The following is a 113,824-nucleotide window of genomic DNA, read 5'->3' as shown; positions in this document are numbered from 1 at the left end:
CACATCGGCAACAAGGCCTCGTTTGATGCGCGCAACTATGGCTACGCGACGCTGACCAAACTGTTGGCCGCAACGGGCGCGTTCGACCTGCGTGACGAAGGCACGTCCAAAGTCAGCGTGCGTGACAAGCGGCATTTCCTGGCGTTAGCCGCGACATGACGGGCCCGGCCGCTGCGGCGCCAGCGGTGGGTGACATCGACTGGGCAGCGCCCTGGCTGGCGCCGTGGCGCGAATTGGGTAACCCGGTGGCGCAACGTGTGGCCGCCGGTGAGGCCCAGCCGCAGGCATTGAATCAGGCCGCGCTGGCACCGGTGCGTTTTGTGCCACAAAGCGATCTGCCCTGCGGTGTCGCCTACGAGCAATACATCTTCGATACTGGTTGTGTGCCCACGCGTGACGGCCTGCACGATTTCTTCAACGGTTTGTGCTGGATGCGCTTTCCCCTGACCAAGAAACGGCTGAACCAGCTGCAGGCGGCCCAGATCGCCCACAGCGGCATCCAGCCCGTGCGCGGCCCGGCCCGCGACGGCTTGACCGTGTTTGACGAGAACGCGGCCTTCCTGCAGGCGCCGGACCTGCTATGGGATGCCCTGGTGGCCAAAGACTGGTACCGCCTGTTTGTCACCTTGCGCCCGCTGTGGCCGCAGGCGCATCTGGTGCTGTTCGGGCACGCGTTGCTGGAGAAACTGGTTTCACCGCGAAAAGCGATCACAGCCCACGTGTATCGGGCGCAGGCAGCTAGCAATTCGATAGCGGATATGGATGCCTGGATGGCTGCTGATCTGAGCGCGGAGAAGCTGGCGAGCAAACCGTTTGCGCATTTGCCGGTGCTGGGGGTGCCAGGCTGGTCGGGGGCTAATGAAGACGCTGCGTTTTATGCCGACGCCACGGTGTTTCGCCGGCCCAAAGCCGCGACCGCCGAGCCCGGTAGACGCTTGGGCGAATGCCCGTAAACTTGATGTGCAATTAAGGGGCTGTGCCTTGAAATCGGGCAGCCTGCCCCTACCATTCGTGCCAACGGATTGCTGATTCAAACCGTATTTGAAAGAAAAACATGAAACGCATCATTTTGTTTGTCCTGACCAATGTGCTGGTGGTGGCGGTGCTTGGCATCGTCGCCAGTCTGCTCGGTGTGAATCGTTACCTGACCCCAAATGGCCTGGACTTGGGCTCTTTGCTGGGCTTCGCCCTGGTCATGGGCTTTGGCGGCGCCATCATCTCCCTGCTCATCAGCAAGCCCATGGCCAAGTGGACTGCCGGTGTGCGCATCATCAACCAGCCGCAGAACGCGGACGAAGCCTGGATCGTGGAAACCGTGCGCAAGCTGGCCGAAAAAGCCAGTATCGGCATGCCCGAAGTCGGCATCTTCGATGGCGAGCCCAACGCCTTTGCTACCGGTGCGTTCAAGAACTCGGCGCTGGTGGCCGTGTCCACAGGCTTGCTTGCCGGCATGACGCACGAAGAAATCGAGGCCGTCATCGCCCATGAAATCGCCCACGTGGCGAATGGCGACATGGTCACCATGACCTTGATTCAAGGCGTGATGAACACTTTTGTGGTGTTCCTGAGCCGCGTGATCGGCTACGCGGTCGACAGCTTCCTGCGCAAAGGCGACGAGCGCTCAAGCGGACCTGGCATCGGCTACATGATCACTACCATCGTGCTGGACATCGTGCTGGGCTTTGCCGCCGCCATTGTCGTGGCCTGGTTCTCGCGCCACCGTGAATTCCGGGCCGATGCGGGCTCGGCCCAGCTGATGGGGCGCCGCCAGCCGATGATCAACGCCCTGGCCCGTCTGGGAGGCATGCAGCCGGGTGCATTGCCCAAGAGTGTGGCGGCTTTCGGCATCGCGGGCGGCGTGGGGCAGCTATTTGCCACCCACCCGCCGATCGAAGAGCGCATCGCGGCCCTGCAGCAAAACGCACCGGTCTGAACCGGGCCCCATGGCGCTCTCCACCTGGCTCGCGTTCTTTGCTGCATCGTGGGCGATCAGCATCTCGCCGGGAGCGGGTGCGATCGCGGCCATGAGCGCCGGTCTGAACCATGGCTTTCGCCGCGGTTACTTCACCACCTTTGGTTTGATCCTGGGGATCTGGACGCAGGTGATTGTGGTGGCGGTTGGGCTTGGCGCGCTGGTGGCAGCCTCCGGGACCGCTTTCCTGGTGGTCAAGTGGCTGGGGGTGGCCTATCTGATCTGGCTGGGCATTGCGCAATGGCGCGCACCGCCCACGCCCATGGTCGCCAATGCGGACAAGGGCGCCGTCGTCACCCGCAGATCCATGATCCTGCGGGCCTGGATGATCAATGCGGTCAACCCCAAGGGCACGGTTTTCCTGCTGGCCGTGGTGCCGCAGTTCATCAACCTGTCGCAACCCCTGCTGCCTCAATACCTCATCATCACCGCGACGCTGACGTTCACGGATCTGGTGGTGATGGCCGGCTACACGGTGCTGGCGTCACGGGTGTTGGGGGCGCTGAAATCCCCCGCCCACATTCGCGCCATGAACCGCACCTTTGGCGGGCTCTTTGTGCTGGCCGGGTCACTGCTGGCCATGTTCAAGCGCGCGGCCTGAGCGTTCAGGCCAACAGGCGTCGCGCCACAGCTTCCGCCACCCGGATGCCATCCACCCCGGCGGAGAGAATGCCACCGGCGTAGCTGGCACCTTCGCCCGCCGGGTACAAGCCCCGGGTGTTGGTACTCTGATAGTCGTCATCCCGCGGCATCTTCAGCGGTGACGAGGTGCGTGTTTCCACGCCGGTCAATACCGCGTCGGGCATGTCAAACCCCCTGATCTTGCGGGCAAACGCGGGCAGGGCCTCGCGGATGGCTTCGATGGCGTAGGTCGGCAGGGCTGCGGTCAGATTCCCCAGCGTGACGCCGGGCTTGTACGAGGGCTCTACGCTGCCCAGTTGGGTGGAGGCCCGGCCGGCGATGAAGTCGCCGACCAGCTGGCCGGGCGCGTTGTAGTCGGCGCCACCCATCACATAGGCATTCGATTCCAGCTGGCGCTGCAGCACGATGCCCGCCAGCGGATGATGCTGGGCTGCGCCAGTGCGGGGCTGGGCCTGAACGTCTTCACCCAGAGTGGCGTGGAAGGCCGCGGCATCTGTGGGGTAGTCGCGCGGGTCAATGCCCACCACGATGCCGGCATTGGCGTTGCGCTCGTTGCGCGAGTACTGGCTCATGCCGTTGGTCACCACTCGACCGGGCTCCGATGTGGCCGCGACCACTGTACCGCCGGGGCACATGCAAAAACTGTAGACCGAGCGGCCATTGCTGGCGTGGTGCACCAGCTTGTAATCCGCCGCACCCAGCAGCGGGTGGCCGGCATGGCGGCCCCAGCGGGCGCGGTCAATCACGCTTTGCGGGTGCTCGATGCGAAAGCCGATCGAGAACGGTTTGGCTTCCATCGCCACGCCGCGCTGGTACAGCATGGCGCAGGTGTCCCGTGAGCTGTGGCCCAGTGCCATCACCACCTGCTCGGCATGCAACTCGTAGGACTGGCCGGCGGCCTGGTCCAGCACCGTCAGACCGCGCACGTGCCGCCCCTGCGGACCGTCTTCAATCTGAACATCGGTCACGCGTTGCTGAAAGCGGATCTCACCGCCCAAGGCAATGATCTGCTCGCGCAGGTTTTCCACCACCTTCACCAGCTTGAAGGTGCCAATGTGTGGGTGTGCGTCCACCAGAATTTCAGGCGGCGCGCCCGCTTTCACGAACTCGTTCATCACCTTCCGCCCCAGGTAGCGCGGGTCCTTGATCTGGCTGTACAGCTTGCCGTCCGAGAAGGTGCCGGCACCGCCCTCACCAAATTGCACATTGGATTCGGGGTTGAGCACATGCTTGCGCCACAGGCCCCAGGTGTCCTTGGTGCGTTCGCGTACTTGTTTGCCTCGTTCCAGCACGATGGGCTTGAAGCCCATTTGCGCCAGCACCAGCGCGGCAAAAATGCCGCAGGGGCCAAAGCCCACCACCACCGGGCGCACGGCGAGGTCGGCAGGCGCCTGCCCCACCGGGTGGTACACCATGTCGGGTGTGGGGCCGATGTGGGGGTGGTTTTCAAGGCGTGCCAGCAGCACCGGCTCTTGAGAGGGGTCCAGCAGCGTCAGGTCGACGATATAGACCGCCAGCAGTTCCGCCTTGCGCGCATCAAAGCTGCGCTTGAAGACCTGCAGATCGGCAATTTCTGCAACACCCAGCCCCAGGGCTTGCGCGCACAAACGTCTTAAGGCCTCAACGGGATGCGGGGCAGGGGCGCGGTCGGCCTCGGTTTCCGGCGGCGCGTCGGTGGCGCGGCGCGCATCCACCGGCAGGGCAGACAAGGGGAGTTTGAGTTCGGTCAATCGGATCATTGTGGGCTCGTGGTTATCAAGCAGGTGCGAATGATAAGTGCATCGGACGCCTGTCCGTGGTTCGATGGACCAATCGTCGGAAATTCAGGCGACCTATGGCTGTTCTGCAGAAGCGGGCATTCATCTGCCGCAGCTTGTCATGGTCTCACGCAGTCCATCGAAGTGGGATGGATTGATGCCGTTGGTTCGAGCTTTCGCCGGGGAGCCAAGCGGCATGCTGCAAACGGCCTGGAGCGAACGTTCGCAAGCAGCCTCGAAATCAATGGCGCGGTTTACCCAACCCCATTCACTTGAGAAAAATCAAAAAGATATGAATGGGGCAGCATAAGCTGAAGCTTTGGAGGAACGAAGCTGTGAATGCGAGAAGCACCCTGGTCGCCGTTGGCGGTCGAGCGAGAACTATCTCTTCCCTGATGTGCATCGTCACACTCCTTATGTGCGGTTGCGCATCAACCGAGACTGTCAAGGAATCTAAGGGACAAGGTGTCACCCGCGTCTACCCATATGCATCTGAGAATGTTTTTAACGCCACGCTCGCAGCCGCGAGGGACAAAAAGCTCGACGTTGTCGAAAGCGACAGGCAGGGCGGCCGGCTAATCCTGGCGAAAGGCGTCACGTGGCTGAGCTGGGGAGAACGAATCGCGGTATTCATCAAGCCTGTGGCGTCGAACTCGACTGAAGTAGAAATCGTCAGCAAGCCGGTTTTGTCGCCGCTCAATTTCCCGCCCGATTGGCAGCAGATTCTTCTTGACCAAATTGACGTCGACCTTCGAGCGGTAAAATGAAAGTAAGGAAGAGCGTGGACGACTCTTGGCCTTAATGTGCATCATGACGCCACGCACGAAGGGCGAGTCCCGGCGATTTGCGGATACTCATGCCCGTCCGGTTCAGGCGCCCGACTGTGTGGTTCGTAGTTGCTGCGAGGCACCCAAGAGATCGACGGCACCCAGTGGAGCGGACCAGCAAGAAGGCGCCACAGAGGGCAATGACGGCGCGCCGATCGGTTTGAGCCCGCGAGTTGAAGATCATCGCAGCCATCCCGGAGCAGACTGTCATCGAGAAGATACTCGCGAACCTGGATCTGCAGGCCCGCGCGGCCTGAGTATCACGACCGATCACCGTTCAGACGGTTTGGCACCTGAGGCTGCTGGGAGCGGCTGCGCCCGGGACTTTCGGGGCCGAGGTAAGGCAACCTCATGGCACGGGCAAACAAGTCAACGAGCTCTCCGAGCTGCCTGTGCCGCCGGGTTCATTGGCGCTCGGCGGGCCACTGTCGACCACAAAGACCGAAACCACAGTTCCGACCGGTAGGTTCGGCGGGTCTGGCCACTCTGTCGTCACGGAAAGGAGCGTTTGAACGGCCTATCCCCCAGAGCAAGCGTTCCCAGGTGCGTCCATCGCATAATGTTTGGATCATTCTTGAGCAAAAACCCGCCTAAATGACGTTTGGTACAACTGATCGCCTTGCCTGGAGTCGCTTGTCAGCGCTGGCCCGAGGCCTACGATTCCTCATTGCCATGGCCGTGACAGGTCTTGCACTGAGTGCCTGCATGGTGCCGTACAAGCGCAGTCCGGGCTTCCATGAATCACGCAGCGACCTCACCGACGAAGTCGTAGCGCGCATCGTCATTGGCAAGAGTACCCGCGACGACGTGCAGGCGCTGCTTCCCAAGGGGCCGGATGTGGAGAGTGCGGACGGCAGCTGGGTTTACTACGAGTCAAACTACCTGGAGGCTGAATCGGGCGCCTGGGTCGCGATTGGCATGGTCGGTGGTGGCGTGGTATTTCCCTGGGCGCAGAATGCACGATACCTATTGCACCGCCTGCTGATTCGCTATGACGCAGAAGGGCTCGTCACGACCATGGAGGACAAGTCCAGCTTCTGCACAGGATTGCCGGGGTTCCACACCTTCGGCCCTCCAAGCGATCAGGAAGTTCTCGACTGTCCCCTGCGGGGGCTTGACGCCGATACGCGCAGGAAGCGTCAGGAAGCCCGCCGGCAGTCTGCATTTCCCGACAGCGAAGGCCCGTGGCGGCTGTTCCCACTGCAGAGTGTCCTTTGGAAGACGGGTCCGCTTCACCACATGCTGGGCATTGACAACGCGCTGAGGTGCGGCACTTCATCGATGGGCAACGCAGGAGAACTGGGCCTGTCGTCGCAATCCCTCGTCTTCTTGCCCCGAGAGCGATGGCGGCATCCCGTCGGACCGGGTGCCGAAGCGGCACGCATCGCCCGTGACCAGATCGCCAGTGTGCGGATGATCGATGGCTTGCTGGAAAGCAAGCTGGGCGTGGAGATTACGCTCTCGGACGGTGGCCGAGTTACGCTCGCCGTGTGTAAAAGTTCAGGTTATGCGCACGATATGCAAGCCAACCAGGTGGTTTTCGAGCAACTGCGTTCGAAAAACCCGTAGAAGGGGAACGCAAATCACTGGCGAATGCACACACCACATGCAGGAGAAGGTGCAATCTTGGCCGACACGTTCAAGGTCACGCGCATGAGCCACCCCACGCTGGTTCCCCGCCCGCGCCCGCGCCTGCACCTGATCCGCTTCCGCGGTGTGCTCGCACGAGCGACTGTTTCACGGCGGCCAGTTCATAGTGACGAACGTCCGCCGCACAAAGCTGCCAGTTAGCCAGTCAAGATGACTAGTTTCCCGTTGTCAGCGTCGCCCAAACAGAGACGCGAATCAAGGTCGAACCGACAGCAGCAGTCCATGCTATTTCGATTGACTGCTTGAGGGCAAGAAAGGCTGCGACAAAGGAGTGCTGAGTGATCGGACGCAGTCTTTAGTGGCCACCCAGAGCGGCTCCAAACGTCCCCGACGATAGGTTTCGCGCCAATCGGCAATCAGGCCGGCAAAAAGCCCTCGATCGACAGGTAGCGTTCGCCGGTGTCGTAGTTGAAACCCAGCACGGTGGCGCCGGCCGGCAGGTCGGGCAGTTTTTGCGCAATGGCGGCCAAGGTGGCACCACTGGAGATGCCGACCAGAATGCCTTCTTCCCGGGCGCAGCGGCGCGCCATTTCCCGGGCCGGTTCGGCATCCACCTGAATCACGCCATCGAGCAAGGCCATGTTCAGGTTTTTCGGAATAAAGCCGGCGCCAATGCCCTGAATCGGGTGGGGTGAGGGGGCGCCGCCGGAAATGACCGGTGACGCCACCGGCTCCACTGCAAAGACCTTCAAGTTGGGCCATTTGGCTTTGAGGACCTGGGCGCAACCCGTCAGGTGCCCGCCGGTGCCAACGCCGGTGATCAGCGCGTCAATGCCATCGGGGAAGTCGGCCAGGATTTCCTGCGCCGTGGTGCGTGCGTGGGCCTCGATGTTGGCCGGGTTTTCAAACTGCTGGGGCATCCATGAGTTGGCTGTGGCGGCCACCAGTTCCATGGCGCGGGCGATGGAGCCTTTCATGCCTTTTTCGCGCGGTGTCAGGTCGAACGAGGCGCCATAGGCCAGCATCAGGCGGCGGCGTTCCACCGACATGCTGTCGGGCATGACCAGAATGAGTTTGTAACCCTTGACCGCGGCCACCATGGCCAGGCCGACGCCGGTGTTGCCGGAGGTCGGCTCAATGATGGTGGCACCGGGCTTGAGCTCACCACTTTTCTCGGCAGCTTCCACCATCGCCAGCGCAATGCGGTCCTTGATGGAGCCGCCGGGGTTGCTGCGCTCGGACTTGATGTAGACCTTGTGACCTGCCCCAAACAGGCGGTTCATGCGGACGTGCGGCGTGTTGCCAATGGTTTGCAGAATGTTGTCGGCTTTCATGAGCGGCTCCTGTCGTGGTTGCAGATTGTGCGTGGGGCTGACGGTGGGAATTCCGCCATTTTCAACTACTTCATCGACTTGTTTCGATATATGGTTATGGATAGCCGCGATAATCGGGGTGTGAAGCCCGCCAGACTGCCGCTGGTGCAATCTGGGAAACCAGGCACTGGAGGAACGTCCGGACTGCATAGGGCAGCGTAGCAGCTAACGGCTGTCCACTGAAAGCCGCAAGGTATAAGGTGAGGATTAGAGCAACAGAGACGAGCCGATTCAGTTCGGGTGAAACGGGCAATCTCTACGCGCAGCAATACCAAGTAGGCACACGTTGACGGGGCCCCCGGAGTGTGCGGGTAGGTAGCATCGAGCTGTTGGGTGACCAGCAGCCCAGAGTAATGGCAGTCACTTCTGCAGGCCCGCAAGGGTCTGCAGTTGCACAGAATCCGGCTTATCGGTGGGCTTCACACTTTTATCCTTTCGTCATGGGGCAGACAGTACACACCCGATGTGTGACAGTTAAACTCGCAGCCATGCCCGTTCGTTGCCTCAGGTTCATGTTGCTTGCTGTTTTATTGATAGCTAGTGGCGCCCAATCCGGGACGCTCTGCATTGATTTTGCCGCCAGGTTGCCGAATGTGAAGCGCGAGTTGTGCGAGGCCGCGCAACTGCAGCCCACAGCGGCCCGCTCGGTGAAGGGCAGAACGCTCTGGGTGCGCGATGTCAAGCCGGCCCATGCCACGTTGCGGGTGCTGGTGGTGGGCGCCATTCACGGCGATGAGTTGTCTTCTGCCGCAGTGGCACTGCACTGGATCAGGCTGGCAGCGCAACTGCCGGCTGATGTGCGGCAGGGGATTCACTGGCGCTTTGTGCCGATGCTCAATCCGGATGGTGTTTTCAGCGGATCGCCGACGCGCGTCAATGCCAATGGCGTGGATTTGAATCGCAACTTTCCCACGCCCAACTGGCAGCGGGACGCCAGGGTTTACTGGGAAAAACGTACCCGCAAAGATCCGCGTCGCTGGCCCGGCGCCACGCCCTTGTCCGAGCCCGAGTCACGATTCCTGTATGACGAGATGAGCGGCTTCAAACCGCAGTTGATTGTGAGCATCCATGCCCCGTATGGTGTGCTCGATTTCGACGGGCCCTCGGTACCGCCGTCGCGACTGGGGCGCCTGTACCTCGATCAGGTCGGTATCTTCCCCGGTTCGCTGGGCAACTATGGCGGGGTGCACAAGGGGGTGCCAGTGGTCACGATCGAGCTGCCCAATGCCACGCGGACTCCGCAAGATGGCGAGATGCGCCAGATGTGGCTGGACCTGCTGCACTGGACGAATGAGCGGGTAGGGCCGGTGCAAGAAGTCGCCGCCGCGCCAGGCAGCGCGCCTCGCACGCCCTGACTCGGTCTTGGCCTAGCCTCTGGCGAGCAAGGACTGACCGAGCGCAAACACGGAATTCGGCGCGGTGGCCTGCAAGGGCTCGGTTCTGGGCTTTTTGAACACGCCCCGATTGGCCACCTTGCGCTCTTCCACGCCGACGCCTTTGGCAAGTTGCTGCAGCACCAGGCTGCGCAACGTAATGGACTGCATGTAATCCAGCATTTTCGAGTTCAAGGCGTCCCACAGATCCTGGGTCAGATCCTTTGTCGCATCCCGCGCCACGACCTTGCCTTGACGGCTCGCGTCCAAGGTGCGGCGATCCTCGCCACCTTCCACCGCGCCAATGATGTCCGCTACGGTGATGCTGTCGGCCCGGTGACCCAGCGCATAGCCGCCGCCGGGGCCGCGGGTGCTTTCCACCAAACCGTGCTGACGCAGCTTGCTGAACATTTGCTCCAAGTAGGACAGCGAAATTTGTTGCCGCGCTGCAATGTCGGACAGGGGGACCGGACCCGATTTCTCGCGCAGCGCGACGTCGATCATCGCAGTCAGGGCAAAACGGCTTTTGGTACTTAATCGCATATCGGAAACTCCTGTCAGCGTCACGAGGTGTGTGACAAAGCCAACTATAGGCATTCCATCACTTCGTGTAAATTCGTATTTTTTGCAATTAAACTTCGAAAAATACGAATAATAGAAGTATGCACACAGGAGCCGTCCGATGAATTTCAAGCACTTGCACTATTTTTGGGTCACCGCCAAAGCCGGCGGCGTCATGCGCGCCGGCGAGCAGCTGCATACCACGCCGCAAACCCTGTCCGGCCAGATCAAGCTGCTGGAAGATTGGCTCGGTCGCAAGCTGTTTCGCAAGAGCGGCCGCCAGCTTGAATTGACCGAGGACGGGCGGCTGGCGCTGGGCTATGCGGATCAGATATTCACGCTGGGCGCCGAGCTGGAAACCACGTTGCGTCAGGCGCGTGGCGGCCAGCGGGTGCTGGACTTCCGGGTGGGCGTGGCCGATTCAGTGGCCAAGTCGGTCGCCTATCGCCTGTTGGAGCCGGCCCTGTCCGTGAATGAGCCGGTCCGGCTGATTTGCAGTGAGGGCAAGTTCCCCGACCTGCTGGCGCAATTGGCCCTGCACCGGCTGGACCTGGTGATTGCCGATGAGCCTATGTCCCGGCGCGTCAGCGTCAAGGCGTTCAACCACCCGCTGGGCAGCACGGCGATGAGTTTTTTCTGTGCGCCTGCGCTCAAGTCACGGCTTCAAGGTGCGTTCCCGGGGTGCCTGAACGACATGCCGATGTTGATCCAGGGCGCGTCGGCCTCGGTGCGCCAGCAGCTGGAGGGCTGGCTAACCCGGCACCAGATTCACCCCCGGGTGATCGGCGAGTTTGACGACGGTGCGTTGATGACGGCGTTTGGCCGCGAAGGGCGGGGCGTCTTCATGGCGCCCACGGTGCTGGAAGCCGAGACGGTGGCACAGTTCGGCGTAGAGGTGATTGGCCGCACCAATGAGCTGGTGGAGGAGTTTTTTGCCGTGTCGGTGGAACGGCGCATCACGCACCCTTGCGTGGTGGCCATCACCGATGCCGCGCGCGGCCAGTTGTTCAGCGCCTGAAGCTAGAAGCGCTCGTGCGGCAGCAGGTAGCGCCACTGCCCGATCGGCAGGGTCGTCAACGACACGCGGCCAATGCGGATGCGCTTCATGCTGAGTATTTTCAGACCCACCCGTTCGCACAGGTAGGCAATCAGGCCCGGATGCGTGCCTTTGACGGCAAAACGCAGCTTGCTTTTGCCTTCATTGGCGCTGTTGACGCTGACCTTGACGCGTGGCAGGGGGTGGCCGTCGGAGCTGAGTCCCTGATTGAGGCGCTGCAGGGTGTCGGGCGCGATTTCGCCTTCGATCTCGACGATGACTTCATGCTCGATGACGCCCGCGTCTTCGGTGAGCTTGCGCGCTACCCGCCAGTCCTGCGTGAAGACCAGCAGGCCACCGGCACCCACTTCCAGCGGCACCGGTGAAGTCAGGTCGGCAAAATGCCGCTTGAGAAGCCGGATGCCCGAGGCATCATCGGCGGCGCGATTGGCGGGCGTGAGCAGCTGCCGTGCCTTCTTCGGCGCCTTGCCGGGCGCACGTGCCCTGGCGCGCGGCTCGTCCTCATCGTCTTCCTCATCGTCACCATCGTCATAGCCGGGCGGCTTGTGCAACAGCAGGGTGACTTGCGTGACGTCCATCAGGCTGGCATTTTTGTCCAGTTCGACCTTCTGGTTCAGCACCTTGAATTGGGGTTCTTCCACCACCTGGCCGTCGACGCTCACCCAGCCGCCGGCAATGTATTGCTCGGCCTCGCGGCGTGAGCAGGGCACCATCTCGGCGATGCGCTTGGCCAGGCGTTCGCCGGGTATGGGCGCATGGGGCGCACGGGGTGCAGGTTTTTTATTCGGGCTCATTGGCAGGATGTTAACCGTCCGGGTATCACCAACTGAGGGGATCGAGCCGGTAGAGCTGGCTGAGTTCGCGGTACAGCGCCGGGTGTTCCGTGGCCATGCGTTGCGGCTGCTCAAAGAAGACCTCCGAGATCACCGCAAAGAACTCGGCCGGGTCGGTGGCGCCGTAGTCGCTGAACAAGGACGCTTGGGTGTGCGATGTGCGCGCCTGCAAGTCGCTGAACTCGGTCCCCAGCACCTGCGACCAGCGGGCGTAGTGCTCGCGCCGGGCCAGCGCCGGGGCACCGTTGGCGGCGCCCGTCTCCTGGTCAAGCTGGTGGGCAAACTCATGGATGACGACATTCTGACCATCGTCTGGCGTGGCGGCGTCTTCGAGCGTGTCGTGCCACGACAGGATCACTTGCCCCTGCGACCACGATTCCCCGGACAGCACCTGGCGCGCGTGGTGGGCGACGCCCACGTCATCCATGTGCTCCCGCTGGACCACAAAGCTGCCCGGGTAGACCAGCACTTGGCTCAGGCCAGGGTAATAGCCCCTGGGGCGATTGAGCAGCAGCAGGCAGGCCTGCGCCGCGATGGTCACCCGCATCTCGTCGGTGATTTCCAGCCCCGCACAACCGATGAAGGCCTTCTCGGCAAGGAAGACCTGGATGTGCTGCTTGAGCTGGAGCTGTAAATCGGACGGCAGCGCGCGCACGTAGGGCACACGTTGCCTCAGGATATCGCGCCAGGCAGGAGGAAAAGGCCGGGCGCGAATCTGCCTGCGCTTGTGTTCGATCAGCCAGGGCTGACCCAGCAACCAGAGCACAAAGAGCAGGGCCAGGCAGGAAACAATGATTGCCGGCAAGGGTTGGCCCTCTCAGGTCATCATGGATTCAATGCGCGCCACATGGGCCATCAGTGAGCGTTTGGCCACCGGCCACATGCGGGGTGGCACGTCGTCGTAAGCGTGTTCCACCCAGTCGTCCAGCGTGCCGTCGGGGTGCGCCTGCATCACCTTGAGGATCTTGGCTTCGCGTTTGAGACGATGGGCCTTGAGATGCGCTATGGCCGCGCTGGCTTCGCCGGCGTAGCCGCCGATGACGTAGCCGTGCGCTGGCAGGATGAATTCGATCCGGTGCTCCGTGCAGGCGGCGCTCAAGGTGTCCAGCGAGTCGAGGTAGGCCGTCATGTCGCCATCCGGCGGGTCAATCACGGTGGTGCTGCCATTGAGGATGTGGTCGCCGCTGAACAGCAGGCCGTCTTCCAGCAGCACCAGGCACAGGTGGTTGGCCGCGTGGCCAGGCGTGTGGATCACCTGCAGGGTATGAGTCAAATCACCCTCTGGCCCGCGTCCTTCAAGCCTGAGTAGCTCCTGATTTTGTAGCGACTGGTCGGGCGTGAATTCGCTCGCTTTGCGTGCCGTGGGTGCCGAGGGCAGGCCCAGAATCGGCGGTTTCGGTTCGCACAGGGCCTGCAGCGGTTTCGCGCCGGGGGAATGATCCGCGTGCGAGTGGGTGCACACAATCATGCGGATATCACCGCCCGCAGCGCGCCACAACTTCTCGATGTGATCGGCGTCGGCCGGCCCGGGGTCGATGGCGATATAGCCGGTGTGCGGGTCTCCCACCAGATAGCTGTTGGTACCGGGGCCGGTCATGGCGCCGGGATTCGGGGCGGTGAGGCGCAGCACGTTTTTCAACAAGGACACCGGTTGCTCGGACTGCCAGTCCAGCGCGTGCACGATCTGCCCGTCCGGGCAGACCAGCGCCAACTCACCGTAGGGGTGCTCGTGCTCCATGTACCTGGCCTCGTGGCCTGCCAGCAGGCCGGCGCGCGGACAACTGGTCCACAGCGGCTGCTCGGTGGCGGCGCAGGCCTGCAGCACGGTATCCACCGTTGCATAGTCCAGCAATCGCTCCAGCGTACGGATGGTCGGAAAGATGATGAAAAACTCACCCGCCTTGTGCCGCGCCAGCGCGTCCGCCGGACGCACCCACACCGGCTCGAACTGCTCGGTTTCATCGGCCACCGGTGTCTGGCCGTCGGGCATGCGCGCGACCAGAAAGGGCACGTCAAAGCGGCGCGGCAAGTCGCGGTCGGTGATCCAGTGCGCCAGCACAAACACTTCGTCGGCGGCCAGGGTCAGGCCACGGGCCTGGCATTGGGCGGTGAAGGGCTTGGAGCGGTCCAGCGCGGCGATATCGCCGTGGTCGGCATGCGCGCCGTCTGCCTTGCGGGCGAGCAGCACGCCCAATTCTTCAAAACTCTCGCGGATGGCGGCAATGGCCTGGGTCAGGTGCAGGTCACTCTGCGTGGCTCGCCGCAGCGCCTGCGCGTGGCTGGCTGCGTCGGCGGCGTCCACTCCGCCACCGGGAAACACATAGGCGCCGGGGGCAAAGCTGGCCGTCATGGAGCGGCGCGTCATCAGCACTTCAATGCCGTTGTCGCTGTCGCGCAGCAGCAGTACCGTGGCGGCCGGACGGAGGGGCGCGGGTTCGCGTTGCGGATGCAGGAGTTGGTTGGGTCTTGCCATGGGTTTATTTTGCATTGAATTGGGTTTCTGCCCCCACTGCCTTGAGGTGAGACACCCCGCCAGCGAACAGGGATAATTCCCGCATGCGAATTCCATTCACCAAAATGCAGGGTGCCGGCAACGACTTCGTGGTGCTTGACGAGACGCGCGGGCGGCTGGGCCTGTCGGCTGCGCAGTACCGCCGGCTGGCCGACCGTCACTTTGGCGTTGGCGCTGACCAGATCTTGACGGTGCGGCCGTCCCCCGGGCCGGGCATCGACTTCGAGTATGTGATCCACAACGCCGATGGCGCCGAGGTGGAGCAGTGCGGCAACGGCGCGCGCTGCTTTGCCCGTTATGTGCGGGATCAGGGCCTGACCGGCAAGGACGCCATCCGGGTGCGGACGCTGGGCGGCGTGATTGAGCCCCAACTCAACGCCGACGGCCGGGTGACCGTCAACATGGGCGCCCCGGTGTTCGAGCTGGCTGACATCCCGTTTGAGGCGACCGGTCTGCAGCCCCAAACCTCGGGCACTTGGCAAAAATGGCCTCTAGCCCTCGTGGATACTGCGCAAGCAGCTACTGTTTTTGTAGCGGTCTTGTCAATGGGCAATCCGCACGCGGTGCAGGTGGTGGACGATGTGGAGACGGCCCCGGTGCTGGCGCAGGGCCCGCTGATTGAACGTCACCCCTGTTTCCCCCGGCGCGTGAATGCCGGGTTCATGCAGGTCGTGGACCGCGGCCACATTCGGCTGCGGGTGTTTGAGCGCGGCGCGGGCGAAACCCTGGCCTGCGGCTCTGGCGCGTGCGCGGCCGTGGTGGCCGGCATCCGGCTCGGGCTGCTGGACAGCACGGTGGATGTCCAGACGCGCGGCGGCACCTTGACCATTTCCTGGGCTGGCGCGACATCGCCGGTGCTGATGACCGGCCCGGCAACGACTGTTTTTCACGGCGAGATTGACCTACCCGACAACCTATGACTACCCCATTCACCAACCCCATCACCGAAGACGACATTGCCAACTACCTAGCCAATACGCCCGATTTTTTTGAGCGCCACGCCGAGTTGCTGGCCGCGGTGCAACTCACCAGTCCGCACAGCAATCGCGCCGTCAGTCTGCAGGAGCGTCAGGCCGGCATGCTGCGCGAGAAGATCAAGGTGCTGGAGCACCGGATCATGGACATGATTCGCAATGGCAATGAGAATGTCCTGCTGTCCGACAAGCTACTGCGGTGGGCGCGCAGCCTGTTCCTGGTGGCCGATCCGCTGGACCTGCCGGGTCAGATTGCCGGCGAGATTGCCGAGCAGTTCTTGGTCCCCCAGGTCGGCATCAAGGTATGGGGCGTGGCGCCGCAGTTTGCCCACGCCGACTTTGCCCATGGTGCAAGTGACGATGCCAAACTGTTCGCCTCCTCGCTGATGGAGCCGTTTTGTGGTGTGAACACCGGGTTCGAGGCGGTCAGCTGGTTGCCCGATCCCCAGGCGGCCACGTCGCTGGCGATTCTGCCCCTGCGCACCGGGCCGGCCGGCAGCACGACCCCTGCGTTCGGGCTGCTGGTGCTGGCATCGCCCGACGCGCAGCGCTTCAACAGCGCCATGGGCACCGATTTTCTGGAGCGCATTGCCGAACTGGCCAGCGCCGCCCTGTCGCGCCTGAGGTAAACGTGGTGGAGGATCTGGTCCAGCGTTACCTTGAGCACGTACGTGTCGAGAAGCGGCTGGCCCAGCGTACGGTTGAGCTGTACACCCTTGATCTCCAGAAATTGTGCGGCTACGCGGAGCAGGCGAAGGTCGAACTCGACCAGGTCCAGAACACCCACATCCGCCGCTGGGTCGCACAGATGCATGGTGGTGGCGGGCGCAGCGGCCGTGGCATTGCGCTGATTCTGTCAGGCTGGCGTGGTTTTTACGCCTGGCTGGGCCGCGAAGGAATGGTGGCCAGCAACCCGGTGCAGGATGTGCGGGCGCCCAAGGCGGGCAAGCCCCTGCCGAAAGCCCTGAGTGTGGACGACTCCGTGCAGCTGGCCAGTTTCGCCAGTGAGGACAACGAGCCGTGGCTGGAGGCGCGCGACGCGGCCATCGTCGAACTGCTCTACGGCAGTGGCTTGCGCGTCGGCGAATTGACCGGGCTGGACGCCATGGCCAGCGCCACTGCACGCGGCTGGGTCGATGTGCAGGGCGCGGAGGCCCATGTGCTGGGCAAGGGCGGCAAGCGGCGCACCGTGCCGGTGGGCCGCAAGGCGGTGGAGGCCTTGCAGCGCTGGCTCGCGTTGCGTGACTCGGCGGGGGGCCAAGCGGAGCAGATGGCACTTTTTATCGGGCGCAACGGCACACGCCTGACGGCCCAGTCCATCTGGCAGCGCCTGAAGCGGCGCAGCCTGCAAGCGGGGCTGACCACGCCCGTGCACCCCCACATGTTGCGCCATTCGTTTGCCAGTCACCTGCTGCAATCCAGCAGCGATTTGCGTGCGGTGCAGGAGTTGCTGGGCCACGCCAACATCACCACGACGCAGGTTTACACGCGGCTGGATTTTCAGCACCTGGCCAAGGCTTACGATGCCGCGCACCCCCGAGCCAGAATCAAGGTCGCCGGTCAGAAATAAGGCACACTGATGCTTATCGAAAGAAAGGCTATTCATGCGCAGTCAAATACTTGTTTTTCTGGATAAAGGGGTTGAATTCCACTTCAATGTGGGAGAGGCGCCACCGATGCCGCCCGACGTTGCCCGCGCCTGGCTTGACACCCAGTTCACCGAACTTGACTGCGAACCGCTGCGTGCCAGCGGCAAGGTATTGACAGCAGACAAAGTGCTGCTGGTGACACAGGCCGCAGGCGCCGCTTTGTTCGAGGACGAAAAATGGGCGGCCGATTACGTCAGGGCCGTCCATGCGGCGCTCGCCAAGCCCATGATTCGGGTCGACGTACCGGCGATGGCCGTCACCTATTGATGGCACGCTGAGCCCCGGTCCGGGCGTGAGTGCAAAAGCCTCACAATTGGCCCATGAAAACGATTCGATTGAGAGCTGGCAAAGAGCGTTCGCTCTTGCGCCGCCACCCCTGGATTTTTGAGTCTGCCATTGCCAAGGGCGCGGCGGATGCGGGCGAAACCGTGCGGGTGGAGTCCTCTGACGGTAACTTCCTGGCTTGGGCCGCCTACAGTCCCGCATCCAAAATTCGGGCTCGGGTCTGGAGTTTCGACGAGTCGCAACGCGTAGATGCTACGTTTTTAATAGCTGCTGTCGCAAGTTCCGTGAGGGCTAGAGCTCGATTTGACATACAAAGCGACAGCATGCGGCTGGTGCACGGCGAGTCTGACGGCTTGCCGGGCCTGATCGTGGACCGCTATGGCGAGACGCTGGTGGCGCAGTTTCTCTCCAGTGGCGCCGAACGCTGGAAAGAGGTGCTGGCGGACGCCCTGCTTGATGCCACGGGCCTGACCAAGCTGTATGAGCGCTCGGACGCCAGTGGCCGGGCGCTGGAGGGTTTGCCCGAGGTCAGTGGCTGGCTGCGCGGTGAAGGTCCGGTGGATCTCGTCTTGCGCGAGCATGACTGGCGCCTGGCCGTCAACATCGCCACCGGGCACAAGACCGGGTTTTACCTCGACCAGCGTGACAGCCGCAGGAAATTCGCCGACTACAGCCGCCGGCTGAAGTTCGAGCGCGTTCTCAACTGCTATTGCTACACCGGGGGCTTCACAGTGGCCGCGTTGACGGGTGGTGCGACCCACGTCACCTCGATTGATTCCTCCGGCCCGGCCCTTGAAAAGGCCGCAGCCAATGTGGCCCTGAACGGTTTTGAGGCGAGTTGTGCCACGTTCATGGATGCGGATGTGAATGCTTCCTTGCGCCAGTTTGGCGCTGAGGGCAGGACCTTTGATGCCATCGTTCTGGACCCACCGAAGTTTGCGCCCACTGTGGCGCATGCCGAGCGGGCGGCGCGTGCCTACAAAGACATTAACCGCCTGGCCTTCAAGATACTGGCACCGGGGGGCGTGCTGTTCACCTATTCCTGCTCGGGCGGCATCAGCGCCGACCTGTTTCACAAAATCGTGGCCTCGGCCGGCATCGACGCCCAGGTGGACGGCTATATCTCCGAGCGCATGGGTGGCGCGCCGGATCACCCGATGACGATCAATTTCCCGGAAGGGGAATACCTCAAGGGCCTGGTGGTCTTGCGCAAATAACCCCAAAGCAATTGACCGCTACACTCCCCTGCTTCTGACGTCAACCCATTGAAAAAAACGATGAGTCTCATTCCTGCAACCATCCTGACGGGCTTTCTGGGCTCAGGCAAGACAACACTCCTCAAACGGGTGCTTGAAGAAGCGCACGGCCAGAAAATCGCCGTGATCGAAAACGAGTTTGGCGAAGAAAATATCGACAGCGACATCCTGGTGTCAGACACCCAGGAGCAGATCATCCAGATGAGCAATGGCTGTATTTGCTGCACCATCCGCGAGGACCTGCGTGCCACGCTGCGCGACCTGGCGGAGAAAAAACGCAAGGGTGAGCTCGACTTTGACCGGGTCGTGATCGAGACCACCGGCCTGGCCGACCCCGGTCCGGTGGCCCAGACCTTTTTCATGGACGATGAAATTGCGGAAAGCTACCTGCTGGACTCGATCCTGACGCTGGTGGACGCCAAACATGCCGCGACGCAATTGAATGAACGCCAGGAAGCGCGCCGTCAGGTTGGCTTTGCTGACCAGATATTCATCAGCAAGACCGACTTGGTGCCGGGCGATGAGGTGGAGGCGCTGATGCATCGCCTGAAACACATGAACCCGCGTGCGCCGCAAAAAGCGGTGCATTTTGGTGAAGTCGCCTTGAACGAGGTGTTTGACCTGCGCGGGTTCAATCTCAATGCGAAGCTTGATATTGATCCTGATTTTCTCAGGGAGGAGGAGCAGGCCCACGAAGGGCACGAGCACCACGATCATGCGCCTGGCGAGCATTGCGATCATCCGTCTCACAGCGCAGGCGGCGGCCATCACCATCACCATGACGACGATGTCAAGAGTTTCGTCTTCAAATCGGATCGCGCCTTTGACCCCGCCAAGCTGGAGGACTTCCTGGGCGCTATTGTCAATATCTATGGCCCGCGGATGTTGCGTTACAAAGGTGTGCTTCACATGAAAGGCACTGACCGCAAGGTGATCTTCCAGGGCGTGCACCAGTTGATGGGAAGTGATCTCGGGCCGGCCTGGGCGGAAGGTGAGCAGCGGTCCAGCAAAATGGTCTTCATCGGCATTGACCTGCCGAAGGACATCTTCTTGCAGGGTATGGAACAAAGCCTTGTTTAGTCTGAAACTATATTTATAGGCTGGAAGCCAAATGATTGTCTCGATTTTGCAACTGATGGGTTTCGCTGTGGGTAAACCTGTAAACTCGCGCGCCAGTGAAATAGCGCAAAGCAAGCCTTCAAAAGCTCGCAATGAGGGTATAAGCTCAAAGGCGTCGGACCGCGCTCCATCCAGCAGGGACGCGTCGGCCAGCGAGACACATGCGCAGGCAAATTCTGCGAGGAGGCAAGAAGTGAAAGCTCAACCCGGTAAAGCCAAAGCGGCGTCCAAAGCGGTCAAGGCGGTCGTCAAGGCCAAGCCTGCCGTCAAAGCCGTTGTCAAGCCGGTGGCCAAGGCCAAATCGAAACCGGCTGAGAAAAAAGCCAAACCCGTGGCGAAGGCGGCTCCCAAATCAGCGGCAAGGGCCGTGGTTAAAGCGTCGGTCAAGAAGGCCGCACCGGCCAAGGCCGTGGTGAAGGCCCCGGTTCGGGGCAAGGAAGTCAAACCCGTAGCCAAGGCCACCGTCAAGGCGGCCCCAGTCAAGGCAGTCAAGCCGACGGTCAAAGCGGTCAAGCCGACAGCCAAAGCAACAGTGAAAGTAAAGGATTCAGTGAAAACGATGATCGCGAAAGCCGGTAAACCCGAGGTGGTGGCGCCTAAAGCCAAAGTAACTCATTCCGTGACGCCCGGTACCATGGCGAAGGCGGCCGTATCTGCCCAGCCGGTGGCGGCAGCGCCAGTCGCGGTCGCATCAGGACCCGCCCGAGCAGGGCGCCCTTCCTCACGGCTGGCGCAATTGACGGTTCCCTCCATGGCACAGTCGGTGGCATCCACTGCTGCCAAAGCCAGTTTCATGCAGACCGCGTCGTCCCCGTTGATCGTTCCTCCCCTTGCTTCGGCCATCAAGAAGGATCCCAAACTTGCCAACAACTGGAAGACAAAGCCGGTTGAGCAATTGACGGATGCGGAATTGATTGCGATGCCAGACGATGAGTACATGAACGATACCCAGATGGCGTTTTTTCGCCGCAAGCTGTCGTTGCTGAAGCAGGAGATCCTGAGCAACGCGGGCGAGACGACGGAGCATCTGCGTGAAGACACGGTCGTGGTGCCAGACCCTGCCGATCGGGCCACCATCGAGGAAGAGCACGCACTTGAGTTGCGTACCCGGGACCGGGAGCGCAAACTGCTGAAGAAAATCGAGCAGTCGATCGTTCGCATAGACGCGGGCGATTACGGCTATTGCGATGAAACGGGTGAGCCGATCGGAGTCGGACGTTTGCTCGCCCGCCCAACGGCGAATTTGTCTCTTGAAGCCCAGCAGCGGCGCGAACTCAAACAGAAGATGTTTGGCGATTGACGTCAGACGGTCCTCGATCACCTCCACTGCGTCTGCGTCTCATGGCAACCAAAGACATTAACTCCGGTTTGCTGTCCAAGATGGCCAGGTTCGTCCGTAACCCGACGAAAGACTGGTCGGAGCTGGACACGCCGGAGCCAGAACAGGAAAGCGGCTATAGCAAATTGGCGCTCAAGGAGATGATTGAGCGCAAGCGGCAAAACGACTTTGTGCGTCGGCGCGAATTTGACCATCTGCGCAAATTGCGTCGCAACGGACCGTCGCTCAGCCCCGACGTTGCGGGCCGTCCGTCTTTCTTTCAGAGCAGCATCGCCTCCAACCAGGATGAGCGGGCCATGACGCTCAAGAAGATCGATGAAATTGAAGCACAGATGTCCAGGCAGTGGTGGAAGGGCAAGCAGGACGGAGTGTCGGTTCAGGGGGGCAACTTTCCCGTAGCAGCCAGTTCGTCCGGGATGGCTGATGACAGTGCATCGATGAGCGTCGCACCGAGAGAAAGAACCAGTATCTTTGCGTCTACCCAAGCATCCGAGTTGGACCCGGCTTTCGACTCGGGACCAGGGGCTGATTACGAATCCACCCAAATGGGTCTGGCCGCGCCGGCCGACTCCGGGCTGTCGGGTGCTCCGCCGCAGATGATGTCATTCAAGAACCAGGGAAGCAGGAATTTTGACGCTGGGATCAGTGAATTTTCGACATCCAAAATATTGACGGTCGAGTTGGGCGATAACCTGGCCGACGCCGAACTGGAAGAGGCGGCCATCCGTTTCGCCAATGGCGATGATGCGGGTGCTGAGGCCGGTCTTCTGGCTGCGCTGCATGCGCACAACGTCCATCCAGATTCGGCCGACGGCTGGGCCGCCGCCTTGTTCGACCTGTATCGTGCGACCGGGCAGCAGGCGAGTTTCGATCGGGTCGCCCTCGATTACGCTGAACGCTTCGGGCGCTCGGCACCGGCGTGGTTCTCAACCCCCGATTTGCTGGGGCGCAGGTCGGCGGCATCAACTCGGGATCAGGGCGCTGCGCCGGCGCAAAGACGCCAGGCCGCTTGGGAATGTCCTGCAGTGCTTGACCTTCAGGCAGTGCAAGCCTTGCAGGCCAGCTTGTCGCGTGCTGCAGCGCCCTGGCACCTGAACTGGAGCCGGCTGGACAGCATCGCGCCTGATGCGGCGAGGGCGTTGGCGGACTTGTTTGCCGGATGGTGCAGGCAGCTCGTGCAACTTCATTTTGCCGGGGCCGACGTTCTTGAGAAGACCTTGAGGTCGTGCACCCCAGCGGGTGACAAACGGGTTGATTCATTCTGGTGGCGACTTCGCCTCGACGCCTTGCGGATCATGCGTCTGCAGGATGAGTTTGAATTGGCGGCGCTGGATTATTGCGTGATCTACGAAGTGTCGCCCCCCCCCTGGGCCGACGCCCAGTGTGGTTTTGTCCACGAACATGTGGATCCAACGAGGTCCCTTGAAGTTGCCCAAGCCCTGTCGGGCGATGTGGCGCCTGGCCCGCTGGGCGACTTGAGTCAGGCGCTCACCGCGCCAATGGGGCTGGACACCTTGCCCGCTGTCATGGTGGAGTTGACTGGTGAAGTCCTGGGTGATGCGGCAGAGGCACTGGACAAACTGCAGGCCGGATTGAAGGGGGCTGATCGCCTCGTTATTTCTTGTTCCCGGCTGATTCGTGTCGATTTTTCGGCGGCGGGAAGCATCCTGAACTGGGTGGCTGTGCGCGAGTCCGAGGGTTGCCATGTGCAGTTTCGCGATGTACCGCGTCTGGTGGCCGTGTTCTTCAGTGTGATCGGCATCAACGAGCACGCACGGATCGTCCTGCGTACCAGTTGATCCGAATTTATTAGCGGGCCGCGCCCCATTCCAGGCTTGTTTTCAAGCTGGATGACCTGATCTACTAACGACATGGAACAATTTCACGGTACGACCATCATCAGTGTGCGACGCAAGACGCCTGAGGGCATGCAAGTGGCCATTGGTGGCGATGGGCAGGTCACTCTTGGCAACATTGTTGTGAAAGGCACTGCCCGCAAAGTGCGCAAGCTTTACCACGGCAAGGTGCTGGCTGGTTTTGCCGGCGCCACGGCCGACGCCTTCACTCTGTTCGAGCGCTTCGAAGCCAAGCTCGAAAAGCATCAGGGGCATCTGGTCAGAGCAGCGATCGAACTCACCAAGGATTGGCGAACTGACCGGGTATTGCGCCGCCTGGAGGCCATGCTGGCGGTGGCGGACAGCGAGGCCTCGCTCATCATCACCGGCAACGGTGATGTGCTGGAGCCTGAAAACGGCATCGTCACAATCGGCTCGGGTGGCGCCTATGCCCAGGCTTCGGCCATTGCCTTGCTGCACCACACCGAGATGTCGGCGCACGATATCGTCAAGAAGTCGTTGGAGATCGCCGGTGAGCTGTGCATCTATACCAACATGAACCACACCATTGAAACGTTATGAGGCGTGGCGGGATCGACCGCCATTGCATCACAAAAAGCGCTGCTCTCAATTGAAATTATGTCCTCTATGACCCCGCAGGAAATCGTTGTCGAGCTTGACAAGCACATCGTTGGCCAACACCAGGCGAAGCGCGCCGTGGCCATTGCCTTGCGCAATCGCTGGCGCCGCCAGCAGGTGGAGCCCGGCCTGCGCGCAGAAATAACGCCCAAGAACATCCTGATGATCGGCCCCACGGGTGTGGGCAAGACTGAAATTGCCCGGCGATTGGCACGGCTCGCGGATGCGCCTTTCATCAAGGTCGAGGCCACGAAGTTCACCGAAGTCGGCTACGTTGGCAAGGATGTGGATGCCATCATCCGTGATCTGGCCGATATCGCAGTCAAGCAAACGCGGGTGGCCGAGATGAAGAAAGTGCGCACGCGCGCCGAAGACGCTGCCGAGGAGCGTGTGCTGGACATCCTGATTCCGCCGCCGCGAGGCGATTTGGGTGCCGTGCAAAATGCGGAGACTGAGAGTACGGCGCGCCAGTCTTTTCGCAAGAAACTGCGGGAAGGCCAGTTGGCGGACCGGGAAATCGAGATTGACGTGGCGCAGTCTGCACCGCAACTCGAGATCATGGGCCCGGCTGGCATGGAAGAGATGACCGAGCAGTTGCGTGGCATGTTTGGGCAGATGGGAAGCCCCAAGCGCCAGACGCGCAAGCTCAAGATATCGGAAGCCTTGAAGTTGCTGATCGATGAAGAGGCGGCCAAACTGGTCAATGAAGAAGAGATCAAGACACAGGCATTGCACATGCTGGAGCAAAACGGCATTGTGTTCATCGACGAGATCGACAAAGTCACCTCGCGCTCCGAGGGCAGCGGTGCCGAGGTATCGCGCCAGGGTGTACAGCGCGATTTGCTGCCGCTGGTCGAGGGCACGACCGTGTCCACCAAATACGGCATGGTCAAGACCGATCACATCCTGTTCATTGCCTCGGGCGCTTTCCATCTGAGTAAGCCCAGCGACCTGATCCCTGAGTTGCAGGGCCGTTTCCCCATTCGTGTGGAATTGCAGTCTTTGTCAGTGCAGGATTTTGTCGCGATCCTGACGCAAACCCATGCCTCGCTGGTCAAGCAATACCAGGCGTTGCTGGCCACTGAAAACGTCACGATCGAGTTTCAGGACGCTGGCATTACACGGCTGGCGCACATCGCATTCGACGTGAACGAGCGCACCGAGAACATTGGCGCGCGGCGCCTGTCAACGGTGATGGAGCGCCTGCTTGATGAGGTGAGTTTTGATGCCGCCCAGCTCGGTGGCCAGACCATTCAGATCGATGCCGCCTATGTCGATGCACGACTCGGTGAGCTCAGCCGGGATGAGGATCTGTCCCGTTACATTCTGTAAAGATCCGTGCGCCGAAAGATGTGCGCATTCAAGCATCACTTTCACAACCCGCGCTAAGTGCTTAATTTAGAACGGGTTTTGGTGCTCTGACGCTTGCGAAGTCGCCTCTAAGTCCTTGATTTCATTGGAAAAAATTGTTGTAAGCCCGCTTGCGAAGATCGTTTTTACTGATACAGTGCAAAAAAGTGCAATTAAGTGGTGAAAAGTGCCTTTGCACTTCCAATTTCTTGCATGGTTACAAAAAGAGGGCGCACTGTCGTGTTTCAAGGGGCTTCATCATTAAGTCTGGATACCAAAGGTCGGCTGTCTGTGCCAACCCGGCATCGTGACGTACTGAATGCAACCGCCTGCGGCCAGCTCACCATCACCAAGCATCCCCACGGCTGTCTGATGGTTTTCCCGCGTCCCGAGTGGGAGAAATTCCGCGAGCGCATTGCAGCCCTGCCGATGTCGGCCCAATGGTGGAAACGGATTTTTTTGGGCAATGCCATGGATGTCGAGATGGATGGCACAGGGCGCGTGCTGGTCTCACCCGAATTGCGCGAGGCCGCAGGAATAGCGAAAGACACCATGCTGCTGGGCATGGGCAACCATTTCGAGCTGTGGGACAAGGCGACTTATGACGCCCAGGAAGCCAAGGCGATGCAGGGTGACATGCCCGACGTCTTCAAGGACTTTTCTTTCTGAAGGCCGGCGGTGGACACCTCATGGAAACACACCACCGTCTTGTTGAACGAAGCAGTAGACGCCCTTTTCAACAATCCGGATACCGAGCCAGGCGATCTCAGCGCGGCTACGCATACCTATGTGGACGCCACATTTGGTCGGGGCGGCCACGCACGCCTGATTCTCTCCAGGCTGGCTCCGCAGGGGCGGCTGATCGCCTTCGACAAAGATCCCGATGCGTTGATCGAAGCCGCCACCATTCAGGATCCGCGCTTTTCCATTCGGCACCAGGGTTTCTCGCATCTGGGCGAACTGCCCCGGGCGAGTGTGGCCGGCGTGTTGCTCGACCTGGGCATCAGCTCGCCGCAAATCGACAACCCGGTACGAGGTTTCAGCTTCAGGTTCGAGGGCCCGCTGGACATGCGCATGGACACCACGCGCGGGGAGAGTGTGGCGCAATGGCTGGCCACTGCCGAAACGAATCAAATTGCGGAGGTGATACGTGACTATGGTGAAGAACGGTTTGCTGGCGCCATTGCAAAGGCGATTGTTGCTCGCCGACAGGAGCGGGGCCCAATTTCAACCACCACCGAGCTGGCCCAGCTCGTGGCTGACACGGTCAAAACCCGCGAGCAGGGCCAGAACCCTGCAACGCGCACATTTCAGGCTTTTCGGATTTTCATCAACGCCGAGCTTGAAGAGCTGCAACAGGCGTTAGAGGCCAGTCTCGATGTGCTGCAACCGGGAGGGCGGCTGGTGGTAATCAGTTTCCATTCACTGGAAGACCGCATCGTCAAGCAGTTCATCGCCAGGCATTCGCGCGATGAGTACGACCGGCGCGCGCCTTTTGCCGCGCCCAGGATCATGCATCTCAAGGCGCTGGACCGGATCAAGCCCAGGGCAGCCGAGGTGGCCTCCAATCCCCGCTCGCGCAGTGCGATCATGCGCGTGGCGCAGAGAACGACGGCATGATCAGGCTGAACCTTGTCTTGTTGCTGGCCGTGCTGGCCAGTGCTTTGTACCTGGTGAGCGTGCAGTACGAGTCACGCCGATTGTTCTCCGATCTCGACAAGGCCCGCTCGGAAGCGCGGCGGATTGAGGCAGACAATGAGCGACTGCAGGTGGAGAAGCGGGCGCAGGCCACACCGTCGCGTGTGGAGCGCCTGGCCAGGGAAAAATTGCAGATGCGCGCAGCGACGCCTGCCATCACTCACTATGTGACCTATAACGCCGAGCCATCCGCTGCTGCGGGTTCTGGCGATGCAGCTGCGGCTAGGGGTGGCCCTGGCGCGGTGGGGCAAATCCAATGAGTCGCAGCGTCGCATACACCTCCAGTCCGTTGCTTGCGAGCAGGACGCCGGTCTGGCGAAGCAAGTTCATTGTCGCGGCCATTGCCCTCGGGTTTGTCGGTCTGGCCGCACGCGCGGTGTACATCCAGGTGATTGCCAATGAGTTCTTTCAGAAGCAGGGTCAAGTGCGTTTCGCGCGAACGCTTGAGCTGCCGGCCAATCGCGGCCGTATCCTGGACCGCAACGGCTTGATCCTCGCGTCCAGCGTACCGGCGCCCAGTATCTGGGCCATTCCGGAAGATGTCGAGCGGGACAAGCCCCGGCTGCAAAAGCTGGCCCGGCTCCTGGAGATGCCGATGGCTGAACTCAACAGACGTCTGGAGGACGAAGACAAGACTTTTGTCTGGCTCAAGCGGCAGGTTGAAGAGTCGGTCGCACAGGAGATCAATGCGCTGGGGATCAAGGGGATCTACCAGCGCAAGGAGTACAAGCGTCAGTACCCGGAGGGCGAGGCTGCCGCGCATGTGGTGGGCTTCACCAACGTGGAAGATCACGGCCAGGAGGGTGTTGAGCTCGCTTTCAACAAGGATCTCGGCGGGCGCAATGGCTCCCGCCGCGTGATCAAGGACCGGCTGGGTCGTGTGGTGGAAGATGTGGGCGAGCAGACTGCGCCTGTCGACGGTCGGGATTTGCAGCTCAGCATTGACAGCAAAGTGCAGTTTTTTGCCTATCAAAAATTGCGCGATGCGGTGACCGTCAACAAGGCGCGGGCCGGCAGCGTGGTCGTGCTCGACGCGATCACCGGCGAAGTGTTGGCGCTGGCCAACTATCCCAGCTATGCGCCAGCGAAACGGCAGAACCTTAGCGGCGAGCAATTGCGCAACCGGGCCCTGACAGACACCTTTGAGCCCGGGTCCGTGATGAAGCCGTTCACGGTGGGGCTGGGCCTGGAGACCGGACGCGTCACGCCCCAATCCCTGGTCGACACGGGCGCAGGCAAGTACACCATCACCGGCTCCACAATTTCGGATTCGCATCCGAATGGCGTGCTGACGGTGGAGGGAATCATTCAAAAATCCAGCAACATCGGCACGGCCAAGCTTGCCATGCAGATGCAGCCCCGTGAAATGTGGGAACTCTTTTCGCAAGCGGGTTTTGGGCAAAAACCGCAGATCAGTTTCCCGGGCGCGGTGTCGGGTCGGCTACGCCCATACAAGACATGGCGGCCAATCGAGCAGGCCACCATGTCGTATGGCTACGGCCTGTCGGCCTCGCTGTTCCAGATGGCTCGTTCTTACACCGTGTTTTCGAACGACGGTCAGATCATTCCGGCCACGATGCTCAAGAGCAGTGAGCCGGCCGTGGGCGTGCGGGTCTTGTCGGTGCGCACCGCCGGCCAGGTGCGCAAGATGCTGCAAATGGCGGCGGGTCCGGGTGGGACGGGGCAGAAGGCACAAACCATTGGCTATTCGGTGGGTGGCAAATCCGGTACGGCCTACAAACAGATCGGCAAGGGCTATGGAACTGCCAAAAACCGCAAATACCGCGGTTGGTTTGTCGGCATGGCACCGATCGAGAAGCCGCGCATCATCGTGGCAGTGATGATTGATGAGCCCAGCGCGGGTCAGTATTATGGCGGCGCCGTCGCTGCGCCCGTGTTCAGCGAAGTGGTGCAGCAGACTCTGCGCATGATGGGCGTTCAGCCGGATATGACGGTCATACCGCAGATCGTGGCACAGGCGGAAGAGGAGAGCTTCTGATGCTTGAGTTTCGTACGCCTGCCGATGCCGCCAACTGGCTGCGCAGCCGCGTGACCGGCACGATTCATACCGACAGCCGCAAGGTGCGACCCGGGGACGGATTTATCGCCTGGCCGGGTGCGGCCACGGATGCCCGCCAGCATGTGGCCGGTGCGCTGGCCAGTGGCGCAAAAGCCTGCCTCGTGGAAGTGGCCGGTGCGGAACAGTACGCTTTCACGGATGACAGCATCGCCGCCTACCGCCACCTCAAGGTGGCCAGCGGCCCGATCGCCGCGGCATATTTTGGGCAACCCACAGAACACCTGGACGTGCTGGCGGTAACCGGCACCAACGGCAAGTCCGCCACCGCCTGGTGGTTGGCCCAGGCGCTATCAAATTTGAAGCAGGTGGCGCCTGTTCCATGCGGCCTGGTGGGTACTTTGGGCATTGGCCGGCCGCCAGCGCCAGGGCGTCTCAACGCTGCGGCTGAGGTCGTGGCGGATGGGGTGGAAGATGTGGTGGCCGAGATCGTGGCGACCGGCCTGACCACGCCCGATCCGGTGTTGCTGCAGCATACTTTCAGACGCTTTTTGGACGCGGGCGTACAGGCCTGCGCGATTGAAGCCTCCTCGATCGGCATCGAGGAACATCGCCTGAGCGGCACCCATATCCGGACCGCGATTTTCACCAATTTGACCCAGGACCATCTGGACTACCACGGAACGATGGAGGCTTACTGGCAAACCAAGGCGCGGCTGTTTCAGTGGCCGGGTCTGCAGTCTGCCGTGGTCAATATTGACGATGTCCAGGGCGCGGCACTGGCTGCCGATCTGGATGGCCGGCTGCCCGATGTCTGGACGGTCTCTTGCGCCGGCCCGGCACGACTGCAGGCACAAGACATCAGCTATGACGCGCTGGGCCTGCGTTTCGCGGTGGTCGAGGGAGCGCAGCGCCATCTGTTGCAGACCCAGCTGATCGGGACCTACAACGTCTCCAATCTGCTGGGTGTGATGGCGGCTATCCGTTCGATGGGTGTGCCGCTCGCGGCCGTCATCGCGTCGTGTGGTGACCTGACCCCCGTGCCCGGCCGCATGGAGTGTCTGGGCGCCCCGGGGCAGCCGCTGGTCGCAGTGGACTATGCCCACACGCCGGACGCCTTGGGCAAGGCACTGGTGGCGCTGCGATCGCTGGCTGATCAGCGAGGTGGGCAACTATGGTGTGTTTTTGGCTGTGGCGGCGACCGTGACATGGCCAAGCGGCCCCTCATGGGTGCCATGGCCGCCCGGTACGCAGACCGGGTGGTGGTGACCAGTGACAACCCGCGCAGTGAAAAGGTGGATGTGATCATCAGCCAGATTTTGCTGGGCCTGGCAGGCCATCCGCCTGTCACCGTCCAGCCTGATCGCGGGCTGGCAATTGCGCAGGCATTAAGCGGAGCTTCGGCGAACGATGTTTTGCTGATTGCCGGCAAAGGTCACGAGGACTATCAGGAGGTGGCGGGCCAGCGTTTGCCTTTTTCCGATCTGGAGCATGTGCGCCGCGCCTTGGCTGCCTGGGTTGCGCCCCTTGCCATACCGGAGCATCCCCATGCCTGACATGATGACGCTGGAGCAGACCAGGCGATGGCTTCCGCACGCGCGCCTGCTGGAAAATGGTGTGGGCGGTGGGGCAGTCGCGTTTCGACGCGTGCACACCGATACCCGCACGATTGAGGCGGGCGACTTGTTTGTGGCGCTGCGGGGCGAGCGCTTCGATGCCAATGACTTTCTGGCCGAGGCCAAGACCCGGGGTGCCGTGGCGGCCATCTGTCAAGAGACAGACCAGGGTGATGCCGACAGCCGCTTGCGCGCCGCAGGTTTGCCCGGCTTGGTGGTGACGGACGCCAAACTGGCGCTGGCGGCGCTGGCGACGGGCTGGCGTGCGCAGTTCAAGCTGCCCCTGATTGCGGTGACAGGCAGCAATGGCAAGACCACGGTGACACAGATGATCGCCGCCATCCTGCGTACCTTCAAGCCGCAGGCCTATCTGGCTACGCTGGGCAACCTCAACAATGACATCGGCGTACCCCTGACCGTGCTGCGTCTGCGCAGGCACCACGAGGTGGCCGTGGTCGAGTTGGGGATGAACCATCCGGGTGAGATCGCAACCCTGGCCGCCATCGCACAACCCACTGTGGCACTGGTCAATAACGCGCAGCGAGAGCATCTTGAATTCATGGCCACCGTCGAGGCGGTCGCGCAGGAAAACGGCGCTGTCATCGCTGCGTTGCCGGGCGATGGTGTGGCGGTGTTCCCAAGTGATGACTATTACAGCGGCGTTTGGTCGGCGAAGGCCGGACAAAGAGCGGTCCTTCGGTTTTGCGTCTCCGACGATGTGGACAGCGCGGCCGACGTCCGGTGCACGGCGGCACTGTGGTCGGGCGATGCCTGGCAAGTGACAGTGGCCACGCCGGCCGGTCCGTTGAGCTATACGCTGCACATTGCCGGTGTGCACAACGTCAAGAATTCCCTTGCGGCGGTCGCCTGCACATTGGCAGCGGGCGTTCCACTGGACGTGATTGCGCGTGGCCTGGCCGCATTCGAGCCGGTGAAGGGACGCTCCCGTGCGCTCGTGGTCCAGCAGGACGGACGCTCCATTACGCTGGTGGACGACACCTACAACGCCAATCCCGACTCGGTGCAGGCCGCCATTGAGGTGCTGGCGGCGTTGCCGGGTCCGCGATTGCTGGTGCTGGGCGACATGGGTGAGGTGGGCGACCAAGGTCCCAAGTTCCACGCCGAGGCCGGGGCGCTCGCGAGTCGTCTCGGCATCGATGCGTTGTTCACCTTGGGCGATCTCTCTGCCTCTGCTGCGACCAGTTTTGGCGAAGGTCGCCATTTTGGTGATATTCAGTCAATGCAGACGGCCGTGCTGGCGGAGCTGCCCCGGGTGGGCAGCGTGCTGGTCAAAGGTTCGCGATTCATGAAGATGGAGCGGGTGGTCGAGGCCATTACCGCCCATACACAAAACGACAAGGGACCAACTCATGCCAATTGACACCGAACACAGGAGTGCGCAATGCTTTTGAGCCTTGCCCAGTGGCTTCAGTCACTGTCGCCCGAATTCGGATTCTTCCGGGTGTTCCAGTACCTGACCTTCCGTGCCGTGATGGCCGCGCTGACGGCGCTGTTGATGGGGCTGGTGGCCGGGCCTTTTGTCATTCGCCGTCTCGCCGAGCTGAAGATTGGCCAGCCCATTCGTGGCTATGGCATGGCTTCGCACATGAGCAAGAGTGGCACACCCACCATGGGCGGGGTGCTGATCTTGCTGTGCATCGCCGTCTCCACGCTTCTTTGGTTTGACCTGAGCAACCGGTTCGTGTGGATCGTGCTGCTGGTCACACTGGGTTTTGGTGCGATCGGCTGGGTTGACGACTGGCGCAAGGTGGTGCACAAGGACCCCGAGGGCATGCGCTCACGGGAGAAGTATTTCTGGCAATCGCTCATCGGCCTCGTGGCAGCGTTGTACCTGGTGTTCAGTATTTCCGAGAGCTCCAATCTGCGCGTGCTGGAGCTGTTCATGAAATGGGTGCAGTCGGGTTTTGACATGAGCCTGCCGCCCAAGGCCGGCCTGATGCTGCCCTTCTTCAAGGAAGTCAGCTATCCGCTTGGCGTGCTGGGCTTTGTCATCCTGACCTACCTTGTCATCGTCGGCTCCAGCAACGCCGTGAACCTCACCGATGGCCTGGATGGTCTGGCCATCATGCCGGTCGTGATGGTCGGTTCGGCGCTGGGTATTTTTGCGTATGTAACTGGCAGCGCCGTCTATTCCAAATACCTGTTTTTCCCGCACATTCCGGGGGCCGGTGAATTGCTGATCTTCTGCGCGGCCATGGCCGGGGCGGGTCTGGCATTTCTGTGGTTCAACACCCATCCAGCCCAGGTGTTCATGGGCGACGTGGGTGCCCTGGCACTGGGCGCCGCTTTGGGCACGATCGCGGTGATCGTACGCCAGGAAATCGTGCTGGCCATCATGGGCGGCATCTTCGTGGTGGAAGCCTTGTCCGTCATGCTGCAGGTGACGTACTTCAAATACACCAAGAAGAAGTACGGTGAAGGGCGCCGCATTTTGAAGATGGCCCCGCTGCATCACCACTTCGAGAAAAGCGGCTGGAAAGAGACCCAGGTCGTGGTTCGTTTCTGGATCATCACCATGCTGCTGTGCCTGGTTGGCCTGTCAACCTTGAAGCTGAGATGAATCCGCACGACCCGCTCGTTCCTGGCGAAGAATCCATGCGGCCTCCCGAGGCTGCGGTGGAGGCGCACGCGCAGTCAGCGGCGGTGCCGGTCGAAGCTGCTTCTCCTCCCCTTTCAAACGTTCAGCCCACCACCCTGACGGCGGCGCGCGATGCAGCGGCCTTTGTGGCCCGGATGTTTGTCGAAGTGAGCGCGCCCGAGCAAGCGTCTGTGCAGGCAGAGCCTGGGCCCACCGTATCGGAAGACGTGCCTGGGCAAGTGTTGGCGCAAAACGCTGCACCTCAGGACCAGCCATGCGCGGATTTCTTGCCCCTGCAGGGCCAGAGCATTCTGATTCTGGGCCTGGGTGCTTCCGGTCTGGCGATGGCGCGCTGGTGTGTGCGTTGCGGTGCGGCTGCCGTTACGGTGGCAGACACGCGCGCTGCGCCGCCGCAGCTGCCCGTGCTGCAACAGGAACTGCCCCAGGTGCGCTTTGTGTCCGGGGCGTTCGATGCGGCACTGGTCGAGGGGCAGGGGCTGCAGGCGGTGTACCGCTCGCCGGGCCTGAGTCCCGAAGCGGTGGCGCCGGTCGTCATGGCGGCCCGTGCAGTGGGTATTCTTGTGGGGGCCGAATTGAGTTTGTACGCCATGGCCTTGCAGGCGCTGCGGACCTCGCAGGGCTATGCGCCCGCGGTCCTGGCCATCACCGGCACCAATGGCAAGACCACGGTCACATCGCTCACGGGGCAACTGATCGCTCATGCGGGCAAAACGGTGGCGGTGGCCGGCAATATCGGCCCCACGCTCCTGGACACGCTGGCCGCTCACATCGATGCGGGCACCCTGCCTGCGGTCTGGGTGCTTGAGTTGTCCAGTTTCCAGCTCGATGGCGTGCAAGGTTTTGAGCCCACCGCTGCCGCGGTGCTCAACGTCACGCAGGACCACCTGGACTGGCATGGCAGCATGGCGGCCTATGCCAGCGCCAAGGCGAACATCTTTGGCCAGCAGGGCCTGATGGTGCTCAATCGGGAAGACCCGCTGGTCATGGCGATGCTGCCTGAACCCGTCAGAGTGAAACTGCAGCGCCCGGTCGTGCGCCCCTATGTCACGTTCGGGGGCGACATGCCGCAGCGTCCTGGCGACTTCGGCATCGAGCAGGTCAATGGCATGGTGTGGCTGGTGCGAGCCCTCGAGGCTGATGAGACCCGGCGCAAACGCAACGAGGCGCAGGAAGAGATTCACATCCAGCGCCTGATACCCGCCGATGCCTTGCGTATCCGGGGACGGCACAACGCAGTCAACGCGCTGGCGGCGTTGGCACTCGCCACGGCGGCGGATTGCGCCCTGGGTCCGATGCTCTATGGCCTGCGCGAGTACCGGGGCGAGCCGCACCGGGTGGAGCCAATCGGCATCCTCAACGGGGTGGAATTCTTTGACGACAGCAAAGGCACCAATGTGGGCGCCACTGTGGCAGCCCTCAGTGGCCTGGGCGCTGATCGCAAGGTGATCGCCATCATGGGCGGCGAAGGCAAGGGGCAGGACTTCTCGCCGCTGGCCGAGCCGGTGTCACGCTATGCGCGCGCGGTGGTGCTGATCGGGCGCGACGCCCCGCAGATTCGGGCCGCGCTGGAGGCCTGCGGCGTGCCGCTGGTGGATGCGGCGTCCATGGTGGAGGCGGTGGCTCAGGCCAACCGGCTGGCGCACGCCGGGGATGCCGTGCTGATGTCGCCGGCCTGCGCCAGTTTTGACATGTTCGACAACTACGAACACCGCGCCCAGGTGTTCATTGATGCGGTCAGCGAACTGGCCAGTTCGGCAGGCGTTCAGATGGAGGGCGGTCTGTGAGTGGACTAAGCCAGCGCCTGTCGGGATGGTTCGCGGCCCTGACCAAGCCGGCGGGGGATGTCCTGCCCGTGCGCCTGGGCGCGACGCGGCGCGCAGCCACTGGCAGTGTTCCGACGCGTGAGACCGGATTTGACCAGGCGCTGGTCTGGGTCACGGTGGCATTGCTGGCCTGGGGGCTGGTGATGGTGTACTCGGCGTCGATTGCGATGCCGGAAAACCCGAGGTTCGCCAAGTACACCCATACCTATTTCCTGACGCGCCATCTGATGTGGCTGGCCATCTCTTTTGTTGCGGCGCTGCTGGCTTTTCAGGTGCCGGTGGCGACCTGGGAAAAGGCGGCGCCCTGGCTGTTTGTGGTGTCCCTGGTCCTGTTGGCCGCGGTCTTGATACCGCATGTCGGCAAGGTGGTCTATGGTGCGCGTCGCTGGATTTCCCTGGGGCCTCTGAGTTTCCAGCCCTCCGAGCTGGCGAAATTCGCCGTGCTGCTATACGCGGCGGACTACATGGTGCGCAAGATGGACGTCAAAGAGCGTTTTTTCCGTGCGGTGGCGCCCATGGGTGTCGCCGTGGCGGTGGTCGGAATGCTGCTGCTGGCCGAGCCTGATATGGGCGCCTTCATGGTGATCGCCGTCATTGCCATGGGCATCCTGTTCCTGGGCGGCGTCAATGCCCGCATGTTCTTCCTGATCGCCACCGTGCTGGTGGTCGCTTTCGGGCTGATGATTGCCCTGAGCGACTGGCGGCGCGAGCGCATCTTTGCCTACCTCGACCCCTGGAGCGAGAAGAACGCACTGGCCAAAGGCTACCAGCTCACCCATTCGCTGATTGCCATTGGGCGCGGCGAGATTTTTGGCGTCGGCCTGGGCGGCAGCGTCGAGAAACTGCACTGGCTGCCCGAGGCCCACACCGATTTTCTGCTGGCCGTCATCGGGGAAGAGTTCGGCCTGGTAGGTGTCGTCTGCGTCATTGGCCTGTTCCTCTGGCTGACCCGCCGCATGATGCACATCGGGCGTCAGGCCATTGCGCTGGACCGGGTATTTGCCGGGCTGGTGGCGCAGGGCGTGGGCATCTGGATGGGGTTCCAGGCCTTCATCAACATGGGTGTGAACCTGGGGGCGCTGCCCACCAAAGGGTTGACCTTGCCGCTGATGAGTTACGGTGGCTCGGCCATTCTCGTCAACATGGTGGCCCTGGCTGTCGTATTGCGCATTGACTACGAAAACCGCACCCTGATGCACGGAGGCCGGGTATGAGCGCAGCATCGTCACCCCGCTGTGCGCTCGTTATGGCCGGCGGCACCGGCGGCCATATCTTCCCGGGCCTGGCCGTGGCACAGGCTTTGCGTGAGCGCGGCTGGCGGGTGCACTGGCTCGGCGGCTCGGGCAGCGCGTCGCAGCCGAGCATGGAAAGCCGGTTGGTGCCGCCCCAGGGGTTTCCTTTTGAAGCGCTTGACTTCTCGGGTGTGCGTGGCAAGGGGTTCAGGACTCTGGTCATGTTGCCCTGGCGCCTGCTGCGGGCTTGCTGGCAGAGCATTCAGGTGCTGCGCCGCGTCAAGCCTGATGTGGTGGTGGGGCTGGGCGGCTACATCACGTTCCCGGCCGGCATAATGAGCGTCTTGCTGGGCAGGCCGCTGATCCTGCACGAACAGAACTCAGTTCCCGGCATGGCCAACAAGGTACTGGCGTCAGTGGCCAAGCGCATCTTTACCGCTTTCCCCAATGTCATGAAAAACGGGCACTGGGTGGGCAACCCCTTGCGTCCCGCCTTCATCGGGGGTGCCGAGCCGGCCACCCGTTTTGCCGCGCGCAGCGGACCCTTGCGCGTGCTGGTGGTCGGGGGCAGCCTGGGCGCACGTGCCCTGAACGACATCGTGCCGCGTGCGCTGGCCCTCATACCACCAGGCCAACGCCCGGTGGTCATCCACCAGAGCGGCGCCGCCCAGATCGACGCCCTGCGCGCCAACTACACCGCCGCAGGTGTGCAGGCGGAACTCACGCCTTTCATTGATGACACCGCGCAAGCCTTTGCCGATGCCGATCTGGTGATCTGCCGTGCCGGTGCCAGCACCGTGACGGAACTGGCGGCAGTGGGCGCGGCGGCCCTGTTCGTGCCCTTTCCGTCTGCCGTGGACGACCACCAGACCACCAACGCGCGGTTTCTGGTCGACCAGGGTGCGGGCTGGCTGGTGCCCCAGCATGAGCTGACGCCCGAGTGGCTTGCCGCCATGCTACAAAAAACAGAGCGTTCGACGCTGCTCGCGTGCGCTCTACAGGCCAAAAAACTGGAAAGAATTGACGCGACCGCGAAGATCGTGGCCGCATGCGAGGAGTTGAGTCAATGAAACATGCTGTGCGCCATATTCATTTTGTGGGCATTGGCGGCGTCGGCATGTCAGGCATCGCCGAAGTGCTGTTCAATCTGGGCTACACCATTTCGGGTTCCGACCTGGCGGAGAGCGCTACCTTGAAGCGCCTCGCCAGCCTGGGCATCCAGACCCATGTGGGTCATGTGGCCGCCAACGTGTCCGGTGCGGACGCAGTGGTTATTTCAACCGCCGTGCAAGCGGACAACCCTGAAGTGCTTGCGGCCCGCGAGAAGCGCATCCCCGTGGTGCCGCGCGCGCTCATGCTGGCCGAACTCATGCGGCTGAAGCAGGGCATCGCCATCGCCGGCACCCACGGCAAGACCACCACCACCAGCCTGGTCGCCAGCGTGCTGGCGGAAGCGGGGCTGGATCCCACCTTTGTCATCGGCGGGCGACTCAACAGCGCGGGGGCCAATGCCCGCCTCGGGCAGGGTGACTACATCGTGGTGGAAGCCGACGAGTCGGACGCCTCGTTCCTGAACCTGTTGCCAGTGATGGCGGTGGTGACCAATATCGACGCCGACCACATGGAGACCTACGGCCACGACTTTGGCCGCCTCAAGCAGGCGTTCGTTGATTTCCTGCACCGCATGCCTTTCTATGGCACGGCCATCCTGTGCACCGACGACGCCGCCGTGCGCGAGATCGTGCCGCAAGTCACCTGTCCGATCACGAGCTATGGCTTTGACGAGGGGGCCGAAGTACGGGCCGTGGCCGTGCGCGCGGTGGATGGACAAATGCACTTCACCGTGCAGCGTCGCAATGGCGTCGTGCTGCCGGACCTCCCGGTGGTGCTGAACCTGCCGGGTCGACACAACGTGCTCAATGCCCTGTCGGCGATTGCGGTGGCGGTGGAGCTGAACGTGCCCGACCTTGCGGTCCAGAAGGCACTCGCTGATTTCAAGGGGGTGGGCCGGCGCTTCCAGCGCTACGGCGAGGTGGCAGCGCGCGACGGCGGCGACTTCACGCTGGTGGACGACTACGGCCACCACCCGGTTGAAATGGCGGCCACCCTGGCGGCAGCACGCGGCGCTTTTCCAGATCGGCGTCTGGTGCTGGCGTTCCAGCCGCATCGCTACACCCGCACGCGCGACTGTTTCGAGGACTTCGTCAAGGTGATTGGACAGGCCGATGCGGTCTTGCTGGCCGAGGTGTACGCCGCCGGTGAGGCACCGATTGTGGCGGCGGACGGCCGCAGCCTGGCGCGTTCCCTGCGCGTGGCCGGTCGCATCGAACCGGTCTTTGTCGATGACATCGTCGACATGCCGCAGGCCATTCTTGACAACGCCCGGGCGGGTGACGTGGTGCTGTGCATGGGCGCGGGCTCCATTGGCGCCGTGCCCGGGAAGATTCTTGAGATGCTACAAAATTCAGAGCAACTACCGCAGGAAACACGAGGGCTATGAGTCATTCTGATATAAATTTTGGCAAGGTCGCCGTGCTCATGGGCGGAGCGTCCGCGGAGCGGGAAGTCTCCCTCATGTCGGGCCAGGGCGTGCTGCAGGCCCTGATCTCGCAAGGGGTGGATGCCCATGCCTTCGACCCCGCGCAGCGGGACCTGGCCGAGCTCAAACGCGACGGCTTTGCGCGGTGCTTCATCGCATTGCATGGCCGCTTTGGTGAAGACGGCACGGTGCAGGGCGCCCTGGAGTTGCTGGGCATTCCCTACACCGGCTCGGGCGTGATGGCCTCCAGCATCGCCATTGACAAGGTCATGACCAAACGCATCTGGCGTGCCGAGGGCCTGCCCACGCCGGCGTGGCACCAGGTGGACAGTGCGGCAGCCACCGCCCAGGCCCTGGCCGAATTGGGCAGCCCCATGATCGTGAAACCCGCGCGCGAAGGCTCCACGATTGGGCTGACCAAGGTCACCGCACTGGAGCAGTGTGCTGCCGCGTACGCGCTGGCGGCGCAGCATGACACCGAAGTACTGTGTGAACAGTTTGTCAGTGGCGATGAGGTGACCATTGCGGTCCTGGGCACTGGCGCGACTGCCCGGGCGCTGCCAGTGATCCGCATCGTGGCGCCTGAAGGCAACTACGACTACCAGAACAAATACTTCACCGACACCACGCAGTATCTGGTGCCGTGCGGCCTGCCGGCGGGTGAAGAGGAGGCCATTCAAGCGTTGGTGCTCAAGGCCTATCGGGTGCTCGGCTGCCGCGGTTGGGCCCGTGCCGATGTGATGATTGATGCCGGCACGCGCACCCCCTACCTGCTGGAGATCAATACCTCGCCTGGCATGACCGGGCACTCGCTGGTACCCATGGCCGCCAAGGCGACCGGCATCAGCTATCCGGCGCTGTGTGTGGAGGTGTTGCGGCATGCCACGCTGGACTACGCGGCGACAAGCACTGACGCCGGCAACGGGCCGTCGGGCCAGGCAGGGGTCTCGTCATGAAAGAAACCCTGTCCATGCCCGTTGACGTGAAACTCATGAACATGACGGCATCGGCCCTGTTCGTGGCGTTTGCGTTGATGGTCGTGGCTGCGGTAACGGGGTGGGCCTCGCGTCATCCCATGTTTGCCATACGTGGCATCTCGGTGTCCGGCGAGGTGACGCACAACAATGCCGTCACCCTGCGGGCCAATGTGGCGCCCCGGCTGAATGGCACTTTTTTTACGATGGATCTCACCCGCGCCCGGCTCGCCTTTGAATCAGTGCCCTGGGTCCGCCAGGCGGTGGTGCGTCGCGAGTTCCCCAATCGCCTGAAGGTGCTCCTGCAGGAGCATCAGGCGGTGGCGTATTGGGGAGTCGAGGGCGAGTCCCGGCTGGTCAACAGTTTTGGCGAAGTGTTTGAAGCCAATGTGGGCGAGGTCGAGCAGGAGGCTTTGCCCCGGCTGAACGGCCCGGATGGCCAGGCCGCGCAGGTGCTCTCCATGTACCAGACGCTACAGCCACTGTTTGAAGCGATGGAGATGGACTTGGAGCACCTTGAGCAAACCGGTCACGGCGGCTGGCGCGCACGGCTGGATAACGGCGCTGCGCTGGAACTCGGCGGCGGCTCGACGGACGAGGTGCTGGCCCGCACGCAACGATTCCTCAAGACGCTAACCCAGGTGACGGCGCACTATGGACGACAGCCGGACGCCCTGGAGACGGCAGATTTACGGCATGAAGACGGATATGCCATCCGCTTGCGGGGCGTGACCACGCTGGCGGCGGAAGTGCAGAAAAAGTAGTTGGACAGCGGCAATAGAAGCAACAGGTGAACATATGGCGAAAGAATACAAAGATCTGGTCGTAGGGCTGGACATTGGCACCGCCAAAGTGATGGTGGTGGTGGCCGAAGTGCTGCCCAATGGTGAGCTCAAGCTCGCCGGGCTGGGCATTGCGCCCAGCAACGGCCTCAAGCGCGGCGTGGTGGTGAACATCGACGCCACGGTGCAAAGCATCCAGCAGGCGCTGAAGGAGGCCGAGCTGATGGCCGACTGCAAGATCACCCGGGTCTACACCGGCATCACCGGCAGCCACATCCGGGGCATCAACTCGCACGGCATGGTGGCCATCAAGGACCGCGAGGTGACCGCCGCCGACGTGGCGCGCGTGGTGGAAACCGCCAAAGCCATCAACATCTCGACCGACCAGCGCCTGCTGCTGGTGGAGCCGCAGGAGTTCATCATTGACGGCCAGGACGTGAAGGAGCCCGTCGGCATGAGCGGCATCCGTCTTGAAGCCAAGGTCCATATCGTGACCGGCGCGCAAAGCGCGGCCGAGAACATCATCAAGTGCGTGCGCCGCTGTGGCCTGGAGGTTGAGCAGCTCATGCTCAATCCGCTCGCCAGCAGCCTGTCGGTGCTGACCGAAGACGAGCGTGAGCTGGGCGTGGCCCTGGTGGACATTGGCGCGGGCACCACCGACGTGGCGATCTTCACCAACGGCGCCATTCGCCATACCGCTGTCATTCCGATTGCCGGCGACCTGATCACCAGCGACATTGCGATGGCGCTGCGCACACCGACCAAGGACGCTGAAGAGATCAAGGTCGAGAGCGGCTATGCCAAGCAGTTGCTGGCCGACCCTGACTCCCAGGTCGAGGTTCCCGGCCTCGGCGATCGCGGCCCACGCATGCTGAGCCGCCAGGCGCTGGCTGGGGTCATTGAGCCGCGAGTCGAAGAGATCTTTTCCCTGGTGCACCAGATCCTGCGCGAGTCCGGCTTTGAGGAAATGCTGTCCAGCGGCATTGTGCTCACGGGGGGCAGCTGCATCATGCCCGGCATGGTGGAACTGGGCGAAGACATCTTCCTCAAGCCGGTGCGTCGTGGCATTCCCAAGTACTCCAGCGCGCTGTCCGACATGGTGGCCCAGCCCCGCGCGGCCACCGTCATGGGTTTGCTTGAAGAGGCCCGCATGGCGCGCCTGCGCGGCTTCAAGGTGGCGCAAAAAAACGGCTCCATGAAAACCGCTTTCGGCCAGGTCAAGGACTGGTTTGTGGGGAACTTCTGACCATGCAATCCAAACTCTGGCTCGCACGGGAAAGCCCGCACTGGCGATGGCGATGCACCGATCCGCCATCGCCATGTGACCCAAAAATGATCCCAACCACTTTCGGCAACTGCCAACTATTTGAAACTCAAGGAGAAGAAAATGCCTATCGAAATGATTGAAGAAGAAGCGTTTAACCAGGGCACCCAGATCAAGGTGATCGGCGTCGGTGGCGGCGGCGGCAACGCCGTGGGCCACATGATCGACTGCGCAGTGCAGGGCGTGCAGTTCATCTGCGCCAATACCGACGCACAGGCCCTGAGCCGCAGCGATGCGCACCAGACCATTCAACTCGGCACCAGCGGCCTGGGCGCCGGCAGCAAACCCGACAAGGGGCGTGAAGCCGCTGAGCTGGCTGTGGACGACATTCGCGCGGCCATCGAAGGCGCGCACATGCTGTTCATCACGGCCGGCATGGGCGGCGGCACGGGCACGGGCGCGGCGCCTGTCATTGCCCGCGTGGCCCGCGAAATGGGCATTCTGACGGTGGGCGTGGTGACCAAACCGTTTGATTTCGAAGGCGGGCGCCGCATGACCAACGCCGACAGTGGCCTGGCCGAGCTGGAGGCGAATGTCGACTCGCTGATCGTGGTGCTCAACGAGAAGCTGCTTGAAGTGCTGGGCGACGACGTGACCCAGGACGAGGCCTTTGCCCATGCCAACGATGTGCTGAAAAACGCTGTCGGCGGCATCGCCGAGATCATCAATGTGCCTGGCCACGTGAACGTCGACTTTGAAGACGTGCGCACCGTGATGGGCGAGCCCGGCAAAGCCATGATGGGCACGGCTGTGGCCTCCGGTCCTGACCGCGCGCGCATTGCGGCTGAGCAGGCGGTGGCCTGCCCCCTGCTCGAAGGCATTGACCTCTCGGGTGCCAAGGGCGTGCTGGTGCTGATCACCGCTGCCAAAGGCTCCCTGAAACTCAGCGAGTCCAAGCTGGCCATGAACACGATTCGTGCTTATGCCTCACCCGATGCCCATGTCATTTACGGCACCGCCTACGACGACAACCTGGGCGACGAGATCCGCGTCACCGTGGTGGCCACCGGCCTGAGCCGCCAGGGCGCCCGCCGCACGGCGCCACCGCTGCAGGTGCTGCGCACCGGCACCGACAACGTGCCCTTTCACGTGCCTACGATGAACATGCAGGTGGGCGGCTCGGTTTCCGCCTCAGGTGCGCCGTCCGGCATGACCCAGCCTGACTACCACTCGATGGCGACGCCCAGCGTCTGGCGTACCCGTGACCGCACGCAGGCCGCGGCCAAGGTGGATGCGCTGGCCAGCGGGGGGATGGACGACTTCGAAATCCCGGCTTTCCTGCGGAAACAGGCAGATTGATATAGCCCCCACGCTTGTCGCTTCGCGTATTGCGCTGCCCCCCGAGGGGGCTAATTCCCCTTGGGGCGGCGCGGCGGGGAATTGCCCTCGCGCCAGCCAAGGCAGGTAACTTCTAAAATGGCGACTGTGCTGAAACAACGTACCCTCAAGTCCCTGACCCGCGCCGTTGGCGTCGGGCTGCACAGCGGCCAGCGGGTGGAGCTCACCCTGCGGCCCGCGCAGCCTGACACCGGCATCGTGTTCCGGCGGGTCGACCTGCCCGAGCCGGTGGACATTCCGATCTCGGCATTGGCCGTGACGGACACGCGGCTGGCCTCCACGATTTCCGCCGGCGGTGCGAAGGTGCACACGGTGGAGCATCTGATGTCGGCCTGCGCCGGATTGGGCGTCGACAATTTGTACGTGGACATCACGGCCGAAGAGGTTCCCATTCTGGACGGCTCGGCGGCGTCGTTCGTGTTTCTGCTGCAAAGCGCCGGTATCGAACTGCAAAATGCCCCGCGCCGCTTCATCCGTCTGACCAAGCCGGTCGAAGTGCGTGAAGGTGAGGGCGCGTCCGAGAAGTGGGCCCGGCTGGAGCCCTACCATGGCTACAAGCTCAGCTTTGAGATCGACTTTGATCACCCGGCCGTCGATGCCACCGGCCAGCGCGTGGTGTTCGACATGAGCACCGACTCCTATTCCAAGGACATCGCCCGTGCCCGCACCTTCGGATTCACCAAAGATGTGGAGATGATGCGTGCCAACGGCCTGGCCCTGGGTGGCGGGCTGGACAACGCCATCGTGATGGACGACTACAAGGTGTTGAATGCCGAGGGTCTGCGTTACGACGACGAGTTCGTCAAACACAAGATCCTCGACGCCATGGGTGACCTCTATCTGGTGGGCAAGCCCATGCTGGCCAGCTACAGTGCGCGTCGCTCCGGCCACGCGCTGAACAACAAGCTGCTGCGCGAACTGCTGTCACGCACCGATGCGTGGGAAGTGGTGACCTTTGAAGACGAGAAGCAGGCACCCAGGGGGTTCGCGCAACTGGCGCGCGCCTGGTAGCCCGACCTGAACCCATGCTGCTCTTTCGCTGGCTCATTCTCTTGCTGCTGCTGGGTGCCGTGGTGTGCTTTGCGTTTTTTGCGGCCACTGGCCAGGCCCGCTTCAAGCGCTACGGGTTGCTCACCCTCAAGTGGACGCTGATTGCCGCGTTTGGTTTTTTTGCGGTGCTGATCCTGGAGCGCATTGCCTGAAACGGCGTCTCGTGGCGGTCAGTGAAGGGGCACCGCAGGTCCTGATGTTTGAAGTTCCAGCGCAAAAGGCGTAGTATTTGATCCGGCAAACGGATCAACTCCTGGGAGCAAAACGATGAGCAACCATGTCTACAAGCAGCTGGAACTGACCGGCTCCTCCAGCGTCAGTATTGAAGATGCCGTGAGCACCGCCATCGCCAAGGCGCACGAAACGGTGCGGAATATCCAGTGGTTCACCGTTACCGAGACCCGGGGCCATGTGGTCGATGGCAAGGTGGCGCACTGGCAGGTGTCCCTGAAGATCGGCTTCACGCTGGAGTAGGTGCCAATAGCAGCGCCGGAAAGTGTGTCATGTACAAACGAATCTTGCTCGCCTACGATGGCTCCGCCCCTGGACAACAGGCCTTGCTGGACTGCCATGAAATTGCGCAGTGGAGCCATGCCGAGCTGACGCTCATTGCAGTGATGCCGCTGCCCCTGACCACCATTGGGCCTGAGAGTGGCGTGTACAGCGAGACGCTGCGGGAAAGCGAGAAGAAGCGCTACCAGACAATTCTTGATGCCGGCGTGCGCAGGCTGGCTGATGCCGGACTGAGCGCACGCGGCGAAGTCGTGATTGGGGATGCGGTGCACGAAATTGTGCGCTATGCCCGTGCGATCGAGGCCGACCTGATCGTGGTCGGCCACAAGCATCTGGACGGATGGGCGGCTCGTTGGTGGCGCGGCTCCGTCTCCAAGGCCCTGATCGAACACGCCCCGTGCAGCGTGCTGGTGGTGATCACGCATTGAAGCGGGCGCGGCGTCGTCCATCGGGCGTGGCGGTCGGTTGAGTTTTGGAGATGCACCGGTGCCCTTACCGGCTGCGCCCCGCCCTGTATTTGCCACTGCCGGTGCCAATGACCCCATCCGCCTGCGCCAGCCGCGCCAGGGCCGAGCCCGCATGGGCATGGGTGATTGCCAGGCCCAGCGCGTCGGCCGCGTCCGGGCCGGGCAGGCCGGGCAGGGTCAGCAGGCGGCGCACCATCTCCTGAATCTGGGTCTTCTCGGCGCGGCCATAGCCCACCACGGCCTGCTTCATCTGCAGTGCGGTGTATTCGGCCACCGGCAGATCAGAATGCACCAGCGCCGTGACGCAGGCGCCGCGCGCCTGTCCCAGCAACAAAGTGGATTGCGGATTGACGTTGACGAAGACGATTTCCACCGAGGCCGCGTCCGGCTCGTAGCGCCCGACCACTTCGCGGATGCCGTCAAACAGCACCTTGAGCCGTGCCGGCAATTGGCCCTTGTCCAGATGCATGGTGCTGATGGTGCCGCTGGCCACGTAGGTCAGCGCCGAGCCGTCCACATCAATCACGCCAAAGCCGGTGGTACGCAGGCCGGGGTCAATGCCAAGGATTCTCATTTGCTATAAGTTTAATAGCGCATTGCGCAATGAATACGGGGACTAGAGGCCAAAATACCATCGAACCGAATGAAAGAAGACGGGCGCGGCAAAGCACAGCGCATCGACCCGGTCCAGCAGGCCGCCCGCGCCGGTGACCGCCGTGCCCTGGCCGCGCCAGATCGGGATGCCGCGGTCGCGCTTGAGCGCTTTCATCACCAGATGTCCCAGCGACCCGGCCACGCAGGCTACAAACGACATCGCGAAGGCCTGGCCCGGCACAAAGGGGGTGATGCCCGCCAGCAGGGTGCCCAGGACACTGCCCACTGCAATGCCAATCCACCAGCTGGGCCAGTTGAAGCTGTGGCTGATGTTGGGTGCAGCAGGCGCCCGGCGCAGTCGGCGCGACGCCAGGTGCTGGGCGATCATGCAGGTCTGCACCACCAGCACCAGAAAGAAGACCAGGAAGGCGCTCTTGTTGTCGTAGTCGGGAAAGTCCAGCAGCAGCAGGGCCGGCACATGGCTCATGCCGTAGATGCACACCATGATGCCCCACTGCAGCTTGGCGTTGCGCTCCAGAAAGCGCTGCGGGTCATTGGCCAGTGCGCTGGTCACCGGAATCGCCAGAAACACATAGACCGGAATGAACACCGTGAACAGGTCAAAGTGCTCGGTGCCCACCAGCCAGTACTGGATGGGCAGCACGCCAAAAAAAGCCAGCACCAGGCTGCGATGGTCACCGCGTCGGGTGGGCGACAGGGTCATGAATTCGCGCAGCGCGAAAAACGACACGAAGCCAAACAGCGCGAGAGCCACCCAGTCGCCGGACAGCCAGCCAATCCAGAACACAAACACCATGAACCAGCTGGTCCGCAGCACGCCCTCAAAATTGTGCAGGTCGTTGCGCCGCTGCGAGGACGCCTCCGTCTCGTCGAACTCGCGCAAGGACATCAACACCGCGGCGATGCTGGCCAGCAGCAGGAGGCCAAACACGATGATGAAGAGGGCGCCGACCTGCTCGGTGGCGCTGAGGTTTTTCAGGTAGTGGTACATGGCGCTGATTCGTCCGCTCAGACGTCCCGCAGGGCGATGACGGCAGTGCGTGCCCGGTCCAGAAAGGCACGACGCTCTTCACCCGCCATCAGGTGAATCGGCGCGCCGAATGTCACCGAGCACAGCACCGGCACTGGCAGCACCTCGCCCTTGGGCATGACGCGCTGCACATTGTTGATCCAGGCCGGCACCAGCTCGACGTTGGGGAACCTGACGGCCAGGTTGTACAGCCCGGCCTTGAAGGGCTGCGGCTCCTCGGCGTTGCCGCGCGTGCCTTCCGGGAACAGGATGATGGAGTCGCCGTTGTCCAGCGCCTCAAAGAGGGGCTCCAGCGGGTCCTCCTCGGCGCTGCGGTCGCGCGATACATAGATGACGTTGAACACGGCCGTGGTAAGCCATTGCTTGAAGGGGGTCTTGGTCCAGTAATCCTTGGCCGCGATGGCCCGGGTGCGGGCGCGCAGCTCTTTGGGCAACGCCGCCCAGATCATCACCAGATCGGCATGGCTCTGGTGGTTGGCAAAGTAGATGCGCTGCTCTGCCTTGGGCGGGCAGCCGTACCAGCGTGCCTGTGAGCCGGTCAAGACACGGACCAGGCCCAGCAGGAAGTAACCCATCAACTTGGCAAGCATGGCGTTGATGATACAGAGGGACGATGACGGCGCCGGCGCCGCCAGGTCAGGGCAATTCGGCGTCCGTCAGGCGGTTGACGATGACGCCGGCGCGTCCGGCAATGTAGCTGGAGTTGGGCAGTTTTTCAAAGTACTTGGGGCGCGGCAGCATCACGGCCAGCCGCGCGGCTTCATAGGTGCTCAGCTTGGATGCTGGCTTGCGAAAGTAATGCTGCGCCGCCGCCTCGGCGCCAAAGACGCCCTCGCCCCACTCGACACTGTTCAGGTAAATCTCCAGGATGCGTTCCTTGCTCAGCAAGGCCTCCAGCAGCAGGGTCAGCACGAACTCCTGGCCTTTGCGCAGCAGAGTGCGTTCGCCCGAAAGAAACAGGTTTTTTGCCAGCTGTTGCGTGATGGTGGAGCCGCCCACCACCTTGGGCGGGCGGGCCGCCGGTTTGCCTTTGGCCGGGGCTGCCCCTGGTTTTTTGGCGGCCTGTGCTTTTGCGACCTGGGCTTCAGCCTGGGCATTCTTTTGCCAGGCCTTCTCCAGGGCGTCCCAGTCCACCCCCTCATGGTAGGCAAAGCCATCATCCTCACTGGCGATGACGGCCCGCTTGAGGTTGCTGGAGATCTGCGGATAGGCCACCCACTGCTGGCGCCAGCGCAGCGTGCCTTTTTCATTCAGCAGTCGCCATGCCTCCGAGCGCTCGAAAGCGGTGGATTGCGGGTCCACCACCGCCATGGCTGCGATGCGGACCACAAAGAACAGCTGCAGCGCCAGCACCGCAGCTGCTAGCAAGCCGAGCCAGCGCAAGAATGGCTTCACGATGGCCCCATGACAGTGCGCAACTCCGCCAGCACCTGTCGCGAGGGCGGCAGCACGCCACGCCAGATCCGAAAAGCCTCAGCCGCCTGCTCCACCAGCATGCCCAGACCGTCACGCGGGGTGGCACCGTGCTCGCGCGCCCAGCTCATGAAATCCTGCGCCGCCGGCCCGTACATCATGTCGTAGGCCAGGGCGCCGGGCTTCAAGGTGCGGGCCGTCACCGGCACGCCAGCACCGCTCAGGCTGGAGGCGGTGGCGTTGATGATCACATCAAAATTGCCTGCCAGCCCTTGCAGATCCTGCGCGAGCAGCTCTGTTTTTTGTAGCGAAGCCAGGGCCAAATGGCGCGCCACCAGGTCTTGGGCTTTTGCCAGGGTGCGGTTGGCCACGGTGATGCTGGCGGGGCGCGCCTGGAGCAGCGGACCCAGCACGCCAGCGGCAGCGCCACCGGCGCCGATCAGCAGCAGGTGGCGGCCACTCAAATCCAGACCGGCGTTGCGCTCGATGTCATTGACCAGTCCCGCGCCATCGGTGTTGTCGGCAAAGATGCCGCCACCCTGGAAGCTCAACACGTTGCAGGCCCGGGCCAGCGTGGCGCGTTCACTGGTCTGGGTGGCCAGCGCCGCCGCTTCGAACTTGAACGGCACGGTGATGTTGCAGCCACGGCCGCCTTCTGCGACAAAGGCGCGCACTGCGGTGGCAAACCCGTCCAGCGGGATCAGTCGCTTGCCATAGTGCAGCTCTTGTCCGGTCAGCTCGGCAAAGCGCGCATGAATCCACGGCGATTTGCTGTGCTCCACCGGGTTGCCCATTACGCAATAGAGATCCATAGGAATAGTCGGCCTGAAAGAGTCGTTTTTGAAGGGTGTTCACTGTGACGTGAGCCGCGTTTCCAGCGTTTCGTCGCGGGTGAAATTGAAACGCGATACCACCACGATCTGGTCGGCCTTGCGGCGCATGGCCTCATTGAAACGGCCAAATGGTGCGGCATTGCGGGCGATGGCTTCGGCCCGTCGGTCCAGCGTGCGGTTGCCGGAGCTTTCCACGATCTCGGTCTTGAGAATCTGCCCGTCAAAATTGACGGTGACGATCATGGTCAGTTCGCCATACAGTTTCTTGCCAGCTGCCTCCGGGAAGTTCTCCGTGCCTTTGTCTTCGATGCGGCGGCGCAAGTGGTCGTAGTACACCGCGTACACCTCTTCCCGCGTGGCGGGGCTGATGTAGCGCTTCTTGGGCCGCGCATTTTCCTCGTTGATGCGCCGTTCGATCTCGGCCAGCAGCTTGATCAGCCGGCGCCGTTTTTGCTCACGCTCGGTCTGTTCCGGTGACGCACTGGGCTGCTTGGGGTCGGGTGGGGGCAAGGCGGCCAGCTGGCTCTTGACCTGGGCCAGCAGCAGGGTCTGCTGTTCCTGCAGGTTTTGCAGTTTGCGCTGGGCTTCTTCTTCGGTGTCGAATCCCGTTTCCGATTGCAGGGCCGGTGGCAAGGGGCTGGTCGCGCGGCCGCGCTCGGCGTCACCGCCGCCCGCCATCGACGCCTGGGCAATGGCGCGGGCCTTCTCCGGTCGCTCCGTGGTGCGCGCATTCACCAGAATGACTTCCAGGGGCGTGTCTTCAAACACGCGGTTGAACGCCTCGGGGTCCACAAAGCGCACCGTCAATAGCACGGCATGCACGGCGATCGAGGCGCCGAGTGCAAGCTGGAGAGGGCTGAAAGACCGCAGGTTCACGGGGCAGGATTATCGCTGGTGGCGGTGAGGGCGCCGGTGTCGTTCTCGGTCATGTCGACGGCAATCGCAATCGGGCCGGCCACGACGTCTTCCTCGTCCTCAACTTCGTCTTCCAGCGTAGCCGCCGTCTCGGCGACGGTATCCAGGCGGGCCACGACGGTGCCAGTCACATCGAGCGTGACTTCGTCAATATCGCCCAGCTTGACCCGCACCCGTGCGCCACGCGGCAAATCTTTGGCGCCCACCACCGGCAGCACCAGCGGCATGTCGTCGGCGCGCACCATGTTCTCCTTGAACACGGTGGCCTCGATCTCCGTGATGCCCTGCTGCTGCACATACTTGAGTATCCAGAAGCGTTCCATCGCACCCTGAAAACTGTTGTAGGCGAAGTAGGCCGAATCAAAGCTGGAGATGATGGAAAACAAGTCCGCGTCTTTTGGCTTGAATGGCGCCACCAGCGCCGCCGTCTTGCCATGGCGCGCGCAGGCAATGATTTGCCACTGGTTGACCAGGTCGGTATAGCGGCGCAGCGGCGAGGTGCTCCAGGCATAGCTTTTCACGCCAATGCCGGCATGCGGCAAGGCCTTGGTGCCCATGCGCACCTTGACGCCCGGCAACAGCGAGGCCTGGCTGCGGTAAATACCGGGCACGCCCAGCTCGGCCATCCAGCTGCCCCAGGTGCTGTTGGCCAGAATCATGGCCTCGGACACGATCAGGTCCAGCGGCGCGCCGCGCTGGCGGACGCTGATTTGCACTGTCTCATGGCCCTTGGGTTCGGCACCGTTGTTGCCAACCAGGCGGAAGTTGTAGTCGGGCCGGTTGAAAGTCTCGGGCTTGCCGCGCACCACTTCACGTTTGGCCTTCAGGTCCTTTGCCAGGCGATATAAAAATGATAGCTGCTCACGCTTATGCTGCAATGGCTGCGGGTCAATATCATGTGAGAACGCCGGGTCGTCCAGCCATTCGGTGGTGACGATCGCGTCCAGCTGGTCGTGTCGCAGGTTGGCACCGATGTGCACCCGTTCCAGCCGGGTTTCACTGCCCTGGATGGTCAGCGTGGCTTCGTCCAGCGTGACGTACAGCGAGACCGCCGGGCAGTCGCGCCCTTCCTGCAGCGTGTAGGTCTGCACCACGTCGTCGGGCAGCATGGTCACCTTGTAGCCTGGCATGTAGACGGTGGACAGGCGGTTGCGGCCCAACTGGTCGATCGGGCTGCCGGGCGTGATCGCCAGGCCGGGTGCGGCAATGTGAATACCCAGCACCACCGTGCCGCTGCCCAGGCCCTGCACCGACAGGGCGTCGTCAATCTCGGTCGTGGCGGAGTCGTCCACCGAGAAGGCGCGCGCCGGCGACAGGGGCAGCTCGTCACGGATGATCGGCGCCTCCAGCTTGGCGAAGCCCGTGCCCTTGGGAAAGTTCTCCAGCAGGAAGCGGCGCCAGTGGAACTGGTAGGGTGAATCGATGGCGCCGGCCTTGATCAGCAGCTCCAGTGGCCCCAGATGGGTGGCGCGTGATGCTTCGACCACGGCCTTGTATTCGGGCGCGTTCTTGTCGGGTTTGAACAGGATCTTGTAAAGCTGCTCGCGAATGGCTGCCGGGCACTCGCCCTGGCTCAGTTCCTTGACCCACTGCTCAATCTGCAAGGCGACTTGTTTCTTTTTCTCGATCGCGGCCAACGCCTGCGCAATGACCTCGGCGGGGGCCTTGCGAAAACGCCCCTTGCCGGCGCGGCGAAAGTAATGCGGCGCCTCAAACAGGCGCACCAGCGTGCCGGCCTGCTGCTCCAGCGTCGGTTTGTCACTGAAATACTCGCGCGCCAGGTCGGCAAAGCCGAATTCCTCCTCCGGGGCAAACTCCCAGGCCAACTCCAGCTCGATGGTCTGGCTGATGGCCTGTGCCGCCGCCAGCAACTGCGCCGGTGCCGGTTTCTCGAACTTCAGCAGGATGTTGGCGGCCTTGACCTTGACCCGCTTGCCGCTGTCCAGCTCCACCTGCGCAGAGGATTCCGCCTCCGACAACACCCGACCGGCCATGAATTTTCCGGCTTCTTCAAACAATAAGTACATAGGGAGAGATTGTCCCAGCAAAAAGGAGGGGGCGTCCGGGGCCCGAATGGGGGCTCAATCCAGGCCTAAAAACGCCAGAATCTCCGGCAAATGGTCCTCGAAGTCCGTGAGGGCGTGGTCGCTGCCCTGGAGCAGGCGCACGTGTGCCCCCGCGTACCGGGCCAGCATCTCGCGCCAGTCCAGCACTTCGTCACCCTTGGCGATCACCGCCAGATAGTGGTCCGGTTGGGCCAGGTCCGTGCACTGCAGGTCGCGCAGTTCCTGAACGTACCCGGGCTGGACGAAGAAGCGCTCCTGCGGGTCGTGCCAGCTGGTTTGCTCGCCGATGTGCTTCTCCAGATCGCGCGCCGGGTTGGCAGCCGGGTTGAGCAGCACCGCCCGGCAACCGGTCTGCTCGGCCACGCAGGTCGCATAGAAGCCGCCCAGCGAGGAACCGACCACGGCCATGGTTTCACGTGGCCAGTCGGCGATGCCGTCCATCACCAGCGCCATCGCTTCGCGCGGCGAGGGCGGCAGTTGCGGACACCACCAGCGAATCGCCGGCTGGTGGGCGGCCATATACCGGGCCATGCTGCGCGCCTTGGTGGACTGCGGTGAGGAGCGAAAGCCGTGCAGGTAGAGCAGGTGGGTGATGGGTTGCTGGGCATGAGTGGTGGGCATGGACAGGATGATAGAGGCGAAAAAAACCCGCCTGCGTCTGGGACGCGGCGGGCTTTGGCGCATTGCCCACGCCAGGTGGGTAGTTGAATTCGCCAACCGGGCATTTCATAATGCCGGATTGGCTGCGTATCGCTCGGATTAATTGGGATATGGCTGGCCGGATGAGGCCTGGTTGCCCAACACACTGGTGGTGACGCCAATGTAGCCGCTCGTTGCAGTCGTGAACTTAAACAAGGATTGACCGTTAGAGTCTTTTGCGGCGGATGCCAGGGAGTTGAGCCCAGACGTGGTGAAGGTGCAGGAAGTCTCGTGCCCCACCGCATTTTGCTCGGCACTCAGCACTTGGGTATTGGTTGCGGAATTCCACAAATACAAGCCGCAATTGTCCATTTTCGAGCCATAGATCGCAGACTGCGTGTAGTTAAACGTCACCTGGCCGTCAAGCAGCGTGTTTGTCAGGGCTAATAGTGCCGCAGACCCCGGCGGAGTGACGCTGGTCACGGTGGCGAAAAGACTGCTCTGGTTTGCTGCGGCGAAAGCCTTGGACAGTGGAACCGCATTGATTTGGAACGGGAAGGCGATAACTGGCCCGGTGCCTGTCCCGGTGCCTGGGACCTTCAAAGTCCAGACGTACAACTTGCCTGGGGCAACCTTGGTCTCGTCGATACACGGTGTGGTGACGCCCGCAGAACTGCCCGCCAAGTCCTGGCAGCTCTGCAGCGCTTCAGCGTCACCGTAAAAGCTACTTCCGGCGCCGGTTCCTGTGCTGTCGTCAAAACGCATTGCAGTGTGCCCTGTCGTCGGCATAATTAATTGCAGTTTTTGACCCGTGGTGATGCCATTGGAGAAATCACCAAAAGTGGTCAGGCCGGGGCCTCTTACATCGATCTTGGTGATGGCTGCATTTTCAGCAATCACATTTGCCTTCTGAATATGAAAGGCCCATTCGCGAAAAAATGTTGCAGCGCCAGTGCTGTCGATGTTTCGATGAATGCGGGCGTTCATGTGCATGTCCAGGTGCCCGCTGCCAGCCAGCTTCCAGCCGCCAGCGCAGCCTGTGGTGTCTGTCGTCTTGACCATTTTCCAGTTGTTCACGCCGGCATCGCCGGCAACGCGCAATTGCACCCATGCGCTGGTCGGAACACTATTGGTAAATGCCACCGCCGTGTTTCCTGATGTGACCCGGCTGCTAAACAAGTCAGCAACGCGCGTGGTCGAAGTCGATTGGGTAAATGTAGTGATTTCGGCAGGGCTTAGAGGGCTCATGTCGTGAGGCGACAGACCAACGGCTTCAATGGTCAGGCCGGGGATGGCCATGTCACCCGTGCCGGACAAGGCGCCTACGATGGCAGTTTTGTCTTCCGAAATTCCCAGAAGGAACGAGGCATCTACAAATTGGGCAACTTGTGTTGACGTAGGTGCAACAAACCCGGTCTTCGGATACAGCGCATTCAAGGACGCCAGGCAGGCGCGAATTTCTGGCAGCACAGTCGCCGCGGCAGTGGCCTTGGCGAGTTCTGTGGTTGACGGTGCGGTCGCCGTCGTGGTGGCCGTTTGGCCAGGGGTGCCCGGCAGAGTCACCGTTCCAAGGGACGTGTTGGTGGCAATCAGGGTGATGGTGGCCATGGCGCCCTGGGCGTCGGCGGGCGCGACCAGGATCTGATCCAGCACCGCATCCATGCCCGTACCGTTGGCTGTGAAGCTGTCGGTCAGGGGATTGGTGCCGGCCGGGTTGAGGGGCGCAATCATGGCTATGACCGCCTGAGTGGCGCTGGCCAGCGTGGCTGGCGTGGCGGCGGCGGTCAGCGCTGACAGGCAAGCGGGCGGTACCACAGTGGCCACCGGTGCACACAAACTCGTCAGCGAGCTGCCACCTGGTTGCCCTGAGGCTGTTGAAACGATGAGGTCGGTCAATGGGGTGATATTCACCGTTTGTCCGGCAGCTGTGGCAATCGAGTTGAGGGTGACCTGCTTGCCGCCGGCCGTGCCGGTGATACTCAGAATGAAAGGGGCCGTCATCCCGGCAACGTCAACAATGAAGGCGCCGAGTGCGCTGGTTGTCGCCGCCGGAGAGACCTTGCCGTTGATATCGATGGCAAAGACGCTGCCGGCGATTGGTGCACCGATGGCTGCGGTACCTGAAAGAGTGGTCGCCAGTGTCGGCGTTACGGTGGGTGTCGTGATGGCGCTACCGGTTGTGCTTCCACCGCCCCCACAGCCGTAAATCGTCAACAGCCCCGCGCTGGCGATGCCAAGCGCTAGTCGTTTCAGTGTAATTTTCATGAGAGCTTCCTGAGTTGTGTGAGACGCAGGTAGCTTGGATGCATGGTTTTGCGCTCCTTGACCTGCGTCACGAATGTTATTGGAGCCGTTTGAGTCGCGCCATCCCATGTCTATGGGATGAGCCGGCATAGCCAGCGCGGGCGCCGGCGGCTATGCTCGCGTCTGATTGAAAAACAGCAGGGCGAAGCGAGTGTGGCGTGTATTGATTGTTGAGGACGATCCGCAGATGCGGGAATTTTTCGCCGGCAGCGTGTCGCGTTGCGCCGAGTTGCAGGTGGCCGCGGCTGTCGGGACAGTGGCGGATGCGAAAGCCTGGCTGGATGACGATGCGAATACCCTTGACGTGCTGCTGACCGATCTGGGCTTGCCTGACGGCAGCGGGCTGGAGGTGATCCGGTATGCCATCCGGCTTCATCCGCACTGCGAGCCGCTGGTGATCTCCATGTTTGGTGATGAAGACAATGTGCTGGCCAGTATTGAGGCGGGCGCGCTGGGCTACATCCACAAGGACTCGACGCCTGACGACATTGCCCAGACGATTCTCGACATGCTGGCGGGAGCCTCGCCCATTTCGCCCATGATCGCGCGACGGGTATTGTCCAAATACCGGTCTGATCGCCGACAGAACAGCAGGGGTCAGGCCCCCGTGGCACAAGCGTCGGTAGCTATAAAAAACGAAGCAGTTGGCGGGCCTGATGGTGGACCACTGCGCGGCTTGCTGTCGCCACGCGAGCAGGAAGTGCTGGCGCTGATTGCCCGCGGCTTTTCCTACGCGGAAATTGCGCGTTTGCAGGGCCTGAGTGTGCACACGGTGCAAACCCACATCAAAAACCTTTATGGAAAACTGTCTGTTCACTCCAAAAGCGAGGCGGTGTTCGAGGCCACCCGCATGGGCTTGCTATCGCGGCATGATTGAATCTGGCGGCGCGGCGCAAGGCTAAGATGCGCTCAATGATGAGATTGTGGTGCGGTCTGTGGCGTGGGGTGTTGTCCGGGTTTGGCCTGCTGCTGGCATGTCTGAGCCTGCAGGCACAGGCCGCGACGCTTGAACTGCGCGAGGCGCAGGCGACCGTCACGGTTCAGGGGCAGGCGACGCGCCAGGCCGTCAGCCTGCCCTACCATTGGGACCGCCATCATAAGGGTCTGCCGGGACAAGCCACTTTTGAGATGTCGTTTGAACTCCCGGAGGTTCCGACGCTACCCTTCGGCCTGTATGTGCCCCGGCTGGGAAACGCCTATGAAATCTGGCTCAACGGGACGCTACTTCAGCGCAACGGTGACCTGCAGAACGGCAATGGAGCGGACTTCGCCAAAGGGCCTCGCCATATCGTGATCTCACCGGGCCTGCTGCGCACCAACAATCTGATTCGCGTGCATATCCGCGCCGACGTGGGTCGCCGTGGCGGTCTGGCAGCGTTGACCCTGGGGCCGGACGACGAAGTGCGTCCCATCTACCTGGGCGATTACCGCTGGCGCAGCACCGGCTCGCTCGTGGTGGTCATTCTGAGCCTGTTGATTGGCGTGGTGGCGCTGGCATTGTGGGCGACCCAGGTTGATGTCACGGGGCCGGGACGGCCCCGGCGCGACCCCTTGTACCTGTTTGCCGCCCTGGCCGAGCTGTGCTGGACGGTTAGCGTCAGCGACGTCATCATTGAGAATCCACCCGTTCCCTGGCCGTGGTGGGGCATGGTGACGCTTCTCTCCGTGACGGTGTGGATCGGCAGCATGATCCTGTTTTGCGTGGAGATCGCGGGCTGGGGCCGGCTCCCCATGGTCAGCTGGCTGCGCCGCTGGCTGGCGCTGCTGCTGGCGGCGAGTGTCGCGGCTGCTCTCGGCTCGCTGGCTTTTGGCCACCCCGTAACGATGACGCTCTTGTATGCGGCACTGGGGCTCACATCCCTGACCTTTGTCTCATTTTTCATCTGGAAGGCAGCGCGTGAGGCGTCGATCGCCCACCGGCTGGTCGCGGGTGCGCTGCTGTTGAATACGCTGGTGGGCTTGCGCGATCTGTACGTCTTCCGGCTCAGCCCGGTGTACGGCGGTAACACCTTGCTGCGCTACAGCTCGGTGCTGTTCGGATTGACGCTGGCCTACATCGTGATCACGCGCTTTCGCGCGGCCAGTGGCCAGGCGCGCGACCTCATGGTCAACATGGCGGCACGCGTGGCGCAGAAGGAGCAGGAGCTGGCGCAGACCTACCAGCGCGTAGAGCAGCTGGCCCGCGAGCAGGAGCGTACGGCCGAGCGCACGCGCATCCTGCGTGACATGCACGACGGTGTGGGGTCGCACATCAGCACGGCGATCCGTCAGCTGGAATCGGGACGGGCAAGCCAGGGCGAGGTGCTGCATACCCTGCGCGATTCACTGGATCAGCTCAAGCTCTCGATCGATGCCATGAATCTGCCGCCAGGCGACATCACCGCCTTGCTGGCCAACCTGCGCTATCGGCTGGAGCCGCGCTTCAAAGCCTCCGACATCGAGCTGCAGTGGGATGTGGACCTGCTCCCGCTGCTGCCCCGGCTTGATCACAAGGCGATGCGGCACCTGCAGTTCATGGTTTTTGAGGCGCTGTCCAATGTGCTGCAGCATGCGCACGCGAGCGTCCTGCGTATCGAACTGCGCACCATGCCCGGTGGCGGCGTCAAGCTGCTGGTGATCGACAACGGCTGCGGCTTTGAGCCCGACCGCGTGAAGCGCCGGGGCTTGAGTTCGCTGCGGGAGAGGGCCGCGGCCATTGAGGCGGGCCTGGTGATTGTGAGCGCCTCTGGCAGTACCGTGGTGGAAATCAGCCTGGATTGACCAGTCGCGGGATAATCCGGGCATGGCGTATCAATTTGGAAAAATCCACCTGTGGCAGCGCATTGCGCCCTGGTTTCGCGGCTTTGACGGCCCGCTGGCGTTTGCCGTGTTCATGCTGGCGTGCGCCGGCCTGCTGACCATGTATTCGGTAGGCTTTGACCATGGCACCCGGTTTGAGGACCATGGCCGCAACATGCTGATTGCGGGTGCGATCATGTTCGTGGTGGCACAGATCTCACCGCAGCGCCTGATGGCGCTGGCGGTGCCGCTCTACGTGCTGGGCGTCACCCTGCTGATTGCGGTCGCCATCTTTGGCATTACCAAGAAAGGGGCGCGGCGCTGGCTCAATGTGGGTGTCATCATCCAGCCCAGCGAAATCCTCAAAATTGCCGTGCCGCTGATGCTGGCCTGGTGGTTTCAAAAGCGTGAAGGTCATTTGCGCCCGCTGGACTTCGCTGTGGCGGGCTTGTTGCTGGCGGTGCCGGTTGCCTTGATCGTCAAGCAGCCCGACCTGGGGACCGCCATACTGGTGCTGTTGGCCGGGGCGTCCGTCATTTTCTTCGCAGGTCTGGCGTGGAAGTGGATCGTGCCGCCGGTGCTGATCGGCGTGGTGGGAATGGCGCTGGTGGTGGGTTTTGAGCCGCAGCTGTGTGCCGATGGCGTGCGCTGGCCGGTGTTGCACGACTACCAGCAGCAGCGCATCTGCACCCTGCTCGACCCGTCCCGCGACCCGCTGGGCAAGGGCTTTCACATCATCCAGGGCATGATTGCCATTGGCTCCGGCGGGCTGCTGGGCAAGGGCTTCATGCAGGGAACCCAGACGCACCTGGAGTTCATTCCCGAGCGCACTACCGACTTCATCTTTGCGTCGTTTTCCGAAGAGTTCGGCCTGGTTGGCAATCTGTTGTTGATCGCGGGCTTTGTGTTTCTGGTGCTGCGCGGCATGGCCATTGCCCTGGAAGCGCCGACCCTGTTTTCACGGCTTCTGGCGGGCAGCGTCACCCTGATCTTTTTCGCCTACGCATTTGTCAACATGGGCATGGTCAGTGGCATCTTGCCGGTCGTGGGCGTGCCGCTGCCCTTCATCAGCTACGGCGGCACGGCCATGGTCACGCTGGGCATGGCTCTGGGAATCCTGATGTCGATTGCCAAGTCGAAACGCCTGGTGCAGTCGTGATGGGCTCAGCGCCTGAGTTGTCCGACGGGCCATCGCCAGGAGAACCAGGCCCCTTGGGGGCCAAATTTCCGGTCGCCATCATCGGTGTCGGCAACATGGGCGGCGCCATGGCCACCCATCTGCTGGCGCAGGGCTGGCCGGTGGGCGTCTGTGACCTGGGCGCGGCCAAGGCTCGGAGTTTTGAGGCGTTTGGGGCTGTAGCCCACGTCACACCTGCACAAGTTGCTATTAATTCGATAGCAATTATTGTCTGCGTGGTGGACGCGCAGCAAACGCATGAGGTTCTGTTTGGCGAGCATGGCGTGATGGACGCCATGCAGCCGGGGCAGATGGTGATGCTGTGCCCGACCATCGCGCCCGAGCACACCGGGGAATTCGCCCGGCGCCTGGGCGAACGGGGCATCCACACCATTGATGCGCCCATGTCCGGCGGACCGGCGCGGGCACGCGACGGTTCCATGAGTCTCATGGTGGCCTGTCCCGCTGCCGTGTTTGAGCGTTATGGTGCACTTGTCGCTGCGCTCTCAGGCAATGTATTTCGTATCAGTGAGCGCGTCGGTGACGGGGCACGAACCAAGCTGGTGAACAATTTGCTGGCCGGCATCAACTTGGTGGGTGCTGCCGAGATCATGGTGATGGCCAAGCGCATGGGGCTGGACCTGGGCCGCACGCTTGACGTGATCGAACAGTCGAGCGGGCAAAGCTGGATCGGCTCCGATCGCATGCGCCGGGCCATTGCCGGGGACTGCGCGCCGCGTGCCCACATGACACTGCTGACGAAAGACACGCGTCTGGCGGTAGAGGCTGCCCAAGCCGTGGGATTCGCCGGGCCATTGGGTGCCGCTGCACGTGACGTGTTCGGTCGTGCGAGCGCCGGGGGCCTGGCGGAACTCGACGATGCAGCCCTGCTGCAGTGGCTGGATGGTGATAAAGCCTAAAATCGCACCATGATCTCTCGCGAACCCACCATTGAACGCCTGGCCGTTGCCAGGTCCCTCCTGCTCACGCCGTTCGGGCTGGATGAATCCCACCTGACCCGCGCCCTGGCGGAGATCAAGGCGCATCGGGTCGATGAGGCGGACCTGTATTTTCAGTACACGCGCAGCGAGGGCTGGAGCCTGGAAGAAGGCATCGTCAAAACCGGGTCTTTCAGCATCGACCAGGGTGTCGGGGTGCGCGCGGTGAGTGGTGAGAAGACAGCGTTTGCCTACTCGGACGATATTTCCGAAGCGTCGCTGCTGGATGCAGCCCGAACGGTGCGAACCATTTCAGTGGCGGCCAAGTCGGCTCGGGTGAAGACGGCGAGCCAGAAGATAGCGTCGGCGCGCTCCCTGTATCAGGGACTGGACCCGATCGCCACCCTCGACAGCACGGCCAAGGTGAAGTTGCTGGAGAAGGTGGAGCAACTGGCGCGGGCCAAAGACCCGCGCGTGGCCCAGGTCATGGCCGGACTGGCCAGTGAATACGATGTGGTGATGGTGGCGCGCGCCGATGGCACGCTGGCGGCCGATGTGCGCCCGCTGGTGCGCTTGAGTGTGACGGTTATCGCCGAACAAAAGGGTCGGCGCGAAATGGGCTCGGCCGGTGGCGGCGGGCGCTTCGGGCTGGCCTATTTTGACGATGCCGTCATTGCGCAATACGTGGATGAAGCCGTCAAGGCGGCGCTCACCAATCTGGAGGCGCGTCCCGCGCCAGCCGGAGAGATGACGGTGGTGCTCGGCCCGGGCTGGCCCGGTATTCTGTTGCATGAAGCCATTGGCCACGGCCTGGAGGGCGACTTCAACCGCAAGGGTTCCAGTGCCTTCAGCGGCCGTATCGGGCAACGCGTGGCGGCCAAAGGCGTCACCGTGCTGGATGATGGCACCATTGCCGACCGCCGTGGCTCGCTCAATGTGGACGACGAAGGCAACACCAGCCAGCGCAATGTGTTGATCGAGGATGGGATCCTGAAAGGCTACATCCAGGACGCCATGAATGCGCGCCTGATGGGCGTCAAACCTACGGGCAACGGCCGGCGTGAGAGCTACGCCCATATTCCCATGCCGCGCATGACCAATACCTACATGCTGGGGGGTGACAAATCGCCCGAGGAAATTGTGGCCAGCATCAAAAAGGGCCTGTACGCCACCAACTTCGGTGGCGGGCAGGTCGACATCACGTCGGGCAAGTTCGTGTTTTCTGCCAGCGAAGCGTATTGGGTCGAAAACGGCAAGATCCTGTATCCCGTGAAGGGCGCCACGATTGTGGGCAGCGGGCCGGAGTGCCTCAAGCGTGTCAGCATGATCGGCAACGACATGAAGCTCGACAGCGGCGTGGGCACCTGTGGCAAGGAAGGCCAGAGTGTGCCGGTCGGCGTGGGGCAACCGACCCTGCGTATCGACGGCCTGACGGTGGGCGGCACCGCGTAAGCCGGCGCCAAGCATCACTGTGCTACATTTAATGCCATGAATTCGGCCTGTTTTTACTTTAGCTACTTTTGGTTCTCAAGCGCCTGCGGCGGTAGAGAGTTCTGAACGTACCCAAAGAAAACGTCCTGATCTTCCAGAAACCGCCGGCACCCCCGGCGGTTTTTTTATGCTTTTTTGACTTTATTACTCTGACCTAGGAGCCTCACCATGAATGCCAAAGCCACCGCCGCCGGTACCGATGCCTGGTATGCGAACCCTGTCGCCCACCCCACCGACCGCACCAGCCAGACCGACGACGAACGCATCAAGGACATCACAGTGTTGCCTCCTCCCGAGCATTTAATCCGCTTCTTCCCAATCCGCGGCACCCCGGTGGAGTCGCTGATCAGCAGCACCCGCCGGCGCATCCACGAGATCATGGCCGGCAAGGATGACCGCCTGCTGGTCGTGATTGGCCCCTGCTCCATCCACGATCCTGCCGCCGCGCTGGACTATGCGCGCCAGCTCAAAGTGCAGCGCGAGAAGTATGCCGACACGCTGGAAATCGTGATGCGCGTGTACTTCGAGAAGCCGCGCACCACGGTCGGCTGGAAGGGGCTGATCAACGACCCCTACCTGGACGAGAGCTTCCGCATTGACGAAGGCCTGCGCATTGCGCGTCAGTTGCTGATTGAAATCAACCGCATGGGCCTGCCCGCCGGCAGCGAGTTTCTGGACGTGATCTCGCCCCAGTACCTGGGTGACTTGATTTCGTGGGGCGCCATTGGTGCGCGCACGACGGAGAGCCAGGTGCACCGTGAACTGGCCTCCGGCCTGTCGGCGCCGATTGGCTTCAAGAACGGTACGGACGGCAATATCAAGATCGCCACCGATGCCATTCAGGCGGCCGCCGGCGGGCACCACTTTCTGTCAGTGCACAAGAACGGCCAGGTGGCGATTGTGCAGACCAATGGCAACCCCGACTGTCACGTCATCCTGCGCGGCGGCAAGGCACCGAACTATGACGCTGCCAGCGTGGCCGCAGCCTGCAAGGATCTGGAGAAGGCCAAATTGCCGGCCACGCTGATGGTGGACTGCAGTCACGCCAACAGCAGCAAGCAGCATGAGAAGCAGCTGGACGTGGCGCGCGCCATTGCGGCCCAAATTGCCGGTGGTTCCACCAGCGTGTTTGGCGTGATGGTGGAGAGCCACCTCCATGCGGGTGCCCAGAAGTTCACCCCGGGTAAAGACGACGCGGCCAAGCTGGAATATGGCAAGAGCATCACCGATGCCTGCCTGGGCTGGGAAGACTCGCTCCAGTCCCTGGAGGTGTTGTCGCAGGCAGTCAAGGCGCGCCGGGCGCGTTAAGTCGCCGGGGTTGGAGGTGTTTTTGGCCTCTAGCCCCCGTATTTACTGCATGGATAGCTATTTATTTTGTAGCGCCTGCAGCAGCTTGAGGTGAATGCCGCCAAAGCCGCCATTGCTCATGCACAGGATGTGGTCGCCGGGGCGCGCTTGCACCAGCACCTGTGCCACCAACTCAATGATGGTGTCGGCGACTTGTGCTTTGCTGCCCATGCTGGCCAGGGCGTCGCGCGCGTCCCAGCCCAGACCGCCGCCGTGGCAAAAGGCCAGGTCAGCGTCTTCCAGGCTCCAGGGAAGCTGGGCCTTCATGGTGCCCAGCTTCATGGTGTTGCTGCGGGGTTCGAACACCGCCAGGATGCGTTGATCAGGCCCCACCTTGCGGCGCAGGCCGTCCACGGTGGTCCGGATGGCAGTCGGGTGGTGGGCAAAATCGTCGTAGACGGTGATGGCGCCGCCGGCCACTTGCACGGTGCCCCGCACTTCCATGCGTCGTTTCACATTTTCAAAGGTCGCCAGGGCATTGGCTGCGACGTCGGGCGCAACTCCCACATGCTGGGCCGCGGCAATGGCCGCCAGGGCGTTGAGCTGGTTGTGCACACCGGTCAGTGCCCACTTCACATGACCCACGGTCTGGCCCTGGTAGAGGACGTCGAACGCATCGGGCTCGCCGGCGGCGGTGAAGTCACTCACCGCCGCGCCAAAGCTGCGAACTTCGCTCCAGCAGCCCATGTGCAGCACCCGTGCCAGGCTTTCTTCCAGACCATTCACCACGATGCGGCCCGAGCCATGCGGGCCTTTGCCCGGCACGGTACGCACCAGGTGGTGAAACTGGCGCTCGATTGCAGCCAGATCGTCAAAAATGTCCGCATGGTCAAACTCAAGGTTGTTGAGCACGGCCGTACGCGGGCGGTAGTGCACAAACTTGCTGCGCTTGTCGAAAAATGCGGTGTCGTATTCGTCGGCCTCAATGACGAAACAGGCCCCCACGCTCGGCACGGCGTGTGCTGCGCTGCCCCCCGAGGGGGCTGAACTTGCATGGGGCGGCCCTGCGCTGCGTTCGGCTTTGCCACCGCCCAGTCTGGCGGAAACATCGAAATTCATGGGCACCCCGCCCACCAGAAAACCGGGTTGCAGGCCAGCATATTCCAGTATCCACGCGATCATGGCCGTGGTGGTGGTCTTGCCATGGGTGCCGGCCACGGCGATGACATGGCGGCCTTGGAGCACGTGCTCGGCCAGCCATTGCGGGCCGCTGGTGTAGGGGAGGCCGGCGTCCAGAATGGCTTCCATCAAGGGAAACTTCGGGGTTCCATCGGCGAGGTGAGCACGACTGACCACGTTACCCACCACAAACATGTCCGGCTTCAGTGCCAACTGGTCGGCGCCAAAGCCTTCAATCAGTTCAATGCCGAGCGCGCGTAACTGGTCGCTCATGGGGGGATAGACGCCCGTGTCACAACCGGTGACCTTGTGGCCGGCTTCGCGCGCCAGCGCGGCCAGGCCACCCATGAATGTCCCGCAAATACCAAGAATATGAATGTGCATGGCTGGATTTTAGGCTGCTGCCATGCTGGCAGAAACAGGGGCAAAATGGCGGCTTATGGACACCGTGAAATCAGAAATCTCATCAGTCGCTGCGCGGATGGTGGTGGAGGAGGGGCTTGAGTTTGGGCCGGCAAAGCGCCGCGCCGTCAAGCAGCTGGGTTTGCCAGGACGCACCGCCTTGCCTGGCAATGACGAGATCGAAGACGCGGTGGTGGAATACATTTCGGTTTTCTGCGCCGACACCCAACCGGGCGAACTGTTGGCCTTGCGTCGCCTCGCCCTGGTCTGGATGGAGCGCATGGCCTTGTTTCGGCCGTATCTGGGCGGTGCTGTCTGGCACGGTACCGCGACGCGTTTGTCGGATATTTATATTCAATTGTTTTGTGATGACAGCAAATCGGCCGAGATATCGCTGATTGACCATCAAGTCGACTATGAGCCGCGCACCGTCACCGGGTTTAACGGTGAATCGGTTGAGGCGCTGAGCGTGCACGCTTTCTGCCCTGACCTCAATGAAGAAGTGGGCGTTCATTTGCTGGTGTACGACCGCGATGACGTGCGGGGCGCGTTGCGTCCTGACGCCAAGGGACGCACGCCGCGCGGTGATATGGCGGCGCTGCGGCGTTTGTTGCATGATCAGCAGCCATGACTGACTCTAATTCTTCTCCCGAAACTGCAGGCCAATTGTCCAGAAGCCGCCGACGCTGGCTGATGGGCGCGGTGGCCAGTGCCGCCGCGCTGGGCGGTATCGGCCTGGCTTGGCGAACCTATCAACCGCAAGCGATGGCGCCAGCGGCTGAGTCCGCGCTATGGCAGCTGCAATTTGCGGCGCTTGATGGCAATGTGCTCCAGATGTCGTCACTGCTTGGCAAACCTCTCCTGTTGAACTTCTGGGCCACCTGGTGTCCGCCTTGTGTGGAGGAACTTCCGCTATTGAGTCGCTTTTATCAGGAACATTCAGCCAAAGGCTGGAAAGTTCTCGGCTTGGCGGTCGATCAGCCGGATCCAGTCAAGCGCTTTCTGGCCAAGACGCCAGTGAGTTTTCCAGTGGTGCTGGCAGGCGTGTCCGGGGTGGAGACGGGCAGATCCCTTGGCAATTTGAGTGGCGGTTTGCCGTTCACCGTGGTGCTCGGATCAGATGGCCTGGTCGCGCATCGTAAAATGGGCAAAGTCACGCCGGACAATCTGCGGGCATGGGCTTTGGTGAAATAGGCGCGGATTGCAGCGGGCAGGCATCGTTCAGGTGCTCTGCAGTGTCATCGGGCAAGATGATGATCATGAAAATCAATACTTGAATTCTGTAAAATGCAAGAAGATGGCTGCATTTATGTGGAATTTAAGGTAAATTCGCCGGCCATTACTTAAAAATCGTTGGAGACCTCATGGATCTTAGAAAACTGAAGACGCTGATTGACCTTGTGTCGGAATCAAATGTCTCGGAGCTGGAAATCACGGAAGCAGAAGGCAAAGTCCGCATCGTCAAGGGTGGCGGCGCCATGGTTCAGCATTACGCGGCGCCGGTCGCCATGCCCGCACCGGGCGCGGTGCCAGTCCAGAGTGTGGAGCCAGTCGCTGCGCCGGTGCCGGTAGTGGTCGGTCATACCGTCAAGTCGCCGATGGTCGGTACTTTCTACCGTTCGTCGTCGCCGGGTGCCAAAGCCTTTGTTGAAGTCGGGGACTCAATCAAGGCAGGCGAGACAGTCTGCATCATTGAGGCCATGAAGATTCTCAATGAAATTGAAGCCGACAAATCGGGAACCGTGACGCAGATTCTCTGCGAGAACGGTCAAGCCGTTGAATACGGACAGCCGCTGTTCGTGATCGAATGACGCAAACCAGTAATTCCCATGTTCAAGAAAATCCTGGTTGCCAACCGGGGCGAAATCGCCCTCAGAATTCAACGAGCCTGTCGCGAACTCGGCATCAAGGCTGTCATGGTCTATTCCGAGGCAGACCGCGAGGCCAAATACGTGAAGCTCGCCGAGGAGGCGGTGTGCATCGGGCCCGCTTCGTCAACCCTCAGCTATCTGAACATGCCCGCCATCATTTCGGCGGCAGAAGTGACGGACGCCGAGGCAATTCATCCCGGATATGGTTTCTTGAGTGAAAACGCCGATTTCGCAGAGCGGGTGGAAAAAAGCGGCTTCCAGTTCATTGGCCCGACGCCCGAGTCGATCCGAATCATGGGCGACAAGGTTTCTGCCAAGCAGGCCATGATCAAGGCAGGGGTTCCCTGCGTGCCCGGCTCGGAAGGCGAACTGCCGGATGATCCGGTGCTGATTCGCCGCATTGCCAAGGCGGTGGGCTATCCGGTCATCATCAAGGCGGCGGGCGGTGGTGGCGGGCGCGGCATGCGTGTAGTGCACACCGAGGCGGCTTTGATCAATGCTGTCGCCATGACCAAAGCCGAAGCCGGCGCTGCGTTCGGCAATCCGGCGGTCTATATGGAAAAATACCTCCAGAACCCCCGGCATATCGAGATCCAGATCCTGGCCGACAAGCACAAGAATGCGGTTTACTTGGGCGAACGTGATTGTTCGATGCAGCGACGCCACCAGAAAATCCTGGAGGAAGCGCCCGCGCCGGGGATTCCACGCAAGCTGATTGACCGGGTCGGCGAGCGGTGTGTGGCGGCGTGCAAGAAGATTGGCTACCGTGGGGCCGGGACTTTCGAGTTCTTGTATGAAGATGGCGAGTTTTACTTCATCGAGATGAATACCCGCGTGCAGGTGGAGCACCCGGTGACGGAAATGATCACCGGGATTGACATTGTCAAAACCCAGATCATGGTGGCGGCGGGTGAGAAGTTACCCTTCACACAGCGGCAGATCGAAATTCGCGGGCACGCCATTGAATGTCGCGTGAATGCGGAGGATCCCTACAAGTTCATTCCTTCACCTGGCCGTGTCACCATGTGGCACGCCCCGGGCGGCCCGGGCGTGCGGGTGGATTCTCATATCTATACGAACTACTTTGTTCCTCCGAATTACGATTCGATGGTTGGCAAGATCATTGTGCATGGCGATACGCGCGAGCAGGCCATGGCCCGCATGCGCACGGCCCTGGGCGAAACCGTGGTCGAGGGCATCAACACCAACATCGCCCTGCATCGGGAGTTGATGGTGGATGCCAAGTTCATGGCGGGCGGCACCAATATTCACTATCTTGAAGAGTGGCTTGACCAGCACAAGCGCTGAGTCAGGTATCGCATGTTTGAACTAAGCCTGATGTGCCCGGAGAACCGGGTCGAAACCCTGAGCGATGCCCTTGATGCGCTGGATGCCCTGAGCGTGAGTGTGGAGGATGCCGACGCGCAGACCGATGCCGAGCAGGCTCTGTTTGGCGAGCCCGGCATGCCGCCGCCGAAAGACGGCTGGCAGCGCTCACGGATATCGGCACTGTATGCCTCAGAAGCGTTGGCCAAAGAGGCTCTCGCACTGCTGATGGCGCAGGACTTCTTTGCGGACTGCCAGACTCTGGGTATTCAGGAAGTGCCTGAGCAGGATTGGGTGCGTCTGACACAGTCCCAGTTCACGCCGGTGGATATCACGCCGGAGTTCTGGATTGTGCCAACCTGGCATGAGCCGCCGGCCCAGGCCCGCATCATCATCCGGCTTGATCCCGGCTTGGCATTCGGCACCGGCACCCACCCGACCACCCGGATGTGTTTGCGGTGGATTGCACGGCACGGCAGCCCCGACGGGACCCGAATCGAAAACAACTTGGGTCGGGTGCTGGATTACGGTTGTGGTTCTGGAATTCTGGCCATCGGTGCTGCCAAGTTTGGTGCCACCGACATTGACGCGGTCGACATCGACGATGCTGCCGTTGAGTCGACCGTGCTGAATGCGCAGGCCAATGACGTCAGGCTCAACGCAGGTTTGCCCGATGCCGTGTCGGGCGTTTATCACACGGTGCTGGCCAACATTCTGGCATCGCCTCTGAAGGTGCTGGCGCCCCTGCTGTGGTCGCGAGTGGCACCCGGTGGATCGCTGGTGTTGGCCGGCATTCTTGAGCGGCAGGCCGATGAGCTGAAGGAGGCCTACGCGCCATATTGTCAGCTCAAGATCGCTGACCAGGAAGACGGCTGGATACTGATGACCGCGACGCGCTGAGGCTCCCCGGGCACGCCCCTACAATTCGCCAACCATGAGCCTGATCACACGTTGCCCGGCATGCGAGACCCTGTTCAAGGTCGTGCCGGACCAGCTTCGGATTTCTGAAGGATGGGTTCGCTGTGGTCAATGTGACGAGGTCTTTGACGCGTCGCTTCACCTGCTGGAGATGCCGCCGGACGGGGGGGGGCCAGCCATTCAGCCGGAAGAGTCGGCCGTCATTCCTCACGCAACAGACGCGGTGGATGTCACGCCTCAACCTGTTGATATTGACCTGGATTGGGACAGTCAGGGCAGCCCCGATGCACTGCTGGCTGAGCAGGAACAGGAACAGGAACAGGAACAGGAACAGGAACAGGAACAGGATCAGGAACAGGAACAGGAACAGGAACAAATTCTGCCTGACGCAGCAGGGAATGGTCCAGACCATCCTCTGGAGGATCCGATCCCGGACGAATTTTCTCGGGCCGACGAAGTCATCTCCTTGTCAGCGGATTGGCCGGATGTGCAATTCGACGGGTCGTCCGCCACCCGGTCGACGCCTGCGCTGCCCGACCACGAAGCCAACCCGGATGTCGATGACGCTGAACCCGACAGCATTGCCGAATTGGGCGAGGTATCTTTCTTGCGCGACAAGAGAACCGGCACCCTCTGGGACCGGCCACTCATGCGGGCGACTCTGGTTTTCCTGACTTTGGCGCTATCGCTCGGACTGGCTGGGCAAATCGTGATTCATGAGCGCGACCGGATCGTGGCCTCGGAACCCGGCCTCAAACCCTGGCTGGAGAAGGCGTGCGTCGTCTTGAATTGCACCTTGTCGCCCCTGCGAGGAATTGAATCGATCGTGATTGACAGCTCGTCGTTTACCAAGATTCGAGGAGACGCCTACCGCGTGAACTTCACGCTCAAGAATGCCGCAGCCGTCGCGCTGGCAGTGCCGGCTATCGAGTTGACTTTGACCAATTCGCTCGATCAACCCGTCGTTCGACGTGTGTTTCTCCCGTCCGAATTTGGGGCCAAAATTGACACCTTGGCGGCAAGCGCCGAGTGGCCGGCGTCTCTCGCTGTGGCTGTCAAGGCCGAAGACTTGGTGGACCGGATTGCCGGCTACCGATTGCTTGCTTTTTATCCCTGACCTTTAACAACGAGAATTTATGGCTTCCATCATCTGCGGTTCACTGGCCTTCGACACCATCATGAATTTTGAGGGCCGGTTTGGCGACCAAATTCTGCCGGATCAATTGCATATCTTGAATGTCTCGTTTCTGGTGCCGGCGCTACGGCGTGATTTTGGCGGTTGCGCCGGCAACATTGCCTATGGCCTCAAACAGCTTGGTGGGACTCCGCTGCCGATGGCAACAGTGGGAATGGATGGCGGCGGTTACCTGGAGCGGCTGAAGGGGCAGGGCATTGCAGCGGAATTCGTGCGAACGATTGACGACGCCTATACCGCGCAGGCCATGATCATTACCGATCGTGACAACAACCAGATCAATGGCTTTCACCCCGGCGCCATGGACTATGCGCATTTGACAAAGATCACCGCTCGCGGCGACATCAAATTGGGCATCATTGCGCCGGACGGACGCGATGCGATGCTGCAGCACGCCGAGCAATTTGCAGCTGCCGAGATTCCCTTTGTGTTTGACCCCGGTCAGCAGCTTCCCAGGTTTGACGGCGATGAATTGCGGACATTTGTTGATCAGGCGAATTGGGTCGCAGTCAATGACTACGAAGGCAAGATGCTGAGCGATCGTACCGGCTGGAGCAGCGCGGAGATTTCGCGTCACGTGCAGGGACTGATTGTCACGCTGGGTGCGGAAGGCAGTGAAGTGTGGGTCGACGGACAGAAGACACTTGTTCCGCCGGTCAAGGCGTCTGCGGTGGTGGACCCTACCGGATGCGGTGACGCTTACCGCGGTGCCGTGCTGTTCGGATTGGAGCAGGGCTGGTCACTGGCACGTTGTGCCGCGCTGGGAAACCATTTGGGGTCACTGAAAATTGCACAACGTGGCCCCCAGAATTACACGGTCGACTTGAAGGCACTCGGTTTGTAGACCCCGACGAAAAAGCCCGATGCCTTTTGGACATCGGGCTTGAAGCCGAACCATGTTGGTGGTTCAGGGCTTGCTGGCCGTCGGAAACGGCCAAGCGGCCTGCGGATTCAGAGTGGTCTGAGCAGCAGGGGCAGCCGGAGCAGGCGCTGCCTTGGCAGCGGGTGCTTTCGCGGCTTTCTTCGCAGCCGGCTTTTTGGCTGCTTTCTTGGCGGCTGGCTTTTTGGCAGCAGGTTTTTTCGCGGCAGCGGCTTTCTTGGCAGGCGCCTTTTTGGCGGCTGCTTTCTTGGCCGGAGCGGCTTTCTTCGCGGCTGGCTTCTTCGCAGCTACAGCTTTTTTGGCAGGAGCTTTTTTAGCGGCTGCTTTTTTTGCTGGAGCGGCTTTTTTGGCCGGCGCAGCTTTCTTTGCTGCTACTTTTTTCGCTGGTGCAGCTTTTTTAGCGGCTGCTTTTTTTGCTGGAGCGGCTTTTTTGGCCGGTGCAGCTTTCTTAGCGGCTACTTTTTTCGCTGGTGCAGCTTTCTTTGCTGGCGCAGCCTTTTTCGCTGCTACTTTTTTCGCTGGTGCAGCTTTCTTTGCGGGAGCGGCCTTTTTTGCGACCGGTTTTTTTGCAGTTGCCATCATTTTCTCCTTGATCAATTTACAAAGAGCACTTCATGCGAGTTGGAGTGCATGAAGCGATTCATGATGTTGGGGTCAATCCCAGCACCATGAACTCGGGTGCACAGATTGTTTTTGCCCTCTTTGGGGCAATCAACAGTCTGTGAAATTCTTGTTGTCATTTTTTAAAATCAATCCCAGGAAAGCGCGCCACCGGATTGGTACTCGATGACACGGGTCTCAAAGAAGTTGCGCTCCTTCTTCAGGTCGATCATCTCGCTCATCCACGGGAACGGGTTTTCTTCATTGGGAAACAGCGTTTCGAGACCAATCTGCGTCGCCCGACGGTTGGCGATATAGCGCAAATAGCCCTTGAACATGGATGCATTCATGCCGAGCACGCCGCGCGGCATGGTGTCTTCGGCGTATCTGTATTCGAGTTCCACAGCTTCTTCGAACAAGGCCTTGATCTCGGCCTTGAACTCTGATGTCCACAACTGCGGATTTTCAAGTTTGAGCTGGTTGATCAGGTCAATGCCAAAGTTGCAGTGCATGGATTCGTCGCGAAGGATGTACTGGTATTGCTCGGCGGCCCCCGTCATCTTGTTTTGACGGCCTAATGCCAGAATCTGCGTGAATCCGACATAGAAAAACAGCCCCTCCATCAGGCAGGCAAACACGATCAGTGACTTCAGCAGGGTCTGATCGGTTTCCGGTGTTCCGGTTTTGAATTCCGGGTTCATGATCGCTTCAATGAACGGGATCAGAAACTGGTCTTTGTCGCGGATGGATTTGACTTCGTTGTAGGCATTGAAGATCTCGCTTTCGTCCAGCCCCAATGACTCCACGATGTACTGGTAGGCATGGGTGTGAATGGCTTCTTCGAAGGCTTGACGCAACAGGAACTGCCGGCACTCAGGTGCCGTGATGTGGCGGTAGGTACCGAGCACGATGTTGTTGGCCGCCAGTGAATCTGCGGTGACGAAAAAACCAAGATTGCGTTTGATGATGCGACGCTCGTCTTCGGTGAGCCCGTTGGGGTCCTTCCACAACGCAATGTCGCGCGTCATGTTGACTTCTTGCGGCATCCAGTGGTTGGCGCAACTTGAGAGATACTTCTCCCAAGCCCATTTGTACTTGAACGGCACCAGTTGGTTGACGTCTGTCTTGCCATTGATGATTCGTTTGTCAGCAGCATTGACGCGACGCGGACTGCTAGGCGCGGTTGCCTTGCTTTCCAGCGACGCTGCGAATGCGGTCGGGACCGCCGCGCCATCATTGAGGGTGTGAACTGCGGCAGGTTGCAGAGGCGACTCTGTCAGGCGGCTGCTGGATGAGCCGCGTGCGTTAGGCACCTGCGGGGTGGGCTTGATTTCTTCGTCCCAGGTCAACATAAATAATTCCAATCAGCGGATTATGAGAGCAGCGAAATGAAATGAAAAGTATTCATTCACATCGCTGCCATATTGCATCGTCAAGTGTTGTGCAACAACATCGCATGCGACAAACGCGAAGACCCTATTGGCATGACTCGCAGGTCGGATCGTCAACGCCACAAAACTTGATGTCTGTTGCAGGGCCGGATGCCATCTGCATTCTTGCGGCGGCAGCAGCAGCATCCAGCGCGCTCATGCCGATGTTGCCGTTGTGTGATTCGCTGCCCGAGGACACCGCATTCATTCGTCCGGCAGTCACGGTCGATTTCTCCGCGTGGGTGGCCGACATGGTGCGCAGATAGTAGGTAGTCTTCAAGCCGCGAATCCATGCGAGCTTGTAGGTTTCATCCAGCTTCTTGCCAGAGGCGCCTGCCATGTAGATGTTGAGCGATTGCGCCTGATCGATCCACTTCTGGCGCCGCGCCGCGGCCTCCACCAGCCAGCGCGTTTCAACCTCGAAGGCCGTGGCATACAGGGCCTTGATGTCAGCGGGAACCCGGTCAATCGGATTCAGCGAGCCATCAAAATGTTTGAGGTCCATCACCATGACATCGTCCCAAAGGCCAAGGCGCTTGAGGTCCCTGACCAGATAGCCGTTGATGATGGTGAATTCGCCCGACAGGTTGGACTTGACGGACAGGTTGCCAAAGCAGGGCTCAATGGAGGCATCCACACCAATGATGTTGGAGATGGTGGCCGTGGGGGCAATTGCGGTGCAGTTCGAGTTGCGCATGCCATCCTGGGCGATCTTCTTGCGCAGGGCTTCCCAGTCCAGCGTTGACGAGCGATCAACTTCCACATAGCCGCCACGCTCGCGCGCCAGCATGTCCAGGGTGTCGATCGGCAGAATCCCTTTGTCCCAGAGCGACCCTTTGTAACTGGAGTACTGGCCGCGTTCACGCGCCAACTCGGTGGATGCCCAATAGGCGTAGTAGCAGATGGCTTCCATCGATTTGTCGGCAAACGCCACGGCCGCGTCGCTGGCGTAGGGGATGCGCAATTCGTACAGACTGTCCTGGAACGCCATCACGCCGAGGCCCACCGGACGGTGGCGCATATTGGAATCGCGTGCCTTTTTCACGGCGTAGTAATTGATGTCGATGACGTTGTCGAGCATGCGCATCGCGGTCGTGATGGTCTTTTGCAGCTTGGCATGGTCGACAGCGCCGTCCTTGAGGTGCTGCAGCAGGTTGACCGAACCGAGATTGCACACGGCGGTCTCGGTGTCGCTGGTATTGAGCGTGATTTCAGTGCAGAGATTGCTGGAATGAACCACGCCGGCATGCTGCTGCGGAGAACGGATGTTGCATGCGTCCTTGAACGTGATCCACGGATGCCCCGTTTCAAACAGCATGGTGAGCATTTGTCGCCACAGGTCGGCAGCGGGCAAGGTGCGGGCCGGCTTGATTTCGCCGCGCGCTGCTTTTTCCTCGTAGGCCACATAGGCTTTTTCAAATTCAGCACCGAATTTGTCATGCAGGTCGGGCACATTGTTGGGCGAGAACAGGGTCCACTGTCCTTTTTCCATGACGCGACGCATGAACAGGTCGGGAATCCAGTTGGCCGTGTTCATGTCGTGGGTCCGACGGCGATCGTCACCGGTGTTCTTTCGCAACTCCAGGAATTCCTCGATGTCGAGGTGCCAGGTTTCCAGATAGGTACAAACCGCGCCCTTGCGCTTGCCGCCCTGGTTGACGGCGACGGCGGTGTCGTTCACAACTTTCAGGAACGGAACAACGCCCTGTGATTCGCCGTTGGTGCCCTTGATGTGGGCGCCCAGGGCGCGTACACGCGTCCAGTCGTTGCCAAGTCCGCCTGCGAACTTGGACAGCAGCGCGTTTTCCTTGATGGATTCGTAGATGCCATCCAGATCATCGGGAACGGTGGTCAGGTAGCAGCTGGAGAGCTGCGACCGCAGGGTGCCGCTGTTGAACAGCGTTGGTGTGCTGGACATGAAGTCGAAAGATGAGAGGACTTCATAGAACTCGATGGCTCGCGCCTCGCGGTCCACTTCATTGAGCGACAGGCCCATGGCAACGCGCATGAAAAAAGCCTGGGGCAATTCGATGCGGGCCTTTCCAATGTGCAGAAAATAGCGGTCATACAGTGTCTGCAAGCCCAGATAGTCAAACTTCAGATCGCGGTCGGCCTTGAGGGCAGCGCCCAGCCGGTTCAGGTCAAACTGAAGCAGTTTTTCGTCAAGCAGCTCGTTGTCGACGCCTTTCTTGATGAATTGGGGGAAGTAGTCGACATAGGCTTGTGCCATTTCCGCCTGCACGACGTCCCGGCCCAGGATTTCCTTGGCGATGGTATGAAACAGCAGGCGCGCCGTGGCATAGGTGTAGTCAGGGTCTTTCTCGATCAGCGTGCGAGCGGCCAGCACGGACGCCTTGTACACCTCGTCCATGGGGACGCCGTCATACAGATTGCGCATGGTCTCCGCCATGATGGGTTCGGGCTTGATGTCTGCGCCCAAGCCCGCACAGGCAGACTGGATGAGGCCCTTCAGCCGGTCCAAGTCCAGAACGATGCGCTCACCGTTGTCCAGCGCATGCAGCAGGGGCGCCTTGGGTGTCTCGTCACTGACTTTCTTGGCGCGTTCCTGGGTGCGCTTTTCGCGGTAAAGCACATAGGCCCGCGCAATTTCATGATGACCCCCGCGCATCAAGCCCAGTTCAACCTGGTCCTGAACGTCCTCAATATGGAACGTGCCGCCACCGGGGCGCGAGCGCATCAGGGCGCGGATCACGGCCTGCGTCAATCCGTCAACCATTTCACGAACGCTGGCCGACGCCGCACCCTGGGTGCCATGCACAGCCAGAAAGGCCTTCATCATGGCAACGGCGATCTTGTTGGGCTCAAACGGCACCACCGCGCCATTGCGGCGGATGATCTGGTAGTGGCTCAACGAATTTGTCGCGGTATTGCTGACGCCATCGGCGCCGTGCTGAGCAGGAGCGCCATCGTGGGTTGCGGTTGGTGTATTCAGGGCGGTTTGCATTTCTTTCCTCGTCTGTAGCTGCGTTTTATTTGAATTCGGGGTCTCTGCGAGCAGTACCTGGCCCACTTGGGGAGGGACTGTCTTTGTGAGCAGGACACACTATATATGGGGTCTTGAGTGATTACAAGCCACTACCGGTAGTGTATCGCGCTGGTCTGGCGAATTCCTGGAAATCCTTGAAAATCCGGCGACACATCGTGCCTGGGAACAGGATGGGTCTGCTACCGCAGTGCACAGCCCGACCCTGCCAAAGCCCCCGACAAGTCGACAAATTCTTCGCGGCATCCAGCAAATACACGCCTCGCCAACGCTTTTGTCTTTCAATGCCGCATGCAGCTTGATGCTCGCTTGTTTGCTTCCCCTGAAATGCGCCCAAGGCAGGCCGAAGACGTTACAAAGAAAAAAATTTCAACAATGATTTTTTGACAAAACACCATCGGGAAAATACTGAGGCGGCAGGCCCAGGGCCCGTTGCAGAAATGCCCAGTCAAAGCCATTTCCCGGGTCGGCTTTTCGTCCCGGAGCCACATGCTCGTGGCCGGCAATGTCAGCGATGGGGTAGCGTTGAAGGATGGCCGCGCAGAGTCCGACCAGCGTTTCGTATTGGCTGTCTTCAAAGAGGCCTCCTTCCACCCCCTCGAGCTCAATCCCGATTGAACTGTCGTTGCAGTTGCTCCGGCCGCGGTAACTGGAGACGCCCGCATGCCAGGCGCGGTCATTGGCGCTGACAAACTGCTGAAGCTCGCCATGGCGACGGATGAAAAAGTGGGAAGAGACCTCCATGCCCTGAATGCTTTTGAAGTAGGGGTGCTTGTTCCAGTCCAGCTGGTTGGTAAAAAGCCGTTGCACATCATCACCACCATACTGACCCGGGGGAAGGCTGATGGAATGCAGCACGATCAGATTGACGGTTGCACCGGATGGCCGGGAGCCAAAGTTTGGAGAGGCAAGTTGACCCGAGAACTGGTACCAGCCATCCATCCAGAGCGGCGAGTGCTCTTGTGGTTCAGAGGGGATCATCGGAGGCATCGCTGCTGGGCGGAGTTTCGATATTGAGCCTGGCGATGCGGTAACGCATCTGACGCAGGCTCAAGCCCAGGCGTGCTGCGGCAGCGGTGCGGTTGAAGCCCGTTTCATGCAAGGCCTGGATCAGGATTTCGCGCTCCTGGCTGTCGAGGTGACTCTGAAGATCGCTCGGAATCGTGATCTGATCGTCGTCCAATGGCGCCGGTTCTGTCTCAATGACCGGGGCGGATTCCTCCATCAGCGCTTGTCGCGCGGACGGTTCAAGCTGGAGGTCGTCTTCATCGCTCAAGGCGACAGCACGATGCAGCAGATTCTCCAGTTCACGTACGTTGCCTAGCAGCGGGTCACGTGCGAGTTGCTCGAGGACGGCGGAAGATAGCGCCGGCACCGGGATTCCCGATTCCCGGGCGATTCGATGCAGCAGGGCTTCGCACAGCGCCGGCAGGTCTTCGCGCCGCTCGCGCAAGGGCGGGATCACGATTTCAATCACATTCAACCGGTAGTACAGATCTTGCCGAAAGCGTCCAGCCTGTACTTCGGCCGCGAGGTCCTTGTGCGTTGCGCTGATGATGCGAACATCTACCGGCTCTTCCTGGGGGGAGCCGATGGGACGGATGCGGCGCTCCTGAATCGCCCGCAGCAATTTGGACTGCATGGCAAGGGGCAAATCCCCGATCTCATCGAGAAACAGGGTGCCACCACCGGCGGCCTGGAAGAATCCTTCGCGGTCCTGGGTTGAGCCCGTGTAAGAACCTTTTTTGGCCCCAAAAAACTCAGCTTCGAGCAGGCTCTCGGGAATGGCGCTGCAGTTCACGGCTACCAACGCGCTGCCTGCGCGGTGACTGCTGGCGTGGATGGCGTTGGCCACCAGTTCCTTGCCAGTGCCGGACTCCCCTGTGACCAAAACCGGGGCCATGCTGCGTGCCACCTTGACGATACGCTCCTTCACCAGCCGCATACAGGTTGAGTCGCCGACCAGCCGTTGCAGCGCCGCGTCCCCCGAGCCACTCTGGAGCGAAGCGGCGCGACTTGCCTTGGCGGCCAGTGGTGCGGGGTCCTGCACGGCTGATGCGATCACGGCACGGAACTGTTTGAGGTCAACCGGTTTGGTCAGATAGTCGAAAGCACCAGCTTTGAGCGACTCCACGGCGTTCTCTGCAGAGCCGTAAGCCGTGATGACGACGCAGCGTTCGCGTCGCTGTTGTGCCTTGATCTGCCGGATCAGTTCCATGCCCAGACCATCGGGCAGGCGCATGTCGGTGATGACAACATCAAATTGACATTCGCTCAAATGCTGAAGGGCCTGCGCAACGCTTTCGGCGGCTTCCACCCGATAGCCTTCACGCAAAAGGGTCAACTCGTACAGTGTCCTTAAATCCGGCTCGTCGTCGACGACCAGTATCCGGGCCGCGCTCAGCGGTGTGCTTGAAGCCATGATGTTTCAGGTGTGTTGTCGCTTGGCGTAATGAGATCGTCTTGCGACGGACTCGGCCGGAAGGTCACGATGAACTCGTTTCCTTCGACCGGCTTCCCTCTGAGGTTTCGCTGTGTCCGATAGTAGGCGATGGAAGCGCCGTGCCCCTCGCACAACTCCCTGCATATGTAGAGACCCAGGCCGCTGGAACGGCTCTCGGATGAGAAAAATGGTTCGAACAAGTGCCGCTCCACCGATTGGTCCATGGGTTGTCCGTCGCTCCACACGCTGAGCATGCCTTGCCCCCTCGTTGACCTGCCGGCAGACACCTGGATCGCGTCCAGGTTTTGGCTGGCGTAACGGCGGGCATTGTCCAGCAGGTTGACCAGAATCCGGCGAAGATGCTCGGGCTCGAACCCGACCTCGATACTGCGGGGCGACAGGTTGACGCACAACTGGTGTTCACTCTTCGTCTGCCCCTGCCAGTCATTGCAGATTTTTTCTACTGCCCCGTTCAAGACCAGCGCAAAGGATGAGGCCGTCTCTTCAGAGTGCTGGACCCGGGAGATGTTCAGAACCTCATCCACGATTCTTTCCAGCCGCCTGGCATTCTGCTGCACCATCTGGGTCAGTTGTTTGTGTCGCGGGTCGGTCAGATCCTCGTCGAGCAGTGCATTGGCCTGGGCAATGGCCGCCAGCGGGTTGCGGATTTCGTGCGCGACCGCCGCGGACATGCGTCCCATGCTGGCCAGTTTCTCCGTGCGCATTCGTGCCTCCATCTCGCGCTGGTCCTGCAGGAACATGACGCACAGGCTCTCGGCATCGCCGTCCTGGGCGGCCGTCAGCTGCGTGCGAACGCGCACCCGCCTGGGGCCCCGCCCGGCATGATGAATGGTGACATCCGCCTGCTGGGCACGATTTTCGGCAAAACTGAGATTCATCAGATCGAGCAGACCCTGCCATCCAATCACGGAAGAAAGGTCAAAGGAGTTGACCCGGACATTGCCCTGGCTTCCCAGCAATTGCCGTGCCGCCGGATTTGCCGCCCGCACGGTGCCGTGCTGGTCAACCACCAGAATGCCATCGGTCAGAGACTCAATCACGAGTTCATTGACCAGTCTTTGCACCCGCACGGCCAATTGGCTGCGCTGTGCCCGAAGCTCCACGTTGGCCAGTCGGGTCGCGATCTGGTTGGCCAGAAACGAAATGACGAAGCAGCCCGCCCCGGTCAGGGCCGCCTGGAAGAAATACGATGCCGTATCCCCTGGCACCTGCAGAGACATCCACGCGGCATACCCAAACAGCACCAGGGTCACGCCCGCGGCAGCACCCAGGGCCAGCAGCAGCGATCCGAGGACGGACGCCATCAACACCGGCAGTGCGAACAGGGGCGCGTAATTGATGCTGCTGCCTTGTGCCACCTGCAACGCGGCGAACGCCAGAATGTCCACGCCGATGGTGCTGATCCACTGGGTGTCGAACGCCTTGCCGAGTTGGCGCGGTCGCACCGTCAGGCGCACGCTCAGAGCCGCCGCAAAGTAGCCCGCACAGATCAGGATCAAGGTGGTGTCCTTGGATGCCCCCAGAAAGTAAATGACCCCTTGAAGCGCCAGAAGCACCAGTCCCAGGGTGGCGCGCGCGGTCATGAAGCCGCGCCACAGCCTTTCAAACTCCCGCGGGTTGTCGGTCTGTTCGACGCCCGGTTCAAGCAGGGAAGGACCGAACCAGGATTGCCCGTCTGGCCTGAGCCTCATTCAACGCTCCGCGCGATGGAGGTGATCCGCGCTGCAATACCAGCCCTTCTTCCCCTGAATGGCATCCACGGAGGGGACATGCACAGAGCACACGGCGCAGCTGACCATGTCCAGCGGCTCTGGTGCCGCCTTTGTCTGGCGCTGCTTTCGTTTTTGGTCTGAGGGCCGGCCTGAACGCCACAGCCAGATGCCAACCAGCACGACCGACAGTATTAAAAAGTACTTCATACAGCGCGCCCGAGAATAATCTCCATGACGAAGCGCGACCCAACGTAGGCCAGCAACAGCAATCCGGAGCCGATGTACAGCACACGGATGGCCCGCTTGCCGCGCCACCCAAAACGGGCACGGCCCACCAGCAGGATGGCAAACGCCAGCCATGACAAGACGGAAAAAGCGGTCTTGTGGTCCCATTTCAGCGGGGCGGCCGAGCCGTAGAGTTGTTTTTCAAACAGAACACCCACCAGCAGGGTCGCCGACAGGAGAATGAAGCCGGCGCCCACAAACCGGAAGGTCAGGCGTTCCATCGTTAGCAGCGGCATGCCGCTGTGCGGATCAGTGGCGAGCCGGATGCGCCCCTCCGCCCGGGTCATGAACCAGGCATGCACCACGGCGACGCCAAACAGGCCATACGACGCGATGCCCAGAGCCCAGTGCAGCGGCAGCCACGGCGATGCATTCGCGTGCAAGGGGCTGCCCGGAAACAGCACGGCCAGTATCACCGCGATGGCACCCAGTGCGCACAGGGTCCAGCGCGTCTGCAGCAGCGGGAACACATGGCTTTCGATCGCATACACGGCGGCCACCAGCCAGGCCGTGACGGACAAGGCAGGCGCGAAACCGAACCGCGGTTCACGCCCGAAGAGACTCCACGCCAACAGGATGCCGTGCAGCAACCAGGCCAGCCACACCGCCGCGCGGGCCGCCCGTGGACCCAGGCGGGAAGCGCCAGCCGCCGACACCGCGTAGGCTGTGGCGGCGCCAATTGCCAAAGTCAAACTGAGTGGGGACGCACTGGCTAAAATCATGGGCACAGTTTAGCGTTTTGCATATTGCCAGTCTGTGCTGGCACCCAACCTTGGTTCCGTCCATCGGAATACCCTCTATGGCCTCCGCTCTCTCCGACAAACTCTCCCGCCTCGTCAAGGAAATTCGAGGTCAGGCGCGCATTACTGAAGCCAATGTGTCCGACATGCTGCGTGAAGTGCGCATGGCCCTGCTTGAGGCTGACGTGGCGCTGCCGGTCGTGCGTGACTTTATCGCCCGCGTCAAGGAAAAGGCGCTGGGCCAGGAGGTCTTGGGCTCGCTTTCGCCCGGGCAGGCGCTGGTTGGCATTGTCAACAAAGAACTGGCTGCCACCATGGGCGAGGGCGTCAGTGACATCAATCTGGCGGCCCAGCCGCCGGCGGTGATCCTGATGGCGGGTTTGCAGGGCGCCGGCAAAACCACGACCACCGCCAAGCTGGCCAAGCACCTGATCGAGAAGCGCCACAAGAAAGTGCTCACGGTGTCGGGCGACGTCTACCGGCCCGCGGCAATCGAACAGTTGAAGACGGTGACGGCCCAGGCCGGCGCCGAGTGGTTCCCCAGCACGCCGGACCAGAAGCCGGTCGATATTGGGCTGGCGGCGCTGGACTATGCCCGCAAACATTACTTTGACGTGCTGCTGGTGGACACGGCAGGCCGCTTGGCCATTGACGAAGCGCTGATGCGCGAAATCAAGGAGCTGCACGCCGTGCTGAACCCGGTGGAGACGCTGTTTGTGGTCGACGCCATGCAGGGTCAGGACGCGATCAACACCGCCAAGGCGTTCAAGGAGGCGCTGCCACTCACCGGCATCATCCTGACCAAGACCGATGGCGATTCTCGCGGTGGCGCAGGGCGGTCGGTGCGCCAGGTCACCGGAGCCCCGATCAAGTTTGCCGGTACCAGCGAGAAACTTGACGGCCTGGAGGTGTTCGATGCCGAGCGCCATGCCGGGCGTATCCTGGGCATGGGCGACATTCTGGCGCTGGTCGAGCAGGTGACCTCCGGCGTCGACATGGCGGCGGCGCAAAAGCTGGCGGCCAAGATCAAGAGCGGCGCCGGCTTTGACCTGAATGATTTCCTGGCCCAGATTCAGCAAATGAAACAGATGGGCGGCCTGTCCAGCCTGATGGACAAGCTGCCGGCGTCGATGGCTGCGAAGGCCGGCCAGGTCGACATGGACCGCGCCGAGAAAGACATCAAGCGCAAGGAGGGCATCATCCACAGCATGACGCCGCTGGAGCGCCGCAAACCTGAAATCATCAAGGCCACGCGCAAGCGGCGCATTGCCGCCGGTGCCGGCGTGCAGGTTCAGGAAGTGAACCGCATGCTCAAGGAATTTGAGCAGATGCAGGACATGATGAAGAAGATGAAGGGCGGCGGCATGATGAAAATGATGAAGCGCATGGGCGGCATGAAGGGCATGCCCAAGCCACCGTTCTGATATTTATGCAATTCAGGGCTGTAGCCCTCGTGGATATTGCACATTCAGCTATTTAATCGATAGCAATTCAGGGCCGTCACTTCGGGTCACGTTCGCAGTGACCGGCAATGACAGTCCTGGTGGCCGGACCCTTATACGGCCAGCGGCTCGTCCTGGGTTAGCACCTCGCCGCGCAACGAGTAGGAGCGCGTTTCGGTAATCCTGACGTCCACCAGCTGCCCGATCAGCCGGGGCTGCCCGACGAAGTTGACGACCCGGTTGCATTCGGTACGACCCATCAGCTCGGCGCCATCGCGTTTGGACGGGCCTTCCACCAAGATGCGCTGCACCGTATTCAGGCGACTCTCGCTGATGCGTTTGATGCTGTCGTTGATGACCGATTGCAGATGCTGCAGTCGGCGCAGCTTCACCTCATGAGGTGTGTCGTCTGCGAGGTTGGCCGCCGGTGTGCCGGGGCGCGGGCTGAAGATGAAGCTGAAGGAGTTGTCAAACCCGACATCGTCAATCAGTTTCATCATTTTGCTGAAGTCGTCCTCGGTCTCGCCGGGAAAGCCGACGATGAAGTCGCTGCTCATGGCCATGTCGGGCCGGATGGCGCGCAGTTTGCGCACGGTCGATTTGTATTCCATCGCCGTGTAGCCGCGCTTCATGGCCATCAGAATGCGGTCTGAGCCATGTTGCACCGGCAGGTGCAGGTGGCTCACCAGCTTCGGGATCTTCTCGTAGGCGGCGATGAGGGAAGGGGTGAACTCGTTGGGGTGGCTGGTGGTGTAGCGGATGCGCTCAATGCCGGGGATGTCGGCCACGTATTCCAGCAGCGTGGCGAAGTCGGCCATCTCGCTGGAGGGCGCTGCGGCGTCGCTCACCATGCGGGCGCGGTAGGCATTGACGTTCTGGCCCAGCAGTGTCACTTCTTTCACGCCCTGATCGGCCAGTCCCGCCACCTCGACCAGCACATCCTCAAAGGGTCGCGACACCTCTTCACCGCGCGTGTAGGGCACCACGCAGTAACTGCAGTATTTGGAGCAGCCTTCCATGATGCTGACGAAGGCGGTGGCGCCTTCCACCCGCGCCGGAGGCAGGTGGTCAAACTTTTCGATTTCCGGAAAGCTGATGTCCACTTGCGAGCGGTTCTGCAGATCACGCTGGGCCAGCATCTGGGGCAGGCGGTGCAGGGTTTGCGGACCAAAGACCACGTCCACGTAGGGCGCACGTTCAATGATCGCCGCCCCTTCCTGGCTGGCGACGCAACCGCCGACGCCAATGAGAACGCCTCTTTTCTTCAGGTGTTTGACGCGTCCCAGATCAGAAAAGACTTTCTCCTGGGCCTTCTCGCGCACCGAACAGGTGTTGAACAGAATCAGGTCCGCTTCGTCCACGTTGTCGGTGGGCTCGTAGCCCTGTGCGGCATTCAGCACGTCGGCCATCTTGCCCGAGTCGTACTCGTTCATCTGGCAGCCAAAGGTTTTGATGAAGACTTTTTTGGTCATGCTGACTTCTCAATTCAATTGCTATATTGTTAATAGCAAACTATTTATATTATTCGGGGGTCAGGGCCGGATTTTCTTGCATCCTGTCGACGCATCACGGCCTGGCCATTGCTGCCGGGATGTGGGCAGCGGGTGGAACGCGGGGTTCTCAGTTGTCAGTTTTTGTCTTGTCGGCGTCAGACCCGAAACGGAAATTCCTCACCGGTTCCATGCCGTCGCGTTTTTCCTGTGCTTCTTGCTCGCTCAGGATCCACACCTCATGAACCAGGCCCAGCGGATCGCGCACATAGTTGACCAGCACGCTGGAGCCCACCAACGAGGCTGACATCACCATCATGTTGGTGACGCCCCGGATGCGGGCGCCAGGCGAGAGTTGGGCGACAGCGCCATTGATCAGTACCTGGGGTGGCGCCGTCACCACCATCGTGCCGCGCTTGGCGGCCGGTGGAAACTGTCGCGGCATGGTTTGTGCCGCAGCGGGACTGTGGATTGAGGTCCAGAGAAAGACAACGGCAAGCATTGTCAAGAGACGCAGGAGTGGCATTTGCAGACAGCGGTTCATGGTATTTGTCCAGAGGCTGGGATTGAGAGTTGAATTCCTGACAGAAATCCCTGCCGGGGAAAATCATTGTAAATCAATGGCTTGCGCGCATGTTGTTGATTAAGCACTGGTTGCCCGCGGAGGCAGGTGAGTCGGCAACTGTTGCGTGTCTTTGTCGTCACCGATGGTTTTTGAGCGGCTCCGCTGAGCCCGGAAACAGAAAACCCGCAAAAGCCGATGCTGATGCGGGTTCTTGGAAATTTGGTGGTGATAGGTGGATTTGAACCACCGACATCAGCATTATGAATGCTGCGCTCTAACCAACTGAGCTATATCACCAACAGGGCAAGATTATAGCAACTAGTCACTTGCGTGCATCAGCGATTCTTGAAATTCGCTTTTCGCTTGTTCACGAAGGCGTCCATGCCTTCTTTCTGGTCGGTTGTGGCAAACAAGGCATGGAACAGGCGGCGCTCAAAAATGATGCCATCGTTCAGGGTGCCCTCAAACGCCCGGTTGACAGACTCCTTGGCCGCCATGGTGGCCATCTGTGAAAACTCGCTGATCATCAGTGCCGCGCCCAGGGTTTCTTCCATGAGTTTGTCCAGTGGCACAACACGGCTGACCAGTCCGGCGCGCTCTGCTTCCACCGCGTCCATCATGCGGCCGGTCAATGCCAGATCCATGGCCTTGGCCTTGCCCACTGCGCGTGGCAGCCGCTGGGTGCCACCGGCGCCGGGGATGATGCCCAGCTTGATTTCGGGCTGGCCGAAGCGGGCGTTGTCCGCGGCGATGATGAAGTCGCACATCATCGCCAGCTCACAGCCACCGCCCAGCGCAAAGCCGCTCACCGCCGCAATGACCGGCTTGCGGATTAAGCGAATCTGTTCCCAGTTGCGGGTGATGTAGTCGCCCTTGTAGACATCGGCGAAGGTGTAGCTGGCCATGGCGCCGATGTCGGCCCCGGCGGCAAACGCCTTTTCGCTGCCGGTGATGATCATGCAGCCAATGGTGGGGTCGGCATCAAAGGCCTTCAGGGCGGCACCCAGTTCGTCCATCAACTGGTCGTTCAAGGCGTTGAGTTGTTTGGGGCGGTTCAGGGTGATGACGCCTACCTTGTCGGCTTCGGTGCGGACAGTGATCAATTCGTAATTCATGTGGCTCTCCGGATTTTTGCTAGAGAGTGACTATACCCAAGGGAAATCATGGGCTTGGCTGTGGTGCGGGAGATGGTAAATTCCATTTCTAACTGAGGGAACTCCGCATGTCTGAACCTGCTGTTTTGTACGCCGAGCAAGGCGCTGTGGCGATTGTCACTTTGAATCGGCCGCAAGCCTTGAACAGCTTCACCCGCCAGATGCACCATGATTTATGGGCCGCACTGGATCGGGCAGAAGCCAACGCAGTCATACGCGCGGTGGTCATCACGGGTGCCGGGCGCGGCTTTTGCGCGGGGGCCGATCTGGCTGAGTTCGATTTTGAGCCGGGTCCCGATCTGGTAGCCCGGGCTGACCCCGGGCCAGTCATTGAGCAGGCGTTCAATCCGACGGTGCGCCGCCTGCAGAATCTGCGCATGCCCACCATCGCCGCTGTCAACGGTGTTGCTGCTGGTGCCGGTGCTTCGCTGGCCATGACCTGCGACATCGCAATCGCGGCGCCCACGGCCAGTTTCATCCAGGCGTTCAGCAAGATCGGCTTGATTCCGGACGCCGGCGGCACCTGGTTTTTGACGCAGCGGATGGGCTTGGCACGTGCCATCGCACTGGCCATGACGGGCGACAAATTGAGTGCGGTGCAGGCCAAGGAGTGGGGCATGATCTGGGACGTGGCAGACGACTGTGTCGCCGCTGCCACCAGCCTGGCCGAGCGCCTGGCCACCATGCCCACCAAGGCCCTGGTAGCCACGCGTCACATCCTGCGTGACAGCAGCACGCGCACCCTCAACCAGCAGCTGGATGTGGAGCGCGACACGCAGTCTGCCATGGGCAAAACGGCGGACTACATTGAAGGCGTCATGGCGTTTCGCGAGAAGCGCGCGCCTCAGTTCAAGGGGAGTTGAGCCACTGCTCTGTGAGCTTGCTGTCGCGCGCCACCAGCCGCCAGGTGGTAACGGCCTTGGGCAGTGTCAGTGACAGCTTCAGCAGGCGTTTGTCGCGTGCCACCAGCGCACCGACTTTGGTGGCCGATCCCGCATAGAGCAGCAAGTCGTCAAGCTTGGTCAGGCGCCAGCTGGTGGACGATTTCGCCGGTCCGACCTCCAGACCCAGCCACTCATCGCCCGCGGCGAAACCGGCGCGCTCCGCGGCACCGCCCCGCAACACCACCTTGATGTGAATGCCGGCGCTGTCGGCCACGCGCACACCCAGCCGCTGGGCGATCTGGGCCGGCTCTTCCAGCACGGCGATGCCTTGACGTTCCAGCAAGGACTTGACGGGCAGCTCCGCAGTGCCATGGACCCAGTGTGCAATCTCCCTGGCAAAGGACCGCTTCCCCAGTTCCGCCAGTACGGCAGACAAATCAGCCTCCAGCATCGGCCCGCCCTGGCAGCGCAGCCACAAGGCACGCATGACGGCATCTAGTGTGGTTTTTCCTTCCTGGCGCAGCGTCAGGTCAAGACACAAGGCCACCAGAGCCCCCTTGGTGTAGTAGCTGACGGTGGCATTGGGCGTGTTTTCGTCCGGCCGGTAGTACTTGACCCAGGCGTCGAAGCTGGCTTGCGCGACGGTTTGTACGGCACGCCCCGGCGTCTGCAGCACCTGGTTGATGGTTTTGGTGAGCAGCTTCAGGTAAGTCGTGTCGTCAATCAGGCCGCCGCGGCGCAACAGTAGATCGTCGTAATAGCTGGTGAAGCCTTCAAAAAACCAGAGCAGTTGCGTGTAGTTTTCGCCGCCGTAGTCGTAACGGGCGAACTCGGCGGGGCGCAGCCGCTTGACGTTCCAGGTGTGGAAATACTCATGGCTGATGAGCCCCAGCAGGGTGGTGTAGCCGTCGCTTTGCTTGGGTTTTGTGCCGGTCGGCTTGGCGGAGCCCGGCGTGAGAGCCGGGTTGCTCAGGCGCGGCAGGTCCTTGCGGGTGCAAATCAGCGCGGTCGAGTTGCGGTGCTCCAGACCCCCATAGCCGTCGTCCACGGCGTTGAGCATGAAGAGATAGTTTTTGTGCGGCGGTCGGTGGCCGGAGCGGGAGCCCGCTTTGGCGCCGTGCCAGAAACGGATTTCCGCCTCGCAAATTGCCTGGGTGTTGGCCAGCAGCCTGGCGCCGTCAAAACTGGGAGGCGCGCCGGCCACGACAAAGCGGTGCGGAATGCCGGCCGCCACAAAAGAGCCACTCCAGAACTCGCCCATCTCGACGGGTGAGTCCACCAGCTCATCGTAGCTGGCGGCGAGGTAGGTGCCGAAGCCGTCCCTGGTGGTCTTCCTGGGTGTCAGTCCGGTCGCCACTTGCCAGCGGGGCAAGGCCTTGTCCGCCACCAGCGCCAGTTCATGCACGGAAGCTTCCTGGCCCTCTACCTGCAAAAACAGGCTGGTGCCGTTGAAAAAGCCGCGCGCCGAGTCCAACCAGGCGGTGCGGACCGAGTTGTCAAAGGCGTAGATTTCGTAGCTCAGCACCAGCGGCTTGTCCGCCGAACAGGGCACTTGCCAACTGCACTTGTCGATCTGCGTCGCCGCAATCACTCGGGTCCCCTGACGCGCCTGCAGCCGCTGCAAATTCCTGGAAAACTCGCGCACCAGATAGCTGCCGGGAATCCACGCCGGCAGACTCACACGCTGCAATGTCGATGGCTGCGCGATGGTCAGGGTCACCTGAAAAAGATGGGCGTGCAGGTCCTGTACCCGGACCTGGTAGCTGACGGCGGCGGTTGCCATCAGTTTTTGGCGGCAGTCAGATGTTTCTCAACTTCCGCCGCGCCAATGGCGCCGGGCACCCTGGAGCCGTCGGCGAAGACCAGCGTGGGGGTGCCGGAAATCTTGTACTTGCGGCCCATCTCGACGTTGCGCGCGATGGCGGCGGTGTCGCAGTTCGCCACTGCGGGCAACTGGTCACGCACCATCCAGTCCTGCCAGGCTTTGCCCTTGTCCTTGGCACACCAGATGTTTCTGGACTTTTCGTTTGAATCGGCACTGAGGATAGGGTAGAGGAACATGTGAATTGTCACGTTGTCCACTTTTTCCAGGTCGCGCTCGAAGCGCTTGCAGTAGCCGCAGTTGGGGTCACCAAAGACGGCCAGCTTGCGTTTGCCGTTGCCGCGCACGATGGTGAATGCATCCTTGAGCGGTAGCGAGTCAAAGCTGATGGCTGTCAACTTGTCCACGCGTTCCTCGGTCAGGTTGCGGCGCTGTTTGGTATCAATCAGATTGCCCTGGATCAGAAAGTTGCCCTCGGCATCGGTGTAGAAAATTTCTGTGCCATTGACCCGGATTTCATACAGGCCCGGCATCGGGCTCTTTGTGATCTCGTCTATTTTTTTCAGCTGGGAGATCCGCTCGCCCAGATTCTTGCGAATCGTGGCCTCCTGGGCTGCAACGCTCAAAGACGCAGCCAGGGTGGCGACGATCAACACGGTTTTCATCAATTTCATCATCATCCGTTCAGTCATTAACAATATTAAAACCCCATGGCCTGGCGGGCGACCCATTGCTTGAGCAGGCCGCTGCGTTCAAACCCGTTCATGCCCCAGTTGCGCAGGGCTTGCCAACTGGCGTCGTCCCTCGAAAACAATTGCTGCAGACCATCCATCGTGGCGCCCATGGTCATGACCTCGGCCTTGCGGGACCGCTCATAACGTCGCAGCAGTTTCTCATCGCCCACGCCGCGCCAGTACTCGCGCTCGCGCAAGGTCGTCGCCAGCGCTGCCGCGTCGGCCAGCCCCAAGTTCAGACCTTGCCCCGCCAGCGGATGCACGGTGTGGGCCGCGTCGCCTGCCAGAGCCCAAGCCTTGCCTGCATGAGTGCCCGCCCAGCGCTCGGCGCGCGCCATCTGCAGCGGCCAGGCGCCTCGCTCACTGATCAAGGTGAGTTTGCCCAGACTCCCGTTGCTGGCGGCCTCCAGCCTCTGGCAGAACTCGGCGGGACTTTCGTCCAGCAGTGCCTGAGCACGGTCCTCATGAACAGACCAGACAATGGCGACAGAGTTCCCCTGGGGGCCGCCAATTGGCAAAAAAGCCAGGATTTCGCCCTGAGAAAACCACTGGCGCGCAGTTTGGGCATGGGGAAGCTCACAGGTCAGACGCGCTGCGATCGCTTTTTGGGGGTAGGGCGTGACGTCAAACTCAATGCCGAATTCTGCACGCGTGCTGCTCGACTTGCCTTCGCAGATCACGGTCAGTGCGGCCGGCTGGGGCGCGTCGAGCAACTCGATTTGCGGTTGAAACCGTACGGCCTCGGCCAGTTGGGCTTCAAGCACTGGCACGTCGACAATCCAGGTCAGGCCGGGCACCTGGAGCGCAGCGGCGGAGAAATTCACCTCGCCGCCATCGTCGCCTTTGACCTGCATCGCCAGGACTTCGGTGGCGTGCTGGGCATCGGGCCAGCAGCGCAGCGATTCCAGCAGAGCCCTGGATTTGGCGTTCAGGGCATAGGCCCGTACGTCGCCCGTGTCAGGCGCCGCGCCGCTCGCGGTTGTTGCAGTTTTGGACACCAGGCCAACGCGAAGGCGCTCGCGTGCCAGCAACAGCGCCAGCGTGCGACCCACAACGCCACTGCCGCGGATGCAAATATCAAAGGGTTGAGTCATGGCCGGGATTGTAGAAGGCAGGGCAAAATCCGGACTGTCGTACTTTCTGGAGACCCCACTGTGAGCGCAAACACCTTACCCGCCGGCGACGTCAGCGCCATGATCGCGCGCCTCTTCATTTATCCGGTCAAGTCCTGTGCCGGCGTCGAGGTGCAGGAGGCGTTGCTGACGGCCACCGGGCTCGAGTTTGACCGCAGCTGGATGGTGGTCGATGCCCAGGGCGAATTTGTGACGCAACGCGAACGACCCCGTCTGGCGCTGGTGCGACCCCAAATCAAAACGCACGAGTTGGTGTTGCGCGCGCCCGGCATGCTGGCCCTGCATATCGCACTGGACGCCGTGGACCGGCCGTCCCAGGTCAAGGTATGGGATGACGTGGTGCCCGCCTATGACATGGGCGACGTCGCGGCGCAGTGGTTCACGGATTTTCTGTCGTTGTCTGAAGGTGGTACACCGGCGCCGAATGCAGCGCTGTACCGGCTGGTGCGCTTTGATCCGGCACACCGGCGTGTGTCGAACTTGAGGTGGACCAACGGCGTCGAGGCGCTCAATCAGTTCAGCGACGGTTACCCCGTGCTGGTCGTCAGCGACGCGTCGCTGGCGCACCTGAATGAGCGTCTGCTGGCTGCTGGTCATCACGCCGTGGGCATGGAGCGCTTTCGACCCAATGTGGTGTTGTCGGGGTTGCAGGCGCACGATGAGGACCGGCTCGATCTGATGCACGTTGACGCGGGGGCGTCACAGGTGCTGCTCAAACCGGTCAAGCCCTGCCCGCGTTGCCCCATTCCCAATATTGATCCGACGACCGCTGCCAGCAGTCCGGAAGTCGGCGACGCCTTGCAGGCTTACCGGCAGGATGCCCGGGTGGGAGGTGCCGTGACCTTCGGTATGAATGCGATTGTGATCAGCGGTGTGGGTGCGGTGCTGCGCGTGGGACAGGCGCTGTCGGCGGACATTGATTTTGGGTGAAGCCCGTTCGAACGAGAATGTCGTGCAAGTATCGTATCAATAAGGAGTTATATGGATTTTCTGGGTTTTTTTGAAAAGTACTGGCCATTTTTGGCGCTGGTTCTCTGGTTTGCGTACAAGTGGTGGAATGCAAGAAGAGTCAAGGCCATGCTGCCAGAACTCAAGAGGAACGGCGCGATCTTTGTCGACGTCAGATCACCTGAGGAGTTCGCAAACGGGAACGCTCCTGGAACAATCAACATTCCCCTTCAGGAATTGGGTAGCAGACTCGGTGAGATACCCAAGTCATCCCCGGTCGTTCTCTGCTGTGCCAGCGGAACACGAAGTGGAATGGCCAAACTGATGCTCAGGAAGAACGGCTACCGGCAGGTTTACAACATCGGAACCTGGAGCAAGTTTTTGGACTGATGTTCTCTGGGAAGCCCACCTGGTCGCGCAGCTGGCGCCGATCGGTGGCGGTATTGCCGCGCCGAAGGATTTGCTGATCAGTACAATTGGCATTAGTTTCCCCAAGGCAAAACGAGGACAAAATCCTCGGAAAATCGACGCATCCCGGTCCGGTTTTTGATTTTGCCGCCTGGTTCCGTCATTCGCGGATCGGGCCGTTTCACGATGCCCACATTGGGGACGATGGTGCGCAAGGGGTTGATTCCAAAGGAAATTTCATGAGTTTGAAGTGTGGCATCGTGGGCTTGCCCAACGTCGGTAAATCGACCCTGTTCAACGCCCTGACCAAGGCCGGTATCGCGGCCGAAAACTATCCCTTTTGCACCATCGAGCCCAATGTGGGTATCGTGGAAGTGCCTGATCCGCGTCTGGATGCGCTCTCCGCCATCGTCAAGCCGCAAAAGGTGCAGCGCGCCATCGTCGAGTTTGTGGATATTGCCGGCCTGGTGGCGGGCGCCAGCACCGGTGAGGGCCTGGGCAACAAGTTCCTGGCCCACATTCGTGAAACCGACGCCATTGTGAACGTGGTGCGCTGTTTTGAAGACGAGAACGTGATTCACGTCGCCGGCAAGGTGGACCCGATCTCCGACATGGAAGTGATCCAGACCGAGCTGTGCCTGGCGGATCTGCAGGCGGTTGAAAAAGCCTTGCACCGGGTCACCAAGACTGCGCGTTCGGGCGACAAGGAGTCCATCAAGCTGGTGGCGATTCTGGAGAAATGCCAGGCCGCCCTGAACGAAGCCAAGCCGGTGCGCACCTTGGACTTCAGCAAGGAAGAGTTGCCGCTGCTGACACAGTTTTTCCTGATCACCGCCAAGCCGGCGATGTTCGTCGCCAACGTGGCCGAAGACGGCTTTGAGAACAACCCGTTCCTCGACCGGCTGCGCGAATATGCCGCCAGCCAGAACGCGCCGGTGGTTGCGATCTGCGCCAAGATGGAAGCCGAAATGGCCGACATGGAAGAGGAAGACAAGAAGATGTTCCTCGCTGAAATCGGTCAGGACGAGCCGGGCCTGAACCGCCTGATCGTGGCCGCCTACAGGTTGCTGGGGCTGCAAACCTACTTCACGGCGGGTGTGAAAGAGGTGCGCGCCTGGACCATCCATGTGGGCGATACCGGCCCGCAAGCCGCCGGCGTGATCCACACCGATTTCGAGAAGGGCTACATTCGGGCCCAGACCATCGCGTTTGAGGACTTCATCACCTACAAGGGCGAGCAGGGCGCCAAGGACGCGGGCAAGATGCGCAGCGAAGGCAAGGAGTACGTCGTCAAGGACGGCGATGTGATGAACTTCCTGTTCAGCTCCTGAGGTTTATGAGAAATACGGCTGCAGCCCCCGTGCTATATGCGCAGGCAGCTATTAAAAGTGTAGCGACTGGAGCGCGTGCCAGAAGGCGGGACTAGCCGCCGAACGCGCCGACGAGGGCGGCCGTCATCGTCAGGTAGCGGCCAAACTTGCCAATTGCCATGTAAACCATGCAGGGCCAGAACGGCAGCTTGAGCCAGCCGGCGACGGCGCACAAGGGATCACCGACGATGGGTAGCCAGGACAGCAGGCAGGCCTTGGGACCGATGCGCTCCAGCCAGTCCAGCGCCCGGAGGTGGTGTTTCGAATGCTGGTATCGATCAACCACCTTGTGCGAGGCTAGGCCCATGGCCCAGGTCACGGCGCCGCCCAGCGTGTTGCCGACGGTGGCGACCAGAATGGCCGGCCAAAAAAGGTCAGGGCTGAGCTTGACCAGTCCGAAAACCACTGGCTCGGAGCCCAGGGGAAGGAGCGTTGCAGAAATGAACGACACCACAAAAACCGTGCTGAGCCCGTATTCGGGCAGTGCGAGCATTTCCAGCAGTTGTTTGATCCAGTCGTCCATCGGTGCGTGAGTATAGGTTTGCGTTTCAATTGCTGAAATATTGGGCAGTTAGAATCGACGGCTGGCGTTCTGCCTCCCCAAATTCCAATATTTCGTTTCACCTAGCCCCATTCGATTCGTTCGCATGAACATCGGCCCATTTGTCTTGGCAAATCCATTCTTTGTCGCACCCATGGCGGGTGTGACGGATAGGCCTTTCCGCCAGCTTTGCAAAAAGCTGGGCGCGGGTTATGCGGTCAGCGAGATGGTCACCAGCCGACCGGACCTGTGGAACACGCTCAAGACCTCCCGCCGCGCCAACCATGAGGGCGAGCCCGGTCCGATCGCGGTGCAGATCGCCGGCACCGAGCCCCTGATGATGGGTGAAGCGGCAGCCTACAACATCGACCGCGGCGCGCAGATCATTGACATCAACATGGGTTGCCCGGCCAAAAAGGTGTGCAGCAAGTGGGCTGGCTCGGCGCTCATGCAGGATGAAGCGCTGGCCTTGTCCATCATCGAGGCGGTGGTTGCGGTCTGCGCACCGCGCGGCGTGCCGGTGACGCTCAAGATGCGCACGGGCTGGTGTCAATCGGAAAAAAATGCGGTGGTGCTGGCCCGCGCCGCTGAGCGCGCCGGGGTGCAGATGATCGCGGTGCATGGCCGCACCCGCGAACAGGGCTACGGCGGGCAGGCGGAGTACGACACCATTGCCGCGGTCAAGGCGGCAGTGGGCGTGCCCGTGGTGGCGAATGGCGATATCGACACGCCCGAGAAAGCCCGCGAGGTGCTGGCGGCGACAAAAGCCGATGCCGTGATGATTGGCCGCGCGGCGCAGGGGCGCCCCTGGATTTTTCGCGAGCTGGCGCATTTCATGTCAACGGGCACCCACCTGGCAGCGCCGCTGGTGGCCGAGGTCAAGCAATTGCTGCTGGACCATCTGCAAGACCATTACGCCCTGTACGGCGAGTACTCCGGGGTGCGGACCGCACGCAAGCACATTGGCTGGTATGTCAAGTCTTTGCCGGGGGGACAGGATTTTCGGGCGCGCATGAATTTGATCGAAGACTGTGGTCAGCAGACGGCGGCCGTGGCTGATTTTTTTGACGGCTTGAACGACCGCATGGACCGGATTCCAGACGTCGTTCCGAATGGTTTGGCGAGTGAGAAAAAAAACATATGGAGACAGCGGTATGAGCAAGAAACACATTGAAGAGTGCGTGCGCACCAGTCTGGAGGGCTACCTCAAGGATTTGCGGGGAACCGAGCCGGACGGCATGTACAACATGATGGTCAATGTGGTGGAAAAACCGCTGCTTGAAGTTGTCATGCACCATGCGGACTACAACCAATCCAAAGCCGCCCAGTGGCTTGGCCTGAACCGCAACACCCTGCGCAAAAAACTGCTTGAACACAAGCTCATCAAGTAGTTCGAACCCCGCCGCTGGCCGGCAACCCCCCTTTCCAACGATCACATTTTTATATCTATGAACGCACTTCTCTCCGTCTCAGACAAAACCGGCATCGTTGAATTTGCACAGGCACTGCACGCCCTGGGCATCAAGCTCATTTCCACTGGCGGTACGGCGAAGTTGCTGGCCGAGCGAGGCCTGCCCGTGACCGAGGTCGCCGAGTTGACGGGCTTTCCCGAAATGCTGGACGGTCGGGTGAAGACCCTGCACCCGAAAGTGCATGGCGGCCTGCTGGCCCGGCGTGACGTGCCCGAACACATGGCCGCGTTGAAAGAACACGCCATCGACACCATCGATCTGCTGGTGGTCAACCTGTATCCGTTCGAGGCGACGGTCGCCAAGGCCGGCTGCACGCTGGAGGACGCGATCGAAAACATCGACATCGGCGGCCCCGCCATGGTGCGCAGTGCCGCCAAGAACTGGAAAGACGTGGCCGTGCTGACCGACGCCTCGCAGTACGCCCAGGTGCTTGCCGAACTGAAAGTCGGTGGCCTCACCCTCAAGACCAAATTTGCCCTGTCGGTGGCCGCCTTCAACCGCATCAGCCAGTACGACGGCGCCATCAGCGACTACCTGTCGTCAATCAACTTCGAAGAAGGCAACAACACGCCCGTGCGTCAGTTGTTTCCGGCCCAGTCCAACAGCCAGTTCATCAAGCTGCAAGACTTGCGCTATGGCGAAAACCCGCACCAGAGCGCCGCCTTCTACCGCGACCTGCACCCCGCGCCCGGCTCGCTCGTCACGGCGCAGCAACTGCAGGGCAAGGAACTGAGCTACAACAACATCGCAGACGCCGACGCCGCCTGGGAGTGCGTCAAGAGCTTTGACGCCAGCAAGGAAGCCGCCTGCGTCATCGTCAAGCACGCCAACCCCTGCGGTGTGGCGGTGGGTGTTGACGCGCTGGAGGCCTACAGCAAGGCGTTCCAGACCGACCCGACCTCGGCGTTTGGCGGCATCATTGCCCTTAACCGCACGCTGGACGAGCGTGCCGCGCTGCAAATTTCAAAACAGTTTGTCGAGGTGCTGATGGCGCCTGACTTCACGCCCGAGGCGCTGGAGGTGTTCAAAAGCAAGGTGAACGTGCGCATCCTGAAAATCAGCCTGCCCGCCGGGGGGATGAGCGATTGGGACAATGGCCGCAACGCGGTCGATGTCAAACGCATCGGTTCTGGCTTGTTGATGCAGACCGCCGACAACCACCAGCTCACCCTGGCTGACCTCAAGGTCGTCACCAAGGTTCAACCTACAGCAGAGCAGTTGCAGGACCTGTTGTTCGCCTGGAATGTGGCCAAGTTCGTCAAGAGCAACGCCATCGTGTTCTGCAAAGGCGGCATGACGATGGGTGTCGGTGCCGGCCAGATGAGCCGCCTGGACTCCGCCCGCATCGCCAGCATCAAGGCCCAGCACGCCAAGCTGTCGCTGAGTGGCACGGCCGTGGCCAGCGACGCCTTCTTCCCGTTCCGCGACGGTCTGGATGTGGTGGTCGATGCCGGTGCCACTTGCGTCATCCAGCCCGGTGGCTCCATGCGCGACCAGGAAGTGATCGATGCGGCCGACGAACGCGGCGTGGCGATGGTGTTCAGCGGCGTGCGCCACTTCAGGCACTAATAATTAGACAAAACAGGCCGCAGCGCTCGTATTTATTGCGTGGATAGCTATTGTTTTTGTAGTGATTTGACTGACTTGCTGGCGTTGCAGGTCGGCGGGGCTGGCAGACCGGGTATCCGTTCTCTGGCCCACCTCGCGGGCGGGCTTGATTGACTCGCCGTTGTTGCTGCATTAACAGCGTCGTTGGCGCGCCTGCTCTGTAGCAACCGCAAATGGGGCCGACGACCGGACACCCGATCCACCAGCCTCACGGGGCTTTGCGACAATCCGGTTTTCCAGAGAGGCGCAACCGATGCAAACGCTGAAAGTGGTTTACAAGGTCACCTACCCGAATGGGAAGGTTTATGTGGGTCAGGACCGCACTGACAGCATCAACTACTTCGGTAGCCCCAGCGACGAGCTGATCGCACGCGACTTCACTAGCGAACAACGGCGATCTTTTACGGTCACGAGAGAAATCTTGTGGGAATCAGAAACGGCAAGTCATTCCGAACTCTCACGCATGGAAGTGGTGTTCATTCTTGCCTTGCGTGCAAACGATCCTCAAGTCGGCTACAACCAGTGGCCGAAGTTTCGCCCGAAGGAAGATATTGGTGTATCCCGCCTTCCGCGAGGTCTACGCCAAAACCCCAATGATTGAAGCCAAAATAAGCCACTAACCCACGAAAAATAAGCGCAAGCAGCTACTGTTTTTATAGCGATTTAAAGACTTCAGCCGCAACAGCAACCGTTCCAGCAATGTCGTCATCGGTGTGCGCAGCGCTCACAAAGCCGGCTTCATACAGTGCCGGTGCAATGTAGACACCGCGGTCCAGGAGGCCGTGGAAGACCTTGTTGAAGCGGGCGCTGTCGGTGGTCATGACGCGGGCGTAGTTCTGCGGCAGGGCGTCGAACAGGAAGAAGCCGAACATGCCGCCTTCGCTGTCGGCGCTGAACGGCACGCCTGCGGCGGCTGCGGCCGCTGTGAGGCCCTGGCTGAGCGCCCGGGTTTTGCGGGACAGGTCTTCATAGAAACCCGGCTTTTGAATTTCGCGCAAGGTGGCCAAGCCGCAGGCGGTCGCCACCGGGTTGCCGCTGAGGGTGCCCGCCTGATACACCGGGCCTTGTGGCGCCATCAACTCCATCACCGCACGCTTGGCGCCAAAGGCCGCCAGTGGCATGCCGCCGCCAATCACCTTGCCCATCACCGTCATGTCGGGCTCAAAGCCGGGGATGTCGCGGGCATAGACGCTTTGCGCGCCGCCCAGCGCCACTCTGAAGCCGGTCATGACTTCGTCAAACACCAGCAGGGCGCCGTACTGGGTGCACAGCTCGCGGCAGCGTTTGATGAAGGGGACGGAGGCGCGCACGAAGTTCATGTTGCCCGCAATCGGCTCGATCATCAAGCACGCCAGTTCGCGGCCATGCAGGGCAAAGGCCTCTTCGAGCTGTTGGAGGTTGTTGTATTCAAGGACCAGCGTGTGCTGCACCACTTCAGGCGGCACGCCGGCGCTGGTGGCGTTGCCAAACGTCGCCAGCCCGGAGCCGGCCTTGACCAGCAACGCATCGGCATGGCCGTGGTAGCAGCCTTCAAACTTGATCAGTTTGCTGCGGCCAGTTGCGCCGCGCGCCAGACGGATGGCGCTCATGGCCGCTTCCGTGCCCGAACTGACCAGGCGCACCATGTCCATGGAAGGAACCAGGCGCAGTATTTCTTCCGCCAGTTCAACTTCGCGCTCAGTCGGTGCGCCGAAGGAAAAGCCTTCCAGCACCGCGTCCTGTACGGCCTTGACGACCGCCGGATGACCGTGGCCCAGAATCATCGGGCCCCAGGAACCGATGTAGTCGATGTAGCGCTGGTCGTTGGCATCCCAGAAATAGGCGCCGTGGGCGCGTTTGATAAAGCGGGGCGTGCCACCAACGGCCTTGAAGGCCCGTACCGGCGAATTGACGCCACCGGGGATCACCCGCTTGGCGCGTTCAAACAGCGAAATGTTGTTATCAATGTTTTGTGTCATGGGGAGGGAGTTCCAGGGTGGAAATGGAGGAGGATGAGGAGTCTTGGTCGATCTCCGCGTCCGGATCATCTTCAGGCTGCGCCCAAAAAAGCCGGTCCGGCACGACATGCCCCATGCCGGGGCGAAAACCCCCGGCCAAGCAGCGATCCAGGTAGCTTAATGCTTCCGTGAAGGCCTCCGACAAGTCGTCACCGCTGGCGAGCAGGGCGGCGAGCGCGGCCGACAGGGTGTCGCCAGCGCCTGAAAAAACCGCTTCGAATCGCTCAAACTTCTCATTTGCCAGTACGGCCTGGGGGCTCGCCAGGACGTTGTCAATGAACTGGTCTGGCAACGGAATGCCTGTCACCAACGTATAGGGCACGCCCAGCTCATGCGCGGCGCGGGCGAGGTCCCTTGCGCCCGGACTTCGTTCCGTCGTCCAGTCGGGAAGTAACCAGCGCCACAAGGTACTGTGGTTTCCGACCAACACCGTGGTCTGAGGCAATATTAATTCTTTGAAGGCATCCAGGTACAGGTCGATCTGGACTTCATCCCACCAGGAGAGGTCGGGCATGTAGGCGACTAAGGGCACATCCGCGTAGTCCGTAGCGATGCCTGCAATGGCACTGAGGTTCTCCGGCGAGCCCGCAAATCCCACCTTGATCACCTGCACCGGAACGTCCTCAAGTACCGCGCGGGCCTGCTCTGCCACAGCATCTTCGTCGAGTGAAAAGTGGTCAAAAATCTCTGCCGTGTCTCGTGCATACGCCCCGGTCAAGATGGGCAGTGCGTGCGCTCCTACGGATGCGATCGCTGCGACATCACCCGCAATGCCGCCGGCGCCGCTGGGGTCGTTGGCATTGAACACCAGGACGCATGCGGGACGCATTTCTGGAGGCTGGTCTTCGGCAATTAGGGAAACCGTGGGGGGAAACATGAGAAAGCCTGTGATTTTCTTCAGGCAGAATATCGCACGTTGAGGCGTGCGGCGCGCAGATCGCGATGCCGTCTTTATTCAATGATTGCATTCTATTCGAAGGCCCCTTAAGCTGTGACCGAGACTAAAACATGGATGTGTCTGATTTGTGGCTGGATCTATGACGAAGCAACAGGCGACCCAGAGCATGGCGTTGTGCCAGGCACCCTGTGGCGCGACGTGCCTGTCAACTGGACATGCCCTGAATGTGGTGCTCGTAAGGAAGATTTCGAAATGGTGCAAATATGAAGCTTATTCTGTTGAGGATGCGCACCTTCAGTATTGTTAAATGTCAATTCAGGAGCATTGTTTTGTGAATACGACTGGATCGACTTTCAAAGTTTTGGTGATTGACGACAGCAATACCATCCGGCGCAGCGCCGAGATTTTTCTCAAGCAGGGTGGGCATGAAGTGACGCTCGCGGAGGATGGTTTTGACGCCCTCGCCAAGGTCAATGATTACCAGCCCCATCTCATTTTTTGCGACATTCTGATGCCCAGGCTGGACGGCTACCAGACCTGCGCCATCATCAAGCGCAATGCCCGCTTTGCTGGCGTTCCCATTGTCATGCTGTCTTCCAAGGATGGCGTTTTCGACAAGGCGCGTGGGCGAATGGTCGGGGCACAGGATTATTTGACAAAACCGTTCACCAAAGACCAGTTGTTGCAGGCTGTGCAGCAGTTTGGCGCAGTGACGCAAGGAGTAAATTGATGGCTATCCAAAAAGTACTGATCGTGGACGACTCCAAAACCGAGTTGATGTTCATGACGGATCTGTTGCAAAAAAACGGCATGTCGGTCCGCACCGCAGAGGGTGCCGATGAAGCTTTTCGCCGACTCTCCGAAGAAAAGCCTGATCTGATCCTGATGGATGTGGTGATGCCTGGCCAAAATGGGTTTCAACTGACGCGAGCCATCAACCGCACGCCTGAATACGCAGACATTCCGATCATCATGTGCACCAGCAAGAGTCTCGAGACTGACAGGGTGTGGGGTATGCGTCAGGGGGCGCGTGACTACATCACCAAACCGGTCGATGCGGCCGAGCTGTTCGTCAAGATCAGGGCTTTGGGCTGAGATCCTCAGGACCGCATGGCTAATCGCGAAGCTCTCCGAGAACTCCAGACCCGTCTTGCCAGCCGATTGCAGGCCGCTCGTTCAGAGGGCGTTTCAGCCTCGTGGCTGGCCGTCAGGGCGGGTGAGTCAAACTATCTCTTCCCGCTGGCGCAATCTGGCGAGATATTCCCCCTGGCCAATATTCAGCTGGTGCCCTATTCCCGCCCATGGTTCATGGGGGTGGTCAATCTCCGTGGCGGTCTTTACGGCGTGGTCGACCTGGCTACTTTCATGGGGGATGGGTCGATGCGGGCAAGAAGCGAGCAGTCGCTCGCCGAGTCCAGCGTCATTACATTCAATGCGGCGCTGGAACTCAATTGCGCTTTGATGGTGGATGGCTTGGCGGGGTTGCGCAAGCGTGAAGCATTCACCGATGCCACTGTACCGCCTGAAGGGTCTCCTGTCTTTTTTGGAAACCGGTTCACTGACCTCAATGGCATGCATTGGCAGGAAATCAACCTGCGGTCTTTGTCCCAACTCCCCGAATTTCTCAGCATTAGCGCTTAAGTCTCTATCTAAGGTCTCACTATGTCCGTCGTCGATCAACTCAAAAATCTGTTTGCCAAAAAAGGACCCGAGTCCGAACTGGACTCCCGCTTGAGTCTTGGCATGCCGGACGCCACCGTGGATCCGATGGTGACCGAGCAAATGCAGGAGGCTCCGGACAACGAGCTGCCAGTTGCCGCCGCACCTGTCAGGCCCGAGCCGGCAAAAGACGATGTGTCCGCTGAGGAATCGGCCGAACTTATTGCCCTTCCGGTTCTGGGAAAGAAAACGGTGGTCCAGCATCAACGGCTGTTGTCGATCATATTGGGTCTGGCGCTGGTCTTGCTGGCCATTGTGACCATGTTTGCATTGAGCCGGGCGGACCGGGTGGCGCAGCAGTTGGGGGCTACGGGCCAGTCCCTGATGCAGTCACAACGACTGGCGAAGTCAGTTTCACAGGCGCTGGTGGGTGGTGCGCAGGCATTTCCGGACGTCAAGGAGAGCTCGGATGTTCTGGCAAACTCGGTACGTGGTTTGAAGGCGGGTGATGAGCAGATGCGTCTGGATGCCTTGGGCGAAGAATACCTGCCTGAATTGGAAAAAATTACGCCCTTGGTGGAGCGGGCCGAGAAGAACGCAGCGATCGTGATGTCGCAGCAGAAGATCCTGACGCAGGTGGGCGCAGCCCTTCGTCTCATCAACCGCCAGTCTTCAGATCTTCTGGAAATCGCCGAGACGGTGTCATCCCTCAAGTTGCAGCAGAACGCGCCAGCGACAGAGATATCTGCTGCAGGCCAGCTCGTGATGCTGACACAGCGTATCGGCAAGTCGTCCAACGAGTTCTTGACCGTGGAGGGCGTGAGCCCGGAGGCGGTTTTCCTGCTGGGAAAGGATTTGAACTCGTTCAAGGAAATTGCGCAGGGCATGCTTGATGGCAGCCCCGAGTTGCGATTGACCGCGTCAAAAGACCCGCAAACGCGTGAGCAACTGGCTGCCTTGATCAAGCTTTACGAAGAGACACGTACGCAGGCCGGGGCCATTCTGGGAAATTTGCAGGGTCTTGTCTCCGCACGTGAGGCGCAGGTTTCAATCATTGCGGACAGCGAACCGCTGCGTCGGAATCTCCAGGAGCTGCAGGACAAACTGTCAGCGCATACGGGTCTGGGCGGCGGAGCCTTGTCGTTGCTGGTGGGGTCTGCGTTTTTTGCCTTGTTGTGCGCGGGTGGCCTGTCATATGTCCAGTTGTTGGACAGCCGCAAGCGTCAGATCTCCGCTGAGGCGCAGCGTCAGGATGCCGAGCGTCAGGAGCAGGAGGCGAAGCGGGTAAATGATGCCAACCAGGCGGCCATTTTGCGCCTGATGAACGAGCTGCAAACGGTCGCCGAAGGAGATTTGACGCAGGAAGCCACTGTCACCGAGGACATCACGGGCGCCATTGCCGATTCAGTGAACTATACGGTTGAGGAACTGCGGTCGCTGGTGGGTAACGTGCAAAGCACGGTGGCCCGCGTCGCCCAAACCACAGCTGATGTGGACAACACTTCAACGGAATTGCTGGCCGCCTCCAATGAGCAATTGCATGAAATTCGGGAAACCGGCCGATCAGTGGTGGAGATGGCTTCCCGGATCAATGAGGTGTCCGTCCAGGCGCAGGAATCCGCATCAGTGGCCAGGCAGTCGTTGCAGGCAGCCGAGGTCGGACTTCAGGCCGTGCAAAATGCCATTGGTGGTATGAATTCGATTCGGGACCAGATTCAGGAAACGTCCAAGCGGATCAAGCGCCTGGGTGAGTCGTCCCAGGAAATTGGTGAAATCACGGAGCTGATCTCCGACATTACCGAGCAGACGAACGTGCTGGCGCTGAATGCTGCCATTCAGGCCGCGTCGGCCGGTGAGGCCGGTCGGGGCTTTTCGGTGGTGGCCGAAGAGGTGCAGCGACTTGCCGAGCGATCGGCCGATGCGACGCGCCAGATTTCTGCGCTGGTCAAGGCGATTCAGACTGACACCCAGGATGCGGTGGGCGCCATGGAACGGTCGACCCAGGGCGTGGTCGAGGGGGCGAAGCTGTCTGACAACGCCGGTACCGCCTTGACCGAGATTGACCAGGTGTCTCGTCGTCTGGCTGAGTTGATCGAACAAATTTCCAATTCAACCTCCCGCGAGGCGAACCTGGCCAATGTGGTGGCTGACAACATTCAGCACATCTTTGCCGTGACCGAGCAGACGGGCGAGGGAACGCGTTCCACCGCTGCCCAGGTTCGCGAGCTCTCGAAGATGGCGGAAGAATTGCGCCAGTCTGTGTCGCGGTTCAAGATTGCCTGACCCTCATCAATCTGAACTTGTTATCTCCAGGAGTGCACGAATCCATGCAACCGAACGCTGCCCTGACTGGCGACAATGAACTGGTGACCAATGACCTTGGGCCGTTGGCCTGGGTGCTCGATGAGCTCCGCAAATCGCTCGATGGCGCGACCAAGGCCCTTCGCCGGTTTGTGCGGGATGCCGAATTGGCACGCGGCTCTGATCTGGCCGCGCTGGACGCCAGCCAGTTGCGCATCGCGCGGCAGCAACTTCATCAGGCCGTTGGTGCCTTGGAGATGGTGGGCATGGCGGCGCCGGCCAAGGTCTTGCGCGCCATGGAGGCGCTCGCCCAGCGGTTTGTGCAGCGCCCTGAGCTTTGCAGCGACGATGCGGCCAACAAGGTGGAGCGCGCCAGTTTTGCGCTGACCGAATACCTGGAGGGGGTTCTCAAGGGAAAAGTCGCGTCGGCTGTTGCATTGTTTCCCCAGTACCGCGATGTACTGGAGCTGGTTGGTGATGATCGCGTCCATCCGGCTGACTTGTGGTCGCTCGAATGGCGCTGGATTGATGTTGTCTTGCCGGAACGGGTCGTGCCTCTTGATTACGACTCGTCAGTTCGGGCTCGCATTGACCAATATGTCCTGAAAGTCGTCAAGTCAGGTGACGTGGCAGCCGCAAAAGCGATGCGCGGCATCAGTCTGGGCTTTGCAGCCGGACAAAGTGCGCTGGAGCCACGGGTCTTCTGGAAGATTTGCGCCGCCTATTTTGAAGCGGTGTCTCTGGGCCTGTGCCCCCCCGATGTTTACGGCAAACGCGCCGCATCCAGAATTTTGCTTCAATATAGAACGCTGGCACGTGGTGAGGCAGGCATTTCCGAGCGGCTGGTTCAGGATTTGCTGTTCTTTTGTGCGCAAGCTGTTCCCAAAGCTGTCGCAGATGCCCCTGTGCTCGCAGCCGTTCGTTCGGCCTATGGTTTAACCCAGACCAAGTCATTTGACTACGAGACACCCCAGTTCGGGCGTTTCGATCCAGCGTTACTGGTCCAGGCGCGCAAGCGTATCGCGGCTGCTACCGAGACCTGGTCTGCGCTCGCGGGAGGCGACACCAACAGGTTGAAGGTGGCAACGGATCAATTCAGCCTAGTGACCGATTCGGTGTTGAAGCTGCACCCCGAAGGGGGTGACTTGGCGCGCGCCATGACGCGGGCCATCGAAATCACAGCGCGCTCGGGCGAGGCGCCTACGCCAGCACTGGCCATGGAAGTGGCGACCGCGGTGCTATACCTCGAGGCTGCCTATGAGGATCTGGATCCGACAGACTCCCAAATGGCCGAGCGCAGTGCCAGTCTCGCCAAGCGGCTGGAGCATGTCAATGCCGGCGGGCAACCTGAGCCGCTTGAGGGGTGGATGGAAGAGTTGTACCGCAGGGTCAGTGATCGCCAGATCATGGGCAGCGTTGTGGACGAATTGCGAACGACGCTCGGTGAGATCGAAAAATCTCTGGACTCGTTTTTCCGCAATCCGCTCGACAAATTGCCCCTGCACGAGGTTCCGAGCCAATTGGCGCAGATGCGGGGGGTTTTCTCGGTTCTGGGTCTTGATCAGGCTGCACTGGCATCGTTGCGCATGCGGGATAGTGTCGATAAATTTCTGGTCGACGATATCGACGCTGAATCCGCGCGTACGGGCATTTTCGAAAAACTGGGCAACAGTCTGGGCGCCCTTGGGTTTTTGATCGACATGCTGAGCTATCAGCGTGAGCTTGCCAAGAAACTTTTTGTCTATGACGAAGAACTGGGCGAATTCAAGCCCCTGATGGGGCGCGAGAAGACGACAACGCCCGCCGAGCCTATTGCCACCGACCAACTTGCGGCGGTGGAGATGCCGGTTGTGGAACAGGAGGCGGCCCCTGCCGTTGAGGCGGCCGCTTCAGCGGCCGTTCCAGCGCAGGAAGCGACCAGTGAGGTCCCCGCCGAGTTGCCGGACGAAGACGAGCGCGAGTTGAAGGATATCTTTCTGGAAGAGGCGCGCGAAGTGGTTCAAACCGGGCTGGGGGCCATCAAGGACCTGGCTGTAGACGCCACCGATTTGGGGCAGCAGACGACGCTTCGACGGGCTTTCCACACGCTCAAGGGCAGCGCGCGGATGGTGGGTCTCAATGAGTTTGGTGAGGCTGCCTGGTCCATGGAGCAATTGCTCAATAGCTGGTTGGCAGAGCAAAAGCCAGCGAGCGATGAGTTGATTGGCCTGTGCGGCAAGACCATGCATGGATTTGGTCGCTGGGTGCAGGACATTGCTGACGGTGATGACTCGCAGTGGAGTGCGCAGGTATTCCGGAAGGCCGCAGATGGCCTTCGCGTTGACAACACGATGGTTGACCTTGTGTTTCCTGGTGAAGAACTGCAGGTGTCAACGCCACAACCCGAGTCTTATCCTGACTTCGCTTCAACTCAAACCATTGATCTCGGTGTCGACTTGCCGTTGGCGGCGTCAGTGGACGAGATGCCGCTCGATCTGGATGATTTCGATTTTGGCGATATCGCTGCCGTTACGGAGTCACCCGTCCTGGCGGCCATTGCGACGGATGAGAGTGAATCGCCACAGGCCGAAGGCGCCGCATTGGTAGCTGATGCCGGGGAAGCTCTGCCAGAGACGCCAGAGGAAGATACTGCGGCGGACATGGAGACGGCTGCTGACGCTGTTCTGGATAGCGTCGTGGACTTCGATCTGCCCGAGTTGGCGAGCATGGAGCCCGCAGAGTCCGAACAGGCCAATCTGGTTGCTGCTGAATTGGAAGAGCAAGTCAAGGTGATTGGTTCCTTGCGAATTGGCATCCCTCTCTATAACGTTTATCTGAATGAGGCTGACGAATGGTCGCGCCGTTTGCTCACCGAACTGAGTGAATGGGCGCTGGAGTTGCATCGGCCGGTTTCTGATACGACCGTTGGATTGGCCCATTCCCTGTCCGGCAGTTCGGCAACCGTCGGATTCCTTGCCTTGTCCGAGATTGCCCGGGCACTCGAGCAAGCCCTGCAGCATGTGCAGCTTCACGCACAGGGGATCCCAGAGCACGCTCAGGTGTTCGTTGCGGCGGCAGAAGATATCCGCCGCCTGTTGCATCAGTTTGCCGCGGGATTCCTCAAGCAGCCTGATCGTGAGATTCTCGACGCACTCAAAGGCATTCTTGAGACAGAATTTCCTGCCATTGCAGCGGGCGTGGCAGAAAACGTGTATGTCGAGCCACTGGTCGAGTTCGATCTTGATCAGATGCCGGGTGCTGAAGTGGCGCAGGACAGTGAGCCGGAAGTGTCTATTGCCCTGACCCCGATTACGGCCGCTGCAGACGCCGCACCTGTTGAGACCGATGTCACGACGTCGGTTTCCGCTCCTTCTGATGCCGGTGTCGGTCCACGGCATGCGCTGATCGATGACGAGGATGACGATATCGACGTCCTCGACGCCCTTGACGTTGATCTCTTCCCGATTTTTGAAGAAGAGGCGCTTGAGTTGCTACCGCAGCTTGGGGGTGCCTTGAGGCAGTGGACCGCACGGCCGGACAATCTTGGTGCTCGCAACGAGGTGTTGCGCGTGCTTCATACCCTCAAAGGGAGCGCGCGTCTGGCGGGGGCGATGCGCCTGGGTGAGATGACTCACCGCATGGAGTCGGCCATTGAGTATCTCGGTACCGAGTATTTGCAGTCGGCGCAACTGGAATCCCTGCTGACCCGCTTTGACGCCATCCAGGCAAACTTGGATCAACTGCGCGCCAGTCCGGAACAGTCCTTGAGTCTGCCAGAAGCAGGTCCGGTGGTCGAACAAGCACTCTCCACTGCCCCCACTTCCGAAGCGGAACCGGCAAGTGCCGAGCCGATCGCCGCATTTGCGGCCACGGTCCTGCCGGCGGTCCCTGCGCTGGCACCATTGCGCCACATATCCAACCAGACTGTGCGCGTGCGTTCGCAATTGCTGGATCGCATGGTCAATCAGGCGGGTGAGGTCATGATCACGCGATCGCGGCTCGATGCGCGTTTGGGTCAGTTGCGTGGATCCCTGGCTGAATTGACTGGCAATTTGAACCGTTTGAGAGGTCAGTTGCGCGATATCGAACTGCAGTCCGAATCCCAGATGCAGTCGCGGCTGGCGCAGGCCAAAGACTCGGCGCAGGGTTTTGATCCGTTGGAATTCGACCGCTTCACCCGGGTTCAGGAACTCACACGAATGATGGCCGAGTCGGTACACGACGTCGCCACGGTACAGCGTAATCTGCAGCGCACGGTGGAGGGGACCGAAGATGATTTGATCGCCCAGGCGCGCCAGGCCCGCGAGTTGCAGCGCGACCTGCTGCGTACCCGGATGGTGGAGTTTGAGGGCATTTCGGAGCGTTTGTATGGCGTTGTTCGCCAGGCATCCAAGGACTCCGGCAAACAGGTCAAGCTCGACATCAAAGGTGGTTCATTGGATATGGATCGCGGCGTGCTGGATCGCATGGCGCCGGCATTTGAGCATTTGCTGAGAAATGCGGTGGCACACGGTATCGAAGATCCGGCGGCTCGCATTGCGGCCGGAAAGCCGGCTGCGGGCACCATTACCATCAATCTGCATCAGCAGAGCAACGATGTGACGGTTGAGTTCAGCGACGATGGTGCGGGTCTCGATCTGGATCGAATTCGCCAGAAAGCATTGACCGATGGTCATATTTCCGGGCAAGAGTCGTTGACGGATTCGGAGGTGGCCAATCTCATTTTCACCCCTGGGTTTTCCACCGCTTCACAGGTCACTGAACTCGCCGGCCGTGGCATCGGCATGGACGTCGTGCGAGCCGAGATCAACGCACTGGGTGGGCGCATTGAAACATCGACCGAACGTGGACTGGGAACGAAGTTCAAGCTGGTGTTGCCACTGACGACTGCGGTGACTCAGGTGGTCATGCTGCGCATGGGCGACTTGGTGATTGGTGTGCCGGCGAATCTGATCGAGATGGTGCGTCGGGTCCCCGCGGCCGACCTGGAGCGCGCCTATCGCGACGATGTATTTGAGTTCGGCGGCGAGCAGGTTCCGTTTTACTGGGCCGGCGCCCTGTTGCAGGCGTCCGTCAATAGCAGCGAAACACGAACCAAGACTTTGCCCGTTGCCATTTTCCGCAGCGCGGGTCAGCGTCTGGCCGCACACGTCGACGAGGTGCTTGGCAACCAGGAGGTTGTTGTCAAGAACCTCGGGCCCCAGTTGTCCCGTCTTCCCGGCCTGGCCGGCATGTCGGTGCTGGCATCTGGCGCCGTGGTCCTGATCTATAACCCGGTGGCATTGGCTTCCGTCTATGGCGAACAGGCGCGTCAACTCAAGCTGCATGCAGAGCAGGGAGCGGGGGCATCTTCCTCGGGCACCACACCGCAGCCGTCCCTGATGGCCAGTGTCGGTCAGGCGCCTCTGGTGCTGGTGGTGGATGATTCCATCACGGTTCGCCGCGTCACGCAGCGCTTGCTCAAGCGGGAAGGTTTCCGGGTGGCGCTGGCGGCCGACGGCCTGCAGGCGCTGGAACGCTTGCAGGAAGAGAAACCCGCCGTGGTGCTGACTGACATTGAAATGCCGCGTATGGATGGGTTCGACCTGACGCGCAATATTCGAGGGGATGCCAAGCTGCGCGACCTTCCCATCATCATGATTACCTCGCGTATTGCCGAAAAGCATCGCGAGCATGCGCGCGAGCTGGGTGTCGACCACTATCTGGGAAAACCATACTCCGAAGACGAGTTGATTGGCCTGGTGCGGCAGTACTGTGCTGCGCTTGTTGAGACTGCAGAATAGGGCGCGACCTTGTTGGTGCGGTGCCTCAGAGTTCAGACGGTATGGCGGACTGCCTTTCTAAGGCGACTTGACTGACTTCTTGACTACTGCATATCGCTGCAGGGTCAGCGCCCGTGCCACGTCGTGCGCCACGACGGGCATCGGGTAATTCTGGCCCAGAGCCACGCCAGCCATCTGCAACTCCAGCGGCTTTGCGGTCAATGGCGCGTGGATGGCTTTGTTGGACAGTTTGGCGAGTTGTGGCAAATAGCGGCGGATGAATTTCCCTTCACTGTCGAACTTTTCGCTCTGACTGACCGGGTTGAAGATTCTGAAGTACGGTTGGGCGTCGCAACCGCTGGAGCTGACCCATTGCCAGCCGCCGTTGTTGGCTGCCAGGTCAAAATCGTTCAGGTGTTGGCCAAAGTATTTTTCACCCCAGCGCCAGTCGATGCCGAGATCCTTGACCAGGAAGCTGCCCACCACCATGCGCAAACGGTTGTGCATGTAACCTGTCTGGTTGATCTGGGCCATCGCGGCATCCACCAACGGGTACCCGGTTCGTCCCTCGCACCAGGCTTTGAATAGCATTTCGGCGTGTGAGCCCTGTTCCCATTGAATGGCGTCGTATTCGCGCTTGTAGGCGCCCCGGGCCACATGCGGGAAATTGGACAGGATCTGAAAATAGAAGTCGCGCCAAATCAGTTCACCCAGCCAGACGGCGGCGCCATGACTGCCCTGAATCTGCCGCTGTAAAGCGGTGGCGGCAAGCTGGCGGATCGACACAGTGCCAAAACGCAGGTGGACGCCGAGGTAGCTTGGCCCCTTGACGGCCGGAAAATCACGGGTTTCATGGTAGTCGTCCATGCGCTCGAAGAAGTCTTCGAACAGCTTGCGTGCGCCACGCGCCCCGGTGGGGATTTTGAGTTCGCTCAGGTTGGTCTTCCTGAATCCAATAGCTTCCAGCGACGGTACGGTTTGTTGCATGCCGACCGGTCGTGGCGCCAGGGCCGACGCAAACGGCGCTGGATCGTGGCTGCGCAAGTGATGGGGTGTGACGGTCGCCAGCCAGGTGTTCTTGTAGGGCGTGAAAACGCCATAGGGCGTGCCTGTTTTGGTCAGGATTTCCCGGGTTTCAAAGACCACGTGGTCCTTGCAGGTGTGCATCGCAATGCCCGCCTCCGCCAGGGCGCTCAACACCCGGGCATCGCGCTGCCGCGCTTGTGGCTCGTAGTCATGGGCGGCAAAGACCGCCTGGACTTCCAGCGCTTTGGCCAGCGTCACAACTTCCTCGCTGGCTTGTCCCTGCCGCACGATCAGACCCGCGCCGGGCGTTCCGCCAAGTTGGCGAAGTGCCTCGTCGAGGTCAAGCAAGGACTCGCGGATGAATTCCACCCGTCGATCAGCGCGGGGCAGCGGCTCCAGGATATCCCGGTCAAAGACAAAGACGCAATGGAGCTTTTGGCAGGCCTGCAACGCCATGCACAGTGCCGCGTTGTCATCCACCCGCAAATCGCGGCGGAACCACATCAGACCTGTTTGAAATTGCTTGTTCATGATCACCGTTAAAATTCCCGCATGCCCGGAGATTTTGCCCTCACCAACCTGACGAATCATTTCTTGATCGCCATGCCCGGATTGCAGGATGAGGTTTTCGCCCGCAGCGTTGTCTATGTGTGTGAGCATAGCGAGCGTGGGGCGCTGGGGCTCGTGATCAACAAGCCCTGCGACATGGACATGAAACGCCTGTTTGAAAAGGTTGAGTTGCCGCTGCGGCGCGAGGACCTCTCCAGTGCCCCGGTGTTTCTAGGTGGCCCGGTTCAGACCGAACGGGGCTTTGTCCTGCATGAACCCCTGTATGCGGATGCTGACAAGCCGGCGGAGTCTGTCTACGCCTCGACCATGACAATTCCCGGCGGGCTGGAGATGACCACTTCCAAAGATGTGCTGGAAGCCCTGTCCACCGGGGCCGGGCCGCGCAAAGTGCTGGTGTCACTGGGTTACGCCGCCTGGGGTGAAGGGCAGCTGGAGTCAGAACTGTCCGACAACAGCTGGTTGACCGTTGCCGCCAGTAGCAGTGTCATTTTTGACACGCCGGTGGCACAGCGCTACGACAAGGCCCTGCTGCTGCTCGGCCTTGAAGCGTGGATGCTGTCACCCGATGCGGGCCATGCATGAGCGGCATGACCAACGCGAATCCCCTGAATGTGCCGGTCGGCCTGCAGACCTTTCTGGCGCTGGATTTTGGCATCAAGCGTACCGGCTTCGCCGTGGGTAACCGACTGATGCGCACCGCCCAGCCGCAAGGCACGATAACTGCGGAGGGCGACGCGCGTTTTGTCAAAATTGCCGAGCGGTTGCGGGAATGGCAGCCCGATGCGCTGGTGGTGGGCGTGCCGTTTCACCCCGATGGCGCAGAGCATGAGAACACCCTGCGGGCACGAAAGTTTGCCCGCCAGTTGCATGGCCGCTTCAAGCTGCCGGTCTTCGAGGTGGATGAACGCTACACCACCACCGAAGCGCTGGCCATGGGCGCCAAGGATGCCGATGCGGCTGCCGCCTGCATTATTCTGGAACAGTTTTTGAGGAGTATTCCATGAGCAGACTTAGCGTGGACGCTGAGGCGCTTTACCTCGAGTTACTCGCGGGCGTGCGGGCCCTATTTCGCCCCGGCATGCATTTGGTGGGTGTGACTTCGGGCGGCGTGTGGCTGGCCGAGCGTTTGCAGCGCGACATGAACCTGCCGGAGCGCCCCGGCATCATCTCATCCTCCATGCACCGCGACGATTTCTCCCGGCGGGGCATGACGGCAGGCGCGCAGACGCAGATTGCCTTTGACGTGAATGAAGCGCACATCATCCTTCTTGACGACGTGCTTTTCACCGGGCGTACCATACGCGCGGTGATCAATGAGCTGTTTGATTTCGGGCGGCCAGCCAGCGTGAAGCTTGCGGTACTGGTGGACCGGGGTGGCCGCGAGTTGCCGATTCAGGCTGATTTCTGCGCCGCTCGCGTTGCCTTGCCCGCCACCCAGTCATTGGCGCTGGCACGCAGTGAAGCCGGGGTGTTCAGTTTCAACGTGGAAGCCCGCTAAGCCATGCTCAACAAGCGCAATCCCCAGCTCAATAAAAACGGTGAACTGATTCACCTGCTCTCGATCGAGGGCCTGCCTAGGAGCATCCTGACCCAGGTGCTGGATACGGCGGCGAATTTCGTCAGCGTCAACGACCGTGAAGTGAAGAAAGTGCCTTTGCTGCGCGGCAAGAGTGTGTTCAACCTCTTTTTCGAGAACTCGACGCGCACCCGCACAACCTTTGAGATCGCGGCGACCCGGCTGAGCGCCGATGTCATCAATCTCGATATTGCGCGCTCGTCGGCTTCCAAAGGCGAATCGCTGCTGGACACCATTGCCAATCTGAGCGCGATGGCCGCCGACCTGTTCGTGGTGCGGCATGGCGAGTCAGGGGCGCCTTACCTCATCGCCCAGCATGTGGCGCCGCACGTGCATGTGATCAATGCCGGTGACGGGCGGCACGCGCACCCGACGCAAGGCTTGCTGGACATGTACACCATCCGGCATTTCAAGAAGGATTTTTCCAACCTGACAGTGGCCATCGTCGGCGATGTGCTGCACTCGCGCGTGGCCCGCTCCGACATCCATGCCCTGACCACACTCGGCTGTGCTGAGGTGCGGGTGGTCGGCCCGAAGACCCTGGTGCCGGCGGACATGGCACAAATGGGCGTGCGGGTGTGCCACACCTTGGAAGAGGGCATTAAGGGTTGCGACGTCATCATCATGCTGCGCCTGCAGAGCGAGCGCATGAGCGGTGCGCTGTTGCCCTCCAGTCAGGAATTCTTCAAGAGTTATGGCCTGACGCCCGAGAAGCTGTTGCTGGCCAAGCCGGATGCCATCGTGATGCACCCGGGCCCGATCAACCGGGGTGTGGAAATTGACTCGGCCGTGGTCGACGGCAAGCAGAGCGTGATCCTGCCGCAGGTGACCTTTGGCATTGCGGTGCGCATGGCGGTGATGAGCATCGTGGCGGGGAACGAGGCCTGATATGAAGACACTGACGAACATTCTGATCAAGGGTGGCCGGGTCATTGATCCCGCCAGTGGTTTCGATGAAATTGCGGATGTAGCCCTCGCCAATGGTGTGGTGGTAGCTATCAAAAATATAGCGCCTGATTTCCAGCCGGGCCAGACCATCGACGCTACGGACTGTGTCGTGGCGCCCGGTTTGCTGGACCTGGCGGTGCGTCTGCGCGAGCCTGGTCATGAGCATGAAGGCATGCTGGAGTCGGAGATGGCGGCCGCAGTCGCGGGTGGCGTGACCAGTCTCGTTTGCCTTCCCGATACCGAGCCTGTGCTGGACGAGCCGGGCCTGGTCGAGATGCTGCGCTTTCGAGCCGAAAAACTGAACCAGGCACGTGTCTATCCGCTGGGTGCCCTGACCCGCAACCTCGCCGGTGAGACGCTCACGGAGATGCTGGAGCTGACCGAGGCCGGCTGCGTTGCCTTCAGCCAGGCGGAAGTGCCCCTGGCCAACACCCAGGTGATGCAGCGCGCGCTGCAGTACGCCAGCACCTTTGACTATGCCGTCTGGCTGCGACCGCAGGAATTTTTTCTTGGCAAAGGCGTGGCCGCCAGCGGCGCGCTGGCCACCCGCATGGGCCTGAGCGGGGTGCCGGTCGCGGCGGAAACGATTGCCTTGCACACCATTTTCGAGCTGATGAAGGCCACCGGTGCCCGGGTGCATCTGTGTCGACTCAGCAGTGCTGCCGGCGTGGCCCTGGTGCGCCAGGCCAAACTCGACGGCTTGCCTGTGAGTTGCGATATCAGCATCAATTCGCTGCACTTGACCGATGCCGACATCGGCTACTTTGACAGCCGGGCTAGGTTGAACCCACCGTTGCGCCAGCAACGTGACCGCGATGCCCTGAGCGCCGGTCTGCTGGACGGCACCATTGATGCGCTGGTGTCTGACCACACGCCGGTGGACGCGAACGCCAAGGCGCTGCCCTTTGCCGAGAGCGAGCCCGGTGCCACCGGCGTCGAGTTGCTGCTGAGCCTTGCGCTGAAATGGAGTCAGGACAGCGGTGTCAGTCTAGCGCGCGCTCTGGCGGTGGTGACCCAGGGTCCGGCCACCGTCCTGGGTGCCTCGCTCGGCAAGCGCCAGGCCAGCACCGGTCGCCTGGTGGCGGGTGGCGCGGCTGACCTGTGCGTGT

105 protein-coding genes, 1 tRNA gene and 1 other RNA gene (1 of these 107 cut by a window edge) are annotated in these 113,824 nt (G+C 61.2%); 72 read left to right on the top strand and 35 right to left on the bottom strand.

Going from position 1 to position 113,824, the window contains the following annotated elements; translation table 11 throughout:
• From Q7T10_RS15565 to Q7T10_RS15550, 4 genes are all read left to right on the top strand, one after another.
• Positions 1-159, top strand: partial view of an NYN domain-containing protein gene (locus tag Q7T10_RS15565; RefSeq protein WP_304750050.1) — the 3' end only. The gene continues 654 nt to the left of window position 1, outside the view; only the last 159 of its 813 coding nucleotides appear in the window; its start codon lies beyond the left edge, outside the window; the stop codon is at positions 157-159.
• Positions 156-953, top strand: a complete 798-nt coding sequence (locus tag Q7T10_RS15560; protein WP_304750047.1) for a DUF3025 domain-containing protein — start codon at positions 156-158, stop codon at positions 951-953. Before Q7T10_RS15565 ends, Q7T10_RS15560 begins: the two co-directional genes overlap by 4 nt.
• A gap of 101 nt (positions 954-1,054) precedes the next feature.
• Positions 1,055-1,933, top strand: coding sequence for a protease HtpX (gene htpX, locus Q7T10_RS15555; RefSeq protein WP_304750044.1), 879 nt, complete (start codon positions 1,055-1,057; stop codon positions 1,931-1,933).
• Positions 1,934-1,943: 10 nt separating this feature from the next.
• Positions 1,944-2,573: a LysE family transporter gene (locus Q7T10_RS15550; protein ID WP_304750041.1), complete on the top strand. Its 630-nt coding sequence runs from the start codon at positions 1,944-1,946 to the stop codon at positions 2,571-2,573.
• Between the two features lie 4 nt (positions 2,574-2,577).
• On the opposite strand, the gene Q7T10_RS15545 is transcribed toward Q7T10_RS15550, so the two are convergent.
• A complete protein-coding gene (locus Q7T10_RS15545; protein ID WP_304750038.1) occupies positions 2,578-4,353 on the bottom strand; it encodes an NAD(P)/FAD-dependent oxidoreductase in 1,776 nt (591 codons plus the stop codon).
• Between the two features lie 64 nt (positions 4,354-4,417).
• Between Q7T10_RS15545 and Q7T10_RS15540 the strand changes: the two genes are divergently transcribed.
• From Q7T10_RS15540 to Q7T10_RS15530, 3 genes are all read left to right on the top strand, one after another.
• Positions 4,418-4,681: a hypothetical protein gene (locus tag Q7T10_RS15540; RefSeq protein WP_304750035.1), complete on the top strand. Its 264-nt coding sequence runs from the start codon at positions 4,418-4,420 to the stop codon at positions 4,679-4,681.
• A gap of 85 nt (positions 4,682-4,766) precedes the next feature.
• Positions 4,767-5,138 carry a hypothetical protein gene (locus Q7T10_RS15535; protein ID WP_304750033.1) on the top strand — a complete coding sequence of 124 codons (372 nt, stop codon included), beginning with the start codon at positions 4,767-4,769 and terminating at the stop codon, positions 5,136-5,138.
• Positions 5,139-5,876: 738 nt separating this feature from the next.
• A complete protein-coding gene (locus Q7T10_RS15530) occupies positions 5,877-6,767 on the top strand; it encodes a hypothetical protein (protein WP_304750031.1) in 891 nt (296 codons plus the stop codon).
• 437 nt (positions 6,768-7,204) lie between these two features.
• Here the strand turns inward: Q7T10_RS15530 and cysK are convergent, their stop codons facing one another.
• Positions 7,205-8,122 (bottom strand): cysteine synthase A, encoded by a 918-nt coding sequence (gene cysK, locus Q7T10_RS15525; protein WP_304750029.1) that lies wholly within the window; start codon positions 8,120-8,122, stop codon positions 7,205-7,207.
• A gap of 122 nt (positions 8,123-8,244) precedes the next feature.
• Here cysK and rnpB point away from each other — a divergent pair.
• Positions 8,245-8,586, top strand: an RNA gene (gene rnpB / locus Q7T10_RS15520) — RNase P RNA component class A.
• Between the two features lie 87 nt (positions 8,587-8,673).
• Entirely contained in the window at positions 8,674-9,516 is an 843-nt protein-coding gene (locus tag Q7T10_RS15515; RefSeq protein WP_304750028.1) for a M14 family zinc carboxypeptidase, read from the top strand.
• Positions 9,517-9,528: 12 nt separating this feature from the next.
• Here the strand turns inward: Q7T10_RS15515 and Q7T10_RS15510 are convergent, their stop codons facing one another.
• On the bottom strand, positions 9,529-10,077 hold the full coding sequence (locus Q7T10_RS15510; RefSeq protein WP_304750025.1) for an Rrf2 family transcriptional regulator: 549 nt from the start codon (positions 10,075-10,077) through the stop codon (positions 9,529-9,531).
• A 139-nt stretch (positions 10,078-10,216) separates the two neighbouring features.
• On the opposite strand from Q7T10_RS15510, the gene nhaR reads away from it, so the two are divergent.
• Entirely contained in the window at positions 10,217-11,113 is an 897-nt protein-coding gene (gene nhaR, locus Q7T10_RS15505; protein ID WP_304750023.1) for a transcriptional activator NhaR, read from the top strand.
• A gap of 2 nt (positions 11,114-11,115) precedes the next feature.
• Here the strand turns inward: nhaR and Q7T10_RS15500 are convergent, their stop codons facing one another.
• The 3 genes from Q7T10_RS15500 to Q7T10_RS15490 are packed head-to-tail and all read right to left on the bottom strand — an operon-like array spanning position 11,116 to position 14,458.
• The gene (locus Q7T10_RS15500) at positions 11,116-11,946 is read right to left on the bottom strand and encodes an RNA pseudouridine synthase (RefSeq protein ID WP_304750021.1); all 831 of its coding nucleotides are present in this window, start codon (positions 11,944-11,946) and stop codon (positions 11,116-11,118) included.
• Between the two features lie 25 nt (positions 11,947-11,971).
• On the bottom strand, positions 11,972-12,790 hold the full coding sequence (locus Q7T10_RS15495) for a zinc-dependent peptidase (protein ID WP_304750018.1): 819 nt from the start codon (positions 12,788-12,790) through the stop codon (positions 11,972-11,974).
• 12 nt (positions 12,791-12,802) lie between these two features.
• The gene (locus Q7T10_RS15490; protein WP_304750016.1) at positions 12,803-14,458 is read right to left on the bottom strand and encodes an MBL fold metallo-hydrolase; all 1,656 of its coding nucleotides are present in this window, start codon (positions 14,456-14,458) and stop codon (positions 12,803-12,805) included.
• 83 nt (positions 14,459-14,541) lie between these two features.
• Between Q7T10_RS15490 and dapF the strand changes: the two genes are divergently transcribed.
• The 29 genes from dapF to Q7T10_RS15345 all read left to right on the top strand — a co-directional run bounded on the left by dapF (position 14,542) and on the right by Q7T10_RS15345 (position 44,897).
• Positions 14,542-15,417: a diaminopimelate epimerase gene (gene dapF, locus Q7T10_RS15485; protein WP_304750014.1), complete on the top strand. Its 876-nt coding sequence runs from the start codon at positions 14,542-14,544 to the stop codon at positions 15,415-15,417.
• The gene (locus Q7T10_RS15480; protein ID WP_304750011.1) at positions 15,414-16,100 is read left to right on the top strand and encodes a DUF484 family protein; all 687 of its coding nucleotides are present in this window, start codon (positions 15,414-15,416) and stop codon (positions 16,098-16,100) included. The genes dapF and Q7T10_RS15480 overlap by 4 nt, the downstream gene beginning before the upstream one ends.
• Before the next feature lie 5 nt (positions 16,101-16,105).
• Positions 16,106-17,041 (top strand): tyrosine recombinase XerC, encoded by a 936-nt coding sequence (locus Q7T10_RS15475; protein ID WP_304750008.1) that lies wholly within the window; start codon positions 16,106-16,108, stop codon positions 17,039-17,041.
• A 34-nt stretch (positions 17,042-17,075) separates the two neighbouring features.
• Positions 17,076-17,387 carry a hypothetical protein gene (locus tag Q7T10_RS15470; RefSeq protein WP_304750006.1) on the top strand — a complete coding sequence of 104 codons (312 nt, stop codon included), beginning with the start codon at positions 17,076-17,078 and terminating at the stop codon, positions 17,385-17,387.
• Positions 17,388-17,440: 53 nt separating this feature from the next.
• Entirely contained in the window at positions 17,441-18,622 is a 1,182-nt protein-coding gene (locus Q7T10_RS15465; RefSeq protein ID WP_304750004.1) for a class I SAM-dependent rRNA methyltransferase, read from the top strand.
• A gap of 60 nt (positions 18,623-18,682) precedes the next feature.
• Positions 18,683-19,741, top strand: coding sequence for a GTP-binding protein (locus tag Q7T10_RS15460; protein WP_304750002.1), 1,059 nt, complete (start codon positions 18,683-18,685; stop codon positions 19,739-19,741).
• 232 nt (positions 19,742-19,973) lie between these two features.
• Entirely contained in the window at positions 19,974-21,080 is a 1,107-nt protein-coding gene (gene dksA / locus Q7T10_RS15455; RefSeq protein WP_304749999.1) for an RNA polymerase-binding protein DksA, read from the top strand.
• A gap of 41 nt (positions 21,081-21,121) precedes the next feature.
• A complete protein-coding gene (locus Q7T10_RS15450; RefSeq protein WP_304749996.1) occupies positions 21,122-22,918 on the top strand; it encodes an STAS domain-containing protein in 1,797 nt (598 codons plus the stop codon).
• A 72-nt stretch (positions 22,919-22,990) separates the two neighbouring features.
• A complete protein-coding gene (gene hslV, locus Q7T10_RS15445; protein ID WP_304749993.1) occupies positions 22,991-23,536 on the top strand; it encodes an ATP-dependent protease subunit HslV in 546 nt (181 codons plus the stop codon).
• Between the two features lie 57 nt (positions 23,537-23,593).
• Entirely contained in the window at positions 23,594-24,925 is a 1,332-nt protein-coding gene (gene hslU / locus Q7T10_RS15440) for an ATP-dependent protease ATPase subunit HslU (protein ID WP_304749990.1), read from the top strand.
• Positions 24,926-25,183: 258 nt separating this feature from the next.
• Positions 25,184-25,612 carry a division/cell wall cluster transcriptional repressor MraZ gene (gene mraZ, locus Q7T10_RS15435; RefSeq protein ID WP_304750251.1) on the top strand — a complete coding sequence of 143 codons (429 nt, stop codon included), beginning with the start codon at positions 25,184-25,186 and terminating at the stop codon, positions 25,610-25,612.
• A 9-nt stretch (positions 25,613-25,621) separates the two neighbouring features.
• Positions 25,622-26,563: a 16S rRNA (cytosine(1402)-N(4))-methyltransferase RsmH gene (rsmH, locus tag Q7T10_RS15430; RefSeq protein ID WP_304749987.1), complete on the top strand. Its 942-nt coding sequence runs from the start codon at positions 25,622-25,624 to the stop codon at positions 26,561-26,563.
• Entirely contained in the window at positions 26,560-26,901 is a 342-nt protein-coding gene (gene ftsL / locus Q7T10_RS15425; RefSeq protein WP_304749984.1) for a cell division protein FtsL, read from the top strand. The genes rsmH and ftsL overlap by 4 nt, the downstream gene beginning before the upstream one ends.
• Complete coding sequence (locus tag Q7T10_RS15420) at positions 26,898-28,640, top strand: penicillin-binding protein 2 (RefSeq protein ID WP_304749981.1); 1,743 nt, start codon at positions 26,898-26,900, stop codon at positions 28,638-28,640. Before ftsL ends, Q7T10_RS15420 begins: the two co-directional genes overlap by 4 nt.
• Positions 28,640-30,214 carry a Mur ligase family protein gene (locus tag Q7T10_RS15415; protein ID WP_304749978.1) on the top strand — a complete coding sequence of 525 codons (1,575 nt, stop codon included), beginning with the start codon at positions 28,640-28,642 and terminating at the stop codon, positions 30,212-30,214. Before Q7T10_RS15420 ends, Q7T10_RS15415 begins: the two co-directional genes overlap by 1 nt.
• Before the next feature lies 1 nt (position 30,215).
• Positions 30,216-31,655 (top strand): UDP-N-acetylmuramoyl-tripeptide--D-alanyl-D-alanine ligase, encoded by a 1,440-nt coding sequence (gene murF / locus Q7T10_RS15410; RefSeq protein ID WP_304750249.1) that lies wholly within the window; start codon positions 30,216-30,218, stop codon positions 31,653-31,655.
• 21 nt (positions 31,656-31,676) lie between these two features.
• Positions 31,677-32,855: a phospho-N-acetylmuramoyl-pentapeptide-transferase gene (gene mraY, locus Q7T10_RS15405; protein ID WP_304749975.1), complete on the top strand. Its 1,179-nt coding sequence runs from the start codon at positions 31,677-31,679 to the stop codon at positions 32,853-32,855.
• Complete coding sequence (gene murD, locus Q7T10_RS15400) at positions 32,852-34,678, top strand: UDP-N-acetylmuramoyl-L-alanine--D-glutamate ligase (protein ID WP_370653783.1); 1,827 nt, start codon at positions 32,852-32,854, stop codon at positions 34,676-34,678. Before mraY ends, murD begins: the two co-directional genes overlap by 4 nt.
• Positions 34,675-35,931 carry a putative lipid II flippase FtsW gene (ftsW, locus tag Q7T10_RS15395; RefSeq protein ID WP_304749972.1) on the top strand — a complete coding sequence of 419 codons (1,257 nt, stop codon included), beginning with the start codon at positions 34,675-34,677 and terminating at the stop codon, positions 35,929-35,931. The genes murD and ftsW overlap by 4 nt, the downstream gene beginning before the upstream one ends.
• The gene (murG, locus tag Q7T10_RS15390; protein WP_304749969.1) at positions 35,928-37,019 is read left to right on the top strand and encodes an undecaprenyldiphospho-muramoylpentapeptide beta-N-acetylglucosaminyltransferase; all 1,092 of its coding nucleotides are present in this window, start codon (positions 35,928-35,930) and stop codon (positions 37,017-37,019) included. Before ftsW ends, murG begins: the two co-directional genes overlap by 4 nt.
• Positions 37,016-38,449, top strand: a complete 1,434-nt coding sequence (murC, locus tag Q7T10_RS15385; protein WP_304749966.1) for a UDP-N-acetylmuramate--L-alanine ligase — start codon at positions 37,016-37,018, stop codon at positions 38,447-38,449. Before murG ends, murC begins: the two co-directional genes overlap by 4 nt.
• A complete protein-coding gene (locus Q7T10_RS15380) occupies positions 38,446-39,444 on the top strand; it encodes a D-alanine--D-alanine ligase (RefSeq protein ID WP_304749964.1) in 999 nt (332 codons plus the stop codon). The genes murC and Q7T10_RS15380 overlap by 4 nt, the downstream gene beginning before the upstream one ends.
• Positions 39,441-40,226 carry a cell division protein FtsQ/DivIB gene (locus Q7T10_RS15375; protein WP_304749961.1) on the top strand — a complete coding sequence of 262 codons (786 nt, stop codon included), beginning with the start codon at positions 39,441-39,443 and terminating at the stop codon, positions 40,224-40,226. The genes Q7T10_RS15380 and Q7T10_RS15375 overlap by 4 nt, the downstream gene beginning before the upstream one ends.
• A 34-nt stretch (positions 40,227-40,260) precedes the next feature.
• Positions 40,261-41,490 carry a cell division protein FtsA gene (gene ftsA / locus Q7T10_RS15370; protein ID WP_304749959.1) on the top strand — a complete coding sequence of 410 codons (1,230 nt, stop codon included), beginning with the start codon at positions 40,261-40,263 and terminating at the stop codon, positions 41,488-41,490.
• 141 nt (positions 41,491-41,631) lie between these two features.
• Positions 41,632-42,867 (top strand): cell division protein FtsZ, encoded by a 1,236-nt coding sequence (ftsZ, locus tag Q7T10_RS15365; RefSeq protein WP_304749956.1) that lies wholly within the window; start codon positions 41,632-41,634, stop codon positions 42,865-42,867.
• A gap of 126 nt (positions 42,868-42,993) precedes the next feature.
• On the top strand, positions 42,994-43,917 hold the full coding sequence (gene lpxC / locus Q7T10_RS15360) for a UDP-3-O-acyl-N-acetylglucosamine deacetylase (RefSeq protein ID WP_304749953.1): 924 nt from the start codon (positions 42,994-42,996) through the stop codon (positions 43,915-43,917).
• A gap of 14 nt (positions 43,918-43,931) precedes the next feature.
• The gene (locus Q7T10_RS15355; protein WP_304749952.1) at positions 43,932-44,108 is read left to right on the top strand and encodes a hypothetical protein; all 177 of its coding nucleotides are present in this window, start codon (positions 43,932-43,934) and stop codon (positions 44,106-44,108) included.
• A 115-nt stretch (positions 44,109-44,223) separates the two neighbouring features.
• On the top strand, positions 44,224-44,430 hold the full coding sequence (locus Q7T10_RS15350; protein ID WP_304749949.1) for a dodecin: 207 nt from the start codon (positions 44,224-44,226) through the stop codon (positions 44,428-44,430).
• 29 nt (positions 44,431-44,459) lie between these two features.
• The gene (locus Q7T10_RS15345) at positions 44,460-44,897 is read left to right on the top strand and encodes a universal stress protein (protein WP_304749946.1); all 438 of its coding nucleotides are present in this window, start codon (positions 44,460-44,462) and stop codon (positions 44,895-44,897) included.
• Positions 44,898-44,961: 64 nt separating this feature from the next.
• Here the strand turns inward: Q7T10_RS15345 and ruvC are convergent, their stop codons facing one another.
• The 9 genes from ruvC to Q7T10_RS15300 all read right to left on the bottom strand — a co-directional run bounded on the left by ruvC (position 44,962) and on the right by Q7T10_RS15300 (position 54,820).
• A complete protein-coding gene (ruvC, locus tag Q7T10_RS15340; protein WP_304749943.1) occupies positions 44,962-45,510 on the bottom strand; it encodes a crossover junction endodeoxyribonuclease RuvC in 549 nt (182 codons plus the stop codon).
• A 42-nt stretch (positions 45,511-45,552) separates the two neighbouring features.
• A complete protein-coding gene (locus Q7T10_RS15335) occupies positions 45,553-46,542 on the bottom strand; it encodes a phosphatidate cytidylyltransferase (protein ID WP_304749941.1) in 990 nt (329 codons plus the stop codon).
• A 17-nt stretch (positions 46,543-46,559) separates the two neighbouring features.
• Complete coding sequence (locus Q7T10_RS15330; RefSeq protein ID WP_304749938.1) at positions 46,560-47,171, bottom strand: 1-acyl-sn-glycerol-3-phosphate acyltransferase; 612 nt, start codon at positions 47,169-47,171, stop codon at positions 46,560-46,562.
• A gap of 46 nt (positions 47,172-47,217) precedes the next feature.
• Positions 47,218-47,976, bottom strand: a complete 759-nt coding sequence (locus Q7T10_RS15325; RefSeq protein WP_304749936.1) for a transglycosylase domain-containing protein — start codon at positions 47,974-47,976, stop codon at positions 47,218-47,220.
• The gene (gene aroE, locus Q7T10_RS15320) at positions 47,973-48,806 is read right to left on the bottom strand and encodes a shikimate dehydrogenase (protein ID WP_304749934.1); all 834 of its coding nucleotides are present in this window, start codon (positions 48,804-48,806) and stop codon (positions 47,973-47,975) included. The genes Q7T10_RS15325 and aroE overlap by 4 nt, the downstream gene beginning before the upstream one ends.
• A 39-nt stretch (positions 48,807-48,845) precedes the next feature.
• On the bottom strand, positions 48,846-49,697 hold the full coding sequence (locus Q7T10_RS15315) for an energy transducer TonB (protein WP_304750245.1): 852 nt from the start codon (positions 49,695-49,697) through the stop codon (positions 48,846-48,848).
• 2 nt (positions 49,698-49,699) lie between these two features.
• Complete coding sequence (locus tag Q7T10_RS15310; RefSeq protein WP_304749931.1) at positions 49,700-51,769, bottom strand: ribonuclease catalytic domain-containing protein; 2,070 nt, start codon at positions 51,767-51,769, stop codon at positions 49,700-49,702.
• Positions 51,770-51,823: 54 nt separating this feature from the next.
• Positions 51,824-52,429, bottom strand: coding sequence for a YqiA/YcfP family alpha/beta fold hydrolase (locus tag Q7T10_RS15305; RefSeq protein WP_304749930.1), 606 nt, complete (start codon positions 52,427-52,429; stop codon positions 51,824-51,826).
• 138 nt (positions 52,430-52,567) lie between these two features.
• Complete coding sequence (locus Q7T10_RS15300; RefSeq protein WP_304749927.1) at positions 52,568-54,820, bottom strand: hypothetical protein; 2,253 nt, start codon at positions 54,818-54,820, stop codon at positions 52,568-52,570.
• 118 nt (positions 54,821-54,938) lie between these two features.
• Here Q7T10_RS15300 and Q7T10_RS15295 point away from each other — a divergent pair, with 118 nt between their 5' ends.
• From Q7T10_RS15295 to Q7T10_RS15270, 6 genes are all read left to right on the top strand, one after another.
• The gene (locus Q7T10_RS15295) at positions 54,939-55,628 is read left to right on the top strand and encodes a LuxR C-terminal-related transcriptional regulator (protein WP_370653782.1); all 690 of its coding nucleotides are present in this window, start codon (positions 54,939-54,941) and stop codon (positions 55,626-55,628) included.
• A gap of 35 nt (positions 55,629-55,663) precedes the next feature.
• Positions 55,664-57,511: a sensor histidine kinase gene (locus Q7T10_RS15290; RefSeq protein WP_304749922.1), complete on the top strand. Its 1,848-nt coding sequence runs from the start codon at positions 55,664-55,666 to the stop codon at positions 57,509-57,511.
• Positions 57,512-57,533: 22 nt separating this feature from the next.
• The gene (gene rodA, locus Q7T10_RS15285; RefSeq protein ID WP_304749919.1) at positions 57,534-58,688 is read left to right on the top strand and encodes a rod shape-determining protein RodA; all 1,155 of its coding nucleotides are present in this window, start codon (positions 57,534-57,536) and stop codon (positions 58,686-58,688) included.
• Between the two features lie 53 nt (positions 58,689-58,741).
• Positions 58,742-59,626 (top strand): NAD(P)-dependent oxidoreductase, encoded by an 885-nt coding sequence (locus Q7T10_RS15280; protein WP_304749917.1) that lies wholly within the window; start codon positions 58,742-58,744, stop codon positions 59,624-59,626.
• 9 nt (positions 59,627-59,635) lie between these two features.
• Complete coding sequence (tldD, locus tag Q7T10_RS15275; protein ID WP_304749915.1) at positions 59,636-61,096, top strand: metalloprotease TldD; 1,461 nt, start codon at positions 59,636-59,638, stop codon at positions 61,094-61,096.
• Between the two features lie 207 nt (positions 61,097-61,303).
• Positions 61,304-62,443: a 3-deoxy-7-phosphoheptulonate synthase gene (locus Q7T10_RS15270; protein WP_304749912.1), complete on the top strand. Its 1,140-nt coding sequence runs from the start codon at positions 61,304-61,306 to the stop codon at positions 62,441-62,443.
• Between the two features lie 57 nt (positions 62,444-62,500).
• Here Q7T10_RS15270 and mpl read toward each other — a convergent pair whose 3' ends face one another.
• Complete coding sequence (gene mpl, locus Q7T10_RS15265) at positions 62,501-63,985, bottom strand: UDP-N-acetylmuramate:L-alanyl-gamma-D-glutamyl-meso-diaminopimelate ligase (RefSeq protein ID WP_304749911.1); 1,485 nt, start codon at positions 63,983-63,985, stop codon at positions 62,501-62,503.
• A 55-nt stretch (positions 63,986-64,040) separates the two neighbouring features.
• Here mpl and Q7T10_RS15260 point away from each other — a divergent pair, with 55 nt between their 5' ends.
• From Q7T10_RS15260 to Q7T10_RS15230, 7 genes are all read left to right on the top strand, one after another.
• The gene (locus tag Q7T10_RS15260) at positions 64,041-64,634 is read left to right on the top strand and encodes a hypothetical protein (protein ID WP_304749908.1); all 594 of its coding nucleotides are present in this window, start codon (positions 64,041-64,043) and stop codon (positions 64,632-64,634) included.
• Positions 64,631-65,197, top strand: coding sequence for a redoxin family protein (locus Q7T10_RS15255; protein ID WP_304749906.1), 567 nt, complete (start codon positions 64,631-64,633; stop codon positions 65,195-65,197). Before Q7T10_RS15260 ends, Q7T10_RS15255 begins: the two co-directional genes overlap by 4 nt.
• 170 nt (positions 65,198-65,367) lie before the next feature.
• Entirely contained in the window at positions 65,368-65,814 is a 447-nt protein-coding gene (accB, locus tag Q7T10_RS15250) for an acetyl-CoA carboxylase biotin carboxyl carrier protein (RefSeq protein WP_304749904.1), read from the top strand.
• 18 nt (positions 65,815-65,832) lie between these two features.
• Positions 65,833-67,182, top strand: a complete 1,350-nt coding sequence (gene accC / locus Q7T10_RS15245; RefSeq protein WP_304749903.1) for an acetyl-CoA carboxylase biotin carboxylase subunit — start codon at positions 65,833-65,835, stop codon at positions 67,180-67,182.
• A gap of 12 nt (positions 67,183-67,194) precedes the next feature.
• A complete protein-coding gene (gene prmA / locus Q7T10_RS15240) occupies positions 67,195-68,100 on the top strand; it encodes a 50S ribosomal protein L11 methyltransferase (RefSeq protein ID WP_304749900.1) in 906 nt (301 codons plus the stop codon).
• 34 nt (positions 68,101-68,134) lie between these two features.
• Entirely contained in the window at positions 68,135-69,235 is a 1,101-nt protein-coding gene (locus Q7T10_RS15235; protein ID WP_304749898.1) for a zinc-ribbon and DUF3426 domain-containing protein, read from the top strand.
• A 19-nt stretch (positions 69,236-69,254) separates the two neighbouring features.
• Positions 69,255-70,157: a carbohydrate kinase family protein gene (locus Q7T10_RS15230; RefSeq protein WP_304749896.1), complete on the top strand. Its 903-nt coding sequence runs from the start codon at positions 69,255-69,257 to the stop codon at positions 70,155-70,157.
• 63 nt (positions 70,158-70,220) lie between these two features.
• Here the strand turns inward: Q7T10_RS15230 and Q7T10_RS15225 are convergent, their stop codons facing one another.
• The 8 genes from Q7T10_RS15225 to Q7T10_RS15190 all read right to left on the bottom strand — a co-directional run bounded on the left by Q7T10_RS15225 (position 70,221) and on the right by Q7T10_RS15190 (position 80,410).
• Positions 70,221-70,772 (bottom strand): histone H1-like DNA-binding protein, encoded by a 552-nt coding sequence (locus Q7T10_RS15225; protein ID WP_304749893.1) that lies wholly within the window; start codon positions 70,770-70,772, stop codon positions 70,221-70,223.
• 170 nt (positions 70,773-70,942) lie between these two features.
• Positions 70,943-72,145 (bottom strand): ribonucleotide-diphosphate reductase subunit beta, encoded by a 1,203-nt coding sequence (locus Q7T10_RS15220; RefSeq protein ID WP_304749890.1) that lies wholly within the window; start codon positions 72,143-72,145, stop codon positions 70,943-70,945.
• A gap of 124 nt (positions 72,146-72,269) precedes the next feature.
• Positions 72,270-75,188: a ribonucleoside-diphosphate reductase subunit alpha gene (locus tag Q7T10_RS15215; RefSeq protein ID WP_304749887.1), complete on the bottom strand. Its 2,919-nt coding sequence runs from the start codon at positions 75,186-75,188 to the stop codon at positions 72,270-72,272.
• Positions 75,189-75,596: 408 nt separating this feature from the next.
• The gene (ampD, locus tag Q7T10_RS15210; RefSeq protein ID WP_304749885.1) at positions 75,597-76,208 is read right to left on the bottom strand and encodes a 1,6-anhydro-N-acetylmuramyl-L-alanine amidase AmpD; all 612 of its coding nucleotides are present in this window, start codon (positions 76,206-76,208) and stop codon (positions 75,597-75,599) included.
• A complete protein-coding gene (locus Q7T10_RS15205; protein ID WP_304749882.1) occupies positions 76,195-77,649 on the bottom strand; it encodes a sigma-54 dependent transcriptional regulator in 1,455 nt (484 codons plus the stop codon). Before Q7T10_RS15205 ends, ampD begins: the two co-directional genes overlap by 14 nt.
• Positions 77,628-79,382, bottom strand: a complete 1,755-nt coding sequence (locus Q7T10_RS15200) for a PAS domain-containing sensor histidine kinase (protein WP_304749881.1) — start codon at positions 79,380-79,382, stop codon at positions 77,628-77,630. Before Q7T10_RS15200 ends, Q7T10_RS15205 begins: the two co-directional genes overlap by 22 nt.
• Complete coding sequence (locus tag Q7T10_RS15195; RefSeq protein WP_304749879.1) at positions 79,383-79,610, bottom strand: PP0621 family protein; 228 nt, start codon at positions 79,608-79,610, stop codon at positions 79,383-79,385.
• Complete coding sequence (locus tag Q7T10_RS15190; RefSeq protein ID WP_304749876.1) at positions 79,607-80,410, bottom strand: inner membrane protein YpjD; 804 nt, start codon at positions 80,408-80,410, stop codon at positions 79,607-79,609. Before Q7T10_RS15190 ends, Q7T10_RS15195 begins: the two co-directional genes overlap by 4 nt.
• 77 nt (positions 80,411-80,487) lie before the next feature.
• Between Q7T10_RS15190 and ffh the strand changes: the two genes are divergently transcribed.
• Complete coding sequence (gene ffh / locus Q7T10_RS15185) at positions 80,488-81,852, top strand: signal recognition particle protein (protein ID WP_304749873.1); 1,365 nt, start codon at positions 80,488-80,490, stop codon at positions 81,850-81,852.
• Positions 81,853-81,983: 131 nt separating this feature from the next.
• Here the strand turns inward: ffh and miaB are convergent, their stop codons facing one another.
• The 4 genes from miaB to Q7T10_RS15165 all read right to left on the bottom strand — a co-directional run bounded on the left by miaB (position 81,984) and on the right by Q7T10_RS15165 (position 85,040).
• A complete protein-coding gene (miaB, locus tag Q7T10_RS15180; RefSeq protein ID WP_304749871.1) occupies positions 81,984-83,342 on the bottom strand; it encodes a tRNA (N6-isopentenyl adenosine(37)-C2)-methylthiotransferase MiaB in 1,359 nt (452 codons plus the stop codon).
• A 148-nt stretch (positions 83,343-83,490) separates the two neighbouring features.
• Positions 83,491-83,805: a hypothetical protein gene (locus Q7T10_RS15175; RefSeq protein ID WP_304749869.1), complete on the bottom strand. Its 315-nt coding sequence runs from the start codon at positions 83,803-83,805 to the stop codon at positions 83,491-83,493.
• Between the two features lie 340 nt (positions 83,806-84,145).
• Positions 84,146-84,222 (bottom strand) — tRNA-Met (locus Q7T10_RS15170).
• Between the two features lie 38 nt (positions 84,223-84,260).
• The gene (locus Q7T10_RS15165; RefSeq protein WP_304749866.1) at positions 84,261-85,040 is read right to left on the bottom strand and encodes an enoyl-CoA hydratase; all 780 of its coding nucleotides are present in this window, start codon (positions 85,038-85,040) and stop codon (positions 84,261-84,263) included.
• A 107-nt stretch (positions 85,041-85,147) separates the two neighbouring features.
• Between Q7T10_RS15165 and Q7T10_RS15160 the strand changes: the two genes are divergently transcribed.
• Complete coding sequence (locus Q7T10_RS15160) at positions 85,148-85,942, top strand: enoyl-CoA hydratase-related protein (RefSeq protein ID WP_304749865.1); 795 nt, start codon at positions 85,148-85,150, stop codon at positions 85,940-85,942.
• On the opposite strand, the gene Q7T10_RS15155 is transcribed toward Q7T10_RS15160, so the two are convergent.
• Genes Q7T10_RS15155 through Q7T10_RS15145 form a run of 3 tightly spaced genes read right to left on the bottom strand, consistent with a single transcriptional unit; the run spans position 85,929 to position 89,613 of the window.
• A complete protein-coding gene (locus tag Q7T10_RS15155; protein ID WP_304749862.1) occupies positions 85,929-87,746 on the bottom strand; it encodes a M61 family metallopeptidase in 1,818 nt (605 codons plus the stop codon). The two genes, Q7T10_RS15160 and Q7T10_RS15155, sit on opposite strands and share 14 nt — an antisense overlap.
• The gene (locus Q7T10_RS15150; protein ID WP_304749859.1) at positions 87,746-88,459 is read right to left on the bottom strand and encodes a DsbC family protein; all 714 of its coding nucleotides are present in this window, start codon (positions 88,457-88,459) and stop codon (positions 87,746-87,748) included. The genes Q7T10_RS15155 and Q7T10_RS15150 overlap by 1 nt, the downstream gene beginning before the upstream one ends.
• A 26-nt stretch (positions 88,460-88,485) precedes the next feature.
• On the bottom strand, positions 88,486-89,613 hold the full coding sequence (locus Q7T10_RS15145; protein ID WP_304749857.1) for an FAD-dependent monooxygenase: 1,128 nt from the start codon (positions 89,611-89,613) through the stop codon (positions 88,486-88,488).
• A 99-nt stretch (positions 89,614-89,712) separates the two neighbouring features.
• Here Q7T10_RS15145 and Q7T10_RS15140 point away from each other — a divergent pair, with 99 nt between their 5' ends.
• The 3 genes from Q7T10_RS15140 (at position 89,713) to ychF (ending at position 92,339) form a co-directional block, all read left to right on the top strand.
• Complete coding sequence (locus tag Q7T10_RS15140; protein WP_304750243.1) at positions 89,713-90,582, top strand: MOSC domain-containing protein; 870 nt, start codon at positions 89,713-89,715, stop codon at positions 90,580-90,582.
• Positions 90,583-90,633: 51 nt separating this feature from the next.
• Positions 90,634-90,990, top strand: a complete 357-nt coding sequence (locus Q7T10_RS15135) for a rhodanese-like domain-containing protein (protein WP_304749855.1) — start codon at positions 90,634-90,636, stop codon at positions 90,988-90,990.
• Positions 90,991-91,247: 257 nt separating this feature from the next.
• Entirely contained in the window at positions 91,248-92,339 is a 1,092-nt protein-coding gene (gene ychF, locus Q7T10_RS15130; RefSeq protein ID WP_304749852.1) for a redox-regulated ATPase YchF, read from the top strand.
• A gap of 91 nt (positions 92,340-92,430) precedes the next feature.
• On the opposite strand, the gene Q7T10_RS15125 is transcribed toward ychF, so the two are convergent.
• Positions 92,431-92,901 (bottom strand): YqaA family protein, encoded by a 471-nt coding sequence (locus tag Q7T10_RS15125; protein ID WP_304749851.1) that lies wholly within the window; start codon positions 92,899-92,901, stop codon positions 92,431-92,433.
• 124 nt (positions 92,902-93,025) lie between these two features.
• On the opposite strand from Q7T10_RS15125, the gene dusB reads away from it, so the two are divergent.
• The 4 genes from dusB to Q7T10_RS15105 all read left to right on the top strand — a co-directional run bounded on the left by dusB (position 93,026) and on the right by Q7T10_RS15105 (position 96,600).
• Positions 93,026-94,093 (top strand): tRNA dihydrouridine synthase DusB, encoded by a 1,068-nt coding sequence (gene dusB / locus Q7T10_RS15120; RefSeq protein WP_304749850.1) that lies wholly within the window; start codon positions 93,026-93,028, stop codon positions 94,091-94,093.
• Positions 94,074-94,310, top strand: coding sequence for a helix-turn-helix domain-containing protein (locus tag Q7T10_RS15115; protein ID WP_304749847.1), 237 nt, complete (start codon positions 94,074-94,076; stop codon positions 94,308-94,310). Before dusB ends, Q7T10_RS15115 begins: the two co-directional genes overlap by 20 nt.
• 57 nt (positions 94,311-94,367) lie before the next feature.
• Positions 94,368-95,960, top strand: a complete 1,593-nt coding sequence (purH, locus tag Q7T10_RS15110) for a bifunctional phosphoribosylaminoimidazolecarboxamide formyltransferase/IMP cyclohydrolase (RefSeq protein ID WP_370653781.1) — start codon at positions 94,368-94,370, stop codon at positions 95,958-95,960.
• A 292-nt stretch (positions 95,961-96,252) separates the two neighbouring features.
• Entirely contained in the window at positions 96,253-96,600 is a 348-nt protein-coding gene (locus tag Q7T10_RS15105; RefSeq protein ID WP_304749845.1) for a GIY-YIG nuclease family protein, read from the top strand.
• 52 nt (positions 96,601-96,652) lie between these two features.
• Here Q7T10_RS15105 and hemL read toward each other — a convergent pair whose 3' ends face one another.
• Positions 96,653-97,957: a glutamate-1-semialdehyde 2,1-aminomutase gene (hemL, locus tag Q7T10_RS15100; protein WP_304749842.1), complete on the bottom strand. Its 1,305-nt coding sequence runs from the start codon at positions 97,955-97,957 to the stop codon at positions 96,653-96,655.
• Positions 97,941-98,873: a bifunctional hydroxymethylpyrimidine kinase/phosphomethylpyrimidine kinase gene (locus Q7T10_RS15095; protein WP_304749841.1), complete on the bottom strand. Its 933-nt coding sequence runs from the start codon at positions 98,871-98,873 to the stop codon at positions 97,941-97,943. Before Q7T10_RS15095 ends, hemL begins: the two co-directional genes overlap by 17 nt.
• A gap of 135 nt (positions 98,874-99,008) precedes the next feature.
• On the opposite strand from Q7T10_RS15095, the gene Q7T10_RS15090 reads away from it, so the two are divergent.
• From Q7T10_RS15090 to Q7T10_RS15065, 6 genes are all read left to right on the top strand, one after another.
• Positions 99,009-99,161, top strand: a complete 153-nt coding sequence (locus Q7T10_RS15090; protein ID WP_304750239.1) for a rubredoxin — start codon at positions 99,009-99,011, stop codon at positions 99,159-99,161.
• Between the two features lie 64 nt (positions 99,162-99,225).
• A complete protein-coding gene (locus Q7T10_RS15085; protein WP_304749838.1) occupies positions 99,226-99,624 on the top strand; it encodes a PleD family two-component system response regulator in 399 nt (132 codons plus the stop codon).
• Positions 99,624-99,989 (top strand): PleD family two-component system response regulator, encoded by a 366-nt coding sequence (locus Q7T10_RS15080; protein WP_304749835.1) that lies wholly within the window; start codon positions 99,624-99,626, stop codon positions 99,987-99,989. Before Q7T10_RS15085 ends, Q7T10_RS15080 begins: the two co-directional genes overlap by 1 nt.
• A gap of 15 nt (positions 99,990-100,004) precedes the next feature.
• Complete coding sequence (locus tag Q7T10_RS15075; RefSeq protein ID WP_304749832.1) at positions 100,005-100,535, top strand: chemotaxis protein CheW; 531 nt, start codon at positions 100,005-100,007, stop codon at positions 100,533-100,535.
• 21 nt (positions 100,536-100,556) lie between these two features.
• A complete protein-coding gene (locus Q7T10_RS15070; protein ID WP_304749829.1) occupies positions 100,557-102,836 on the top strand; it encodes a methyl-accepting chemotaxis protein in 2,280 nt (759 codons plus the stop codon).
• 44 nt (positions 102,837-102,880) lie between these two features.
• Entirely contained in the window at positions 102,881-108,616 is a 5,736-nt protein-coding gene (locus tag Q7T10_RS15065) for an Hpt domain-containing protein (protein ID WP_304749825.1), read from the top strand.
• A gap of 57 nt (positions 108,617-108,673) precedes the next feature.
• Here the strand turns inward: Q7T10_RS15065 and Q7T10_RS15060 are convergent, their stop codons facing one another.
• Positions 108,674-110,152, bottom strand: a complete 1,479-nt coding sequence (locus Q7T10_RS15060; RefSeq protein WP_304749822.1) for a deoxyribodipyrimidine photo-lyase — start codon at positions 110,150-110,152, stop codon at positions 108,674-108,676.
• Between the two features lie 21 nt (positions 110,153-110,173).
• Between Q7T10_RS15060 and Q7T10_RS15055 the strand changes: the two genes are divergently transcribed.
• From Q7T10_RS15055 to Q7T10_RS15035, 5 genes are all read left to right on the top strand, one after another.
• A complete protein-coding gene (locus Q7T10_RS15055) occupies positions 110,174-110,773 on the top strand; it encodes a YqgE/AlgH family protein (protein WP_304749819.1) in 600 nt (199 codons plus the stop codon).
• 5 nt (positions 110,774-110,778) lie between these two features.
• Entirely contained in the window at positions 110,779-111,195 is a 417-nt protein-coding gene (ruvX, locus tag Q7T10_RS15050) for a Holliday junction resolvase RuvX (protein WP_370653780.1), read from the top strand.
• Entirely contained in the window at positions 111,192-111,689 is a 498-nt protein-coding gene (gene pyrR / locus Q7T10_RS15045) for a bifunctional pyr operon transcriptional regulator/uracil phosphoribosyltransferase PyrR (protein ID WP_304749813.1), read from the top strand. Before ruvX ends, pyrR begins: the two co-directional genes overlap by 4 nt.
• Before the next feature lie 3 nt (positions 111,690-111,692).
• Positions 111,693-112,655, top strand: a complete 963-nt coding sequence (locus tag Q7T10_RS15040) for an aspartate carbamoyltransferase catalytic subunit (RefSeq protein ID WP_304749811.1) — start codon at positions 111,693-111,695, stop codon at positions 112,653-112,655.
• 1 nt (position 112,656) lies between these two features.
• A partial coding sequence (locus Q7T10_RS15035) for a dihydroorotase (protein WP_304749808.1) occupies positions 112,657-113,824 on the top strand: 1,168 nt, incomplete at its 3' end.

Source organism: Rhodoferax sp. (genome assembly GCF_030646845.1).
GTDB lineage: Bacteria > Pseudomonadota > Gammaproteobacteria > Burkholderiales > Burkholderiaceae_C > Rhodoferax.
This window is presented reverse-complemented; position numbering and strand designations above follow the sequence as displayed.

Bases quoted from the DNA above. Each gene is read 5' to 3' on its own strand.
- Q7T10_RS15300 (WP_304749927.1), bottom strand. From the start codon at position 54,820: ATGGGATGGCGCGACTCAAACGGCTCCAATAACATTCGTGACGCAGGT.
- Q7T10_RS15465 (WP_304750004.1), top strand. From the start codon at position 17,441: ATGAAAACGATTCGATTGAGAGCTGGCAAAGAGCGTTCGCTCTTGCGC.
- Q7T10_RS15470 (WP_304750006.1), top strand. From the start codon at position 17,076: ATGCGCAGTCAAATACTTGTTTTTCTGGATAAAGGGGTTGAATTCCAC.
- ftsZ (WP_304749956.1), top strand. From the start codon at position 41,632: ATGCCTATCGAAATGATTGAAGAAGAAGCGTTTAACCAGGGCACCCAG.
- Q7T10_RS15040 (WP_304749811.1), top strand. From the start codon at position 111,693: ATGCTCAACAAGCGCAATCCCCAGCTCAATAAAAACGGTGAACTGATT.
- Q7T10_RS15535 (WP_304750033.1), top strand. From the start codon at position 4,767: ATGTGCATCGTCACACTCCTTATGTGCGGTTGCGCATCAACCGAGACT.
- Q7T10_RS15215 (WP_304749887.1), bottom strand. From the start codon at position 75,188: ATGCAAACCGCCCTGAATACACCAACCGCAACCCACGATGGCGCTCCT.
- Q7T10_RS15255 (WP_304749906.1), top strand. From the start codon at position 64,631: ATGACTGACTCTAATTCTTCTCCCGAAACTGCAGGCCAATTGTCCAGA.
- Q7T10_RS15290 (WP_304749922.1), top strand. From the start codon at position 55,664: ATGATGAGATTGTGGTGCGGTCTGTGGCGTGGGGTGTTGTCCGGGTTT.
- ftsL (WP_304749984.1), top strand. From the start codon at position 26,560: ATGATCAGGCTGAACCTTGTCTTGTTGCTGGCCGTGCTGGCCAGTGCT.
- mraY (WP_304749975.1), top strand. From the start codon at position 31,677: ATGCTTTTGAGCCTTGCCCAGTGGCTTCAGTCACTGTCGCCCGAATTC.
- Q7T10_RS15345 (WP_304749946.1), top strand. From the start codon at position 44,460: ATGTACAAACGAATCTTGCTCGCCTACGATGGCTCCGCCCCTGGACAA.
- Q7T10_RS15515 (WP_304750028.1), top strand. From the start codon at position 8,674: ATGTTGCTTGCTGTTTTATTGATAGCTAGTGGCGCCCAATCCGGGACG.
- Q7T10_RS15560 (WP_304750047.1), top strand. From the start codon at position 156: ATGACGGGCCCGGCCGCTGCGGCGCCAGCGGTGGGTGACATCGACTGG.
- Q7T10_RS15420 (WP_304749981.1), top strand. From the start codon at position 26,898: ATGAGTCGCAGCGTCGCATACACCTCCAGTCCGTTGCTTGCGAGCAGG.
- Q7T10_RS15510 (WP_304750025.1), bottom strand. From the start codon at position 10,077: ATGCGATTAAGTACCAAAAGCCGTTTTGCCCTGACTGCGATGATCGAC.
- Q7T10_RS15220 (WP_304749890.1), bottom strand. From the start codon at position 72,145: ATGTTGACCTGGGACGAAGAAATCAAGCCCACCCCGCAGGTGCCTAAC.
- Q7T10_RS15380 (WP_304749964.1), top strand. From the start codon at position 38,446: ATGAGTCATTCTGATATAAATTTTGGCAAGGTCGCCGTGCTCATGGGC.
- Q7T10_RS15550 (WP_304750041.1), top strand. From the start codon at position 1,944: ATGGCGCTCTCCACCTGGCTCGCGTTCTTTGCTGCATCGTGGGCGATC.
- Q7T10_RS15450 (WP_304749996.1), top strand. From the start codon at position 21,122: ATGGCAACCAAAGACATTAACTCCGGTTTGCTGTCCAAGATGGCCAGG.
- Q7T10_RS15230 (WP_304749896.1), top strand. From the start codon at position 69,255: ATGGCTTCCATCATCTGCGGTTCACTGGCCTTCGACACCATCATGAAT.
- Q7T10_RS15075 (WP_304749832.1), top strand. From the start codon at position 100,005: ATGGCTAATCGCGAAGCTCTCCGAGAACTCCAGACCCGTCTTGCCAGC.
- Q7T10_RS15225 (WP_304749893.1), bottom strand. From the start codon at position 70,772: ATGGCAACTGCAAAAAAACCGGTCGCAAAAAAGGCCGCTCCCGCAAAG.
- Q7T10_RS15125 (WP_304749851.1), bottom strand. From the start codon at position 92,901: ATGGACGACTGGATCAAACAACTGCTGGAAATGCTCGCACTGCCCGAA.
- Q7T10_RS15195 (WP_304749879.1), bottom strand. From the start codon at position 79,610: ATGAAGTACTTTTTAATACTGTCGGTCGTGCTGGTTGGCATCTGGCTG.
- htpX (WP_304750044.1), top strand. From the start codon at position 1,055: ATGAAACGCATCATTTTGTTTGTCCTGACCAATGTGCTGGTGGTGGCG.
- Q7T10_RS15500 (WP_304750021.1), bottom strand. From the start codon at position 11,946: ATGAGCCCGAATAAAAAACCTGCACCCCGTGCGCCCCATGCGCCCATA.
- hemL (WP_304749842.1), bottom strand. From the start codon at position 97,957: ATGACACAAAACATTGATAACAACATTTCGCTGTTTGAACGCGCCAAG.
- Q7T10_RS15335 (WP_304749941.1), bottom strand. From the start codon at position 46,542: ATGTACCACTACCTGAAAAACCTCAGCGCCACCGAGCAGGTCGGCGCC.
- Q7T10_RS15140 (WP_304750243.1), top strand. From the start codon at position 89,713: ATGATCGCGCGCCTCTTCATTTATCCGGTCAAGTCCTGTGCCGGCGTC.
- Q7T10_RS15490 (WP_304750016.1), bottom strand. From the start codon at position 14,458: ATGGCAAGACCCAACCAACTCCTGCATCCGCAACGCGAACCCGCGCCC.
- Q7T10_RS15055 (WP_304749819.1), top strand. From the start codon at position 110,174: ATGCCCGGAGATTTTGCCCTCACCAACCTGACGAATCATTTCTTGATC.
- Q7T10_RS15090 (WP_304750239.1), top strand. From the start codon at position 99,009: ATGTGTCTGATTTGTGGCTGGATCTATGACGAAGCAACAGGCGACCCA.
- Q7T10_RS15350 (WP_304749949.1), top strand. From the start codon at position 44,224: ATGAGCAACCATGTCTACAAGCAGCTGGAACTGACCGGCTCCTCCAGC.
- Q7T10_RS15135 (WP_304749855.1), top strand. From the start codon at position 90,634: ATGGATTTTCTGGGTTTTTTTGAAAAGTACTGGCCATTTTTGGCGCTG.
- Q7T10_RS15205 (WP_304749882.1), bottom strand. From the start codon at position 77,649: ATGGCTTCAAGCACACCGCTGAGCGCGGCCCGGATACTGGTCGTCGAC.
- cysK (WP_304750029.1), bottom strand. From the start codon at position 8,122: ATGAAAGCCGACAACATTCTGCAAACCATTGGCAACACGCCGCACGTC.
- tldD (WP_304749915.1), top strand. From the start codon at position 59,636: ATGATCTCTCGCGAACCCACCATTGAACGCCTGGCCGTTGCCAGGTCC.
- ruvC (WP_304749943.1), bottom strand. From the start codon at position 45,510: ATGAGAATCCTTGGCATTGACCCCGGCCTGCGTACCACCGGCTTTGGC.
- Q7T10_RS15105 (WP_304749845.1), top strand. From the start codon at position 96,253: ATGCAAACGCTGAAAGTGGTTTACAAGGTCACCTACCCGAATGGGAAG.
- rodA (WP_304749919.1), top strand. From the start codon at position 57,534: ATGGCGTATCAATTTGGAAAAATCCACCTGTGGCAGCGCATTGCGCCC.
- nhaR (WP_304750023.1), top strand. From the start codon at position 10,217: ATGAATTTCAAGCACTTGCACTATTTTTGGGTCACCGCCAAAGCCGGC.
- aroE (WP_304749934.1), bottom strand. From the start codon at position 48,806: ATGGATCTCTATTGCGTAATGGGCAACCCGGTGGAGCACAGCAAATCG.
- Q7T10_RS15115 (WP_304749847.1), top strand. From the start codon at position 94,074: ATGAGCAAGAAACACATTGAAGAGTGCGTGCGCACCAGTCTGGAGGGC.
- dapF (WP_304750014.1), top strand. From the start codon at position 14,542: ATGCGAATTCCATTCACCAAAATGCAGGGTGCCGGCAACGACTTCGTG.
- prmA (WP_304749900.1), top strand. From the start codon at position 67,195: ATGTTTGAACTAAGCCTGATGTGCCCGGAGAACCGGGTCGAAACCCTG.
- Q7T10_RS15460 (WP_304750002.1), top strand. From the start codon at position 18,683: ATGAGTCTCATTCCTGCAACCATCCTGACGGGCTTTCTGGGCTCAGGC.
- Q7T10_RS15545 (WP_304750038.1), bottom strand. From the start codon at position 4,353: ATGATCCGATTGACCGAACTCAAACTCCCCTTGTCTGCCCTGCCGGTG.
- Q7T10_RS15295 (WP_370653782.1), top strand. From the start codon at position 54,939: ATGCGGGAATTTTTCGCCGGCAGCGTGTCGCGTTGCGCCGAGTTGCAG.
- murD (WP_370653783.1), top strand. From the start codon at position 32,852: ATGAATCCGCACGACCCGCTCGTTCCTGGCGAAGAATCCATGCGGCCT.
- murF (WP_304750249.1), top strand. From the start codon at position 30,216: ATGATGACGCTGGAGCAGACCAGGCGATGGCTTCCGCACGCGCGCCTG.
- dusB (WP_304749850.1), top strand. From the start codon at position 93,026: ATGAACATCGGCCCATTTGTCTTGGCAAATCCATTCTTTGTCGCACCC.
- murC (WP_304749966.1), top strand. From the start codon at position 37,016: ATGAAACATGCTGTGCGCCATATTCATTTTGTGGGCATTGGCGGCGTC.
- Q7T10_RS15330 (WP_304749938.1), bottom strand. From the start codon at position 47,171: ATGCTTGCCAAGTTGATGGGTTACTTCCTGCTGGGCCTGGTCCGTGTC.
- Q7T10_RS15540 (WP_304750035.1), top strand. From the start codon at position 4,418: ATGGACCAATCGTCGGAAATTCAGGCGACCTATGGCTGTTCTGCAGAA.
- miaB (WP_304749871.1), bottom strand. From the start codon at position 83,342: ATGACCAAAAAAGTCTTCATCAAAACCTTTGGCTGCCAGATGAACGAG.
- mpl (WP_304749911.1), bottom strand. From the start codon at position 63,985: ATGCACATTCATATTCTTGGTATTTGCGGGACATTCATGGGTGGCCTG.
- Q7T10_RS15375 (WP_304749961.1), top strand. From the start codon at position 39,441: ATGAAAGAAACCCTGTCCATGCCCGTTGACGTGAAACTCATGAACATG.
- Q7T10_RS15305 (WP_304749930.1), bottom strand. From the start codon at position 52,429: ATGCCCACCACTCATGCCCAGCAACCCATCACCCACCTGCTCTACCTG.
- Q7T10_RS15480 (WP_304750011.1), top strand. From the start codon at position 15,414: ATGACTACCCCATTCACCAACCCCATCACCGAAGACGACATTGCCAAC.
- Q7T10_RS15070 (WP_304749829.1), top strand. From the start codon at position 100,557: ATGTCCGTCGTCGATCAACTCAAAAATCTGTTTGCCAAAAAAGGACCC.
- Q7T10_RS15060 (WP_304749822.1), bottom strand. From the start codon at position 110,152: ATGAACAAGCAATTTCAAACAGGTCTGATGTGGTTCCGCCGCGATTTG.
- ffh (WP_304749873.1), top strand. From the start codon at position 80,488: ATGGCCTCCGCTCTCTCCGACAAACTCTCCCGCCTCGTCAAGGAAATT.
- Q7T10_RS15175 (WP_304749869.1), bottom strand. From the start codon at position 83,805: ATGCCGCGACAGTTTCCACCGGCCGCCAAGCGCGGCACGATGGTGGTG.
- Q7T10_RS15355 (WP_304749952.1), top strand. From the start codon at position 43,932: ATGCTGCTCTTTCGCTGGCTCATTCTCTTGCTGCTGCTGGGTGCCGTG.
- Q7T10_RS15270 (WP_304749912.1), top strand. From the start codon at position 61,304: ATGAATGCCAAAGCCACCGCCGCCGGTACCGATGCCTGGTATGCGAAC.
- hslV (WP_304749993.1), top strand. From the start codon at position 22,991: ATGGAACAATTTCACGGTACGACCATCATCAGTGTGCGACGCAAGACG.
- pyrR (WP_304749813.1), top strand. From the start codon at position 111,192: ATGAGCAGACTTAGCGTGGACGCTGAGGCGCTTTACCTCGAGTTACTC.
- Q7T10_RS15260 (WP_304749908.1), top strand. From the start codon at position 64,041: ATGGACACCGTGAAATCAGAAATCTCATCAGTCGCTGCGCGGATGGTG.
- Q7T10_RS15095 (WP_304749841.1), bottom strand. From the start codon at position 98,873: ATGTTTCCCCCCACGGTTTCCCTAATTGCCGAAGACCAGCCTCCAGAA.
- purH (WP_370653781.1), top strand. From the start codon at position 94,368: ATGAACGCACTTCTCTCCGTCTCAGACAAAACCGGCATCGTTGAATTT.
- Q7T10_RS15200 (WP_304749881.1), bottom strand. From the start codon at position 79,382: ATGAGGCTCAGGCCAGACGGGCAATCCTGGTTCGGTCCTTCCCTGCTT.
- Q7T10_RS15165 (WP_304749866.1), bottom strand. From the start codon at position 85,040: ATGAATTACGAATTGATCACTGTCCGCACCGAAGCCGACAAGGTAGGC.
- ftsA (WP_304749959.1), top strand. From the start codon at position 40,261: ATGGCGAAAGAATACAAAGATCTGGTCGTAGGGCTGGACATTGGCACC.
- Q7T10_RS15145 (WP_304749857.1), bottom strand. From the start codon at position 89,613: ATGACTCAACCCTTTGATATTTGCATCCGCGGCAGTGGCGTTGTGGGT.
- ychF (WP_304749852.1), top strand. From the start codon at position 91,248: ATGAGTTTGAAGTGTGGCATCGTGGGCTTGCCCAACGTCGGTAAATCG.
- Q7T10_RS15310 (WP_304749931.1), bottom strand. From the start codon at position 51,769: ATGTACTTATTGTTTGAAGAAGCCGGAAAATTCATGGCCGGTCGGGTG.
- murG (WP_304749969.1), top strand. From the start codon at position 35,928: ATGAGCGCAGCATCGTCACCCCGCTGTGCGCTCGTTATGGCCGGCGGC.
- Q7T10_RS15415 (WP_304749978.1), top strand. From the start codon at position 28,640: ATGCTTGAGTTTCGTACGCCTGCCGATGCCGCCAACTGGCTGCGCAGC.
- Q7T10_RS15080 (WP_304749835.1), top strand. From the start codon at position 99,624: ATGGCTATCCAAAAAGTACTGATCGTGGACGACTCCAAAACCGAGTTG.
- Q7T10_RS15150 (WP_304749859.1), bottom strand. From the start codon at position 88,459: ATGAAATTGATGAAAACCGTGTTGATCGTCGCCACCCTGGCTGCGTCT.
- Q7T10_RS15235 (WP_304749898.1), top strand. From the start codon at position 68,135: ATGAGCCTGATCACACGTTGCCCGGCATGCGAGACCCTGTTCAAGGTC.
- ampD (WP_304749885.1), bottom strand. From the start codon at position 76,208: ATGATCCCCTCTGAACCACAAGAGCACTCGCCGCTCTGGATGGATGGC.
- hslU (WP_304749990.1), top strand. From the start codon at position 23,594: ATGTCCTCTATGACCCCGCAGGAAATCGTTGTCGAGCTTGACAAGCAC.
- ruvX (WP_370653780.1), top strand. From the start codon at position 110,779: ATGACCAACGCGAATCCCCTGAATGTGCCGGTCGGCCTGCAGACCTTT.
- Q7T10_RS15065 (WP_304749825.1), top strand. From the start codon at position 102,881: ATGCAACCGAACGCTGCCCTGACTGGCGACAATGAACTGGTGACCAAT.
- Q7T10_RS15160 (WP_304749865.1), top strand. From the start codon at position 85,148: ATGTCTGAACCTGCTGTTTTGTACGCCGAGCAAGGCGCTGTGGCGATT.
- Q7T10_RS15190 (WP_304749876.1), bottom strand. From the start codon at position 80,410: ATGATTTTAGCCAGTGCGTCCCCACTCAGTTTGACTTTGGCAATTGGC.
- accB (WP_304749904.1), top strand. From the start codon at position 65,368: ATGGATCTTAGAAAACTGAAGACGCTGATTGACCTTGTGTCGGAATCA.
- accC (WP_304749903.1), top strand. From the start codon at position 65,833: ATGTTCAAGAAAATCCTGGTTGCCAACCGGGGCGAAATCGCCCTCAGA.
- Q7T10_RS15155 (WP_304749862.1), bottom strand. From the start codon at position 87,746: ATGGCAACCGCCGCCGTCAGCTACCAGGTCCGGGTACAGGACCTGCAC.